Origin of the sequence: Pseudomonas sp. (assembly GCF_030690725.1) — a bacterium.
Taxonomy (GTDB): domain Bacteria; phylum Pseudomonadota; class Gammaproteobacteria; order Pseudomonadales; family Pseudomonadaceae; genus Aquipseudomonas.
This window is the reverse complement of the sequence record NZ_JAUYGD010000033.1, coordinates 1-110,567: the sequence shown is the minus strand read 5'-3', so window position 1 is coordinate 110,567 and position 110,567 is coordinate 1. Positions and strand designations below refer to the sequence as shown.

122 protein-coding genes, 1 tRNA gene and 1 pseudogene (1 of these 124 running past the window's edge) are annotated in these 110,567 nt (G+C 60.6%); 41 read left to right on the top strand and 83 right to left on the bottom strand.

All coding sequences use genetic code 11. The features are described 5' to 3' along the window. Together Q8O69_RS07005 and Q8O69_RS07000 are read left to right on the top strand one after the other, a co-directional pair. Positions 1-442, top strand: the 3' portion of a protein-coding gene (locus Q8O69_RS07005) for an inner membrane protein YpjD (protein ID WP_305590743.1). 359 nt of this gene lie to the left of the window's left edge; only the last 442 of its 801 coding nucleotides appear in the window; the start codon falls outside the window, past its left edge; it ends in the stop codon at positions 440-442. 10 nt (positions 443-452) lie between these two features. Then, a complete protein-coding gene (locus Q8O69_RS07000; RefSeq protein ID WP_305590741.1) occupies positions 453-1,742 on the top strand; it encodes an HlyC/CorC family transporter in 1,290 nt (429 codons plus the stop codon). On the opposite strand, the gene Q8O69_RS06995 is transcribed toward Q8O69_RS07000, so the two are convergent. Genes Q8O69_RS06995 through Q8O69_RS06975 form a run of 5 tightly spaced genes read right to left on the bottom strand, consistent with a single transcriptional unit; the run spans position 1,708 to position 4,993 of the window. Continuing rightward, positions 1,708-2,448: an SGNH/GDSL hydrolase family protein gene (locus Q8O69_RS06995; protein ID WP_305590739.1), complete on the bottom strand. Its 741-nt coding sequence runs from the start codon at positions 2,446-2,448 to the stop codon at positions 1,708-1,710. The genes Q8O69_RS07000 and Q8O69_RS06995 overlap by 35 nt on opposite strands. Beyond that, positions 2,445-3,626 (bottom strand): formate-dependent phosphoribosylglycinamide formyltransferase, encoded by a 1,182-nt coding sequence (purT, locus tag Q8O69_RS06990; RefSeq protein ID WP_305590737.1) that lies wholly within the window; start codon positions 3,624-3,626, stop codon positions 2,445-2,447. The genes Q8O69_RS06995 and purT overlap by 4 nt, the downstream gene beginning before the upstream one ends. Before the next feature lie 27 nt (positions 3,627-3,653). Continuing rightward, entirely contained in the window at positions 3,654-3,845 is a 192-nt protein-coding gene (locus Q8O69_RS06985; protein WP_305590735.1) for a DUF1289 domain-containing protein, read from the bottom strand. After that, positions 3,845-4,369, bottom strand: a complete 525-nt coding sequence (locus Q8O69_RS06980; RefSeq protein ID WP_305590733.1) for a gamma carbonic anhydrase family protein — start codon at positions 4,367-4,369, stop codon at positions 3,845-3,847. The genes Q8O69_RS06985 and Q8O69_RS06980 overlap by 1 nt, the downstream gene beginning before the upstream one ends. Before the next feature lie 18 nt (positions 4,370-4,387). Next, positions 4,388-4,993 carry a CoA pyrophosphatase gene (locus Q8O69_RS06975; protein ID WP_275961050.1) on the bottom strand — a complete coding sequence of 202 codons (606 nt, stop codon included), beginning with the start codon at positions 4,991-4,993 and terminating at the stop codon, positions 4,388-4,390. 173 nt (positions 4,994-5,166) lie between these two features. On the opposite strand from Q8O69_RS06975, the gene Q8O69_RS06970 reads away from it, so the two are divergent. After that, on the top strand, positions 5,167-5,724 hold the full coding sequence (locus Q8O69_RS06970; protein WP_305590730.1) for an NUDIX hydrolase: 558 nt from the start codon (positions 5,167-5,169) through the stop codon (positions 5,722-5,724). Positions 5,725-5,739: 15 nt separating this feature from the next. Next, a complete protein-coding gene (locus Q8O69_RS06965; RefSeq protein ID WP_305590728.1) occupies positions 5,740-6,243 on the top strand; it encodes a murein L,D-transpeptidase family protein in 504 nt (167 codons plus the stop codon). Positions 6,244-6,288: 45 nt separating this feature from the next. Here Q8O69_RS06965 and Q8O69_RS06960 read toward each other — a convergent pair whose 3' ends face one another. The 3 genes from Q8O69_RS06960 to purL all read right to left on the bottom strand — a co-directional run bounded on the left by Q8O69_RS06960 (position 6,289) and on the right by purL (position 10,949). Next, positions 6,289-6,606 carry a YqfO family protein gene (locus Q8O69_RS06960; protein ID WP_090248588.1) on the bottom strand — a complete coding sequence of 106 codons (318 nt, stop codon included), beginning with the start codon at positions 6,604-6,606 and terminating at the stop codon, positions 6,289-6,291. A 158-nt stretch (positions 6,607-6,764) separates the two neighbouring features. Next, positions 6,765-7,034: a CDGSH iron-sulfur domain-containing protein gene (locus Q8O69_RS06955; protein WP_305590725.1), complete on the bottom strand. Its 270-nt coding sequence runs from the start codon at positions 7,032-7,034 to the stop codon at positions 6,765-6,767. Positions 7,035-7,052: 18 nt separating this feature from the next. Continuing rightward, on the bottom strand, positions 7,053-10,949 hold the full coding sequence (gene purL, locus Q8O69_RS06950) for a phosphoribosylformylglycinamidine synthase (protein WP_305590723.1): 3,897 nt from the start codon (positions 10,947-10,949) through the stop codon (positions 7,053-7,055). Between the two features lie 164 nt (positions 10,950-11,113). Here purL and mltF point away from each other — a divergent pair, with 164 nt between their 5' ends. Further along, positions 11,114-12,574 carry a membrane-bound lytic murein transglycosylase MltF gene (mltF, locus tag Q8O69_RS06945; RefSeq protein WP_305590722.1) on the top strand — a complete coding sequence of 487 codons (1,461 nt, stop codon included), beginning with the start codon at positions 11,114-11,116 and terminating at the stop codon, positions 12,572-12,574. Positions 12,575-12,795: 221 nt separating this feature from the next. On the opposite strand, the gene tadA is transcribed toward mltF, so the two are convergent. The 5 genes from tadA to guaB all read right to left on the bottom strand — a co-directional run bounded on the left by tadA (position 12,796) and on the right by guaB (position 20,661). Beyond that, positions 12,796-13,278: a tRNA adenosine(34) deaminase TadA gene (tadA, locus tag Q8O69_RS06940; protein ID WP_305590720.1), complete on the bottom strand. Its 483-nt coding sequence runs from the start codon at positions 13,276-13,278 to the stop codon at positions 12,796-12,798. 2 nt (positions 13,279-13,280) lie between these two features. Further along, entirely contained in the window at positions 13,281-14,651 is a 1,371-nt protein-coding gene (locus Q8O69_RS06935) for a multicopper oxidase family protein (RefSeq protein ID WP_305590718.1), read from the bottom strand. Positions 14,652-14,796: 145 nt separating this feature from the next. Then, a complete protein-coding gene (locus tag Q8O69_RS06930) occupies positions 14,797-17,313 on the bottom strand; it encodes a mechanosensitive ion channel family protein (RefSeq protein ID WP_305590716.1) in 2,517 nt (838 codons plus the stop codon). 205 nt (positions 17,314-17,518) lie between these two features. Continuing rightward, positions 17,519-19,099, bottom strand: coding sequence for a glutamine-hydrolyzing GMP synthase (gene guaA / locus Q8O69_RS06925; protein ID WP_305590714.1), 1,581 nt, complete (start codon positions 19,097-19,099; stop codon positions 17,519-17,521). Positions 19,100-19,191: 92 nt separating this feature from the next. Continuing rightward, positions 19,192-20,661 (bottom strand): IMP dehydrogenase, encoded by a 1,470-nt coding sequence (guaB, locus tag Q8O69_RS06920; protein WP_305590712.1) that lies wholly within the window; start codon positions 20,659-20,661, stop codon positions 19,192-19,194. A 170-nt stretch (positions 20,662-20,831) separates the two neighbouring features. On the opposite strand from guaB, the gene Q8O69_RS06915 reads away from it, so the two are divergent. After that, positions 20,832-22,961: a TonB-dependent siderophore receptor gene (locus tag Q8O69_RS06915; protein WP_305590710.1), complete on the top strand. Its 2,130-nt coding sequence runs from the start codon at positions 20,832-20,834 to the stop codon at positions 22,959-22,961. Positions 22,962-22,991: 30 nt separating this feature from the next. Here Q8O69_RS06915 and Q8O69_RS06910 read toward each other — a convergent pair whose 3' ends face one another. Next, a complete protein-coding gene (locus Q8O69_RS06910; RefSeq protein WP_305590708.1) occupies positions 22,992-23,546 on the bottom strand; it encodes a sugar ABC transporter ATPase in 555 nt (184 codons plus the stop codon). Between the two features lie 105 nt (positions 23,547-23,651). Here Q8O69_RS06910 and xseA point away from each other — a divergent pair, with 105 nt between their 5' ends. The 4 genes from xseA to leuA all read left to right on the top strand — a co-directional run bounded on the left by xseA (position 23,652) and on the right by leuA (position 29,660). Further along, positions 23,652-25,031, top strand: a complete 1,380-nt coding sequence (gene xseA, locus Q8O69_RS06905; protein ID WP_305590706.1) for an exodeoxyribonuclease VII large subunit — start codon at positions 23,652-23,654, stop codon at positions 25,029-25,031. 63 nt (positions 25,032-25,094) lie between these two features. Next, positions 25,095-25,919: a peptidoglycan DD-metalloendopeptidase family protein gene (locus Q8O69_RS06900; protein ID WP_305590704.1), complete on the top strand. Its 825-nt coding sequence runs from the start codon at positions 25,095-25,097 to the stop codon at positions 25,917-25,919. 104 nt (positions 25,920-26,023) lie between these two features. Continuing rightward, a complete protein-coding gene (locus tag Q8O69_RS06895; RefSeq protein ID WP_305590703.1) occupies positions 26,024-27,700 on the top strand; it encodes a flagellinolysin in 1,677 nt (558 codons plus the stop codon). A gap of 289 nt (positions 27,701-27,989) precedes the next feature. Next, complete coding sequence (leuA, locus tag Q8O69_RS06890; RefSeq protein WP_305590702.1) at positions 27,990-29,660, top strand: 2-isopropylmalate synthase; 1,671 nt, start codon at positions 27,990-27,992, stop codon at positions 29,658-29,660. A gap of 157 nt (positions 29,661-29,817) precedes the next feature. On the opposite strand, the gene Q8O69_RS06885 is transcribed toward leuA, so the two are convergent. Next, the gene (locus Q8O69_RS06885) at positions 29,818-30,891 is read right to left on the bottom strand and encodes an SDR family oxidoreductase (RefSeq protein ID WP_305590700.1); all 1,074 of its coding nucleotides are present in this window, start codon (positions 30,889-30,891) and stop codon (positions 29,818-29,820) included. 76 nt (positions 30,892-30,967) lie between these two features. Here Q8O69_RS06885 and Q8O69_RS06880 point away from each other — a divergent pair, with 76 nt between their 5' ends. Both Q8O69_RS06880 and Q8O69_RS06875 read left to right on the top strand, forming a co-directional pair. Continuing rightward, positions 30,968-31,354 carry a MerR family transcriptional regulator gene (locus tag Q8O69_RS06880; RefSeq protein ID WP_305590698.1) on the top strand — a complete coding sequence of 129 codons (387 nt, stop codon included), beginning with the start codon at positions 30,968-30,970 and terminating at the stop codon, positions 31,352-31,354. An 85-nt stretch (positions 31,355-31,439) separates the two neighbouring features. Continuing rightward, positions 31,440-32,195, top strand: a complete 756-nt coding sequence (locus Q8O69_RS06875) for an ABC transporter substrate-binding protein (RefSeq protein ID WP_305590696.1) — start codon at positions 31,440-31,442, stop codon at positions 32,193-32,195. Between the two features lie 10 nt (positions 32,196-32,205). On the opposite strand, the gene Q8O69_RS06870 is transcribed toward Q8O69_RS06875, so the two are convergent. From Q8O69_RS06870 to trmJ, 21 genes are all read right to left on the bottom strand, one after another. Beyond that, entirely contained in the window at positions 32,206-33,000 is a 795-nt protein-coding gene (locus Q8O69_RS06870) for an amidohydrolase (protein ID WP_305590694.1), read from the bottom strand. Then, positions 32,988-34,136 (bottom strand): pyridoxal phosphate-dependent aminotransferase, encoded by a 1,149-nt coding sequence (locus Q8O69_RS06865; RefSeq protein WP_305590692.1) that lies wholly within the window; start codon positions 34,134-34,136, stop codon positions 32,988-32,990. Before Q8O69_RS06865 ends, Q8O69_RS06870 begins: the two co-directional genes overlap by 13 nt. Positions 34,137-34,301: 165 nt before the next feature. Beyond that, positions 34,302-35,774 carry a ribosome biogenesis GTPase Der gene (gene der, locus Q8O69_RS06860; RefSeq protein ID WP_305590690.1) on the bottom strand — a complete coding sequence of 491 codons (1,473 nt, stop codon included), beginning with the start codon at positions 35,772-35,774 and terminating at the stop codon, positions 34,302-34,304. Between the two features lie 129 nt (positions 35,775-35,903). Further along, positions 35,904-37,055 carry an outer membrane protein assembly factor BamB gene (bamB, locus tag Q8O69_RS06855; RefSeq protein WP_305590943.1) on the bottom strand — a complete coding sequence of 384 codons (1,152 nt, stop codon included), beginning with the start codon at positions 37,053-37,055 and terminating at the stop codon, positions 35,904-35,906. Then, positions 37,048-37,629 (bottom strand): tetratricopeptide repeat protein, encoded by a 582-nt coding sequence (locus Q8O69_RS06850; protein WP_305590941.1) that lies wholly within the window; start codon positions 37,627-37,629, stop codon positions 37,048-37,050. Before Q8O69_RS06850 ends, bamB begins: the two co-directional genes overlap by 8 nt. 100 nt (positions 37,630-37,729) lie before the next feature. After that, a complete protein-coding gene (gene hisS / locus Q8O69_RS06845) occupies positions 37,730-39,019 on the bottom strand; it encodes a histidine--tRNA ligase (RefSeq protein ID WP_305590688.1) in 1,290 nt (429 codons plus the stop codon). Between the two features lie 18 nt (positions 39,020-39,037). Continuing rightward, positions 39,038-40,147 (bottom strand): flavodoxin-dependent (E)-4-hydroxy-3-methylbut-2-enyl-diphosphate synthase, encoded by a 1,110-nt coding sequence (ispG, locus tag Q8O69_RS06840; protein WP_275961027.1) that lies wholly within the window; start codon positions 40,145-40,147, stop codon positions 39,038-39,040. Position 40,148: 1 nt separating this feature from the next. Continuing rightward, the gene (locus Q8O69_RS06835) at positions 40,149-41,120 is read right to left on the bottom strand and encodes a RodZ family helix-turn-helix domain-containing protein (protein WP_305590686.1); all 972 of its coding nucleotides are present in this window, start codon (positions 41,118-41,120) and stop codon (positions 40,149-40,151) included. After that, positions 41,120-41,878 (bottom strand): type IV pilus biogenesis/stability protein PilW, encoded by a 759-nt coding sequence (gene pilW / locus Q8O69_RS06830; protein ID WP_305590684.1) that lies wholly within the window; start codon positions 41,876-41,878, stop codon positions 41,120-41,122. The genes Q8O69_RS06835 and pilW overlap by 1 nt, the downstream gene beginning before the upstream one ends. Positions 41,879-41,891: 13 nt before the next feature. Continuing rightward, positions 41,892-43,040 (bottom strand): 23S rRNA (adenine(2503)-C(2))-methyltransferase RlmN, encoded by a 1,149-nt coding sequence (rlmN, locus tag Q8O69_RS06825; RefSeq protein WP_305590682.1) that lies wholly within the window; start codon positions 43,038-43,040, stop codon positions 41,892-41,894. A gap of 24 nt (positions 43,041-43,064) precedes the next feature. After that, positions 43,065-43,496, bottom strand: a complete 432-nt coding sequence (gene ndk, locus Q8O69_RS06820) for a nucleoside-diphosphate kinase (protein WP_275961023.1) — start codon at positions 43,494-43,496, stop codon at positions 43,065-43,067. A 94-nt stretch (positions 43,497-43,590) separates the two neighbouring features. After that, entirely contained in the window at positions 43,591-43,791 is a 201-nt protein-coding gene (gene iscX, locus Q8O69_RS06815) for a Fe-S cluster assembly protein IscX (protein WP_275961022.1), read from the bottom strand. A 14-nt stretch (positions 43,792-43,805) separates the two neighbouring features. After that, positions 43,806-44,147 (bottom strand): ISC system 2Fe-2S type ferredoxin, encoded by a 342-nt coding sequence (gene fdx, locus Q8O69_RS06810; RefSeq protein WP_160085290.1) that lies wholly within the window; start codon positions 44,145-44,147, stop codon positions 43,806-43,808. Positions 44,148-44,149: 2 nt separating this feature from the next. Beyond that, complete coding sequence (gene hscA, locus Q8O69_RS06805; RefSeq protein ID WP_305590679.1) at positions 44,150-46,015, bottom strand: Fe-S protein assembly chaperone HscA; 1,866 nt, start codon at positions 46,013-46,015, stop codon at positions 44,150-44,152. 48 nt (positions 46,016-46,063) lie between these two features. Beyond that, positions 46,064-46,585, bottom strand: coding sequence for a co-chaperone HscB (gene hscB, locus Q8O69_RS06800; RefSeq protein ID WP_305590677.1), 522 nt, complete (start codon positions 46,583-46,585; stop codon positions 46,064-46,066). 7 nt (positions 46,586-46,592) lie between these two features. Then, positions 46,593-46,916 (bottom strand): iron-sulfur cluster assembly protein IscA, encoded by a 324-nt coding sequence (gene iscA / locus Q8O69_RS06795; protein WP_305590675.1) that lies wholly within the window; start codon positions 46,914-46,916, stop codon positions 46,593-46,595. Between the two features lie 12 nt (positions 46,917-46,928). Further along, positions 46,929-47,315: a Fe-S cluster assembly scaffold IscU gene (gene iscU, locus Q8O69_RS06790; RefSeq protein WP_040261926.1), complete on the bottom strand. Its 387-nt coding sequence runs from the start codon at positions 47,313-47,315 to the stop codon at positions 46,929-46,931. Between the two features lie 47 nt (positions 47,316-47,362). Next, positions 47,363-48,577, bottom strand: coding sequence for an IscS subfamily cysteine desulfurase (locus tag Q8O69_RS06785; protein WP_305590672.1), 1,215 nt, complete (start codon positions 48,575-48,577; stop codon positions 47,363-47,365). 48 nt (positions 48,578-48,625) lie between these two features. Further along, positions 48,626-49,117: a Fe-S cluster assembly transcriptional regulator IscR gene (gene iscR / locus Q8O69_RS06780; protein WP_090248642.1), complete on the bottom strand. Its 492-nt coding sequence runs from the start codon at positions 49,115-49,117 to the stop codon at positions 48,626-48,628. 139 nt (positions 49,118-49,256) lie between these two features. Further along, positions 49,257-50,033: a serine O-acetyltransferase gene (cysE, locus tag Q8O69_RS06775; protein ID WP_269380303.1), complete on the bottom strand. Its 777-nt coding sequence runs from the start codon at positions 50,031-50,033 to the stop codon at positions 49,257-49,259. Then, complete coding sequence (gene trmJ, locus Q8O69_RS06770; protein ID WP_305590668.1) at positions 50,026-50,796, bottom strand: tRNA (cytosine(32)/uridine(32)-2'-O)-methyltransferase TrmJ; 771 nt, start codon at positions 50,794-50,796, stop codon at positions 50,026-50,028. The genes cysE and trmJ overlap by 8 nt, the downstream gene beginning before the upstream one ends. A 144-nt stretch (positions 50,797-50,940) precedes the next feature. Between trmJ and suhB the strand changes: the two genes are divergently transcribed. Continuing rightward, positions 50,941-51,756, top strand: a complete 816-nt coding sequence (gene suhB, locus Q8O69_RS06765; RefSeq protein WP_275961017.1) for an inositol-phosphate phosphatase — start codon at positions 50,941-50,943, stop codon at positions 51,754-51,756. A gap of 60 nt (positions 51,757-51,816) precedes the next feature. Here the strand turns inward: suhB and Q8O69_RS06760 are convergent, their stop codons facing one another. The 6 genes from Q8O69_RS06760 to queA form a co-directional block, all read right to left on the bottom strand. Beyond that, the gene (locus Q8O69_RS06760) at positions 51,817-52,353 is read right to left on the bottom strand and encodes a glycine zipper 2TM domain-containing protein (RefSeq protein ID WP_305590666.1); all 537 of its coding nucleotides are present in this window, start codon (positions 52,351-52,353) and stop codon (positions 51,817-51,819) included. 126 nt (positions 52,354-52,479) lie between these two features. Then, entirely contained in the window at positions 52,480-53,385 is a 906-nt protein-coding gene (secF, locus tag Q8O69_RS06755; RefSeq protein WP_305590664.1) for a protein translocase subunit SecF, read from the bottom strand. Between the two features lie 9 nt (positions 53,386-53,394). Next, positions 53,395-55,263 (bottom strand): protein translocase subunit SecD, encoded by a 1,869-nt coding sequence (secD, locus tag Q8O69_RS06750; protein WP_305590662.1) that lies wholly within the window; start codon positions 55,261-55,263, stop codon positions 53,395-53,397. 62 nt (positions 55,264-55,325) lie between these two features. Continuing rightward, the gene (yajC, locus tag Q8O69_RS06745) at positions 55,326-55,661 is read right to left on the bottom strand and encodes a preprotein translocase subunit YajC (protein ID WP_275961013.1); all 336 of its coding nucleotides are present in this window, start codon (positions 55,659-55,661) and stop codon (positions 55,326-55,328) included. Between the two features lie 39 nt (positions 55,662-55,700). Then, the gene (tgt, locus tag Q8O69_RS06740) at positions 55,701-56,816 is read right to left on the bottom strand and encodes a tRNA guanosine(34) transglycosylase Tgt (protein WP_305590939.1); all 1,116 of its coding nucleotides are present in this window, start codon (positions 56,814-56,816) and stop codon (positions 55,701-55,703) included. Between the two features lie 14 nt (positions 56,817-56,830). Further along, positions 56,831-57,880, bottom strand: a complete 1,050-nt coding sequence (queA, locus tag Q8O69_RS06735; RefSeq protein WP_305590659.1) for a tRNA preQ1(34) S-adenosylmethionine ribosyltransferase-isomerase QueA — start codon at positions 57,878-57,880, stop codon at positions 56,831-56,833. Positions 57,881-57,993: 113 nt separating this feature from the next. On the opposite strand from queA, the gene Q8O69_RS06730 reads away from it, so the two are divergent. Further along, positions 57,994-58,078: transfer RNA gene (locus Q8O69_RS06730), tRNA-Leu, on the top strand. Between the two features lie 161 nt (positions 58,079-58,239). Here the strand turns inward: Q8O69_RS06730 and Q8O69_RS06725 are convergent. The 4 genes from Q8O69_RS06725 to Q8O69_RS06710 all read right to left on the bottom strand — a co-directional run bounded on the left by Q8O69_RS06725 (position 58,240) and on the right by Q8O69_RS06710 (position 60,520). Next, positions 58,240-58,410 (bottom strand): hypothetical protein, encoded by a 171-nt coding sequence (locus tag Q8O69_RS06725; protein WP_305590658.1) that lies wholly within the window; start codon positions 58,408-58,410, stop codon positions 58,240-58,242. A gap of 65 nt (positions 58,411-58,475) precedes the next feature. After that, positions 58,476-59,279: a DNA adenine methylase gene (locus Q8O69_RS06720; protein WP_305590656.1), complete on the bottom strand. Its 804-nt coding sequence runs from the start codon at positions 59,277-59,279 to the stop codon at positions 58,476-58,478. Between the two features lie 165 nt (positions 59,280-59,444). Then, complete coding sequence (locus tag Q8O69_RS06715; RefSeq protein ID WP_305590654.1) at positions 59,445-59,987, bottom strand: lysis system i-spanin subunit Rz; 543 nt, start codon at positions 59,985-59,987, stop codon at positions 59,445-59,447. Further along, positions 59,984-60,520 (bottom strand): glycoside hydrolase family 104 protein, encoded by a 537-nt coding sequence (locus Q8O69_RS06710; RefSeq protein ID WP_305590652.1) that lies wholly within the window; start codon positions 60,518-60,520, stop codon positions 59,984-59,986. The genes Q8O69_RS06715 and Q8O69_RS06710 overlap by 4 nt, the downstream gene beginning before the upstream one ends. A 344-nt stretch (positions 60,521-60,864) precedes the next feature. Between Q8O69_RS06710 and Q8O69_RS06705 the strand changes: the two genes are divergently transcribed. Then, complete coding sequence (locus Q8O69_RS06705) at positions 60,865-60,990, top strand: hypothetical protein (RefSeq protein ID WP_305590650.1); 126 nt, start codon at positions 60,865-60,867, stop codon at positions 60,988-60,990. Positions 60,991-61,084: 94 nt separating this feature from the next. Here Q8O69_RS06705 and Q8O69_RS06700 read toward each other — a convergent pair whose 3' ends face one another. The 5 genes from Q8O69_RS06700 to Q8O69_RS06680 are packed head-to-tail and all read right to left on the bottom strand — an operon-like array spanning position 61,085 to position 68,256. Continuing rightward, positions 61,085-63,820 carry an SGNH/GDSL hydrolase family protein gene (locus Q8O69_RS06700; protein WP_305590648.1) on the bottom strand — a complete coding sequence of 912 codons (2,736 nt, stop codon included), beginning with the start codon at positions 63,818-63,820 and terminating at the stop codon, positions 61,085-61,087. A gap of 8 nt (positions 63,821-63,828) precedes the next feature. Then, positions 63,829-65,601 carry a hypothetical protein gene (locus Q8O69_RS06695; RefSeq protein WP_305590646.1) on the bottom strand — a complete coding sequence of 591 codons (1,773 nt, stop codon included), beginning with the start codon at positions 65,599-65,601 and terminating at the stop codon, positions 63,829-63,831. An 8-nt stretch (positions 65,602-65,609) separates the two neighbouring features. Beyond that, positions 65,610-66,053: a hypothetical protein gene (locus Q8O69_RS06690; protein ID WP_305590644.1), complete on the bottom strand. Its 444-nt coding sequence runs from the start codon at positions 66,051-66,053 to the stop codon at positions 65,610-65,612. Between the two features lie 2 nt (positions 66,054-66,055). Further along, entirely contained in the window at positions 66,056-67,744 is a 1,689-nt protein-coding gene (locus tag Q8O69_RS06685) for a hypothetical protein (RefSeq protein ID WP_305590642.1), read from the bottom strand. Continuing rightward, positions 67,744-68,256: a hypothetical protein gene (locus Q8O69_RS06680; RefSeq protein WP_305590640.1), complete on the bottom strand. Its 513-nt coding sequence runs from the start codon at positions 68,254-68,256 to the stop codon at positions 67,744-67,746. Before Q8O69_RS06680 ends, Q8O69_RS06685 begins: the two co-directional genes overlap by 1 nt. 78 nt (positions 68,257-68,334) lie before the next feature. Between Q8O69_RS06680 and Q8O69_RS06675 the strand changes: the two genes are divergently transcribed. Further along, positions 68,335-68,568, top strand: a complete 234-nt coding sequence (locus Q8O69_RS06675; RefSeq protein WP_305590638.1) for a hypothetical protein — start codon at positions 68,335-68,337, stop codon at positions 68,566-68,568. Here the strand turns inward: Q8O69_RS06675 and Q8O69_RS06670 are convergent. From Q8O69_RS06670 to Q8O69_RS22130, 6 genes are all read right to left on the bottom strand, one after another. After that, complete coding sequence (locus tag Q8O69_RS06670) at positions 68,538-68,783, bottom strand: hypothetical protein (RefSeq protein WP_305590636.1); 246 nt, start codon at positions 68,781-68,783, stop codon at positions 68,538-68,540. The genes Q8O69_RS06675 and Q8O69_RS06670 overlap by 31 nt on opposite strands. A gap of 47 nt (positions 68,784-68,830) precedes the next feature. Next, entirely contained in the window at positions 68,831-71,905 is a 3,075-nt protein-coding gene (locus tag Q8O69_RS06665) for a tape measure protein (protein WP_305590635.1), read from the bottom strand. Positions 71,906-72,006: 101 nt separating this feature from the next. Beyond that, positions 72,007-72,309, bottom strand: a complete 303-nt coding sequence (locus tag Q8O69_RS06660) for a hypothetical protein (RefSeq protein WP_305590633.1) — start codon at positions 72,307-72,309, stop codon at positions 72,007-72,009. A gap of 56 nt (positions 72,310-72,365) precedes the next feature. Beyond that, positions 72,366-73,223, bottom strand: coding sequence for a hypothetical protein (locus Q8O69_RS06655; RefSeq protein ID WP_305590631.1), 858 nt, complete (start codon positions 73,221-73,223; stop codon positions 72,366-72,368). A gap of 41 nt (positions 73,224-73,264) precedes the next feature. Further along, on the bottom strand, positions 73,265-74,302 hold the full coding sequence (locus Q8O69_RS06650; protein WP_305590629.1) for an antA/AntB antirepressor family protein: 1,038 nt from the start codon (positions 74,300-74,302) through the stop codon (positions 73,265-73,267). Then, positions 74,299-74,448: an Arc family DNA-binding protein gene (locus Q8O69_RS22130; protein ID WP_371136057.1), complete on the bottom strand. Its 150-nt coding sequence runs from the start codon at positions 74,446-74,448 to the stop codon at positions 74,299-74,301. The genes Q8O69_RS06650 and Q8O69_RS22130 overlap by 4 nt, the downstream gene beginning before the upstream one ends. A 123-nt stretch (positions 74,449-74,571) precedes the next feature. Between Q8O69_RS22130 and Q8O69_RS06645 the strand changes: the two genes are divergently transcribed. Then, a complete protein-coding gene (locus Q8O69_RS06645) occupies positions 74,572-74,976 on the top strand; it encodes an Arc family DNA-binding protein (RefSeq protein ID WP_305590627.1) in 405 nt (134 codons plus the stop codon). A 22-nt stretch (positions 74,977-74,998) separates the two neighbouring features. Here the strand turns inward: Q8O69_RS06645 and Q8O69_RS06640 are convergent, their stop codons facing one another. From Q8O69_RS06640 to Q8O69_RS06545, 20 genes are all read right to left on the bottom strand, one after another. Beyond that, a complete protein-coding gene (locus tag Q8O69_RS06640) occupies positions 74,999-75,790 on the bottom strand; it encodes a hypothetical protein (protein ID WP_305590625.1) in 792 nt (263 codons plus the stop codon). A gap of 2 nt (positions 75,791-75,792) precedes the next feature. Then, on the bottom strand, positions 75,793-75,978 hold the full coding sequence (locus Q8O69_RS06635) for a hypothetical protein (RefSeq protein ID WP_305590624.1): 186 nt from the start codon (positions 75,976-75,978) through the stop codon (positions 75,793-75,795). 100 nt (positions 75,979-76,078) lie between these two features. Then, the gene (locus Q8O69_RS06630; protein WP_305590622.1) at positions 76,079-76,552 is read right to left on the bottom strand and encodes a hypothetical protein; all 474 of its coding nucleotides are present in this window, start codon (positions 76,550-76,552) and stop codon (positions 76,079-76,081) included. 2 nt (positions 76,553-76,554) lie between these two features. Continuing rightward, positions 76,555-76,875 carry a hypothetical protein gene (locus Q8O69_RS06625; RefSeq protein WP_305590620.1) on the bottom strand — a complete coding sequence of 107 codons (321 nt, stop codon included), beginning with the start codon at positions 76,873-76,875 and terminating at the stop codon, positions 76,555-76,557. A 2-nt stretch (positions 76,876-76,877) separates the two neighbouring features. Continuing rightward, positions 76,878-77,876: a major capsid protein gene (locus tag Q8O69_RS06620; RefSeq protein WP_305590618.1), complete on the bottom strand. Its 999-nt coding sequence runs from the start codon at positions 77,874-77,876 to the stop codon at positions 76,878-76,880. Positions 77,877-77,944: 68 nt separating this feature from the next. Further along, on the bottom strand, positions 77,945-78,580 hold the full coding sequence (locus Q8O69_RS06615; protein ID WP_305590616.1) for a head decoration protein: 636 nt from the start codon (positions 78,578-78,580) through the stop codon (positions 77,945-77,947). A gap of 2 nt (positions 78,581-78,582) precedes the next feature. Beyond that, positions 78,583-79,782, bottom strand: a complete 1,200-nt coding sequence (locus tag Q8O69_RS06610) for a head maturation protease, ClpP-related (RefSeq protein WP_371136070.1) — start codon at positions 79,780-79,782, stop codon at positions 78,583-78,585. 2 nt (positions 79,783-79,784) lie between these two features. Continuing rightward, the gene (locus Q8O69_RS06605) at positions 79,785-81,245 is read right to left on the bottom strand and encodes a phage portal protein (protein WP_305590612.1); all 1,461 of its coding nucleotides are present in this window, start codon (positions 81,243-81,245) and stop codon (positions 79,785-79,787) included. Next, complete coding sequence (locus Q8O69_RS06600; RefSeq protein WP_305590610.1) at positions 81,245-81,463, bottom strand: hypothetical protein; 219 nt, start codon at positions 81,461-81,463, stop codon at positions 81,245-81,247. Before Q8O69_RS06600 ends, Q8O69_RS06605 begins: the two co-directional genes overlap by 1 nt. Before the next feature lie 15 nt (positions 81,464-81,478). Beyond that, positions 81,479-83,449, bottom strand: coding sequence for a phage terminase large subunit family protein (locus Q8O69_RS06595; RefSeq protein WP_305590608.1), 1,971 nt, complete (start codon positions 83,447-83,449; stop codon positions 81,479-81,481). A gap of 2 nt (positions 83,450-83,451) precedes the next feature. Then, positions 83,452-84,030: a terminase small subunit gene (locus Q8O69_RS06590; RefSeq protein WP_305590606.1), complete on the bottom strand. Its 579-nt coding sequence runs from the start codon at positions 84,028-84,030 to the stop codon at positions 83,452-83,454. Between the two features lie 160 nt (positions 84,031-84,190). Next, the gene (locus tag Q8O69_RS06585) at positions 84,191-84,925 is read right to left on the bottom strand and encodes a hypothetical protein (protein ID WP_305590604.1); all 735 of its coding nucleotides are present in this window, start codon (positions 84,923-84,925) and stop codon (positions 84,191-84,193) included. 55 nt (positions 84,926-84,980) lie between these two features. Continuing rightward, entirely contained in the window at positions 84,981-85,304 is a 324-nt protein-coding gene (locus Q8O69_RS06580) for a phage holin family protein (RefSeq protein ID WP_305590602.1), read from the bottom strand. Positions 85,305-85,554: 250 nt separating this feature from the next. Further along, positions 85,555-86,145 carry a hypothetical protein gene (locus Q8O69_RS06575; protein WP_305590600.1) on the bottom strand — a complete coding sequence of 197 codons (591 nt, stop codon included), beginning with the start codon at positions 86,143-86,145 and terminating at the stop codon, positions 85,555-85,557. A 367-nt stretch (positions 86,146-86,512) separates the two neighbouring features. Beyond that, a complete protein-coding gene (locus Q8O69_RS06570) occupies positions 86,513-89,290 on the bottom strand; it encodes a bifunctional DNA primase/polymerase (RefSeq protein WP_305590598.1) in 2,778 nt (925 codons plus the stop codon). Further along, a complete protein-coding gene (locus tag Q8O69_RS06565) occupies positions 89,287-89,985 on the bottom strand; it encodes a hypothetical protein (protein WP_305590596.1) in 699 nt (232 codons plus the stop codon). The genes Q8O69_RS06570 and Q8O69_RS06565 overlap by 4 nt, the downstream gene beginning before the upstream one ends. A gap of 4 nt (positions 89,986-89,989) precedes the next feature. After that, positions 89,990-90,172, bottom strand: a complete 183-nt coding sequence (locus tag Q8O69_RS06560) for a hypothetical protein (protein WP_305590594.1) — start codon at positions 90,170-90,172, stop codon at positions 89,990-89,992. Beyond that, positions 90,169-90,372: a TraR/DksA C4-type zinc finger protein gene (locus tag Q8O69_RS06555; protein WP_305590592.1), complete on the bottom strand. Its 204-nt coding sequence runs from the start codon at positions 90,370-90,372 to the stop codon at positions 90,169-90,171. Before Q8O69_RS06555 ends, Q8O69_RS06560 begins: the two co-directional genes overlap by 4 nt. After that, positions 90,365-90,853 (bottom strand): phage regulatory CII family protein, encoded by a 489-nt coding sequence (locus Q8O69_RS06550; RefSeq protein WP_305590590.1) that lies wholly within the window; start codon positions 90,851-90,853, stop codon positions 90,365-90,367. The genes Q8O69_RS06555 and Q8O69_RS06550 overlap by 8 nt, the downstream gene beginning before the upstream one ends. Before the next feature lie 371 nt (positions 90,854-91,224). Further along, positions 91,225-91,482: a hypothetical protein gene (locus Q8O69_RS06545; RefSeq protein WP_305590588.1), complete on the bottom strand. Its 258-nt coding sequence runs from the start codon at positions 91,480-91,482 to the stop codon at positions 91,225-91,227. A 36-nt stretch (positions 91,483-91,518) separates the two neighbouring features. On the opposite strand from Q8O69_RS06545, the gene Q8O69_RS06540 reads away from it, so the two are divergent. From Q8O69_RS06540 to Q8O69_RS06455, 18 genes are all read left to right on the top strand, one after another. Then, the gene (locus tag Q8O69_RS06540; RefSeq protein WP_305590586.1) at positions 91,519-92,316 is read left to right on the top strand and encodes an XRE family transcriptional regulator; all 798 of its coding nucleotides are present in this window, start codon (positions 91,519-91,521) and stop codon (positions 92,314-92,316) included. An 87-nt stretch (positions 92,317-92,403) separates the two neighbouring features. After that, positions 92,404-92,595 (top strand): hypothetical protein, encoded by a 192-nt coding sequence (locus Q8O69_RS06535; protein ID WP_305590584.1) that lies wholly within the window; start codon positions 92,404-92,406, stop codon positions 92,593-92,595. Continuing rightward, the gene (locus tag Q8O69_RS06530) at positions 92,592-92,870 is read left to right on the top strand and encodes a hypothetical protein (RefSeq protein WP_305590582.1); all 279 of its coding nucleotides are present in this window, start codon (positions 92,592-92,594) and stop codon (positions 92,868-92,870) included. Before Q8O69_RS06535 ends, Q8O69_RS06530 begins: the two co-directional genes overlap by 4 nt. After that, a complete protein-coding gene (locus Q8O69_RS06525) occupies positions 92,867-93,436 on the top strand; it encodes a deoxynucleotide monophosphate kinase (RefSeq protein ID WP_305590580.1) in 570 nt (189 codons plus the stop codon). Before Q8O69_RS06530 ends, Q8O69_RS06525 begins: the two co-directional genes overlap by 4 nt. Before the next feature lie 10 nt (positions 93,437-93,446). Further along, a complete protein-coding gene (locus tag Q8O69_RS06520) occupies positions 93,447-93,740 on the top strand; it encodes a hypothetical protein (RefSeq protein WP_305590578.1) in 294 nt (97 codons plus the stop codon). After that, positions 93,737-94,099 carry a hypothetical protein gene (locus Q8O69_RS06515; RefSeq protein ID WP_305590576.1) on the top strand — a complete coding sequence of 121 codons (363 nt, stop codon included), beginning with the start codon at positions 93,737-93,739 and terminating at the stop codon, positions 94,097-94,099. The genes Q8O69_RS06520 and Q8O69_RS06515 overlap by 4 nt, the downstream gene beginning before the upstream one ends. Then, positions 94,096-94,332, top strand: coding sequence for a pyocin activator PrtN family protein (locus tag Q8O69_RS06510; RefSeq protein WP_305590574.1), 237 nt, complete (start codon positions 94,096-94,098; stop codon positions 94,330-94,332). Before Q8O69_RS06515 ends, Q8O69_RS06510 begins: the two co-directional genes overlap by 4 nt. Positions 94,333-94,385: 53 nt before the next feature. Then, positions 94,386-94,727 carry a hypothetical protein gene (locus Q8O69_RS06505; protein ID WP_305590572.1) on the top strand — a complete coding sequence of 114 codons (342 nt, stop codon included), beginning with the start codon at positions 94,386-94,388 and terminating at the stop codon, positions 94,725-94,727. A 33-nt stretch (positions 94,728-94,760) separates the two neighbouring features. Further along, on the top strand, positions 94,761-95,582 hold the full coding sequence (locus Q8O69_RS06500) for a YfdQ family protein (RefSeq protein WP_305590570.1): 822 nt from the start codon (positions 94,761-94,763) through the stop codon (positions 95,580-95,582). A 69-nt stretch (positions 95,583-95,651) separates the two neighbouring features. Next, positions 95,652-96,185 (top strand): hypothetical protein, encoded by a 534-nt coding sequence (locus Q8O69_RS06495; protein ID WP_305590568.1) that lies wholly within the window; start codon positions 95,652-95,654, stop codon positions 96,183-96,185. Next, positions 96,182-97,234 (top strand): DHH family phosphoesterase, encoded by a 1,053-nt coding sequence (locus Q8O69_RS06490; RefSeq protein WP_305590566.1) that lies wholly within the window; start codon positions 96,182-96,184, stop codon positions 97,232-97,234. The genes Q8O69_RS06495 and Q8O69_RS06490 overlap by 4 nt, the downstream gene beginning before the upstream one ends. After that, on the top strand, positions 97,231-97,929 hold the full coding sequence (locus Q8O69_RS06485) for a phosphohydrolase (RefSeq protein WP_305590564.1): 699 nt from the start codon (positions 97,231-97,233) through the stop codon (positions 97,927-97,929). Before Q8O69_RS06490 ends, Q8O69_RS06485 begins: the two co-directional genes overlap by 4 nt. A 26-nt stretch (positions 97,930-97,955) precedes the next feature. After that, complete coding sequence (locus Q8O69_RS06480) at positions 97,956-98,567, top strand: DUF1566 domain-containing protein (protein WP_305590562.1); 612 nt, start codon at positions 97,956-97,958, stop codon at positions 98,565-98,567. A 65-nt stretch (positions 98,568-98,632) separates the two neighbouring features. Next, a complete protein-coding gene (locus tag Q8O69_RS06475; RefSeq protein ID WP_305590560.1) occupies positions 98,633-99,259 on the top strand; it encodes a DUF1566 domain-containing protein in 627 nt (208 codons plus the stop codon). A 47-nt stretch (positions 99,260-99,306) separates the two neighbouring features. After that, positions 99,307-99,669: a four helix bundle protein gene (locus tag Q8O69_RS06470; protein WP_305590558.1), complete on the top strand. Its 363-nt coding sequence runs from the start codon at positions 99,307-99,309 to the stop codon at positions 99,667-99,669. Between the two features lie 322 nt (positions 99,670-99,991). After that, positions 99,992-101,062: an RNA-directed DNA polymerase gene (locus Q8O69_RS06465; RefSeq protein ID WP_305590556.1), complete on the top strand. Its 1,071-nt coding sequence runs from the start codon at positions 99,992-99,994 to the stop codon at positions 101,060-101,062. Further along, positions 101,059-101,358 carry a hypothetical protein gene (locus Q8O69_RS06460; protein ID WP_305590555.1) on the top strand — a complete coding sequence of 100 codons (300 nt, stop codon included), beginning with the start codon at positions 101,059-101,061 and terminating at the stop codon, positions 101,356-101,358. Before Q8O69_RS06465 ends, Q8O69_RS06460 begins: the two co-directional genes overlap by 4 nt. Further along, a complete protein-coding gene (locus Q8O69_RS06455; protein WP_305590553.1) occupies positions 101,355-101,663 on the top strand; it encodes a hypothetical protein in 309 nt (102 codons plus the stop codon). The genes Q8O69_RS06460 and Q8O69_RS06455 overlap by 4 nt, the downstream gene beginning before the upstream one ends. Here the strand turns inward: Q8O69_RS06455 and Q8O69_RS06450 are convergent, their stop codons facing one another. The 4 genes and pseudogenes from Q8O69_RS06450 to Q8O69_RS06435 form a co-directional block, all read right to left on the bottom strand. Further along, the gene (locus Q8O69_RS06450; protein WP_305590551.1) at positions 101,664-102,458 is read right to left on the bottom strand and encodes a site-specific integrase; all 795 of its coding nucleotides are present in this window, start codon (positions 102,456-102,458) and stop codon (positions 101,664-101,666) included. Positions 102,459-103,578: 1,120 nt separating this feature from the next. Continuing rightward, a pseudogene (locus Q8O69_RS06445) lies at positions 103,579-103,683 on the bottom strand (DUF4113 domain-containing protein); the annotation flags it as partial. Positions 103,684-103,688: 5 nt separating this feature from the next. Continuing rightward, positions 103,689-103,973: a DNA-binding transcriptional regulator gene (locus Q8O69_RS06440; protein WP_304864695.1), complete on the bottom strand. Its 285-nt coding sequence runs from the start codon at positions 103,971-103,973 to the stop codon at positions 103,689-103,691. Continuing rightward, the gene (locus Q8O69_RS06435; RefSeq protein ID WP_305590549.1) at positions 103,966-104,280 is read right to left on the bottom strand and encodes a transcriptional regulator; all 315 of its coding nucleotides are present in this window, start codon (positions 104,278-104,280) and stop codon (positions 103,966-103,968) included. The genes Q8O69_RS06440 and Q8O69_RS06435 overlap by 8 nt, the downstream gene beginning before the upstream one ends. A 347-nt stretch (positions 104,281-104,627) precedes the next feature. On the opposite strand from Q8O69_RS06435, the gene Q8O69_RS06430 reads away from it, so the two are divergent. After that, positions 104,628-104,840, top strand: a complete 213-nt coding sequence (locus Q8O69_RS06430; protein WP_090248782.1) for a cold-shock protein — start codon at positions 104,628-104,630, stop codon at positions 104,838-104,840. Between the two features lie 102 nt (positions 104,841-104,942). Beyond that, a complete protein-coding gene (locus Q8O69_RS06425; RefSeq protein ID WP_275960998.1) occupies positions 104,943-105,437 on the top strand; it encodes an RDD family protein in 495 nt (164 codons plus the stop codon). Between the two features lie 62 nt (positions 105,438-105,499). On the opposite strand, the gene lptG is transcribed toward Q8O69_RS06425, so the two are convergent. Both lptG and lptF read right to left on the bottom strand, forming a co-directional pair. Then, complete coding sequence (lptG, locus tag Q8O69_RS06420; RefSeq protein ID WP_305590546.1) at positions 105,500-106,561, bottom strand: LPS export ABC transporter permease LptG; 1,062 nt, start codon at positions 106,559-106,561, stop codon at positions 105,500-105,502. Beyond that, complete coding sequence (gene lptF, locus Q8O69_RS06415; protein ID WP_305590544.1) at positions 106,554-107,675, bottom strand: LPS export ABC transporter permease LptF; 1,122 nt, start codon at positions 107,673-107,675, stop codon at positions 106,554-106,556. The genes lptG and lptF overlap by 8 nt, the downstream gene beginning before the upstream one ends. 143 nt (positions 107,676-107,818) lie before the next feature. Here lptF and Q8O69_RS06410 point away from each other — a divergent pair, with 143 nt between their 5' ends. From Q8O69_RS06410 to Q8O69_RS22125, 4 genes are all read left to right on the top strand, one after another. Next, positions 107,819-109,312: a leucyl aminopeptidase gene (locus Q8O69_RS06410; protein ID WP_305590542.1), complete on the top strand. Its 1,494-nt coding sequence runs from the start codon at positions 107,819-107,821 to the stop codon at positions 109,310-109,312. Between the two features lie 75 nt (positions 109,313-109,387). Continuing rightward, positions 109,388-109,837 (top strand): DNA polymerase III subunit chi, encoded by a 450-nt coding sequence (locus Q8O69_RS06405; RefSeq protein WP_305590540.1) that lies wholly within the window; start codon positions 109,388-109,390, stop codon positions 109,835-109,837. A gap of 9 nt (positions 109,838-109,846) precedes the next feature. Beyond that, positions 109,847-110,242, top strand: coding sequence for a DNA polymerase III subunit chi (locus Q8O69_RS06400; protein WP_305590538.1), 396 nt, complete (start codon positions 109,847-109,849; stop codon positions 110,240-110,242). A gap of 191 nt (positions 110,243-110,433) precedes the next feature. After that, positions 110,434-110,567: hypothetical protein (locus Q8O69_RS22125; protein WP_371136069.1), on the top strand; the 134-nt coding region annotated here is incomplete at its 3' end.

The window sequence follows — 110,567 nt, the reverse complement described above, 5'->3', positions numbered from 1 at the left end:
AGCGCCCGGCATCCTGGCGCATATCCTGCTGTCAATCACGGCCTACGGCATGCTGACGATTGCGGTGTTCCAGTCGCTGCTCCTGCTGCTGCAGGACCATCAACTCAAGCACAAGCACCCATCGGGGCTGATCAAGAACTTCCCGCCCCTGCAAACCATGGAAAGCCTGCTGTTTGGCTTCCTCTGGGCTGGCTGGGCGCTGCTGTCGCTTTCACTGCTATCTGGCGCGCTGTTTATCAGCGATCTGTTTGCCCAGCACCTGGCGCATAAAACCATCCTCTCGTGCTTTGCCTGGGTGGTATTTGCCGTGCTGTTGTGGGGCCGCCACCAACTCGGCTGGCGTGGCCACAAAGCCATTCGCTGGACCCTGGCGGGCTTCTGCCTGCTGATGCTGGCCTACTTCGGCAGCAAGCTGGTTCGCGAATTTATCCTGCATATCTGAGACCCCTTCCGTGGAAAACGCACACCCCGGCTTCCTGTTCGGCCTGCTGATCTTTCTGCTGCTCTGCTCAGCGTTCTTTTCCAGCTCGGAAACCGGCATCCTCAGCCTCAATCGTTATCGCCTCAAGCACCTGACCAAAGAAGGTCACCGCGGGGCAAAGCGTGTCAGCGCGCTACTCAGCCGCCCGGACCGCCTGCTCGGCACCATCCTGATCGGCAACAACTTCGTCAATATTCTCGCCTCCGCCATCGCCACGGTGCTGGCCATCAAACTCTGGGGCGAAGCCGGAATTGCCATCGCGACAATCGGCCTGACCCTGGCGCTGCTGATCTTCGGTGAAATCACCCCCAAGACCCTGGCAGCCCTGCACCCGGAGCGGGTCGCCTACCCATTCAGCCTGCCTCTGCTGGTACTGCTTAAGCTGTTCTATCCACTGGTGGTGCTGCTCGGCTGGATCACCAATGGCCTGCTCAGGCTGCTGGGCGTCGACCCCACCAGCAAAAGCAGCGACAGCCTGTCCACCGAAGAGCTGCGCAGCGTGGTGCGTGAATCTGGCGCCGGCATGCCGAAGAATCGCCAGAACATGCTGCTTGGCATCCTCGACCTTGAGCGGGTGACGGTGGACGACATCATGATTCCGCGCAACGAAGTCACCGGTATCAACCTGGATGACGATATTGAAAGCATCATAAGCCTGCTGACCAACACCACCCACACGCGCCTGCCGGTGTTCCGCACCGACATCAATCAGATCGAAGGCATCGTGCATATGCGCCAGATTGCCCGACTGCTGACGCACAACGAGCTGAGCAAAGAAGCGCTACTGGCCGCCTGCAACGAGCCGTACTTCGTACCCGAAGGCACGCCACTGTCGACTCAGCTGATCAACTTTCAGAAGCAGAAACGCCGGATTGGCATCGTCGTCGATGAGTACGGCGACGTGATTGGCATCGTTACCCTGGAAGACATCCTCGAAGAAATCGTCGGTGACTTCAGCAACCAGGACACCTTGCGCAGCCCGGATATTCACCCCCAGGAAGATGGCACCCAGGTAATCGATGGCGCCGCCTATATTCGCGAAATCAACAAGGCGCTGGACTGGCACCTGCCCTGCGATGGCCCAAAAACCCTCAACGGCCTGGTGACCGAGGCGCTGGAAAGCATCCCTGACAGCGCCGTGTGCCTGAAAATCGGCCCTTATCGCCTGGAAATTCTGCAGTCGTCAGATAACCGGGTAAAAAGCGTGCGCGCCTGGCAAACCAAGCCTAAGGCGCACGCCGAGCCGCCGGCGCAAGACTGACGGCCAGCCCCTGCGCCCACACGCGATAGCCTAGACCTGACGGGTGATAACCATCACGCGCCAGGTACTCGGCGGAAAACTCCAGCTCAACCGCGTGATGCCCTACCCCCAGGTTTGCCGCTAGCTGGCGCAAGCGCGCATCCAGCAAGCCTGCGCGCATCCCGAGCAACCGCCGCAGCAGCCAGGGCAAGGCGCTGAAATGCTGCAGCGGCGGCACACTGCTAAACGCCACCCGAGCGCCGCGCGCGGCCAACGCTTCAGCCATACCGCCGAGTGCGGCGTCCCAACGGGGTAATGAGGTCAGGTGGGTGGTGTCATTGACGCCGAACACCAGCAGCGCCAGATCAAAGGGCTGATCGAGCACCTGCGGCAACAGCCGCTCATAAGCCTGCGCAGCGGTAATGCCATTCTCGCCGCAGGCACGCCAGGCAACCGGGTGACCGCAACGCGCAGCCAGAGCAGTCGCCAGTTGACCGACCAACGCGGCGTCCAGCTCATCCACACCCACGCCAACCACGGTCGACTCACCCAGTACCAGCAGGCGCAATGGCTCGCCCGGCAAGTCCGCGCCTGCAACGCCACTCAACAACCCGGCCGCTGGCGGTAAACGAAGGGTGTTACGGCGCGTGCGCAGCGCTAGCGGCAAGGCAATCGGCGCCAACAACAGCAACCCTAGCCACCAGGCATAGGCACGCAGTGCATTCACAACTCGACCTTGACCGCCTGCGCCGCACGCGTGGCCTTGGCCCGCGCAGCCTGCAATGACTCGTCACGAGCCAGCGCCACACCCATACGTCGCTGACCGCTGACTTCCGGCTTGCCGAACAGGCGCAGAGCGGTATCCGGTTCAGCCAGAGCCGCCGCCAGATTGCCGAAGCTGACCTGCTGCGACTCGCCCTCGACCAATATCACCGCAGAAGCCGATGGGCCGAACTGACGGATGGCCGGAATCGGCAAGCCGAGAATCGCCCGCGCATGCAGGGCGAACTCGGACAGATCCTGGGAAATCAGGGTGATCAGGCCAGTGTCGTGCGGGCGCGGCGATATTTCGCAGAACCACACCTGATCACCTTTGACGAATAGCTCGACGCCAAACAGCCCGCGCCCACCCAGCGACTCGGTAACCGCCAGGGCGATGCGCTCGGCTTCGGCCTGGGCCTTGGCACTCATCGGCTGCGGCTGCCAGGATTCCTGATAGTCACCCTTGACCTGACGATGACCAACAGGCGCACAGAAGGTGGTGCCGCCACTATGGCGCACGGTAAGCAGGGCGATTTCATAGTCGAAATCGATAAAGCCCTCGACTATCACTCGGCCCTTGCCCGCGCGGCCACCGGCCTGGGCGTAATCCCAGGCGGCTTGCAGATCATCCAGGCTTTTCAGCACCGACTGGCCCTTGCCCGAAGAACTCATGATCGGTTTGATCAGACAGGGAAAGCCGATGCTCTCGACTGCGGCGCGGCACTGCTCAAAGGAGTCGGCAAACTGATAGGGCGAGGTCGGCAGGCCCAGCTCTTCGGCGGCCAGACGGCGGATACCTTCGCGGTTCATGGTCAACTGCGCGGCGCGGGCGCTGGGGATTACGGTAAAGCCTTCATTCTCCAGCTCGACCAGGGTCGCGGTGGCAATCGCCTCGATTTCCGGGACGATGTAATGCGGTTGCTCCAGCTCGATCACCGCCCGCAGCGCGTCACCGTCGAGCATATTGATCACATGGCTGCGGTGCGCCACCTGCATGGCCGGCGCATTGGCGTAGCGATCCACGGCGATCACCTCGACGCCCAGACGCTGAAACTCGATCACCACTTCCTTGCCCAGCTCGCCTGAGCCACACAACAGCACACGGGTCGCGCTCGGCGACAAAGGGGTTCCGATACGGGGCATGGTGAATCCTCAAACTGATCAAGAAAGTTACAGCAGAATGCCTTTGGCCTTGGCCCGCTCATGACACTGCACCAGCACCTCACGGCGCTCAGCGTTATCCATCAGGCTCCAGCGGGTGATTTCAGCGACCGAGCGTTGGCAGCCGATACAGATATCTTCATCGTCCAGCGCGCAGACATGCACGCAGGGCGAGGCGACGGGACGTTCCTGCGATTGCATCAGCCGTCCTGCTCCTGCAGATCACGGGCATAGCGCTGGGCGTTGTGCACGTAATGGGCGGCGCTGGCTTCGAGCATCTTTTTCTGTGGCTCGGTCAGTTCACGCACCACCTTGCCGGGCGAGCCCATCACCAGCGAACCATCAGGAATTTCTTTGCCTTCACCAATCAGGCTGTTGGCGCCGATGATGCAGTACTTGCCGATTTTCGCGCCATTGAGGATCACCGCATTGATGCCGATCAGGCTGTAATCGCCCACCGTGCAACCGTGCAACATGGCGTTGTGGCCAATGGTCACGCCGGTGCCGATATGCAGTGGAAAGCCCATATCGGTGTGCATCACGGTGCCGTCCTGCACATTGCTGTTCTCGCCGATATGAATCAGCTCGTTGTCGCCACGCAGCACGGCGTTGAACCACACGCTGGTACCCGGCTCCAGCTTGACCTTGCCAACCAGGGTGGCATTCGGTGCAACCCAGCTGTCGGCATGGGCCTCGACTTGGGACGAACCCAGGCGGTATTTCATGGATGCTTCCTCATAGGCTCAGGTGAGCTTGATAAAGTGCTCGGGCGGCTGGTGCATATCAATTTGCACATCGTCGAACGCCAGGTTGACCAACTCGACCAGCATGATCGCCGTCAGCCCCCAGATTTTATATTCGCCATAACGGTAACTCGGCACATACCAACTGCGCCCCAGGTAATCGATACGGTGGGTGGTTTCCCGCGGGTCGTCGCGAAAGAACGCCAGCGGCACGGCAAACACCGCCGCTATTTCACCGTCATTAGGCTTGTACTCGACAAAGTCCGGTACCAGCCCGACATAGGGCGTGACCTGAATACCGTGGCGCGACACCAGGGTGCTAAGCGGCCCGACCACCTCGACCAGGCCTGGCGGCAAGCCGATTTCCTCTTCCGCCTCACGCAGGGCGGTCTCGATCAGGTCGGCATCTTCCGGGTCACGCCGGCCACCGGGAAACGCCACTTCACCACCGTGGGTAGACAGACCGCTGGCACGCAAGGTCAGTACCACTTCCGGCTCGTCGCTGCGGGTGATGGGCACCAGCACTGCGGCCTCAGGGTAGCGCTTGTCGGTCTGCAGAATGTGCGGGCTATAGCCACGCATGCGATGGAGCAACTCATCCAGCATGGGGATTCTCAGTCTTTTATTCTGCGTTCGATCATGGCACGAAAGCAGCGCACGGCCCAAGCCCCGCGCCGCTGACTGCAATCATTCAGGCGCTCGATAGCCCGACCCACCAGGCCGCTTGCCGAGTAGCTGAAATGCGCGCCAAGATAGCTGACACGCAGCGAGGGTCTGGCATGAAGTTCTGTAGCAACTGTGGCGGCGCGATCAGCCATATCATCCCGCAGGGCGACAACCGCCTGCGCCACGTCTGCGCGCAGTGCCAGACCGTGCATTATCAAAACCCGCGCATCATCGCCGGCTGCCTGCCTGTGTGGGGCGAGCAGGTGCTGCTGTGCCGCCGTGCCATCGAGCCACGGCGTGGCTACTGGACCCTGCCGGCCGGCTTTATGGAGAACGGCGAAACCCTGGAGCAGGCCGCCGCCCGCGAAACCCATGAAGAGGCCTGCGCGCGGGTGCGCAGCCTGAGCCTCTATACCCTGTTCGACCTGCCGCACATCAATCAGGTGTATATGCTGTTTCGCGCCGAACTGGTCGACCTGGACTTTGCCCCCGGTGAAGAAAGCCTGGATGTGCAGCTATTTCACGAACAGGACATCCCCTGGTCAGAGCTGGCTTTCCCGACCATCGGGCGTACCTTAGAATGCTACTTCGCAGACCGCCGAGAGCAGCACTACCCGGTCCGCAACGAGCCGCTTGAAGCCTTGCGCGCACATTACAAGAAAGCCTTTTGATCCATGGGAATTACGATGCGCTGGTTGTTCGCCCTACTCTGCCTGACCGTTGCCCTGACTGGCCACGCCAACACCACGCCGACCCTTAACGGCAAGACCATCGACAAAGTGCTGGTGGTCAAATCCGAACGCAAGCTGCACCTGATCAGTCGCGGCGACACCCTCAAGTCCTACCGCATCTCCTTGGGTAAACAGCCTAAAGGAGCCAAGCAGCGCGAAGGCGACCTGCGCACCCCGGAAGGCTTCTATTGGATCGACTGGCGCAAGACCAGCGACAAGTACAACCTGTCCATGCACATCTCCTACCCCAACGCGCGCGACCAGGCGCAAGCCCGCAAGAGTGGCGTATCGGCAGGCGGCATGATCATGATTCACGGCACGCCGCTGGATGAGGAATACCCGGAGTGGATGTTCCACACCCTGGACTGGACCGAAGGCTGCATCGCCATGAAAAACACCGACATGCGCGAGGTCTGGGCAGTGGTCAAGGACGGCACCCTGATCGAAATCAGACCCTGATCAATAGACATAAAAAAGGCGCCTTCATGGCGCCTTTTTTATGAATTAGAACTGGATATCTGACAGTCGCCACACCTCAAAAGCCGGCGTCTCGTAGGGATGCTGCTTCTTCATGGCCTTGACGGCGTCATGGATCAGCTCATCAGCCACCACCATCTCGACTTTCCACTCCGCCACCTGTTCGACCTGCCCAGGCTGACCGAGAAATGGCTGGCTGCCTTCCAGAGCGCGGAACTGGCCCTGCCCCAGGGTTTGCCAACAACACTGATCATAATGACCAATACGTCCGCCACCGGCGCTGAATACCGCGTTTTTCACGGCATCCAGATGAGTTTCAGGCACATAAAAACACAGCTTGTACATCGAAGTCTCCGCCGGCAAGACTGATAAAAACAGTTCGATAATGATGCCACACAATAATGGCATTTTGCCTTATCGGGTATTCGCGCAGCCCATCACACTTGCACCCTATGACCGGATAATGTGCTGTGTGTTCAACGTATTAGCTTAATAAGCCCAGGCTACAGGCCACGCCAGAATCGCCGCCAGCGGGCCTTGAAGCCGCTTACCGGCTGGTTATGGCTACCATCACAGTAAGGTAGACGTTGCGAGCGAGCGCAACGGCAAAGCAGCAGAAACTGCTCACGCTCAGGTTGCAGTTCCAGCACATCAGGGCAGGCAGAAGCACAATCGGGAAGCTGGGACGAACGCCCGCAGCGGCACAGCAGCAAGGTATCGCCAGGTTTGACCTGGCGCACCTCAGGCAGAATCGGCGCAGGCTTACTCGACATAAGCCTGCGCCAACCGGATCAATCCACCCACACGCGAGCGTTGCGGAACATCCGCAGCCAGCCGGCATCTTCCTGCCAGTCATCTGGTTTCCAGGAGTTCTGCACGGCGCGGAATACCCGCTCCGGGTGCGGCATCATGATGGTCACGCGGCCGTCGCGGCTGGTCAGACCGGTGATCCCGCGCGGCGAGCCGTTGGGGTTGGCCGGGTAGGTTTCGGTGACCTTGCCGTGGTTGTCGATAAAGCGCATGGCCACGCAGCCGGACAGGTCGGCTTCGAGCAGGGCTTCCTCATTTTCGAACTCGGCATGACCTTCGCCGTGAGCGATGGCGATTGGCATACGCGAACCGGCCATACCACGCAGGAAGATCGACGCCGACTCCTGCACCTGGACCATGGCTACGCGCGCCTCGAACTGCTCGGAGCGGTTACGCACGAAGTGCGGCCAGAACTCAGTGCCAGGGATCAGCTCGTGCAGGTTGCTCATCATCTGGCAGCCGTTGCACACGCCGAGACTGAAGCTGTCCTTGCGCTCGAAGAACGCCTGGAAGCCATCGCGGGCACGGCTGTTGAACAGGATCGACTTGGCCCAGCCCTCACCGGCACCGAGCACATCGCCGTAGGAGAAGCCGCCGCAGGCAACCAGGCCCTTGAACTCGTCCAGGCTGACGCGACCGCTAAGGATGTCGCTCATGTGCACGTCGATCGCGTTGAAACCGGCGCGATCAAAGGCCGCAGCCATTTCTACCTGGCCGTTGACGCCCTGCTCACGAAGCACGGCAATCTGCGGACGTACACCCTTACGGATATACGGCGCGCTGATGTCCTGATTGACGTCGAAGCTGAGCTTGGCCGACAGGCCCGGATTGTCCTCGTCGAGGATGGTGTCGAACTCCTGCTCGGCGCACTGCACGTTGTCGCGCAGACGCTGAATCTGGTAGCTGGTTTGCGCCCACTGGCGCTGCAACAGGCGGCGCTGGCCGCCGAATACCGGCTGACCGTTGAAGCTGATCGCCACGTCATCGCTGTTGACCGGCTGACCGATCACCGCCACGCAGTCGCCCAGACCGGCGGCGCTGAACTGTGCCAGCACTTCCGGGGTGGCGTCCTGATGAACCTGGATCACCGCGCCAAGTTCTTCGTTGAACAGTACGGCGGCCAGCTCAGCGCTGTCATCGGCCAGTGCATCGAGGAACAGGTTCAAACCGCAGTGGCCGGCAAAGGCCATTTCCAGCGCGGTAACCAGCAGACCACCGTCGGAACGGTCGTGGTAGGACAAGATATGACCGTCGGCATTCAGGCCCTGGATTACCGCGAAGAAGGCTTTGAGGTCTTCGGCGTCATCCACATCCGGAGCCTGGGTGCCGAGCTTGCCGTAAACCTGGGTGAGGATCGAGGCACCCATACGGTTCTGCCCGCGGCCCAGGTCGATCAGGATCAGGTCGGTTTCGCCCTTGTCCATGCGCAGTTGCGGGGTCAGGGTCTTGCGGATATCGCTGACCGGAGCAAAGCCGGTCACCACCAGCGACAGCGGCGAGGTCACGCTCTTGTCCGTGCCCTCATCGCGCCACTGGGTTTTCATCGACATCGAGTCCTTGCCCACCGGAATGGTGACGCCCAGCTCCGGGCACAATTCCATGCCGACCGCTTTAACGGTGTCGTACAGACGGGCGTCTTCACCCGGGTGGCCGGCAGCGGCCATCCAGTTGGCGGACAGTTTGATATCAGACATCTTCTCGATGCGCGACGCGGCCAGGTTGGTCAGGGTTTCGCCAATCGCCATACGCCCGGACGCCGCAGCATCCAGCAGCGCCAGCGGCGTGCGCTCGCCCATGGCCATGGCTTCACCGGTGTAGACGTCGAAGCTGGTGGCGGTGACGGCGCAATCGGCCACCGGAACCTGCCACGGGCCAACCATCTGGTCGCGAGCAACCAGGCCGGTAATGGTGCGGTCGCCGATGGTGATCAGGAAGCTCTTGCTGGCCACGGCCGGGTGATGCAGCACGCGAGTAACGGCTTCGTCGATGGTCAGGGTGCTGGCATCGAAATCATCACCCAGCTCAGCTTCGCGGGCGGCCGAGCGGTGCATGCGCGGCGGCTTGCCGAGCAGCACTTCCAGCGGCATGTCCACCGGGGTGTTGGCGAAATGGCTGTCAGTCACGGTCAGGTGGGCTTCTTCAGTGGCCTCACCAACCACGGCAAACGGGCAACGCTCGCGTTCACAGATGGCCTTGAAACGCTCGAAATCGACGGCGCTAACGGCCAGTACGTAACGTTCCTGGGACTCGTTACTCCAGATCTCGTGCGGGGCCATGCCCGGCTCATCATTCGGCACGTTGCGCAGTTCGAAGCGGCCACCGCGGCCACCGTCATTGACCAGCTCGGGGAAGGCGTTGGAAATACCGCCCGCGCCAACGTCATGAATAAAGGCGATAGGGTTGTTGTCACCCAGCTGCCAGCAACGGTCGATGACTTCCTGGCAGCGGCGCTCCATTTCCGGGTTTTCGCGCTGTACCGAGGCGAAATCCAGATCAGCCGAGCTGGCACCGGTGGCGACCGACGACGCGGCGCCGCCGCCCAGGCCGATCAGCATGGCTGGACCGCCGAGCACGATCAGCTTGGCGCCCACGGTGATCTCGCCCTTCTGCACGTGATCTGCACGGATGTTGCCCATGCCGCCGGCGAGCATGATCGGTTTGTGATAACCACGCACCTCTTCACCCCGCGGGGTCTGGATCGCCTGTTCGAATGTACGGAAGTAGCCGGTCAGGGCCGGACGACCGAATTCGTTGTTGAACGCCGCGCCGCCCAGCGGGCCTTCGATCATGATGTCCAGCGCAGTAACGATGCGCTCAGGCTTGCCATAAGGCACTTCCCAAGGCTGCTCGAAACCGGGGATGTTCAGGTTGGAGACGGTGAAACCGGTGAGGCCAGCCTTCGGCTTGGCACCACGACCGGTGGCGCCTTCGTCGCGAATCTCGCCACCGGAACCGGTGGACGCGCCGGAGAACGGCGAGATGGCCGTCGGGTGGTTGTGGGTTTCCACCTTCATCAGGATATGCACGGGCTCCTGGGTCGCGCCGTACTGGCGAGTCTCAGGGTCCGGGAAGAAGCGTCCGGCCACACTGCCGACGATCACAGAAGCGTTGTCCTTATAAGCGGACAGCACGCCTTCGTTGTGCATCTGGTAGGTGTTCTTGATCATGCCGAACAGGGATTTTTCCTGGCTCTGGCCGTCGATATCCCAGCTGGCATTGAAGATCTTGTGACGGCAGTGCTCGGAGTTAGCCTGGGCGAACATCATCAGTTCGATATCGTGGGGGTTGCGCCCCAGACCATTGAAGCTGGTCACCAGGTAATCGATTTCGTCTTCGGCCAGGGCCAGGCCCAGTTCAACGTTGGCCTTCTCCAGCGCAGCGCGACCACCACCGAGGATGTCCACGGCAGTCAGCGGCTTGGGCTGAGCGTGGCTGAACAGTGCAGCGGCGCCTTCAAGGTTATCCAGCACCAGCTGGGTCATGCGGTCATGCAGTACGTCGGCAACCTGCTGCGCCTCGGCGGCATTCAGCTCGCCGCTGACGTAATACGCCAGGCCGCGCTCGATGCGCTGAATCTTCGCCAGGCCGCAGTTGCGAGCGATGTCGCTGGCCTTGCTCGACCACGGAGAGATGGTGCCAAAGCGCGGAATGGTCAGGAACAGGCGGCCGCTTGGCTCCTGCACCGGCACACTCGGGCCGTATTTCAGCAAACGGGCCAATACCTGCTCTTCGTCGGCATTCAGAACGCCGATAACCTCGGCGAAATGCGCGAACTCGGCATACAGGCCGGTGACCGCAGGAACCTTGCTGGTCAGTTGCTCAAGCAGTTTGCCGTGACGGAAAGCAGAAAGGGCGGGAGCGCCGCGCAGGATCAACATCGGGGACAGCCTCTGGGAAGGGGTGTACTTTGAGGCCGTGCATTCTAGCCTAAAGCGTTGCCAACGGCACCCGTGGCAGCACGCCAAGCGCAGCGACTGCGCTAGCAGAGAAGCCACCCGCTGTCGAGATATGGCGCGCCCCATGCTTTGCGTATACTGCGCCAATGTTTGCCCAATCTGCGTTCCGTGTGCGCTGCGCCTGCTGGCTGTCGGTGATCGGAATCCTCCTGCTGCTCGGCGGCTGTGCTGAAGAACCCAGCACACTCGAGCGCGTTCAGGCGGAGGGTGTACTGCGGGTGATCACCCGTAACAGCCCGGCCACCTATTTCCAGGACCGTAACGGCGAAACTGGCTTCGAATACGAGCTGGTGAAGCGCTTTGCCGACGACCTGGGCCTTGAGCTGAAAATCGAAACCGCCGACAACCTCGACGAGCTGTTCGCCAGCCTGAACAAGCCCAACGGCCCGGTATTGGCCGCCGCCGGCCTGGTAGAAAGCGACGGACGGCAGCAGCACGCACGCTTCTCCCTGCCCTACCTCGAAGTCACCCCCCAGGTGATCTACCGCAACGGCCAGCAACGCCCAACCCGCCCTGATGATCTGCTCGGCAAACGCATTCTGGTACTTAAAGGCAGCAGCCATGCCGAACAGCTGGCCGCGCTCAAACTGCAATTACCGGAACTGGCTTACGAAGAATCCGCTGCCGTTGAAGTGGTCGACCTGCTGCGCATGGTTGATGAAGGGCAGATTGACCTGACCCTGGTCGACTCCAACGAACTGGCGATGAATCAGGTGTACTTCTCCAACGTGCGCGTGGCCTTTGATCTGGGCGATGCGCAAAACCTGGCCTGGGCCACTGCCCCCGGTGAAGACCGCAGCCTGCTTGATGAGATGAATGCCTTTATCGAGCGCGCGCACCAGAACGGCAGCCTGCAGCGATTGAAAGATCGCTACTACGGCCATGTCGATGTACTCGGTTATGTCGGCGCCTACACCTTCGCCAAACACCTGCAGCAACGCCTGCCGCGCTACGAGAAGTACTTCCGCGAAGCCGCCCAGGCCAATCAGGTCGACTGGCGCCTGCTCGCCGCCATGGGTTATCAGGAGTCACTCTGGCAACCCACCGCCACCTCGAAAACCGGCGTGCGCGGGCTGATGATGCTGACCCTGCGCACCGCCCAGGCCATGGGGGTATCGGACCGCCTGAACCCCAAGCAGAGCATCGAAGGCGGCGCCAAATACATTGTCTACGTGAAGAACCAGCTGCCGGAGAGCATTCAGGAGCCGGATCGCACCTGGTTCGCCCTGGCCTCCTACAACATCGGCGGCGGCCATTTGGAAGATGCGCGCAAGCTCACCGAGGCCGAAGGCCTGGACCCGAATAAGTGGCTGGATGTGCAGAAGATTCTGCCGCGCCTGTCGCAGAAGCAGTGGTACAGCAAAACCCGTTATGGCTATGCCCGTGGCGGTGAGCCGGTGCACTTTGTGCGCAACATCCGCCGCTACTACGACATCCTCACCTGGGTAACCCAGCCGCAGCTGGAAGGCTCCCAGCTCGCGGAAAGCAATCAGCACCTGCCGGGCATCGACAAACGTCAGCCCAACGAGCAGACCCCGCCGCTTTAACAGAACCTGCTCAAAGGCTCGCGAGCTAGAGTCCTGCAAGGCGCTACGTAGTAACAGCCTCCGGCTGGTCAAAACGGCGAGGAAGCGGAGTTTACTGATGTAAATGAGCATTACCCGCTTCGCTCGCCCTTCGGGTCGCGCTAAAGCGCGTTAGCCGCAAGCGGCTTACCGAGCCTGGTTTAACGCCGCAGGGCCGACGCGCAGCAGACTTTGGATAGGTTCTAGCGCTGCTCGCGCCTGGCTTTGAAGAACGCACTCAGCACCGCCCCACACTCCTCCGCCAATACGCCGCCCTCAATCAGCACCCGGTGATTGAGAAACTCCTGGCTGAAAAACTGCCCACGACTCAACGCCACACCAGCTTTGGGTTCGGTAGCGCCATACACCACGCGCTGCACCCGCGCATGTACGATCAGCCCGGCACACATGCTGCACGGTTCCAGGGTGACATACAGGGTGCTGCCCGGCAGACGGTAGTTATCCACGGCCTGGGCGGCGGCGCGTATCGCCACCATCTCGGCATGGGCGCTGGGGTCATGGGTGGAGATCGGGCAGTTAAAGCCGCGCCCGACAATCTGGCCATCCTGCACCAGCACCGCGCCAACCGGCACTTCGCCCAAGGCTGCACCTTCGGCAGCCAGGGCCAGGGCCTCGCGCATAAAGTGCTGATCCTGGCTGCGATCAATGATCAGGGGTTGGCGCACGCTTAAACGACCTCGATTGATGCCATCAGACCGGTTTCCATATGGTCGATCACATGGCAGTGGAACATCCATACCCCGGGATTATCAGCGACCAGCGCGACGCGAGCACGCTCATTCTTGCCCAGCAGGTAGGTGTCGGTGAAATACGGGATGATCGACTTGCGGTCCGAGGCCAGCACCTTAAAGGTCATGCCATGCAGATGGATCGGGTGCTGATACTGGCTGAGGTTGCGCAGCTCGATGATATAACTCTTGCCCAGCTGCAGCCGAGCAATTGGCCGGTCGGCGCAGGTCTTGTCGTTGATATCCCAGGCCTGGCCATTGATCTGCCAGAAGCTGTGCGCCGCGCCCTGGTCCAGACCGACCGATACCGCACCAGCCCACTCGAAGTTGAATTTGACGGTTTCCGCATTGGCCAGATCAGGCTCGGCCACCGGGTTAGCTGGCAGCGCAGGCGGCCACTCACCCGCCCCCTCGGCATTGGGCCGCGCGCGCAAGGTCGCCAAGCGCAATGGCCCGTTACGCAACGACAGCTCATTGCCGGCCGCAGGCACCTTCAACCCAAGTTCGATACGCATACCTGGCCCCAGCCAGTACTCCTTACCCAGCGGCCTTGGCTCGACCGGATTGCCGTCCAGCGCATAGATACGTGCATCCGCGCCGGGCAGGTTAAGGCGATAGGTCAGGGTGTTATCCAGATTGATCAGGCGCAGACGCACCACCTGCCCGGCAGGCAAATCCAGGGTTGGCGCGTGCTTGCCATTGACCGTACTCAGTCGCCCAGGGGTGCCGCCACGCGCCGCCTCGCGCGGTACGCTGAAATCGGTAAAAGCGCCCTGCTCGTCGATATGCCAGCTTTTCAGGTTCAGCGTGTGATCGTGGATGAAACCCGTCGGCTCACGCTCTTCGACGATCAATGCACCGACCAGACCGCGCCCCAGCTGCTCGCCGCTGGCGACGTGCGGGTGATACCAGAAGCTGCCGGCGTCGGGGGTGATGAAGTTGTAGTCGAAGTATTCACCCGGCAGCACCGGCGCCTGCGACACATAAGGCACGCCGTCCATCGCCAACGGCAGACGGATGCCATGCCAGTGAATAGTGGTCGGCACGTCCAGCTGATTAATGAAGCGCACGCGCAAGCGCTCGCCCTGACGGCAACGCAGCTCAACCCCAGGCGCTTGCCCACCATAGGCCCAGGCCGAGGTGGTTTGGCCCGGCACCAGCTCGATATCCAACGGCGCGGCGATCAGCTCATAGTCGTGGGTCGCCACATTTTCCGGACGACCCAGCCAGTAGCGCACACCACCAGCACCAAGTCCGACGACGCCAAGCCCAGCCAGGCCGATCAGCATTTGTCTGCGGGAAAACAACATATCCACTCCAGGTTGCCTGGCTATATGCCATGGCGATGCATCGGAGGAAGAACTCACTCCCGATAGATGCAATAGTTTCTCATCTAACTAGCGTTCAAGACGAGCCTGAAATCGAGGCTGATTGCCGCACCGCTGGCATAGGGAATCAGGAAGCGTCCAACTTACCGCCGCCCTGACCGACCTGGCGCATCGCCTCGGTCAACTCGTCAGGCACCCCGCGAAGATTGAGGTCGTATTGGTTGTACGGGATGCTGATATTGGCCGCTGCAAGCGCTTGCAGCATGCTCACCATCAGCTCGCTGCGCGTAGTGGTCCAACGATCGTAGTCCTGCGCCCAGGCGCGCAAGCTGAAGTTCAGCGAGCTGTCACCATACTCCTGCAACAACACGACCGGCGCAGGTTCTGCGGCCACCCCAGGGACAGCGCGTGCCACGCTGGCCAGTAGCTCAATCACTTGGGCAGGGTCGCTGCCGTATGCGACGCCGATTGGCACTTCAATGCGCCGATTGCGGTCCTGCAGCGTCCAGTTGGTCAGGTTATTGGCAACCAGGGTGCCATTAGGCACCACGATGTCGGCGCCATCGAAGGTACGGATTTTGGTGGCGCGTAGGCCAATTTCGCGGACGCTGCCGCTGGCGCCGTTGATCTCGATAACGTCGCCAGGCTGAATCGGCCGCTCGAACATCAACACCAGCCCCGACACGAAGTTACTCACCAGCCCCTGCAAGCCAAAGCCAATACCCACACCCAGTGCGCCGAACAACAGCGTCAACTGACTGACCTTGAAACCCGCCGCCGACAACGCCAGCAAAAAGCCCAGCAACAGCAGCGCGTAATAGGTGAGCGAGGCGATGCTGTTGCCCACACCACGTGGCAAGCGACTATGCCCCTGCAACTGCTCGCGCAGTATCAACTTGGTCGCCCGCGCTGCGGCGATGGTTATCAGCACCGACAGGGCAAACACCAGTACATCACCAAGGCTGATGGACAACTCGCCGACCTCGACGTCATAGCCCAACACCTGACTGACGAACGCCTGCACCGGCAGCAACACGCGAAAGCGATCCATGCTGTACAGCAGCCAACTGACTGCCGCTGCCAGTAACAATGCGCGACGCAACCAACTCAACAATGCCTGGCCGTGTCGACGAAACAGCCATACCCGCTGCACAGCCGGCAACTCCATCAGCATCCGCAGCAGCGCATTGACTACAGTCATGCTGGCGTACAGCAGCAGGCCGATATAACCGCTGTCGATCACCCCGCTGGTGAGCGTCTGCGTCAGCAGCACGGCACCGGCAAAATTGGCCAGCAGTGAAGCCAGCAGCAGCCCACCGCCCAGCCAAACGATCCCACGCACCATCGAGCGCGCCCAGACGACACTGCGTTCGGCTCGCCGCAGCATCTGCCGCAGTAGCCAGAGCGTGAGTAGCAGCGCGACGACCGTCAGCCCGAGCTGAAACACGCGATAAAAGTCTTCACCGCCCCATAACAGCGCCCCCAGCCGGTCTGCCAGATACAAGCCAGCCGCCATTAGCGGCCAGCTGCCAAGCAGGTCATGGGCACGCTGCGGGAGCATGCGCAACGCAGGCACCACTGCCAGCAGCGTCAGCACCTCAAGCGCCAGCATGGGCGCATCCGACTCGAACACCTGCACGGCCATCACGGCCAGCAGCAACCAGGCGGACAACGGGCGCGCGGCCACCCGCTGGCTATCGTCATCACGGCTCGCATGAGGCGCCAAGCGCTGCTGGCGCGCCAGCCAGAGCAACACAAGCAACAGCAGCACCAGCAGCGCTTGCATCGTGTGCACCTTGATGGTGTTCACCGCGCTGTAGGCATTGGCAAAGCGGATTTCAATATCCAGCCCTGGCACCACGGAATCCGCATCGGCTTGCTGGTCGTCAGGCACGTGCAGCGCCTGCCACAGCGGTAACGCATCACGACTGAACAGACGTGCATCAACGCCACTGATTACCCTGTCCACCTCTTCGCGCCCAAGCTGAATGCTCGAGTTGATCGCATTGGCCCGTTGCCCCAACTCAATCAGCTGCTCCAGCGGAGCGGCAAGCACCTGCTCGGCCGCCTGCAGTTCGCTGATCATCAAGTCGATCTGCCGAGCCAGAGGCACGGGCATGCTGTCTGCCGGGGTCGCCGCGCGCGTGGCTTGCCAACGCGCACGGCGCAGCGACAGCTCGGCCGTGTCATCGGCATAAGGTTTGGTGACGGCGCGCATCTGCGCACGCCAGGCTTGAATACGATGCGCGTCGAAGCTCCAGTGGCGCGCCAGACTCTCCAGCCGCACAAAAGGCAGCTGGCGCAGCTCATCCACGCTGAAGGTCTGCAATTTCTCATCGACGGGGCGCGCAATGTCATCGAGCAGAGCGCCAAGCGCGGCAGCCGGATCAGCACTCGCTGCCCGGCGTTTGGCGCGGTCCGCAAGACGCTGGTCATCATCCGCGCGCAGCAGAATGTCGCTCAGGGCAATCGCCGCAGCAGCCGTGGCAGTTGGGGCAGCAGGAGCAGGCTCGTCTTGCCCCCAGGCAGGGCTGACGGCCAGCAGCAGAGCGCTCAGGGCCAGCCCCAGCAGATGGCCAAGTGAGCCGCCCCCGCTTGCAGCACAACACCGCGCCATGCTCGCCAAGGCAAATAATGCGGTCATCGCTGATCTCCCTGCATAAATGGCCGAACACCTGGATTCTGGTTCAATCCGCAGCCCGAGCATAGCCACGATAAGCGCTGCAGGTCTCGCCAGCCTGCGGCTGACTGAATAAAAACAACCGCTGCCTCTAAGCCAATAGAGAACAGCGGCTGTCCGATACCCACGCCTAGGGGCTAACAAAAAGGGGCCCGTAGGCCCCTTCTGGTTACTCCCACTCGATGGTGGCAGGCGGCTTGCTCGACACGTCATAGGTGACGCGGGAGATGCCTTCGATTTCGTTGATGATGCGGCCGCTGACGGTTTCCAGCAGTTCGTAAGGCAGGTGCGCCCAACGTGCGGTCATAAAGTCGATGGTTTCCACCGCGCGCAGGGCGACGACCCAGGCGTAACGGCGACCATCGCCAACCACACCCACGGATTTCACCGGCTGGAACACCACGAAGGCCTGGCTGACCTTGTGGTACCAGTCGGCCTTGCGCAGCTCTTCGATAAAGATATGGTCGGCGCGGCGCAGCAGGTCGGCGTATTCCTTCTTCACTTCACCGAGGATGCGCACGCCCAGACCTGGGCCTGGGAATGGGTGACGATAAACCATGTCGTACGGCAGGCCGAGCTCGAGACCCAGGCGGCGCACTTCGTCCTTGAACAGTTCGCGCAGCGGCTCGACCAGTTTCAGGTTCATTTCTTCCGGCAGGCCGCCGACGTTGTGGTGCGACTTGATCACGTGGGCCTTGCCGCTTTTCGCGCCAGCCGACTCGATCACGTCCGGGTAGATGGTGCCCTGGGCGAGGAACTTGATGTTGTCCAGCTTGCAGGACTCGGCATCGAACACGTCGATAAAGGTGCGGCCGATGATCTTGCGCTTCTTCTCTGGATCCGCTTCGCCGGCCAGGTTGTTGAGGAACTGCTCTTCGGCGTTGGCGCGGATCACTTTGACGCCCATGTTCTCGGCGAACATGGCCATCACTTGCTCGCCTTCGTGCAGACGCAGCAGGCCGTTGTCGACAAATACACAGGTCAGCTGATCGCCGATGGCTTTGTGCAGCAGCGCCGCAACAACCGAGGAATCCACACCGCCGGACAGGCCGAGCAATACGTTGGCGCTGCCAACCTGGGCGCGCACGTTGGCGATGGCGTCGTCAACGATATTGGAGGCGGTCCACAGCGCTTCACAGCCGCAGATGTCCAGGATAAAGCGCGAGAGGATGCGACCGCCCTGCTTGGTGTGGGTCACTTCCGGGTGGAACTGCACGCCGTAGTAGCCGCGACTGTCGTCGGCCATGGCGGCGATCGGGCAGCTCGGGGTGCTGGCGAGAATATGGAAGCCAGCCGGCATGGCGGTGACTTTGTCGCCGTGGCTCATCCAGACGTCAAGGCCGAATACGCCGTCGTCATCAACGTGGTCTTCGATACCGTTGAGCAGGCGGGCCTTGCCGACGATATCGACGCGGGCATAACCGAACTCACGCAGCTCGGAACCTTCAACCTTGCCACCCAGCTGCTCGGCCATGGTCTGCATGCCGTAGCAGATGCCGAAAACCGGTACGCCGAGGTCGAACACGGCTTTCGGCGCACGCGGGCTGCCGGCTTCATGCACCGACTCCGGGCCACCGGCGAGGATGATTCCGCGCGGGGCGAAGGCACGGATGTCATCGTCGCTCATGTCGAACGGGTGCAGCTCGCAATACACACCGATCTCGCGAACGCGGCGGGCGATCAGCTGGGTGTACTGGGAGCCGAAATCCAGAATCAGGATGCGGTGAGCGTGGATGTCTTGATGAGCCATGGCCGTCTCTCGTAGCGGAATTCACAAATGACTCGGGGCTGCCCTGTAAAACAACAGCGACAGCCCCGGGCTTTATATCAACTGATCAACAATTAACCCACGCGGTAGTTCGGGGCTTCTTTGGTGATCTGTACGTCGTGTACATGGGACTCGGCCATGCCAGCGCCGGTGATGCGCACAAACTCAGGCTTGCTGCGCATCTCTTCGACCGTCGCACAACCGGTGTAGCCCATGGAGGCACGCAGGCCGCCCATCAGCTGGTGAACGATGGCTGCCATTGCGCCCTTGTATGGCACGCGGCCTTCGATACCTTCCGGCACCAGCTTCTCGGCACCGGCCGAGGAGTCCTGGAAGTAACGATCCGAAGAGCCCTGCGCCTGAGCCATGGCGCCCAGCGAGCCCATACCGCGGTAAGCCTTGTAGGAGCGGCCCTGGAACAGCTCGACTTCGCCCGGTGCTTCTTCAGTACCGGCGAGCATCGAACCGATCATCACGCAGGACGCGCCGGCGACGATGGCCTTGGACAGGTCACCGGAGAAACGGATACCGCCATCGGCGATCAACGGCACACCGGTGCCAGCCAGTGCGGCGGCAACGTTAGCCACGGCGGAGATCTGCGGTACGCCAACACCGGCAACGATGCGCGTGGTGCAGATCGAGCCTGGGCCGATACCGACCTTGACCGCATCGGCGCCAGCTTCGGCCAGAGCCTTGGCGGCTTCGCCGGTGGCGATGTTGCCACCGATCACCTGCACGTCCGGGAAGTTCTGCTTGACCCAACGCACGCGGTCGATCACGCCTTTGGAGTGACCGTGTGCGGTGTCGACGATGATCACGTCAACACCGGCGTTAGCCAGTGCAGCGACGCGGTCAGCAGTATCGGCACCGGTGCCGACAGCAGCGCCGACGCGCAGACGGCCTTGATCGTCCTTGCTGGCCAGCGGGTAGGCCTTGGCTTTTTCGATGTCCTTGACGGTCATCATGCCCTTCAGGTGGAAGGCACCATCGACGATCAGAACTTTTTCGATGCGGTGCTTGTGCAGCAGCTCGCGCACCAGGTCTTTGTCGGCGCCTTCCGGGACGGTGACCAGACGCTCTTTTGGCGTCATCACTTCACGCACGGTGGCGTCCAGGCGGTTCTCGAAACGCACATCGCGGGAGGTGACGATGCCGACCAGGTCGCCATCGCTCAGCACCGGTACGCCGGAGATGTTGTGCATGCGGGTCAGTTCGAACAGATCACGTACGGTGGCGTCGGCTTCGATGGTGATCGGGTCCTTGACCACGCCCGCCTCGTAGCGTTTGACCTTGCGTACTTCGGCAGCTTGCTGCTCGACGGTCATGTTCTTGTGGATGATGCCGATGCCGCCTTCCTGAGCCATGGCAATCGCCAGACGGGCTTCAGTCACGGTATCCATGGCAGCAGAGAGCAACGGAATATTCAGTTCAATGCCACGGGTCAGACGCGTTTTGAGGCTGACATCCTTCGGCAGAACTTCGGAATAACCTGGAATAAGTAGAACGTCGTCGAAGGTAAGAGCTTCTTGACTGATACGCAGCATGGCGGGGGCTCCCGGACGGGAAAATTGGAAGCGCGCCATTATACTCAGACGCCCCCCTGCACTCAACGCAAACAACAACATAACTGCGCGGAGCTTATGCGGCGCTATCCAGAAGCGGGATGAGAACAATACAATAATGATTCTCAAAAACACCCGCACCTGAGTAGCACATGCCCACCAACCGCCTCTCCCCTGTCCAGTCTGCCTGGCATCTCACCCTTCTCGCCCTGGCCTTGATGCCTGCCGCCAGCAGCCTCGCGGCCGAAACTGCCAGCCCACTTGAGCTGCCAAGCCAGGCCGTCACCGCCACCCGTGAAGACCAAACCGGCTACAGCGCCAGCACAGCCAGCACCGCGAGCAAAAGCGCCGTGCCGATCATGCAAGAGGCCCAGGCGGTGCAGGTGGTCACCGAACAGGTGATCGAGGACTATCAGGTGCAATCGCTGGACGACGCGATGAAGTTCGTCAGCGGCATGACTCAGAGCAACACCCTGGCCGGCACCCAGGACGGCTTCGTCAAACGGGGTTTCGGCACCAACGCCGACGGCTCGATTCTGCGTGACGGCATCCGCTCCAGCCTGTCGCGCAACTTCAGCGCCACCACCGAGCGGGTGGAAGTGCTCAAAGGCCCGGCCTCTCTGCTGTATGGCGCACTGGAGCCCGGCGGGCTGATCAACGTGATCAGCAAGCAGCCCGAATACCAGCGGCGCACGCAGATCAGCGGTGAAACCAGCAGCGAGGGCGACGGCAACATCATGCTCGACACCACCGGCCCGTTGGGCGACAGCGGCTTCGCCTACCGCCTGATTGCCGAACGGCAGCACGGGGACTACTGGCGCAACTTCGGCGCGGACAACCACACACTGGTAGCCCCGTCCCTCAGCTGGAGCGGTGATGACCTGCGTATCAGTCTGGCCTACGAGCATAAGGAATACTCGACCCCGGTGGATCGCGGCACGGTGATCATCAACGGCAAACCGGCGAACACTAAGTACAACGCGCGCTTTAACGAGCGCTGGGCTAAAGCCGAAGGCACCGATGAGCTGTTTACCGCCAAAGCCGAGTACCAACTCAACCCGGACTGGCTAAGCCGCCTGACCTACGGTTGGAACAACGAGCGCTACGACTATGCCGAAGCGCGGCCTGACACCCGCGCGGGCAGCCTGAACCCGGCCACTGGCGCATTGCGCCGTGTTGCCGATGGCAGCGAACACGACAACCAGACCCAGTACCTGGCCTGGGACTGGATCGGCAACGCCAGCGTGTTCGGCCAACGTCATGACCTGTTGCTGGGCATCGACACTGAGCAGGTCGACAATTTCCGTGGCGACACCTATCGCGGCTTGGCCGTCGGTGGCTTCAATATTTTTCGCCCGGTCTACGGCAACCTCGCCGAACCTTCGCTGCTTAGCACCGTGCAAAGCGACAGAAGCGACAAACTCCATTCGCGCTCGCTGTATGTGAAGGACAATTGGCACCTTAACGAGCAATGGATTCTCGTAGCAGGCGGCCGTTACCAGCACTTTGAGCAATTGGTCGAACAAGGGCGTGGCAGCGACTACAAGAAAACCACCGACCGCCAGGACAACAGCTTTCTGCCGTTTGCCGGCCTGGTCTACCAGCTCAATCAGCAGGTCTCGTTGTACGGCAACTACAGCCGCTCGTTTGTGCCCAATGCCTCCGATGCCGACACCGGCCTGGCGTTCGACCCTGAAGAGGGCCGCAGCTATGAAGTGGGTATCAAGCTCGACCTAGGCAACGCCCTCACGGCCAGCGCCGCAGTGTTCGATATCGAGAAAAAGAACGTCGTGGTCAGCAACAATGGCACCTCGCAAGCGGCCGGCAAGGTCGGCTCGCAGGGTGTGGAAATCGATATCAGCGGGCGTATTGCCGAGCGCTGGGAGCTGCTCGGCACCTATGCCTACACCGATACGGAAATCATCGACGACCCAGCCAACCAGGGCAATGAACTGGTGAATGCCGCGCAGAATATCGCCAGCCTGTACCTGACTCACCACCTGGCGCTGCCCAGCGACGCCGGACAATGGCGGATTGGCGGCGGCGCGCGCTATGTCGGCGAACGTGCAGGCGATAACGCCAACAGCTTCTGGCTGGACAGCTACACCGTGGCCGATGCATTTGTCAGCTGGGAAAGCCAGCTACTGGGCGACAAGACCCGCCTGCAGCTGAACGCGCGCAACCTGTTCAACCAGGAGTACTACCCCTCCAGCGGCGGCAACCTGCGCGTCGCGGTCGGCGAACCGCGCGAACTTCGCCTATCGGCCAGCGTCGATTTCTAACTATTTAGATCGGTTCAAGGACGAACCCACTCAGGCAAGATCGACCCGCACCAGCGACAACGGATAGCCCAGACGGGCAGCAAACTCGTCGAGAAAGCTTTGCTTGAAGCCAGCATCTGCCCAGTTATTGAAGATAAAGCCCAGATTGGAAAAGCCGCAGGGCTGCAGAAACAGAAAGCCGTTGATATCGTCTTCATGGCCGCACAGCGGACAGCGGAAGTTATCGGTATGCCCCGGCATCCAGTCTTCCAAGCTATCGAACAGCCTTTCGCCGACCTCGCGCCTGCACTCAGGGCAGCCGGCCTCCTCCAGAAAGCCAGCGGTCGGCGTATAGATGCAGCGCTTGTAGATAATTTCCAAGCCATGCACCGCTTGGCCGAACGGCAGCAGTTCCGGACGCTCGACTACGCGCCGCGCACCCTCGGCAATGCCGTAGCCCATATGCTTGTAAGTACGCCCACAGGTGGTTAGCTGCTCTTCGATGATGTTCTGCTTGACCAGCCAGCGCACGATCAACCGCGCCCGCGCCTCGTGGCCGGGAAAGCTGGAAATCTGCGGCACGATGATCGCCTGCTGCTCACTCATAACGGGACTCGGTTTGCGCTAAAGGCGCGCAGCTTAATGGGCTCATGGTGGCGGTCAAGACCAATCCGCTATGGCCGACAGAGCAAAGCCTTTATTATGCAGGCCATGATCAAAGCCCCCTTCCAACGCCTGAACCTCGACCGCGAGGTGCTCAGCGTCAGTCAACTGAACAACCGCGCACGCCTGCTGCTGGAAGATGTATTCGGCGGCATCTGGGTCGAGGGGGAAATCTCCAACCTAGCCAAGCCGGCGTCCGGGCATATCTACTTCACCCTTAAAGATAGTCAGGCCCAGGTGCGCTGCGCGCTGTTCCGGCAGAACGCCGCCAAGGTGCGCCAGGCGCTGCGTGATGGTCTGGCGGTCAAGGTACGTGGCAAGGTCTCGCTGTTCGAAGGGCGCGGCGACTACCAGCTGATTCTCGATGCAGTGGAACCCGCCGGCGATGGCGCGCTGCGCCTGGCCTTCGAAGCGCTAAAAGAAAAGCTCAGCGCCGAAGGGCTGTTCGCAGCCGAAGCGAAAGTTGCCCTCCCGGCTCATCCGAAACGCATCGGTATTATCAGCTCGCCGACCGGCGCGGTGATCCGCGACATTATCAGCGTATTCCGCCGCCGCGCACCGCAGGTCGAGCTGACCCTGATCCCCACCGCCGTACAGGGCCGCGAGGCCACCGCACAGATTGTCCGCGCCCTCGGTGTGGCCGACGCTAGGGGCTTTGATGCGCTGATCCTCGCCCGTGGCGGCGGTTCACTGGAAGATCTCTGGTGCTTTAACGAAGAACCGGTGGCCCGCGCCATTGCTGCCTGCATCACGCCCATCGTCAGCGCCGTAGGCCATGAAACCGATGTGTCCATCGCCGACTTTGTTGCCGACGTGCGCGCGCCAACGCCCTCGGCCGCCGCCGAACTGCTGGCCCCCGACAGCAGCGAGCTGGTGCAACGCCTGCATAACCTCAAGCGCCGCTTGAACCTGCGCATGCAGCACCGGCTGGAGCGCGAGCGCATGCGCCTGGACGGTTTGCAGCGGCGCTTGCGCCACCCCGGCGAACGCCTGCGCCAGCATGCGCAGCGTATTGATGACCTGGAGATGCGCCTGACCCGCGCCTTCGCACGCCAGCTGAACAATCGCCGCGAACGCCTGAATCATCTGCAAACCCGCCTGCTCAGCCTGCACCCTGAACGCAACCTCAAGCTGCTCGATCAACGCCTGCAAGCCCTGGCCGAACGCCTGCAACGCAGCATGCGCGAAGGCCTCAAGGCGCGCCGCCTGCAGCTGCATAGCCAGGTGCAGACGCTGCACGCGGTCAGCCCGCTGGCGACCCTCGGCCGTGGCTACAGCATCCTGCTGGATGAGCGCGGCCGCGCTATCCGCAACGCCGCCGACACCCGCCCCGGCCAACGCCTGAAGGCGCGCCTAAGCAACGGTGAGCTGGATGTGCGAGTCGAAGACAACCATGTGCAACCGGTCACCCTCTCGCTGCTCGATTGACCTTTTCGATTTACCTTTTAAAGCGGTGGATAAGCTTCACGCTATCCACCCTACGGATACTCAATGCGCCTGTTCACTCTGCTCGCCCTGCTCTGCCTCGCCCTGCCCGTCCACGCCGAAGGCTTTATCAGCCGACTGCTGAATAAACCCGTGCCCGGCGGCGTGGCCGTGGTGGACCTGGGGCCAGCGAGCAGCGCGCCCAGCGTGCGCTATCAGAACAAACCGGTGCTGGTGATTCACGAGGATCAGCAACGCTGGATCGCCATCGTTGGCATCCCGCTGAGCATCAAACCGGGCAGCCAGCAGATCAGCGTCAACGGCAGCCAGACCCTGAGCTTTCAGGTGGGCAGCAAGCATTACGTCGAACAGCGCATCACCATCAAGAACCAGCAGCAGGTCAACCCGAACGCGGCCAACCTCAAACGCATCGAGCGCGAACTGGCCGAACAGACCCGCGCCTATCAGCAGTTCAGTGCGCGACAACCTAGCAACCTGCTGTTCGATAGGCCGGTCAACGGCCCGCTGTCCAGCCCGTTCGGCCTGCGCCGTTTCTTCAATGGCGAGGAGCGCAACCCACACTCGGGGCTGGACTTCGCGGCCAATAGCGGCACGCCGATCAAGGCCCCGGCCGCTGGCAAGGTGATCCTGATTGGCGACTACTTCTTCAACGGCAAAACCGTGTTTGTCGACCACGGCCAGGGCCTGATCAGCATGTTCTGCCACCTCTCGGCCATCGGCGTAAAAGTCGGCGATGAGCTGCCACGCGGCGGCGTACTAGGCAAAGTCGGCGCCACCGGCCGCGCCACCGGGCCGCACCTGCACTGGAACGTCAGCCTGAATGACGCACGCGTCGATCCAGCGATTTTTATTGGCGCGTTCACGCCCTGACCGTTCGTCGACCTGGCTCCGCGAACATCTCAAGCCTTCTCAGCACATGCCGATTACGTCTGTGACACCGGGTTTTCCGCCCGGTCGAGCGGGTACACACGTAGATGCTGACGGTTAACACCAACATCTCGTCGTCGTTCACGCGCCGCCAATTGGAGAGCAACAGCACGGCCCTCGGTACTTCGCTGCAGCGCCTGTCCACCGGTCAGCGCATCAACAGCGCCAAGGACGATGCCGCCGGGCTGCAAATCTCCAACCGTCTGACCTCGCAAGTGCGGGGGCTGAACGTGGCCACGCGCAACGCCAACGACGGCATATCGCTGCTGCAGGTAGCGGAAGGCGCTTTGCAAAGCGTCACCGACGCCCTGCAGCGCATTCGCTCGCTCGGCTTGCAGGCCATGAACGGTTCCAACGGTGCCAGTGAACGTGCCGCGCTTGATCAGGAAGCACAACAGCTGCTGCAGGAGATCAACCGGGTCAACGAAACCACGACCTTTGCCGGCCGCAAAGTATTTGATCAAGGCACCTTTTCGGTTCTGGGGGATCTCGACCAGCGGGCCGTACTCAATGCCTTAAAGGGCTTCTGGATCAGCGAAGGCGAGCAACGGGTATTCGATGCCTTCGGCCTGACTGCCGATGGCGCTGAGCTGGAAATAACCTTTACCAATGACTCATCCAGCCAAACCCTGGCCTCGGTTTCTGGCACCTCCGGTGCTGGCGGGAAAATCTTTGATCAGGTGCTCAATGTCAACCTGGCCTATTTCGATGCCTCCAGCCTGCCCAACGGCGGCAGCACACCGCAGTACACCGACAGGGTGATTGCCCACGAAATGGCCCACGCGGTCATGGGCCGCACCATGAACTTTGCCGGGCTACCCAGCTGGTTTATCGAAGGCAGCGCAGAAGCCTTGCAGGGTGCCGACGAGCGCCTGGCTGGAGACACCGCAGGCGGCACCAATACAGCCGCCATCCTGGCTGCATTTAACGCCGACGATGTCAGCGCCTCAGCCGGCTATTCAGGCGGCTACGCTGCCGTGCGCTATATGCATGAGGAAATCAAAGCGGCGGGCGGCAAAGGTATAAAAGACATCATGGGCTACCTGCAACAGAACAGCGGCTCGACCCTGGACCAAGCTTTGACCAACGCCAGCAAAGGAGCCTTTAGCAGCCTGGCCGACTTCAATACCCAGTTCAATGCCGATGCGGCAACCTACGTTGCAGGACTAGACCTGAGCAACGCTGATACCGGTGCAATTGGCGGCTTCGATGCTGACGGTGGCAATGTGCTCACCGCCGAGAATGTGCTGCCCAATCAGGGGACTGGGCTCCCAGGCTCCAAAGGCTTCAAGCTGGTTGAGCCGGAACTGTTCAATGCCAACGGTGTAGGCGGCAACACCATCACCCAGTTCCAAGTCGGAGCCCAGGCCTATGAAACGATCCAAATCGGCTTCAGTGCATTCAGCGTCGATGCGATGGCCCTAAGTCGCCTAGACCTCAGTCAGACACCTGGCCTGGCCGTCATGGACATTGATGATGCCCTGGCCTATATCGACCGCCAGCGCGGCTATATGGGTGCCCTGCAGAATCGCCTGGAAAGCACCATCAACAATCTGCAAAGCATTGCCGAGAACGCCGCTGCCAGCCGCTCACGCATCCTCGACACCGATTTCGCGGCAGAAACCTCCAACCTGGTTTCTCGGCAGATCATTCAGCAGGCCGCGCAAAGCGTACTTGCCCAGGCCAATCAACGGCCGCAAACCGTGCTAAGCCTGCTCGGCTAAGCGCTCGCAATCGCCGCTACATATTCGCCACATCGCCGCAAAAAAAACCCAAAAAAACCTTAAACAAGCAATCATAAAGCGTTTTCTTATCAATGCTTGCACGCTTTAGCCTCGCTGGTTAGGGTTGACGCCATGCACACTAATCACACCCTTATTCTGCTGCGCCAACACGCCAACCTCTGCTTGGTCAGCCAGCGACTGCGTGGCTAATTCTTACGCCCACGCCCTGCCTTATTTTTTCAAATTTCGCCCGGCTCGCCGATTGCCGCCGCGCTAAAAGGATTGCCCCATGAGCATGCTTAAAGACCCGTCCAGCAAATACCGCCCGTTCACCCAGATCCAGATTCCAGACCGCACCTGGCCGGACAAGATCATCGACAAGGCGCCAATCTGGCTGTCCACCGACCTGCGCGATGGCAACCAGTCGTTGATCGAGCCGATGGATGCCGAGAAGAAGATGCGCTTCTTCAAGTGCCTGCTGGCCGTGGGCTTGAAGGAAATCGAAGTGGGCTTCCCGTCCGCCTCGCAAACCGATTTCGACTTCGTTCGCGAGCTGATCGAAGGCGGCCATATCCCGGATGACGTGACCATTCAGGTGCTGACCCAGGCCCGTGACGACCTTATCGAGCGCACCTTCGAGTCGCTCAAGGGGGCCAAGCGCGCCATCGTCCACTACTACAACGCCTGCGCGCCGAGCTTTCGCAAGATCGTCTTCAACCAAGACAAAGCCGGCGTCAAGGCCATCGCCGTGGCTGCGGGCAAGACCATCAAGCGCCTGGCCGACGCCGCGCCGGAAACCCAGTGGGGCTTCGAGTATTCGCCGGAGGTGTTCAGCTCCACCGAAATCGATTTCGCCGTCGAGGTGTGCAACGCGGTAATCGAGGTGTTCCAGCCGACCCAGGCGAACAAGCTGATCCTCAACCTGCCAGCCACCATCGAATGCGCCACGCCGAACAACTACGCCGACCAGATTGAGTGGTTCGGCCGCCATATCGACAAGCGCAACAGCGTGCTGCTCAGCGTGCACACCCACAACGACCGTGGCACCGGCGTGGCAGCCTCCGAGTTGGCGGTGATGGCTGGCGCGGATCGCGTCGAAGGCTGCCTGTTCGGCAATGGCGAGCGCACCGGCAACGTCTGCCTGGTGACCCTGGCGCTGAACCTCTACACCCAAGGCGTTGACCCGGAGCTGGATTTCTCCGATATCGACACCGTGCGCAAGGTGGTCGAGGACTGCAACCAGATCCCGGTGCACCCGCGCCATCCCTATGTCGGCGACCTGGTGCATACCGCTTTCTCCGGCTCGCACCAGGATGCGATCCGTAAGGGCTTCGCCCAGCAGAAAAGCGACGCCGTGTGGGAAGTGCCCTACCTGCCGATCGACCCAGCCGATATCGGCCGCGATTACGAGGCGGTAATTCGCGTCAACAGCCAGTCCGGCAAGGGTGGCATCACCTTCCTGCTCGAACAGGAATACGGCATCAACCTGCCGCGGCGCATGCAGATCGAGTTCAGCCAGGTGGTACAGAAGGAAACCGACCGCCTCGGCCTGGAGATGAGCGCCGCGCAGATCTATCAGCTGCTGGAGCGCGAATACCTGCAAGCCACTGCGCCCTATGCGCTGAAAGGCCATCGCCTGCAGGAAGAAAACGGTACCAGCGCGGTTGATGTGGAGATCATCACCGACGGCGACAGCCAGCACTGGCGCGGTATCGGCAAAGGCCCACTGGAAGCCCTGGTCGCCGGCCTGCCGGTGGCCGTGGAGATCATGGACTACAGCGAACACGCCATCGGCGCCGGCACCAACGCCAAGGCGGCGGCCTATATCGAACTGCGGGTTAACGGCGGCCGGGCGCTGCATGGCGTCGGCATTGACGAAAACCTGACTACTGCGAGCTTCCGTGCGCTGTTTAGCGCGCTGAATAGGGCCATTGGCCAGGCAGCCGAACAAGCTGCCTAGCAGTGCGTTGAAAACTACCTGCGTTGGCAATACTGCGTTGAAAACGGCCTCAGAATGCTCATTTACAACACGTAAACTGCGCTTCTTCGGCCGTTTTCGCCTTGTCTTGCCTGCCTCGCCTACGCTTTCAACGCACTGCAGATCGCGGCAGCCGCCGTCAGCGCTCTATGGCTGACGGCTCGTTCGCCAGGTAACGCGCTGTAGCCTGCAACGCCTGGCCGATATCCGGCCAGTGCAGTTGATGGCGCTGCGCCAAAGCCTGGGTCGCGCCGGTATCGAAACGAGTGGTCTGGATAAAGTCCAGCGACTCGGCATCGGTGCGCAGCAAACGCGGCACACCCGGAATCTTCAGCAACGCCCGCAACAAAGGAATCGGCATATGCCGATTCGGCGCTCGCACATTAAGCGTGTTGGCCAATTGCTGCAGCATGCCCTGCAGGTTGGGCGTCGCGGCATCCAACGCGAGAATCTCCTGCCCGGCCTGCTGCTCATCAAAGGCTGCGGCCACGATCAGCTCGGCGAGAAAATCCACACTGACCAGCGGCAGCCAATGCGCTGTCGAGCCCGGAATCGCCCCGAGCAAACCGCCCGCCAGATTGCCGATCAGCCCAGCCAACGGCTGCGCCGGCAGAATATGCCCGCTGCGGCTATGACCGCACACGGTAGCCGGGTGCACCACCGTCAGTGCTGCCTGCAACTCAGCCATACGCGCGCGTACGCGAAAATGCGCCTCCAGCTTGCTGCCCTCATAGGCCCCGGTGCGCTTATAGACCTTGTCCCAATCGGTGCGCTCGGACTGCTGCAAACCAATGCCGATACGCTGTAGATGCCCATGATTAGCCAGCATAAAACCGCCCACCATCAGCAGCCGACTGCCTTGCTGCGCCGCCAATTCAGCCACCGCCAACGCCCCCTCAACATTGACCTGCCGCGCCTGCTCGGCAGCCAGCCCCCAGGCAAACTGCGCGCCCAGGTGAAACACCACGGCAGCCTGACGCACCTGCTCGCGCGCGGCAGCATCCAGGCCCAGGTCAGCGCGTCCCAGGTCACCGGCTACTGCCGTCAGCAACTCACCGCGGCCGCCCAATTGCTCAATCTGAGTACGCAAGGCCGGCAAGGCTTGCGGCTGACGCATCAGCAGCGACGCCGAGTGGCCCTGACGAGTCAGTAGCGCCAGAAGATGCTGACCGATAAAGCCGCTGCCGCCGGTTACCAAACAGTGTTTGTTCATGATCAATCCACCCGAGCCGTTAGTGACCCGAGCAGGCTAAACTGTTGAGCACACTCTACAGTCAAGCGAGATTTTCATGCGCATAGGCGAACTGGAAAAACGCAGCGGCTCTAGCCGCCACACCCTGCGTTATTACGAAAGCCTGGGGCTGATCAGCGCCCTGCGGCGCGACAACAATTACCGCGAATACAGCCAGCAAACGCTCAATGACCTGGGGTTTATCCAACAAGCGCAGGGCATGGGCTTTTCCCTCGGCGAGATTGGCGAAATCCTCAAAGCCCGGCGCGAGCAACAGCTCGACTGCGCCCAGGGCGCCGCGCTGGTCAGTCGCAAGCTGGTTGAGGTGGAGCAGAAGATTGCCGACCTGCAGCAACTGCGCGACTTTCTATGTAGCGAGAAGCTGCGCCTGGAAGCCAGTGCTGCCGAACAGGCGGCTATACGGACGACTCTGGCGGCTCGCTAAATCAACCCGGCTATCAGACCAAGCGCACGGCGAGCGCACGAGCGACATCTACACTAAAAGCGATGGATTGCAGGAGTACCTGACCATGCGTTCACTGACACACTGGATGTGCACCCTCACCCTGCCACTGCTGCTCGCTTGCAGCGTAAATAGTCTGGCGGCCACCGTGGTCATGGCCTTCGGAGAAAAGATCCCGCCCTTCTGTTTCCCGGAAAGCGACAGCGGTATCGAGCTGGAAGTAATTGGCGAAGCCCTGGCATTTCGCGGCCACACACTCGAACCCCGCTACTTTCCTCTGGCCCGCGTGCCACTGGCGTTTCGCAAAGGTGAAGTGAATGCGGCCATGACCGACCTGGGTCAGGACCTTGCCGCAGTCGGTGGTCACTACGGCAACCCGGCGGTGATCTACTCCAACGTGTTTGTCAGCCTGCAAGGCCGGCGCTTTGACATCCAGAAGCCTGAAGACCTCAAGGGCCTTAGCGTGGTGGCCTTCCAAGGCGCGGCCCAGCGCTATCCCGAATGGCTGGCCGCCAGCCAGAAAGATGGTTTGTACTTCGAGCAAAACAATCAGGAACTACAGGTACTTGGCCTGAACAAGGGCCGTTACGATCTGGTACTCAGTGATCGCAGCATCTATCGCTATTTCGAACTGCTGCTCGAACGTACCACTCTGTTCAAAGCTAAGAGCATTGCCATGCACCAGTTTGTCGAGGAAGACCCGCAGAACTACCGGCCGGTATTTCGCGACCCGCAGATCCGCGACGACTTCAATGCCGGCCTCGCCCAACTCAAGGCCAGCGGGCGCTACCAGGCGATCTACGATCACTACTTAAAGCAGTAACGGTCGTCCATCAGTCGGTCAGATCAAAAGCATCCGCATCGCGATAAGCCGGGAAACGCTGACGGTAGGCTGCCAACTCCGAGGCTTTGAGGGTTACCCGAAACACTCCATCCGCCGCCCCAGGCTCCAGCAGCGCCTCGCCCTGAAAATCCAGCACCTGACTGTCGCCGCTGTAGGCGTGGCCTTTGCCGTCCTCGCCAATGCGGTTTACCGCCGCCACGTAACACAGGTTTTCGATAGCCCGCGCTGGCAACAGGCGATTCCAGTGATTGCGCCGCGCCGCTGGCCAATTGGCGGTATAGAGCAGCAGGTCGGTGGTCAGCGGGTCTCGGCTCCAGACAGGGAAACGCAGGTCGTAGCAGATCAGCGGACGCACCTGCCAACCCTTCACCTCCAGCAGCACCTGCTGTTCACCCGCGCTGTAGTGCTTGTGTTCGCCAGCCATGCGGAACAGATGGCGCTTGTCGTAATGAGCCACCGTTCCATCCGGGCGTGCCCAGAGCAGACGATTACGGTAGGAGCCATCGGCAGCCTGGATAATCAGGCTGCCGGTGACCACCGCCTGCAGCTTCTGGGCTTGCTCGCGCAGCCACTGACTGGTCAGGCCGTCCTCGGGTTCGGCCAGAGCAGCAGAGTCCATGGAAAAGCCGGTACTGAACATCTCCGGCAGCACGATCAGATCGGCACCGCGCGCCTGTTCCAGCAGAGACCCGAAGTGCGCGCGATTGGCTGCTGGGTCCTGCCAGGCCAGGGTGGTCTGGATCAGCGCCAGTTCGAGGTCGGGCAATAGACTTAGATCGCGCATAGTTTGTCAGCCGCCTGGCGCAGGGTTTCTTCACGCTTGGCAAAGCAGAAGCGTACCAAACGCAAGTCCTTGGGTGGTGTCTGGTAGAACACCGATACCGGAATCGCCGCCACGCCATGCTCGCGGGTCAGCCACTCGGCCATGGCGACATCATCCAGATCGTTGCGAATGGCCGTGTAATCGACCAGCTGGAAATAAGTGCCCGCAGCGCGGGTAAAGCTAAAGCGCGAGCCGGCCAGCAGATCGCAAAACAGATCGCGCTTGGCCTGGTAGAACGCCGGCAACTCCTCGACGTGCTCGGGATGCTCGGCCATATAGTCGGCCAAGGCCCATTGCAGCGGCGTCACGCCGCAGAAGCTGACGTACTGATGGACCTTGCGCAGTTCGGCGCTCAAAGCCGGCGGCGCCACCACATAGCCGGTCTTCCAGCCGGTGACGTGATAGGTCTTGCCGAACGAGCTGACCACGAAGGCGCGCTGATACAACTCGTCATGGGCGAGGATGCTGGCGTGCTGGACGCCATCGAATACCAGATGCTCATAAACCTCATCGCTGATCAGGTAGATATCACGCTCGCGGATCAACGCAGCCAATTGATCCAGCTCGGCGCGGGAGATCAAGGTACCACTGGGGTTATGCGGGCTGTTAAGGATAATCAGACGAGTCTTGTCGCTTAGCGCATCCTGCAGACGCTGCCAGTCGATGGCGAAACCCGGCAAGGCCAGCGGCACATGCACGCAGCGCCCGCCGGCCAGCTGCACCGAGGGCTCGTAGCTGTCGTAGCTGGGGTCGAAGACGATGACTTCATCGCCCGGCTGAATCAGCGCCTGGATAGCGCAGAAGATGCCTTGGGTAGCGCCGGGAACTATGGTGACTTCAGTATCGGCGCTGACCATACGGCCATAACTGCGGGCGATCTTCGCCGCAACCTGCTCGCGCAGCGTTGGCAAGCCGGTCATCGGCGCGTACTGGTTATGTCCGGCGGCAATATGCCGGCCGACCGCATCACGCAAGGCCTGCGGGCCATCGAAATCCGGGAAGCCCTGGGACAGATTTAAAGCACCTGCTTCCATAGCCAGCTGCGACATGCGGGTAAAGATGGTGGTGCCTACATTAGGCAACTTGCTGATAAGCATCGCTATATTCCGTAGGGCGGGTGCAACCCGCCAAAAATCACAAGCTGGCGGGTTGCACCCGCCCTACGCCACTGTTAATGCCGCAGGATAGCCCAACGCTCAGAAAGGCAAAAGGCACCCGCAGGTGCCTTTATAGAGCGTTGAAGCTGGAAATAACTCCAGGGCTTAGCGCTTGTCTTTGCGCTTCTTCTCGGCCTTTTTGTGGTGGCTCATCAGACGACGCTTCTTGTTTACCTGACGATCTGTGAGGGTGTTCTTGTTGCCCTCATAGGGGTTATCGCCGCCCTTGAACTCGATACGGATCGGCGTACCGACCAGCTTAAGCACGCGGCGGTAGGTGTTTTCCAGGTAGCGGATATAGGACTTGGGTACCGCCTCGACCTGGTTGCCGTGAATCACGATCAGCGGCGGGTTGGCACCACCCAGGTGGGCATAGCGCAACTTGATGCGGCGATTGTTGACCATGGGCGGCGCGTGATCGCTGACGGCGTCTTCAAGAATCGTGGTCAGACGGTTAGTCGGCCAGCGGGTGATCGCCGACTTGAACGAGGCCTGCACAGACTTGTACAGATTGCCCACGCCGGTGCCGTGCAGCGCCGAGATAAAGTGGATATCGGCGAAATCGACAAAGAACAGCCGGCGTTGCAGCTCGACCTTCACATAGTCGCGCTCGCTCGGCTCCATGCCATCCCACTTGTTCAGGGCGATTACCAGGGCGCGGCCGCTTTCCAGGACAAAGCCGAGCAGGTTGAGGTCGTGATCGACCACACCTTCGCGGGCATCCATAACGAATACCACGACGTTGGAATCCTGGATCGCCTGCAGGGTTTTCACCACCGAGAACTTTTCCACCGCCTCGAAGATCTTGCCGCGGCGACGTACGCCGGCGGTGTCGATCAGGGTGTACTTCTCATCATCGCGTTCGAACGGGATGTAGATGCTGTCGCGGGTGGTGCCGGCCTGGTCATAAACGATGACCCGCTCTTCACCAAGCATGCGGTTGACCAGGGTCGACTTGCCGACGTTAGGGCGGCCGATGATCGCCAGCTTGATGCCGTCCTTTTCGCTCGGGCCGGGAATGCGCTTGGCTTCCTGACCTTCGAGAACGACTTCTTCTTCCTCGCCCTCTTCCGGCTCGGTGGCATCCTTGGGGAAGGAGCCGAGCACGGCTTCAAGCATCTGGGTGATGCCGCGACCGTGAGCACCGGCAATCGCCAGGGATTCGCCCATGCCCATGCTGGAAAACTCGGCGCGGGCCAGGTCGGCGTCGATGTTGTCGACCTTGTTGATGACCAAGAAGCTGCGCTTGTTACGCCGACGCAGGTGCTCGCCGATCATCTGATCGGAGGCGGACAGCCCGGCGCGGGCATCCACCAGAAACAGTACGGCATCGGCCTCTTCGATAGCCTGCAGCGACTGCTCGGCCATCTTCGCGTCAATGCCTTCCTCGTCACCGGAAATACCACCGGTGTCGATGACGATATAGGTTCGCCCCTGCCACTTGGCCTCACCGTACTGGCGATCACGGGTCAGACCAGACAGGTCGCCGACAATCGCGTCACGGGACTTGGTCAAGCGGTTAAACAGGGTGGACTTGCCGACGTTCGGGCGGCCCACCAGGGCAATTACGGGAACCATTAGGCTCTCCACTTCGTTATTTCAGAAAATACAAAAGCCGCTGCAGAGGCAGCGGCCGGAATTCATTGCACTGGCCAGTGCTGCGCAGCCCTAAGTGCTGTGCAGCATAGCCAAAGCGTCAGCGAGCGATCACTTGATGGTTAGCGCCACCAGATTGCCGCCGTTACCGTAGGCATACAGCCAATCACCTACAACCAGCGGACGGGCACGCAGGCCGTCGCTGTCGATACGCGTACGGCCGACAAAACGACCGTCCACCTGGCTAACCAGGTGCAGGTAGCCTTCCAGGTCACCGAACGCGATATAGCTGGAGAACACTTCCGGCGCCGACAACTGGCGGCGAGCCAGGGCGTCATTGCTCCACAGTGCCGAAGCCGAACGCTCGTCGATACCTTCAACGGTACCGCTGGCCAGGCTTACGTAAACACTGCCGTAACCCTGAGCCACACCGACCGAGCTGGACGCTTCACGCTGCCAGAGGATACGACCGCTTTCCAGCTCCAGCGCAGCAACGCGACCCTGGTAGCTGACAGCGTAAAGAGTGCCCGCCGAAAGCAGCAGACCGCCGTCGATGTCGACCACACGATCCAGCTCGGAACGGCCCTGTGGAATAGCCACACGCTGCTCCCACACCGGAATACCACGCTGTGCATCCAGCGCAATCACTTTGCCGGTGGACAGGCCGGCAATCGCCAGACGGTTGGTCAGGACTGGGCTGCCAGTGCCGCGCAGGGTCAGTACCGCCGGGGTGTTTTCAAAGATCCAGCGCTGCTCGCCGGTGTTCATGTCCAGAGCGATCAGGCGGTCATCCTGAGTCTGTACCAGCACCACGTCGCCATTCAGCGCAGGCGGGGCCAGCACTTCACTGGTCACGCGAGCGCGCCACTTCTCTTCGCCGCTAGCGGTGTCGAGGGCGACGATCTCACCTTTCAGCGTGCCGACTACCACCAGGCCATAGCCTGCACCGACTGCGCCGGAAACCGGCAGCTCCAGGTCGGCCTTCCAGATGACCTTGCCGGTCATGCGGTCCATGGCCACAACCAAGCCTTCGACATCGGCGGCATAGATCTGCTCACCATCAATCGCCGGGACCAGCATGTTGAAGGACTCGCCCTGGCCGTCGCCAATCGAACGACTCCACTGTTTCTGCAGGCGGACTTCTTCCTCGAACTTAGGCAGATCGGCCGGTGGCAGTTCCTTCTTGCTATTGCTGCTGCAACCTACGGCCAGAACGGCCAGGGCCAGCAGTGCGGCATTCTTCCAGCGCATCACGTCACGCATCCCCTTTTGCCAGATCATCCAGCTTCATTTGCAGACCACCGACAGCGGCATCTTCAGCGAGCGCAGCTTTGGCTTTTTCGTAGGCGGCATGCGCATCATCGGCACGGCCGAGTTGCACCAGCAGGTCACCTTTGAGCTCTTCACGGCTGGCGGCAAAGGCCGGCGCAACCTTGGCATCCAGCAGTTTCAGGGCATCGTCTGCCTTATCCTGCGCAGCCAGCACGCGCGCCAGGCGCTGACGGGCCAGCTCAGCCAGGCTGTCATCAGCCGGCTTGTCGACAATTGCCTGCAGCTCACTGGCAGCGTCATCCAGCTTGCCTGCTTCAACCGCGACCTTGGCGACAAACAGACTGCCGTACTGGGCGTAATGAGTGCCGGAAAAATCTTTTTTCAGCGTGTTGGCCAGCTCGGCGACCTTGCCGGCGTCAGGCTTGCCGCTCGGGTCCAGCGCAGCTTCGAGCAATTGCTGATACACCAGCGAAGCACCCTGGGACTGATTAGCCTGGTACTTCTGCCAGCCCTGCCAGCCAAACACCACCACCAACGCCAGCACAACACCGGTCAGTAATGGCATGCCATTGCGCTGCCACCAGTCCTTGATTACCGCCAGTTCTTCATCATCAGTACGCGAAACCACCCCAACACTCCTATTCGCTAAATCACTTAACAGACGCTCAGGCCTGATCGGCGCAGGTCGCCAGATGATCGGCCAATGCCGACCACGCAATACTTTGTTGTTCGCCCTGACCGCGCAGCGGCTTGCAACCTACCACTTGCTGGGCCAATTCGTCTTCACCCAAGATCAAGGCGTACAGCGCGCCACTCTTGTCGGCCTTCTTGAACTGACTCTTGAAGCTACCCGCCCCGGCATTTACCTGCAGACGCAGGTTGGGCAGCTGATCACGCAGACGCTCACTTAAGGCCAGCGCCGCCAGTTCGGCCGGCTCGCCGAAGGCGCACAGGTAAACGTCGACCGTACGGGCGATTTCAGCCGGTACTTTACCTAGAGTTTCGAGCAACAGCACCAAACGTTCGATGCCCATGGCAAAACCCACGCCTGGCGTCGGTTTGCCGCCCATCTGCTCGACCAGTCCATCGTAACGGCCGCCGGCGCAGACAGTGCCTTGGGAGCCGAGCTGGTCGGTTACCCACTCGAACACCGTCTTGCTGTAGTAATCCAGGCCACGCACCAGCTTGGGGTTGATCACGTACGGCACACCGGCCGCATCCAGACGGGCCTTGAGCCCCTCGAAATGCACGCGCGATTCTTCATCCAGGTAATCCGCCAGCTTTGGTGCATTGACCAGCAGGGCTTGGATTTCCGGTACCTTGCTGTCGAGCACGCGCAGCGGATTGGTGTTCATACGGCGACGGCTGTCTTCATCCAGCTGATCGGCGTGCGCAGTCAGAAACTCAACCAGCGCATCGCGATACACCGCGCGCGCAGCGCTGGTGCCCAGGCTGTTGAGCTCAAGCTTCACTGCATCACGGATACCCAGCAGGCCCCACAGGCGCCAGGTCAGCACGATCAGCTCGGCGTCGATATCCGGGCCGTCGATATTGAAGACTTCCACACCGATCTGGTGGAACTGGCGATAACGACCTTTCTGTGGACGCTCGTGACGAAACATCGGACCGATATACCAGAGCTTCTGGGTCTGCCCACCACCCGCCAGACCATGCTCAAGCACAGCACGCACGCAGGCAGCAGTGCCTTCCGGACGCAAAGTCAGGGAGTCGCCGTTGCGGTCGTCGAAGGTGTACATCTCTTTTTCAACGATATCGGTGACTTCACCAATCGAGCGCTTGAACAGCTCGGTGAACTCAACAATCGGCATGCGGATCTGCCGATAGCCGTAACCGTCCAGCAGACCAGCGACGGCACCTTCAAAATAACGCCAAAGCGGAGTCTGCTCGGGCAGGATATCGTTCATGCCACGGATGGCTTGTAGGGACTTGCTCAATTCAATTCCTTAACGGTGTTAGCTGCGCAGAATCAGAGCGGCGTCAGCTGCGACCTTGTCGGCCGCTTTCTGGCGGATCAGCTTTTCCAGCTCATCAACCAGGTTGTCATTGCCCAGCTTGAGCGCTGGTTTGCCATCGATATAAATCAGATTGGGCGAACCACCAGTCAGGCCGATATGGGCTTCCTTGGCTTCGCCAGGGCCGTTGACCACACAGCCGATCACCGCCACATCCAGCGGCACCAGCAGGTCTTCGACACGCTGCTCCAGCTCGTTCATGGTTTTCACCACATCGAAATTCTGCCGCGAGCAGCTCGGGCAGGCGATAAAGTTGATACCGCGGGAACGCAGGCGCAACGATTTGAGGATGTCGTAGCCAACCTTGATCTCTTCAACCGGATCAGCGGCCAGGGAAATGCGGATGGTGTCGCCGATGCCTTCAGCCAGCAACATGCCCAGGCCCACCGCCGACTTGACCGTACCGGAGCGCAAACCACCGGCTTCAGTGATCCCCAGGTGCAGCGGTTGCTCGATCTGTTTGGCCAGCAGACGATAGGCCTCGACGGCCATAAACACGTCAGAGGCTTTTACGCTGACCTTGAAGTCGGGGAAATTCAGGCGATCCAGGTGCTCGACATGACGCAGCGCGGACTCTACCAGTGCGGCAGGAGTCGGCTCGCCGTATTTCTTCTGCAGATCTTTTTCCAGCGAACCGGCGTTTACCCCGATACGAATCGGAATGCCTTTGTCGCGCGCCGCCTCGACCACCGCACGCACGCGGTCTTCACGGCCGATATTGCCCGGGTTGATACGCAGGCAGTCGACGCCCAGCTCAGCCACGCGCAGGGCGATCTGGTAGTCGAAGTGGATATCGGCCACCAGCGGCACCTTGACCTGCTGCTTGATCTTGCCGAAGGCCTCGGCTGCATCCATATCCGGCACCGAGACGCGCACGATATCGGCGCCGGCATCTTCCAGGCGACGAATCTGCGCCACGGTGGCGGCCACATCATTGGTGTCGCTGTTGGTCATGCTCTGCACAGCGATAGGCGCATCGCCACCTACCGGCACGGAACCCACCCAGATTTTGCGTGAAATACGGCGTTTGATCGGTGACTCGCAATGCATGTTACTGCCCACCCAACTTCAGACGCGCGGTCTCACCGGAGATAAACGGTGCCACATCGACCGGATTGCCATTCAGGCTGACCTGCACACCGCGGGCATAACCCAGACGCAGCTCCAGCGGAGCCTTACCGGCCAACTGCAGGCTATCGCCTTTGCGCTTGAGGGCGCTGAACAACACCTTGCCATTGGCATCGGTGAGTTGCGTCCAGCAATCGGCAATAAAGGTCAGGCTGACCACTGCCTCGCCTGCGCCAGCTTGCACTGGAGCGGTGGCAACTGGCGCTGTGGGCGCAGCCTCGGCAACAGCAGGCGCGGCATTGGCCGGCGTAGCAACTGCGGCCGGAACACTTGGCGTTTCACTGAGGACTTGCGGCTGTTCAGTTTGCGGGGCCACCTCGGCAGCCTCGGACAACAGCGGCAACGCGGCTTCTGTTTCCAGCTGGGCAGCTTCCACCGCCTGGTCTTCCGGCTCATCAAGCGGATGAATCTGCGTGGTGCCGTCAGCGCCGTCTACTTCAACATGTTCAAGGCTGGTTGACGCCAGGTCTTCGGCGCGGCGCTCGGCCTGCTCCTGCCACCAGAAGAAGCTCAAGCCAGCCAGCGCCAGCAACAACACAAAACTGACCATGCGCAAGATGCGCTGCGAGTAGCTAACTGGCTCCTCGATGCGCCCCAGGCTGTGCACGCTGCTACCGGCGGCGTCGCTGCCGGTGAACTGATCAAACTCCAGCACCAGGCGGTTCTGGTCGACTTCCAGCAGCTTGGCGTAAGCCCGCACATAACCGCGAGCAAACGTATGCCCAGGCAGTTTGTCGAAGGCACCTTGCTCGACCTGACTCAAGCGCTGCGGAGTCAAATTCAACTGCGCAGCAACCTCGGCAATGGTCCAACCGCGGCTCTCACGAGCCTTGCGCAAAGTCTCACCCGGATTGATGCGGGGAACTGCTAGCACTTCTGGATGCGCCGCTTTCATCATTGCTCCGACAGGTATTGCTGATATTCCGGCGTGCCCGGATAAAGTCGCTTCAACTGCAAACCGAGGCTCGCGGCATTGTCGCGCTCCTCGAAAATCTTCGCCAAGCGCACGCCTAGCAGCAGGCTGCGGGCATCCGGCTGGGCAAGCGCCATATAACTATCGTAATAACCACGCGCGGGGACGTACTGCTTGTCCTCATAGGACAGCTGCGCCATTTCCATCAAGGCGCGAGGTCGGCGGCTATTCAAACGCAGCGAACGCTCAAAATAGGCCTTGGCCTGCTCACGCTGTTTGAGCTGTAGCGAGGTCAGCCCGAGGTTTTCAAATACCCGCGAACGCTCAGGGTAAAGCGTGTCTTGTGCCGCCTGGGTGTAGCGCTCCAACGCGTCCTGATAACGCTGCTGCTCGAATAGAAAGCTGCCGTAATTATTCAACAAGCGGGCATCGCCACTGCGCTGTGAAATAGCTTTGCGGTAGTGATCGTCAGCCAGCTTGGGTTCCATTTCAATCTGGAACACTAACGCCAAAGCGGCATGCGCATCAGCATTCGAAGAGTCGAGTTCCAGAGCCTTTTTCAAGGGGATCTTCGCGCGCTCAGTCTCGCCCTGCTGCAAATAACCAATACCCAGCTGGACGTATGCGTCGCGCGCTTCGCCGCGCCCCTTCCCGGTTTTCATCGGATCAACATTACCGGTGGTAACGCAACCGGCTAACAGACTGGCGGCCAACAGCAATAACGCGGGACGCAAGGTCATGGGTATCCTCCCCTCAGGTTCGATTGGCGGCGGAACTTGGCGTTTCGGCCTCGCTACTCAATTCACGCACAGCAATATAGCGTTCACTACGGCGGGTACGGTCCATGACCTGGCCGACCAACTGGCCACAAGCAGCGTCAATGTCCTCACCCCGCGTGGTGCGTACGGTGACATTGTGCCCGGCTTTGTGTAGCAGGTCCTGAAAACGGCGAATAGCATTGTTGCTCGGTCGCTCGTACCCGGAGTGGGGGAAGGGATTAAACGGAATCAGATTGATCTTGCAAGGCACATCTTTGAGAAGTGCGATCATTTCCTCAGCGTGCTCGGTCTTATCGTTTACATCCTTGAGCAGGGTGTATTCGATTGTAAGCACGCGTTTCTCGCCCAGGCGCGAGACATAACGCTTACAAGCCGCCAGCAGCATTTCCAGCGGGTACTTCTTGTTGATCGGCACCAGCTGATTACGCAGTGCATCGTTCGGCGCATGCAGCGACAACGCCAGGGACACATCAATCACTTCGCCGAGTTTGTCGATCATCGGCACCACGCCGGAGGTCGACAGCGTCACCTTACGTTTGGAGATACCGTAGCCGAGGTCGTCCATCATGATCTTCATGGCGGCGACGACGTTGTCGAAGTTCAGCAACGGCTCGCCCATACCCATCATCACCACGTTGGTGATGGCGCGGTCGACCTTCGCCGGTACGCTACCGAACGACTTGTTGGCGATCCACACCTGGCCGATCACTTCGGCGGCGCTTAGATCGCTGTTGAAACCTTGTTTACCAGTCGAGCAGAAACTGCAATCCAGCGCACAGCCGGCCTGCGACGACACACACAAGGTGCCACGCGTACCCTGTGGGATATACACGGTTTCTACGCAACTGCCTGACGCCACCCGCACTACCCACTTGCGCGTGCCATCAGTAGAAATATCTTCGCTGACCACTTCCGGGCCGCGGATTTCAGCACAGGCCTTGAGCTTTTCGCGCAAGGCCTTGCTGACGTTACTCATGGCATCAAAATCATCGACGCCAAAGTGGTGAATCCATTTCATCATCTGACCGGCACGGAAACGCTTTTCCCCGATGCTTTCGAAGAATTGCTCCATCTCTGCCTGGGTCAGACCCAACAGATTGGTTTTACCGGTCGATGCAATCATGGCTTCACCCTCACTCAAATTCGCTTAGCGAATGCGAGCGCAAACTTCGGTGGAAGCGAAGAAGTAAGCGATTTCGCGAGCAGCAGAAGCTTCGGAGTCGGAACCGTGTACCGCGTTCTCGTCGATGGAAACAGCGAAATCAGCACGAATGGTGCCGGCAGCAGCTTCTTTAGGGTTGGTAGCGCCCATCAGGTCACGGTTAGCCAGAACAGCGTTTTCGCCTTCCAGAACCTGAACGATAACTGGACCGGAGGTCATGAAAGCAACCAGGTCCTTGAAGAAGCCGCGCTCGCTGTGCTCAGCGTAGAAGCCAGCAGCTTCACGCTCGGACAGTTGAACCATTTTCGAAGCAACGACGCGCAGGCCGGCTTTTTCGAAGCGGCTGGTGATCTCGCCAATAACATTCTTGGCAACGGCATCAGGCTTGATGATGGAGAAAGTGCGTTGAACAGCCATGTGAAACTCCAGAAACAGTGATTAAAGCGAAAAATTAAACCCGCGAATTATACGCGGGTTCCGGTTAAATGCGTAGGCCAGGCCAAAAGGCCGATTAATCCGCCTCTTCGATCCAGGCCGCTTGAATGGCTTCAAGCACCTTCTCGCCGCCGCGCTGTGGATCGTCACTGAACTCCGGCAACGCCAGAATCCACTTATGCAGATCAACAAAATTCACGTAGCGAGGGTCCACCTCAGGCTTGGACTCCGCCAGCTGAATGGCGATCTCCAGAACATCAACCCACTTCAGACTCATAACAGCTCCTTGAATCAGTGCGGCGCTTCGGCGGCGTGGTTGAGTGAGTACTTGGGAATTTCCACGGTGAGGTCTTCATCACCCACAATAGCCTGGCAGGACAAACGCGATTGCGCTTCCAGCCCCCAAGCCTTGTCGAGCATGTCTTCTTCCAGCTCGTCAGCCTCAGCCAACGAGTCGAAGCCCTCACGAATAATGCAGTGACAGGTGGTGCAGGCGCAGACACCGCCACAGGCACTTTCGATCTCGATATGGTGCTCGTGCGCCACTTCAAGCACCGAGGTACCCGGCGCGACCTCGACCACCAGACCTTCCGGACACAGCACCGCGTGAGGCAGAAAAATGATCTGCGGCATGCTTATTCCTCAATCTCATCAAGACTACGGCCGGCCAGTGCGGCCTTGACCGTGGCATCCAGGCGACGCGCAGCAAAAGCGTCAGTCACCTGGGTCAAACGTTTGGTTTGCTGCTCAATCGCCAGACCATCATTGCCAGCCATCAAGTCACGCAACTGTTCTATCTGCGCATCGATTGCCAGGCGCTCATCGGCATCCAGCAAGCGTTCGCCATCGGCCAGCAATGCGGCTTCGACGGCTTCCAGCAGACGCTGGGCATCGACCTGTTGCTCGCGCAACACACGGGCAACCTTGTCATCGCCGGCATTCTTGAAGGAGTCCTGCAACATGCGGGCGATTTCACCATCGGTCAGCCCATAGGACGGCTTGACCTGAATACTCGCCTCGACACCCGAAGCCAGCTCACGTGCAGCGACACTAAGCAGACCGTCGGCATCGACCTGGAAGGTCACGCGAATCTTCGCCGCACCGGCGACCATCGGCGGGATACCGCGCAATTCAAAGCGCGCCAGCGAGCGGCAATCACTGATCAGCTCGCGCTCACCCTGCAGCACATGCACCATCATGGCCGTCTGGCCAACTTTATAGGTGGTGAAGTCCTGGGCGCGGGCCACGGGGATAGTGGTATTGCGCGGAATCACCTTCTCCATCAGCCCGCCCATGGTTTCCAGGCCGAGCGACAGGGGAATCACATCCAGCAGCAGCAATTCTTCACCATCGCCGCGCTTGTTGCCCGCCAGGGCATCGGCCTGAATCGCCGCACCGATGGCGACCACCTGATCGGGGTCGATATCGGTCAACGGCTCACGGGCGAACAACTCGGCGACCGCCTGACGCACGCGCGGTACACGGGTGGAGCCGCCAACCATAACCACGGCTTCAACCTCATCCAACTCAATGCCGGCATCACGCACCGCACGACGACAGGCCTTGAGGCTACGCGCCAGCATGGGTTCGATCAGCACATCGAATTGCTCACGACTCAACTGCCCCTGCCAGCCGGCGTAGCTGAGTGGTGCACTGGCGCTATCGGTCAGCGCCTCTTTAGCGGCGCAGGCGGCTTCAAGCAACAGACGCTGTTGTGTTGGATCGAGATCAGAGGAAATCCCGGCTTGCTGCACAATCCAGCCAGCAATCGCGTGGTCGAAGTCATCACCGCCCAGCGCACTGTCGCCGCCCGTAGCCAGCACTTCAAACACGCCGCCGGTCAGGCGCAGCACGGAAATATCAAAGGTGCCGCCACCCAGGTCATAAATGGCGACCACACCCTCGGCGTGCTGATCCAGGCCATAGGCCACAGCAGCGGCAGTCGGCTCGTTGAGCAGGCGCAACACATTCAAGCCGGCCAGGCGCGCAGCGTCCTTGGTGGCCTGACGCTGGGAGTCATCGAAATAGGCTGGCACGGTGATCACCGCACCCACCAGCTCACCACCGAGGGTCGCTTCAGCGCGCTGACGCAATACTTTGAGAATGTCGGCGGAAACTTCAACCGGGCTTTTCGGCCCCTGCACCGTTTCGATAAACGGCATATGCGATTCGCCGCCAACAAAACGGTACGGCAGCTGCTCGCCGAGCTGTTTGACGTCGGCCAAACCGCGCCCCATCAGGCGCTTGACCGACAGCACGGTATTTAGCGGATCGGCTGATGCGGCCGCCTTGGCGACCTCACCCACCTCGACCCGATCCGTGTGATAGCGCACCGCGGACGGCAGAATAACCTGCCCTGCTGCATCGGCCAGCGGCGCGGAAAGGCCGCTACGCACGGCGGCGACCAGCGAATTGGTGGTACCCAGATCAATCCCCACCGCCAGGCGACGCTGGTGTGGCTGGGGGCTTTGTCCGGGCTCAGCGATCTGCAGTAAGGCCATGATTAATCAGTGCTTAAGCTATCAGGCGCGCCCACAGGCGCACCGGCGTTAATCGTCGAGGCGCTCTTCCAGCTGGCGAACCTCGTGAGAGAGCTTGTCGAGAAACTGCATGCGACGCATCAGGCGCTCGGCCTCTTCGCGTCGCGAGGCATCATCCCAACAAACGGCAAAACTTTCGTTGAGCTCATCCTGAGCCACTTTCAAACGCCGCTTGAATTGCGCCACACCGGCCAGGTCTGCACTGTCATGCAGTTCTTCCAGCTCTTCGCGCAGCTGCATCTGCTGCAGCAAAAAATCCGGGTCCTGCACCGTCACTTCCAACGGCAGCTCAGGGCCGCGCAGCGCCAGCAAATAGCGGGCGCGCTGCGGCGCACTCTTGAGCGTGCTGTAAGCCTCGTTGAGACTGGCGGACTGCTCGAGAGCCAAACGCTGATCACGCTCGGAAGCATCGGCAAAGCGATCCGGGTGAACATTGCGCGCCAACTCGCGATAACGCACGGCTAGCTGGTCAAGATCCAGACGGAAACCCGGCTGCAGGTCAAATAAAGCAAAGTGACAAGGACTGCCCACACGCGCCTCAGATGTTGAAGCTTTCGCCGCAGCCACATTCGCCGCGCACGTTCGGGTTGTTGAACTTAAAGCCTTCGTTCAACCCCTCTTTGACGAAGTCGAGTTCGGTGCCATCGAGGTAGACCAGGCTCTTGGGATCAATGATCACCTTGACGCCATGGTTCTCGAACACCTGATCTTCGCTGGCGGTCTCATCGACAAACTCCAGCACATAGGCCAAACCGGAACAGCCCGTGGTGCGCACACCCAGGCGAATACCCTCGCCCTTGCCGCGCCCCTCAAGAGAGCGACGCACGTGCTGAGCGGCAGCTTCGGTCATGCTGATAGCCATCGACAAACCTCCTTAGAGCAAGCCTTTCTTCTGCTTGTAATCGCGCACAGCAGCCTTGATGGCGTCTTCGGCGAGTACCGAGCAGTGAATTTTCACCGGCGGCAGAGCCAATTCCTCGGCCAGCTGGGTGTTCTTGATGGTTTCTGCTTCGTCCAGGGTCTTGCCCTTCATCCACTCGGTAGCGAGGGAGCTGGAGGCAATTGCCGAACCGCAACCGTAGGTCTTGAACTTGGCGTCTTCAATCACGCCCTGCTCGTTGACCTTGATCTGCAAACGCATCACGTCACCGCAGGCCGGCGCGCCGACCATGCCAGTGCCGACATCCGGGTCTTCCGCATCCATCTTGCCGACGTTGCGCGGGTTTTCGTAATGGTCAATGACCTTTTCACTGTAAGCCATGTTGGTATTCCTTCCTCATCAGAGAGCCGCTCTTGCTTGGCGACTACTTAGTGCGCCGCCCACTCGATCTTGGAGATGTCGACACCGTCTTTGTACATATCCCACAGCGGCGACAATTCGCGCAGCTTGGTGACCGCCTCGCAAACCTTCTGCGCGGCGTAATCGACTTCTTCATCAGTGGTGAAGCGGCCGAAGGTAAAGCGAATGGAGCTGTGCGCCAGTTCGTCATTGCGGCCCAGGGCGCGCAATACGTAGGACGGCTCCAGGGAAGCCGAGGTACAGGCCGAACCGGACGAAACCGCCAGATCCTTGAGCGCCATGATCAGCGATTCACCTTCAACGTAGTTGAAGCTGAGGTTGAGGTTATGCGGTACACGGGCGCTCATGCTGCCGTTGATGTACAGCTCTTCCAGACCGTCGACCTGTTTGAAGAAGCGCTCGCGCAGGGCCAGGATGCGCTGGTTTTCCTGGGTCATTTCTTCCTTGGCAATACGGAAGGCCTCACCCATGCCAACGCACTGGTGGGTCGCCAGGGTGCCGGAACGCATGCCGCGCTCATGGCCACCGCCATGGGTCTGGGCTTCCAGACGCACACGCGGCTTACGGCGTACGAACAACGCACCAACGCCTTTCGGGCCATAGGTCTTGTGCGCAGAGAAGGACATAAGGTCGACCTTGAGCGTTTCAAGATCGATCGCCACCTTGCCGGTGGACTGCGCCGCATCAACATGCAAGAACACGCCGCGCGAGCGGGTCAGCTCGCCGATAGCTGCGATGTCGTTAATGGTGCCGATTTCGTTATTCACGTGCATGACCGACACCAGAATGGTGTCCTCACGCAGCGCCGCCTCGATCATGGCCGGGGTAATCAGGCCATCTTCACCAGGCTCGATGTAGGTCACTTCGAAGCCTTCGCGCTCAAGCTGGCGCATGGTATCCAGCACCGCTTTGTGCTCGATCTTCGAGGTGATCAGGTGCTTGCCTTTGCTCTTGTAGAAATCGGCGATGCCTTTGATCGCCAGGTTGTTGGATTCGGTAGCACCGGAGGTCCAGACAATCTCACGCGGGTCGGCATTGACCAACTCGGCCACCTGGCGGCGAGCGTTTTCTACGGCTTCTTCAGCCTTCCAGCCGAACACATGGGAGCGCGACGCCGGGTTGCCGAAGTTGCCGTCGACCAGCAGGCATTCGCTCATTTTTTGCGCAACACGCGGATCAACCGGCGTGGTGGCGGAATAATCGAGGTAAATCGGCAACTTCATCAATTTTCTCCTAATCAGGTATCAGGCCAGCTAGCCAGCGCTTTGCGCTCAATCGACGGCGGACGTTTCGATCTTATCCAGGTACGGCGTCCTGCCATTGCAGCGGCGCTGATCCTGGCGCTGGGCAACTTCCTGCACTTCACGACGGGTCACCAAGTCAGCGAGACTGATGCCACTTAGAAATTCGTGTATCTGCTGGCTGAGGTCACACCACAAATGGTGGGTCAGACAGGTATCACCCGCATGGCAATCGCCCTGCCCCTGACAGCGCGTGGCATCGACCGACTCATTGACGGCGTCGATCACCTCAGCCACCTGAATGCCCTGCATGTCGCGCGACAGCTGATAACCACCACCCGGCCCACGCACACTGGAAACCAGATTACCGCGACGCAACTTGGCAAACAGCTGCTCCAGATAGGAAAGGGAAATACCCTGCCGCTCGGAGATATCAGCCAAAGACACCGGCCCACGTTGAGCGTGCAGCGCCAGATCAAGCATGGCGGTGACGGCGTAACGGCCTTTGGTGGTTAGTCGCATAAGGGATTACCGCGTGGTCGCAATATGCCGCGAGTATGCAATTCCCGAGCATTTAAGTCAACTATAAGACCTAGTGCTTTAGTCGGGATTAGCCAGAATGGAGGGCGCGCAGCATAGCAAAATGCGCGCACCCACACCATCAAGCCGCAGGCTTGTCTGCGTCTTTGACCACGCCGGCGAAGTCCTCGTCACGCAGTTGCGGCAAATCCTTGGCGCAGTAATCGCTGCCCAGGGATTTGAGCGCGCCGCACATGCCTTCCAAGCGCCCATCCACCGCATGCAGGTGATCGAGCAACTGACCAATGGCGCGTGCCACCGGGTCCGGCATGTCCTGACTTACGCCGTAGGCATCGAAACCCAGCTTCTCGGCAATCGCCTGGCGCTTGGCCTCCTGCTCATCGTCGGTTTTGACGATGATCCGCCCTGGAATCCCGACCGCCGTAGCGCCCGCCGGCACTTCCTTGGTCACCACGGCATTGGAGCCGATCTTGGCGCCCGCACCGACCGTGAACGGCCCCAACACCTTGGCCCCAGCACCCACCACCACACCATCTTCCAGCGTTGGATGGCGCTTGCCTTTGTTCCAGCTGGTGCCGCCCAGGGTCACACCCTGATAAAGGGTGACGTCATTACCGATCTCGGCGGTTTCACCAATGACGATGCCCATACCGTGGTCGATAAAGAAGCGTCGACCGATCTTCGCGCCCGGATGGATTTCAATGCCGGTCATCCAGCGCCCAAAGTTCGACACCACACGCGCCAGCCACTTCCAGCCACTGCCCCACAGCGCATGCGCCACGCGATGCAGCCAAACCGCATGCAACCCCGGATAGCAAGTGACCACCTCAAAGGCATTACGCGCCGCCGGGTCGCGATGAAATACGCTTTGGATATCCTCTTGCATGCGCTCAAACATCTGCCTTCTCCTGCCTAGGGTGCTCGCCACGCGCCGCCTTGATGGTTTCCGTCAAGATACCGCGCAAGATATTCATTTCCAGCTTGCTCACCGCACTGCGCCCATACAAGCGGCGCAAGCGACTCATCAAATGCCGCGGCTTGGCCGGATCAAGAAACCTGATCTCAATCAGCGCCTGCTCCAGATGACGATAAAACGATTCCAGCTCATCCGCAGCAACCGGCTCTTCATCCGGATCGACGAGCGCAGGCTGTTTAACCGGCTGCCCCTCTGTGGCCAGCCAAGCCATGCGCACCTCATAAGCCAGCACCTGCACTGCCGCCGCCAGATTCAACGAGCTGAACGCCGGATCAGAGGGAATGTGCACATGATAATGACAGCGCTGCAGCTCCTCATTGGTCAGGCCGGCATATTCACGGCCAAACACCAACGCCACCTGCGCACCTTGCTGCGCCTGCTCGCACGCGACAACACCACACTCACGCGGCTCCAGCATCGGCCAGGGAATGTGCCGATCCCGCGCACTGGTGCCCAGCACCAGGCGGCAACCGACCAGCGCCTCTTCAAGCGTGCCGACTACCTGCGCCGCATCGAGAATATCCGTAGCGCCAGAAGCTCTGGCCACCGCCTCTTCACTCGGGAAATCGCGCGGATCAACCAGCACCAACTGCGACAACCCCATGTTTTTCATGGCCCGCGCCGCGCCACCGATATTGCCCGGATGACTGGTACCGACCAACACAACGCGAATATTTTCCAGCAACGCAAACGCTCACAGACAAGGCTTAGAGGGGCAAATCTTACAGAAGCCACCCGCCTTGCGCCACGCAAGGAGCAGGTTGCACTTCAACCGCCGGGCTTTTCTGCTAGAATGGCCGGCTTTCTTTAACGACCCAGGTGAACATCCATGCAGCCCATGCTGAATATCGCGCTGCGCGCAGCCCGTAGCGCCGGCGAAATGATCTTCCGCTCGACCGAACGCTTGGACGTCATCTCGGTCGACGAGAAAGAAGCCAAGGACTACGTAACTGAAGTTGATCGCTCCGCCGAGCAGCTGATCATTCAGGCCCTGCGCAAAGCCTTCCCGAACCACGGCATCCTCGGTGAGGAAAGCGGCCTCAGCGAAGGCAGCGGCGACGGCGCCGATTACCTGTGGATCATCGATCCACTGGACGGCACCACCAACTTTATCCGCGGCATCCCGCATTACGCCGTCAGCATTGCCTGCAAATACCGTGGCCGCCTTGAACACGCAGTGATCATCGACCCGGTACGCCAGGAAGAATTCACCGCCAGCCGTGGCCGTGGCGCCGCCCTCAACGGCCGCCGCCTACGCGTTGGCAATCGCAAGAGCCTGGAAGGCGCACTGCTTGGCACCGGCTTCCCGTTCCGCGACAGCCAGATGGAAAACCTGGAAAACTACATCGGCATGTTCCGCAGCCTGGTCGGCCAAACTGCTGGCGTACGCCGTGCAGGCGCAGCGAGCCTGGATCTAGCCTACGTGGCCGCCGGTCGCTTTGATGCCTTCTGGGAATTCGGCCTGTCCGAGTGGGACATGGCCGCTGGCGCACTGCTGATTCAGGAAGCAGGCGGCCTGGTCAGTGATTTCAGCGGCGGCCACGATTTCCTGGAAAAAGGCCAGATCGTTGCCGGCAACACCAAGTGCTTCAAAGCCGTGCTCACGGCCATTCAGCCGCACTTGTCAGCCTCCTTGAAGCGCTGATCAAGCCGCAATAAAAAAGCGCCCCACGGGGCGCTTTTTGTACCTGCTGAAGCCTTGCAATCAGTTGGCCTGGTCAACCAATACCAGCTGACCATCCTTGACCGGAATCTGCCGACCCGGATCACTGGCCATGCGCACCTGACTCACCTTGCCGTCCAGCTCATATTTGACGTCATAGCCCACCAGTTTCTCGCTGGCATCGGTCACCGTGCTGCAACGGGTTTCGGTAGTGGTGTAGGTATCACGACTCTGCAAATGCTCCTGCGCCTTGTTGCCGGCATAGCCGCCGCCAACCGCACCGGCGACTGTCGCCAGCTTCTTGCCGTTGCCGCCACCCACCTGATTACCTAGCAAGCCACCCACCACCGCACCAATCGCCGTACCGGCTATCTGGTGCTCATCCTTGACCGGCGCCTGACGGGTGACCGCCACGTCCTTACAGACTTCGCGCGGGGTCTTGATGGTTTGCTTGATTGGCTTAACAGCCAGTACTTCGGCATATTTCGGCGCACTGACGATGCTGTAAGTGGCCACTGCCCCACCCGCTGTCACGCCCACCGCACCCAGTACCGCGCCTACCAACATCGACTTATTCATACATGCCTCCTTGAAACCGCTGCTTAGCGCTCAACGCACCTTAATCCCTGCCTTGGAGCATAAAAAAACCGGGCAAGTTCAACACTTGCCCGGTTCATTCAACCATTTGCGATAAAACGCACAGATTCAGGGGCGCTCATCGACCTCTTCTTCCACCACCGGCGGAATCAGGTCATCGACCGTCAGATCGAGCCACACCAGCACCACGTTGGCGATATAGATCGACGAGTAAGTACCCGCCGCCACACCAACAAACAGCGCTACCGAGAAGGCGAACAGGTTGTCACCGGCGAACAACAGCAACGCGCCAATCGCCAACAAGGTGGAAAGCGAGGTCGCCATGGTACGCAGCAGGGTCTGCGTGGTGGAGATGTTGATGTTGTCGATCAACGTCGCCTTGCGCAGCACACGGAAGTTCTCACGCACCCGGTCGAATACCACAATAGTGTCGTTCAGCGAGTAGCCAATGATCGCCAGCAAAGCCGCCATCACGGTGAGGTCAAAAGTGATCTGGAAGAACGAAAGGATGCCCAGCGTGACAATCACGTCGTGGATCAACGAGACAATCGCGCCCACGCCGAACTTCCACTGGAAGCGGAAGGCCAGGTAGAGCATCACCCCACCCAGCGCCAGCAACAGACCAAGCCCACCCTGATCACGCAGCTCTTCACCCACCTGCGGGCCGACGAACTCGACCTTTTTCACCTCAAGCTGCTCGCCCGCCTGACGTAGCGCAGCAGCTACTTTATTGCCCAACTCAGGATCATCGCCCTGCATGCGCACCACCACATCGGTGGTGGCACCAAAGCTCTGCACCACGGCGTCGGCATAGCCGGCACCGGCCAGTTGCGCACGGATATTACTGAGATCCGCCGGCTGCTCGTAGCTCAGCTCGATCTGCGTACCACCCGTGAAATCCAGGCCCAGGTTCAGGCCCTTGGTAAACAGGCTACCCAGGGCCAACAGCGTCAGCAGCACGGTGAAGGCGAACGCAATATTGCGCACCCCCATGAAGTTGATCGTACGATTCATAACAGCCCCTTAAATCCACAACTTCTTGAAGTCACGCCCGCCGCAAGTCAGGTTGACCATGCAACGCGTCACCAGAATGGCAGTAAACATCGAGGTGAGAATACCCAGCGACAGCGTCACGGCGAAGCCTTTGACCGGCCCGGTACCCATGGCGAACAGGATGCCGCCGACCAGCAGGGTGGTCAGGTTGGCGTCGACAATCGCCGAGTAAGCCCGATCAAAACCCTCATGGATGGCGCGCTGGATCGACATGCCATTGGCAATCTCTTCACGAATACGCGAGAAGATCAGCACGTTGGCGTCCACCGCCATACCCATGGTCAACACGATACCGGCGATACCCGGCAGGGTCAGCGTGGCACTGAGCAGCGACATCAGCGCCAGCAGCAGCACCATGTTCAGGCCCAGCGCGATGGTCGCCAGCACGCCAAAGAAGCGGTAGATGGCGATGATAAACAGCGAAACAAACAGCATCGCCCACAGCGACGCATTGACGCCCTTGGCAATGTTGTCAGCACCCAGGCTCGGGCCGATGGTGCGCTCTTCCGCGAAGTACATCGGCGCTGCCAGACCACCGGCACGCAGCAGCAGAGCCAGCTCGGACGACTCACCCTGGCCATCCAGGCCGGTGATGCGGAACTGGCTACCCAGCGGCGACTGGATGGTGGCCAGGCTGATGATCTTCTTCTCTTCGACGAAGGTCTGCAGCTCGACTTCCTTCTCGACACCATCAACCACCTGGCGTACGTAGCGGGTTACCGGCTTCTGCTCGATAAAGATCACCGCCATGCTGCGCCCGACATTGTTGCGGGTCGCACGGTTCATCAGGTCACCGCCGCGACCATCCAGACGGATGTTCACCTGCGGGCTGCCGTTCTCATCGAAACTGGCCTGGGCATCGGTGACCTGGTCACCAGTGATGATCAGATCACGCTCCAGCTGCGCCGGCGGACGACCTTCCTGCCGGAACTCGAAGCTTTCGGTCGCAGCCTTGGCCGCATCCGGCTCAGCGGCCAGACGGAACTCCAGGTTGGCGGTCTTGCCGAGAATACGCTTGGCCTCGGCGGTGTCCTGCACGCCCGGCAGCTCAACCACGATGCGGTTGGCGCCCTGACGCTGAACCAGCGGCTCGGCCACACCCAGCTCGTTGACCCGGTTACGCACGGTGGTCAGGTTCTGCTTGATCGAGTATTCGCGAATCTCGACCAGCTTGGCCTGAGTCAGCGTCAGGCGCAGCACCTGCAGCTCGCTGCGCTGCACAGTGGTCATATCGAAATCGTTGAAATCCTTGCGGATCAGGCGCTCAGCCTTCTCCAGCGCAGCTTCATCGGTAAAGCCCAGCTGAATCGCGCCATTGAGCTCAGGCAGGCTGCGATAACGCACGCGCTCTTTACGCAGCAGGCTCTTGACCTCGCCTTCGTAAACCTTGCGACGCGCATCCAGGGCTTTGTCCATGTCCACTTCCATCAGAAAGTGCACACCACCGGACAAGTCCAGGCCAAGCTTCATCGGGCTGCCGCCCAGGTTACGCAGCCAGTCTGGCGTGGTTTGCGCCAGGTTGAGGGCGACTACGAACTCATCGCTCAAGGCCTTGCGCACCAGCTCTTTGGCTGGCAGCTGGTCTTCAGCGCTGTTCAAACGCAGCAAGCCGGCACGGCCCTGATTGGCCAGGCTGACGGCTTTTACGCTGATACCGGCCGCTTCCAGGGCGCGGCTGGCGCGGTCCAGGTCGGCCTGCTCGACGCGCATGGCGGAGCTGTTGCCACTGATCTGGATCGCCGGATCATCCGGGTACAGATTGGGCGCGGAATAAAGGAAGCCGATTGCCAGCACAGCCAGAATCAGCAGGTACTTCCAGAGGGGAAATTTGTTGAGCATGACGCCGCCCGTTATGACGCGGGGCGCATTAAGCGCCCCGTCGAATGGTAAAGGTGTGTTGCTTAGATCGCTTTCAGCGTGCCCTTAGGCAGCGAGGCGGCAATCGCCACTTTCTGAATCTTCAGCTCGACAGTGTCGGACACTTCGATTACCACGAAGTCATCGGAAACCTTCGTCACCTTGCCAGCGATACCGCCGCTGGTTACCACTTCATCACCTTTCTGCAGGCCGCTGATCAGACCTTTGTGCTCTTTGGCACGCTTGGCCTGTGGACGCCAGATCATCAGATAGAAGATGACCAGAAAGCCGACCAGAAATACCCATTCAAAGCCACTACCAGCAGGACCGGCAGCCGGTGCGGCGCCTTCAGCGAAAGCAGCGGGGATAAAAAAGCTCATGTAACACTCCTGTTGCAAGGGTCTTTAAAAAGTTGGGAATCAATCCAGAGGCGGCGTTGGCAGCCCGCGCTTGGCATAGAAGGCATCGACAAAGGCGGCCAATGTACCCTGTTGAATAGCCTCGCGCAAACCAGCCATAAGCACCTGATAATGCCGTAAGTTGTGGATTGTATTGAGCATGCTACCCAGCATTTCGCCGCATTTATCCAGATGGTGCAGATAAGCACGGGAGAAATGTTTACAGGTGTAACAGTCGCAGGTCGGGTCCAACGGCGAATTGTCCTGTTTATGGAAGGCATTGCGGATTTTCAGCACGCCAGTATCGACAAATAGGTGGCCGTTGCGCGCGTTGCGGGTCGGCATCACGCAGTCAAACATGTCCACACCACGGCGCACGCCTTCAACCAGATCCTCCGGCTTGCCCACGCCCATCAGGTAACGCGGCTTATCAGCCGGCAGCTGCGCCGGCAGGTAATCCAGCACCTTGATCATTTCGTCTTTCGGCTCACCCACCGACAGGCCGCCAATGGCATAACCGTCAAAGCCGATTTCTTCCAACCCATCCAAGGAAACCTTGCGCAGCTCTTCGTGCATGCCGCCCTGGACGATGCCGAACAGCGCCGCCGTGCTGTCGCCATGGGCCTCTTTCGAACGCTTGGCCCAGCGCAGCGACAACTCCATCGAGCGCTTGGCCACATCGAACTCGGCCGGATACGGGGTGCACTCGTCGAAAATCATCACGATGTCCGAGCCCAGGTCGCGCTGCACCTGCATCGACTCTTCCGGCCCCATAAACACCTTGGCGCCATCAACCGGCGAGGCAAAGTACACGCCCTCCTCCTTGATCTTGCGCATGGCGCCGAGGCTGAACACCTGGAAACCGCCGGAGTCGGTGAGGATCGGCCCCTGCCACTGCATAAAGTCATGCAGATCACCGTGCTTCTTGATCACTTCAGTGCCGGGACGCAGCCACAGGTGGAAGGTGTTACCGAGGATGATCTGCGCACCAATCGCCTCGATATCACGCGGCAGCATGCCCTTGACCGTGCCATAGGTGCCCACCGGCATAAACGCAGGGGTTTCCACCACGCCACGGGGGAAGGTCAGCCGACCACGGCGCGCCTTGCCCTCGGTCGCCAACAATTCGAAAGACATGCGGCAGGTGCGCGTCATAGCTGTTCCTCTGGCCCGCGCGGTGCGGGGTTGCGGGTGATAAACATGGCATCACCGTAACTGAAAAAACGATATTCACCGGCAATCGCCGCCTGATAGGCCGCCATGGTTTCCGGGTAACCGGCAAACGCCGACACCAGCATCAGCAGGGTCGATTCCGGCAAATGGAAATTGGTCACCAGCGCATCGACCACATGCAGCGGTCGACCTGGGTAGATAAAGATGTCGGTGTCGCCACTGAAGGCCTTAAGCACGCCATCGCGCGCGGCGCTTTCCAGCGAACGCACGCTAGTGGTGCCGACCGCAATCACCCGACCGCCACGCGCACGGCAGGCCGCCACGGCATCGACCACATCCTGACCGACCTCCAGCCATTCGCTGTGCATATGGTGGTCTTCGATGCGCTCGACCCGCACCGGCTGAAAGGTGCCCGCACCGACGTGCAGGGTGACGAACGCCTGCTCAACGCCCTTCTCGGCAATCGCCGCGAGCAGCAGCTGATCAAAATGCAGCCCGGCGGTCGGCGCCGCAACAGCGCCAGCACGGTCGGCATACACCGTCTGATAGCGCTCGCGATCCGCCTGCTCATCCGGCCGATCAATGTAAGGCGGCAACGGCATATGCCCGACCCGCTCCAACAGCGGCAGCACTTCTTCGGCAAAGCGCAGCTCGAACAACGCATCGTGACGCGCCACCATCTCGGCCTCACCACCACCGTCGATCAGGATGCTCGAACCCGGCTTCGGCGACTTGCTCGAACGCACATGGGCTAGCACGCGGTGGGCGTCCAGCACGCGCTCGACCAGAATTTCCAGCTTGCCGCCGGAAGCCTTCTGGCCGAACAGCCGCGCCGGAATCACCCGAGTGTTGTTAAACACCATCAGATCGCCAGGGCGCAGGTAATCCAGCAGATCACTGAACTGTTTATGAGCCAGCTCACCCGTTGGCCCATCGAGCACCAGCAAACGGCTGGCACGGCGTTCGGCAAGGGGATGGCGGGCAATCAGAGCGTCTGGCAGCTCGAAATTGAAGTCGGCAACGCGCATGGTAGGAAGGAGGTCGTCTAGCAGGGCGGCAAAGCTTACCGGAAATCATGCATTCTGACCACGCAAGTGGATTGACCAACCCCAACACCATCCCTATACTGCGCCGCCATTGTGCCCCGGTGGCGGAACCGGTAGACGCGGCGGATTCAAAATCCGTTTTCGAAAGAAGTGGGAGTTCGAGTCTCCCCCGGGGCACCATACAATTAACTGAAGGCCTTGAATTTCAAGGCCTTTTTTTATGCCTGGCGTAATCTTGGCGTAACGACTTACAAGCAACAAAAGCCCCGGCGACAAATCACAGGCACAAAAAAGGCCCGGCATCGCAGGCGTCCTGCGGCACCGGGCCTTTGTTTTGGCGTTTATATCTTCCACACCTCTTTCGCCCTCTCAAAGCCGACCCACTTCCCATCCCGATCCAGTCCCCGCCCCGCCATCAGCTGCGCAGCAATCGCCTGGGTATCCACCTCGCCTTTCGCCATGGCGTTCAGCAGTTCGGTGGGCAGGGGCTGGAGGTGCTCGAGCAGGTTCATTGTCGCTTCCTTTGTGGTTTCCGTGGGCACCAGTAACGCTCTGGTGCCGAGGCATAGCAAGCGAATCAGACGCCATCAAACAGGCCTCCAAGCGAGGCAGGCACCCAGTTCATAATCACCAGCTCGCCGGTGGTTTCGGCAACGCCCTGCCGCTGGTTGGTGCAGCTGTAGCGGATATCGAGCTGCTCCATATGGAAGCCATCGAACGCCCGGCGGATATCGGGGTGGTCGTTGATGCTGACCATCACCTTGCCTTTGCAGCGCCGCATAAAATCGGCCATGCGCTCATAGTTCTCGTAGGGGAAGTCCACGCCATAGCCCGCTGTTTGCCAGTACGGCGGATCCATGTAGTGGAAGGTGTGGGCGCGGTCGTAGCGCTCAGCGCATTCAAGCCAGGGCAGGTTCTCAACATACACACCGGCCAGCCGCTGCCAGGCAGCAGACAGGTTCTCCTCGATGCGCATGATGTTCGGCGCCGGGCCAGTGGTGGCGGTACCGAAGGTTTGCCCGCTGACCTTGCCGCCGAAGGCGTGGTGCTGCAGGTAGAAGAAGCGCGCGGCGCGCTGGATATCGGTGAGGGTTTCCGGGCGAGTGATCTTCTGCCACTCGAACAGCTGCCGGCTCGACAGCGCCCACTTGAACTGCCGCACGAACTCCTCGACGTGGTTCTGCACCACCCGGTACAGCGACACCAGGTCGCCGTTGATATCGTTCAACACCTCAACAGGCGCCGGCTGCGGGCGCATGAAGAACAACGCAGCACCGCCGGCGAAGACCTCGACGTAGCATTCGTGGGGAGGGAACAGCGGGATAAGACGGTCGGCCAGGCGGCGCTTGCCGCCCATCCACGGGATGATGGGGCTAGTCATATAATGCAAACCTTACTGTATAAATAAACAGGTGCTAGACTCTCCCCCGCTTCGTGCACGGAGTGGGAGCCTTGGCTTGGCTTGGCTTGCAGGAATGGCTGCAGGTCGAGTGGCCTGCCCGGGTGCTGTAACACCTGGGCGGGTCGCTCTTTTCTTACGGAGGGGTTACGGGGTTGTAGCGGCCTGTCCGGTCAGGGTCCGGACGTAGCCTTGCAGGTACTCAAGTTTCTTCTGGTCGCGGATCATTCCGGCGCGGATATCCCAAACAGCTGATCCAGCTCGCTCACTGAGTTCGACGCTGGCTCCATCGCCCAGGCCGCTGCTGCCTGTGGTTTTGGACACGACGAGATCAGCGGCGGCAATTCGGGCCTCGATGCGCAGCCGCTTACGCTCATCATCAGCGCCAGAATAAAGCCGGCGCCAGCGTTCATTTTCACCTTCTGCATCTGTTAGCTCCTTGTGTTTGGTTGAGTCGAGGTCAGCCAGCAGTTGCTCTGACTGCACGCGGGCATCCAGCTGATCACTGACCTGTCGTGCTGCTGCTCGGGAGATCTCGCCCAGCGTATCGCTGTGGGTTTTCTCGGCCTCGGCCAGCTGCTCACCCATCCGCCAACCGTTGGCGGCCCAGCCAGCGGCAAACACCACCACCAGCAATGCACCGAGCAACCAGGTGCGCGGGGAGCCGGGGATCAGACCGAGCAGGCTCACGCCACCACCCCGCCACAGGCCGAGAACATCGAGGCCAGCGCCTCGGGCTCACAGGGCTCCTGCGCCCGTTCTTCCTCGAAGATGCCCAGCAGCTTGGCCAGTGCATGCTCACGCTGGCCGTAACCAGCCCCCGGCAGGCTGGCCCAGATCGGCGCAGCTGCCGCAATGGCCTGCACGAGGCGCCCGGCCTGGATGTGCGGCAGCGCCTTGCACTCGGTCAGCAGTTTCACCGCTGCCAGATCCTGCGCTTCAGGAATGAAGCGGCCACGAAAACCATAGTTGCGCACGATGGCATCCCAGGTGCGCTTCAAGAATTGATAGCGGCCAGCGGCGGTCGAGTGGATGCCATAGCGCGGCAGCGGAACAAGCAGATCTGGATGCCGGTCGTAGCCACTGAACAGCCGACCGCCGACCACCACGTTGTAGCCATCGTCACTGCCTTTGATGGTGGACGTGCCTTCGCTCCAGGCGAGCATATCCAGAAAGGCAAGCACGTTCGGGCCGCCAGCCTGGGCAGCAGAGATTCGAGCCATGAGATACTCCAGAATTGAACCCGGCACAGGGCCAGGGCAGGGGAAACAAATATGAGAAAAGCGCGCGTCAGGGCATTTGCTGCGCGGCATGCAGCCGAGCTAATTGCAGGCTCACTGCCAGAGCCCGCCGACTTGCAGGGAGAAGGGTTTACCGCCGAGGATCGAGTGGCCGTTTATAACGAACTGCGACTGCTGGCCGAGAACCTTTTAGCAGACGCCGAGCGGCTAGACGCACTGCGCTGAGTCACACTTCAGCCGGCAACAAAACTCCGACGCCGAGGAAGCCTTGTTAACAAAGACCATGCATTTGAATTAATGCATAATCTCTAAAACTGGAGGCCCCCATGAAACATAAATTACCTGCAGCGTTGGTCGTTATTGCCGTTGGCACATTCTTATTGGCGGGGCAGTACTATGGGGCGAAGTCAGGCCGGCAGCAGGCATACAGCATTGCTATAACAACGCAGTAAGCTCAATGAAAAATGATTGCGATGAGCGAGCAGAAGACTTCCAGGACAAGTACGGCCACACCTACCAAAAATAGCTCGACTGCCAAACCGCAAGTCAACTGGCAATATAGGCGCCAACCGCTGCAGCTCCAGATTGGTTTAGATGAATCTTATCGGCATCAGTGAAAGCATCTGCCATAAAACCAGCCGCGCTAACTATTGGCAGCATTGTGTCAATTTTTGCGGCAACCCCAGTTATCGAGGGCATGTAATCGTCCCACGACTCTTTGTAATAGTCGCGAGCCCCAGGGTTCAGGCTGTTGCTTTCTGCGCCGTAAACCGAATTTAGCAAAACTACTTCAGCAGATGCGGCGACAGTGGCATTCACAGAGCTTTGTATATTGGAAGCTCTAGCTGCTTGAGCCACAGGCCCAACCGCGTCGTTCGTTGAGCACTGCAGGAACACCACCTGAGCGCCAAGTGTTGTAACATCTGTGATCCTGGCTAGAATTGCAGCGCTAGTATTAGACCCTACGCCCTTATTGACGATCAGGTTATTCCTAAGTGCAGGGTACAGGGGCGCATGCCGCATCCAAGTAGTCTCATCATTGCTGAGACCAAGCGCAACTGTTGGGCTGAACCCGTTCTTACCCTCGGTAATACTGTCGCCTATAGCTGCAAAGTTAGGGTTGCACATCGAGCGGTAGTCAAATTCAACCCACGACGCGGCAGGGGCCGCTGTTGCGAATTGCAAGGAGGCCGTCTGAATAGCAAAAAACGAGCAAGAGAACCTGCATCCGAACTTGTATCGGCCGTCAGACTGGCGCACCCAAACAGTCAGTGATCCGAACTTGTTATCGTATTGGATTGCCAAGTTCAGCGGCGTTGAGCTAGACACGGTAGCCCCAGCAACTTGCGGAGATGCTACGACGCTGGAGCCATTCCAATACTGGAAGCTGACCGCCCCCGCTGTATAAGTGGATGCATTGGCAGAATTTAACCAGAGTGAAAATATTGATCCGGAAGAACCGGTAAGGCCCAGAAGAGATATGTTATTGCTATCTGCGCTGGCTCGAACACTGACGTACTCAATCCAGTCCTTAGCCGTGCTTATCGGGGTGCCAAGTGTTTTAGTTGAGCTGGCCGATGAACCCCCGGCGGTTTTGGTGAATCTTAGCCAGCTTGAGCTAGTAGAGAGCGTGCCATTGGTTGCCGACCAGCCAGAAGTGCTATCACCCTCATCGTTATTGATAAAGTTTTCAGTAGTTACAGTTGGAAGGGTGACAGTTGGCGGCACCAGAAATATCTTGCGCTCATCCAGCAGCCAGCTCACGCCGCCGTCAACAGAAGTGAAACGCGCATAGGTGATATCCCGCGCCGATGTTGAGGCGATGTTGGGCGCCCCATCAAACAGCCGAACATTTGCAGGCTTCGAGACCGAGAAGCCCCCCGCCATAGACTGCGAGAAGATAACTTCGATGGATGAGCGCTCACCGCTCACTGCACCGGAAAGCGTAAGCGTGGTGACGTTTGCATTAAGCATTACGCCGAATGTCTGGGCTGTTGCAAGGTCGAGCTCAAGTGCGCCAGATGCGATAGCGGCTGTCGCGTAGACGCTTGACGCGGAACCCCCACCAATATCAATGTTACCGCCACCGAGCAGCGAAGCACCGTTGATGGTCTTGATGTTGGTGCCGCTGACCAGTCCCGCTTGCTTGGCGGACAAGGCCGCCTCAAGGCCAGTCACCGTGCTGATCGGCTGACCACCAGTATGATTGGCCCGATTCTTCAGGTTGCTGTCGGTATCGTTTGCAGTTGCGCCAGTCGCTACGCCGTTTAGTTTTTCTTTGTCTGCGGCGACCATAAAGCCATCGACAGAAGTCGTGGCTGCAGCGTGCGCCGCGCCGCCAGCACCGAAGTGATCATTGATCTGGCGCTGCAGCTTGCCGATTGCAGCCAAAACGTTGTCGGTGCTTACCACTGCACCACCCGTGGCTAAGCTCAGCCCGCTCAGTACCACGGCCAGCACCCGGGCAGCTGTATGATAAAGGTTGGTCAACCCCTCAGGTAACGCATCAGTGCTGGCAGGCCCGCCGCCACCTGTACCGGTTTGCCACTCTGAGTCCGTCGCATCCCAGATGTAGCGCACCACATCGCTACCAGCACCGGCATCAACGTCTGCATAGTTGCCGGCTACCGGCGATGCCACCCCAGCAACCATTGCAGCAAAGGTTGTAAAAGTGCCGCGAAAGTTTGGGGACTCAAGGCCAACCAGCTTGGTGCGCAGGGTGCTGGTGAAGTCTTCCTGGGACAGCTGCTTGCCTGCCACCTTATCGACTTTGCCATCCAGGCCAGCAGCAAGGGCTGCGGGCTGAACAGCCGTATCAGCCTTGCCGCCCTGAGTTGCTGTGGCAGCACCGATATCTGCTGGCGATGGCAATGCATGACGGTGGTCCTGCCGGCTGGCCAGCTCACTGGTGCCGGCCGAGGGCGTGCCCAAGGCCAAAGGCGTTGCATCACCAACCGCCGCGCCGCCACTCGTGCGTAGCTCATCGGCGCTGCCAGCGGTGAAGCGGGCGCTGATAGGCTCGCCTGTCAGCCACTCAAGTTCGGCAGTGCCTTCCTGGCCGCGCTCTACATCCAACACGCCAGAGGCAGCGCCGGTGACCTTCACAATCTCCCAATCAACCTCGGCGCCATCCACAACCTTGGCCAGGGTCAACAGGTAGTAATCACCAGCCCCCAGGCCTACCAACTCAGCAGCTTTGTCGGCAGAAATGGTCAACTCTGGCGCAGCCGAAGCCGCTGGAGCCGCCAGGGTCGCGGCCCAGTTGTTGATAAATCGTTGCATGGAATCTCCTAAACGTACTGAATGCGCTGGTCATTGCCGACTGTCACCAGCCCCGTTAAGGGGCTGCGCGCACCGAAGCGCGGCGGGGGCGGTATCGTGGTGGAAGGCGCAGTAACCGTAATGCTGCCGGCCACAACACCGCCCGGGTGCGCGGTCGGGCCATAGGTGCGGGTGCCACCACCGAGACTGAGCTGCCAGGGCCGCTCGCGGGTGGCTAGGCACACCATGTTGTTGCTCCACCAGTGCGGTGTTACTTGCACCGCCACACTGGGGCCGTACTCGGTGCCGTCAGTACCGGTTACCTCCGGCAGCTTAATTTCGGAGGCCGCCGCAAGTGGCAGCCACTGCTCAACGGGATCAACGCCGAAGCGGTTAGTCGGATCTAGCAGCGACTGCACAAGCAGGTTGCGCGCAAACGCGGGGGTATCCGGCGCCGCTGGGCTTGGGCTGGCGAACCAGTCCACCACCTCATCGTTGAGTTTCAGCGTGTAGGTATGCACCAGGCTGGCACTGCCATTGGCCGGCGGCGTGCTGCTGCCATACAGCGCCGCCTCTTCATCGAAGATGTACTCAACACTGAACTCATCCAGCAGCACACCATCAACCTTGAGCGAATACACCAGCCGCTCAACCGTGGTAGCACCGTAGCTACCAACTGACTCGAACACCCCAGCTACATCGTATGGCCCAGGCCGCGTGATGCTTTCCGGCGCGCAGGCGCCGCCGCTGAGCAGGTAGCGGGTAACTGTTTCTCGATCAACCGTGGCGTTGCGGCCGCAACTCATGCGGTGCTCGGCCTCAAAGCGGTACTCGATATCGCACGTCACCAGCACCGGTACACCGCTCGAGTCGAGCCAGCCGCCGATCACCTGGCCAGCCAGGGATGCCTCGCGCACGCCAGTTATAAACCGCACCCAGTTGGTAGGCGTTGGGATTTCAGGGTTAGGCGGAAGATAGGCCAGGGTGTATTCGGCAACCCGATCAAGCCGCCAATCGCAATCAGTCGCCTCATCGTCGCGCGGCGCTATCCACTCTGTCTGGGTGTCAGGCTGCCACTCAAACACGCCATCAAAAAGCACAAAGCCATCGGTCAAAGAGGCAATGCCGCTGCCTTGGTCTGCCACAAATTCCAGCACCAGGTGCAGTGGGCTACCCTCTGTGCCAGTGCCGCTGCAGCGCAGCAGCGACAACCGGCCAGGGCCCTGCACATACATATCGTGCGTAGCGTCATAAAACAGGGTGTCACCCAGCAGGATGCGATCACCGGCCGGGCTGCAATCAAACGTGCGGTAGGTTTCGGGGGGGAAGCGGCCCGCACCATAGCCACTCAGCTCAACCGTTACCGGGCGCTCATCTGGCGCCTTACCGATTCGCCCAAACGCTGCCATTGTGGCCGGCGCAGTAAGCTCGCTGAATGCCTCATTAGCCGAAGCCATAAACGGCATAACAACGCCCCAGCAGTTGCCCATACCAGCCGCGTAAATGCCCAGAGTACTAATTAGCGTGCGCCCGTACATCAGTTGGTTCGGGCCATTGCTGAACAACCAAACAACCGAGTCCGTGCGCCACAGGTAGCCATTTGCGGTATCTACTGCTGCTTGCTCGAGCGTGCGGGTGATGCTCGGTACGCCCGATACTGCAACCCGGTACGCCCCACGCACTTCAAAGGTGTTCCACTGACCATCACGGTGCTCACCGTTAGGCAGGGTCAGGCGGGCACCCACCACAAGGCCGTGGTACGGGCAGCCCAGAATGCGGTGCTGGCCAAGGCTCAGCGTCATGCCATCAATCATTCGGGGCTCGCCAAGTCAATTGGAATGGTGGCGCCGTTAGCATCAGTCAGCACCAGTTTTTTCGGGGGGCCGAACTCCCACACGAACACACCATCAGCAGTGAACAGATACTGCGAATCGTGGAACTCGCGCAGCGCATAGCTCTGCTCAGTCAGCGGGCCAGCGATGCCGCCACCTGGCGACGTTGCCGGCGGCGGCGTGTAGTTGCCCCGCCCACGCGTAACCGGAACAGCCCCAACCGGTTGCACGGTGCGCAGGGTGCGGCGCTGGCGAGCTGGGGTGATTAGCCGGTTGAGGTCTTCCACCACCGATTCACCGCGGCGCTCTGCCTCGATGCGTTTGCCGATGGCGCGCCGCTCATCCCCACCCCTGGCGACCCGGCTGTTGCTAACCCCGGCGCGGATTGCAGCGCGCTGCTGCGCAAGCGTTGGCTCAACCATGGTCAAAGCTCCAGCAGGTCATTGGGGATGGCCACGAGGTAGGTCGCCACTATCGGCACAGGCAATTCATCGCGCTGTTCAGCGGGGATCTCGGCAGCATCGATATCGAAGCGGCGCGGGTACATGGCAGAGCCGGGGTCAATGGCCGAGTAGTTACCGGCAAACCCAGGCAGCTCATCGTCGTACTCAGGCGACTCATCACGGCCGCCCAGTTGGGTGGGTAGATTGGTTGGCACCAGGCCGGGGTCTGGCTGCGGCTCATCAACGGACGCAGGTGGCGTAAGCGGATCTGTCACTTCACCGCCGCCGCGCATCAAAGCGATGGTCAACGTGGTGATCGCGGCACCCGACTGATAGTCAGCGCGGGTGGCGATGCGCACACACTTGCCGCGTGCGCGTATCAAGTCATCCAACTCCAAGGTGTGCGTCAGGTCGATGCCCATAGCCATGCTGGTGGGCACTTGCCAACTCACCGTGGTGCCACGGTGCGTGCGCACCACAATCGCCACGCCCTGCCGGAGCTGAACCACCAGAAAAAGCACACGGCGCGACTCATCCCGCTCATCGGTGTGGCTACTGATGCCATCAGAGAACGGTGCATCGCCCCAGGCCTCAGCCAGCAGGCTCTCAATCTCAAGAGCCCCGCCCGTCCGCTCAATCACCTCGCCAGCAACATCAATGCTGCTGGGCACCACCACGTTCAATTGATAGCGTTCAGTAACGCTCTGCGCCCATCGCCGGCCCATACCGAAGCTCGCGCCCAGCAGCAGCTCTTCAGCTTCGTAGTAGTTTGTCCAGGGCACACCGATCAAGCACGGGTCAGGCATGCTCGGCCACAGCAGATCCCAGCTGAAGTCGGCCAACAGCTGGCCACCCGCACCGGCCACGGCGTCTTTCACCATCGCAACAGTGGGCAGCTCTTTCGAGTCAGGGAAGTACCAGCCGCAGAAGCCACCACCGACCCAGCTGAAACGCTCATTGCGCTGGCGCAACCGCGCATAGCGGTAGTCAGCTTCGATCACCACCTTGTTGACCAGGCTCGATAGGTCAGCCTCATCATAATTCTGAGTGCCATCCAGCACCTGGCCTGGACCGAACACAAACGCTGGCGCGATGGCGTACCAACTGGTAACACGCGGCACGCCGTAGGCATCGCAATCCAGGCTGGCGGTGCGCGTGCCCATCCGCTCTTTCGCATAATCCCAGCGGCTGCGACCTTCAACTGGCTCGAACACATCTGGCGACCAGGTGCCGGCCGTGAGCGCATCGATCTCCTCAATGGGCATACCCTCAACCCGCTGCTGCAGCTGGTCGCTGCATTCACAGGTCATCACCCGTGAGCTGGCGTCCCAGATCGGCGTCACCACCCTACCGGTCAACACCCGCGCTTCAGTGGTCAGCCCGGCACTTGTGCTGATGTAGTCGATGGTGACGGCGCGGCCTTTCCAATCACTTGGCGTTACGGGCCCAGTCGCGAGGTGGAAGGCGATACGACCAACACCAGCAGCACCCTCCTCTCGGTCAGCGTCCCATCCCTCAACGAGCTGATCGCTGATGTCCTCACCGCCTAGCACAACCCGCTCGCGCCAGAGGTAACCGGTGCCCGCAACCACGTACACGGGCGGTGCAGCACCGCCTGCACTCCCGCCATTCAACGGCGCACCGTTGAGCGGGCCTCCATTGATTAGCATTAGGCTTCTTCCCAGGGGATGGACCAGCCATGCATGGCGGTGGCATTGGATTGGCTTTTAGGGGGCCGCCTGGCAAACACGGAGTACACCGGGCACCACCACACTTGGTACAAGGCTGCACCCGGCACAGCAGTAACGGTTGAAACGCCAGCGACGGTTGAGACCTCGGCATCCATCCAATCACGGCCGATCAACGCATAGGCCCATGGGGCTTTATCCGGTCGGGGCGTACTCGGCAACGTGAACACCAAGCCCTCGCCCTGCATGCTGTTGATCTGGGTACTGCGCAACTCCAGCGGCTCTTTGTAGTTCAGCCCGTCCAGACCGGGCGGCTGATGTCCGAGCCCGCTTATGGTTCCGGACATCTTCTCCCAGCGGGTCATCTTCACTGCCGCGCCGTTGCTCATGCGCAGAACAGTGCTACCGCCAATGGCCTCCTCATCCAGATCAGCCGCACCGGCACTCAGCTGAACAATCTCGATACCGCCAAGCATGAGAGGTGGTAGATGCATTCGGGAAACTCCGGACATGCGAAATCGCCCTGCTACGCTGATCGCTTACAACACGAAACAGCGAACCAAGGAGGTTCCATGGCAATTGAAATAGCGGAAGAACAGATCGGCGAGGCGCTACAACAAATCAGGCAAAGCCCAGTGCCATTGGCCGCGCGGCAACTAGCAGGCGACGACGAAGCAAACCTGCTGATAATTCGCGAGCTAAGGCGCCGAGGGCTTGTCGACGGAGTGTTCCTTAACGACTCGACCCGCCCAGGGGACCAATACGGGCCGTTCCTCTACGACGCAGCACGGCTCACCGCCACCTGATCACGCTTCGCGGGCGACACTTGATCGGTCAGCCCGCCCAGCTTGGCGATAGCCCAGTTCAACAGCAGCAACTCACTGCGGAGGGTGTTGCTATCGCCTAGCAGCTTCTGCCCAGTTACAGCCTCATCCAGCATTAAACCGTTCTCAACGGTGCCAAGGGTGTTACGCACTTGCACCAATGCATCAATCACATCTGCTTGATCATCGTTTGCCATGACTATCTCCAGGCGTAAAAAAGCCCGCACTGGGCGGGCTATCAGGTTCAGCGGGCAGTGCCGCCGTGTTTCAAGGCTGTTCGCTTGAGTAGCTGGCTAAACGAGTCCTCCCGCATTAGCACTTCATAGCTTCCGCCTGGTGTATCGAGAGTGGCGCGGCCCCAATCAGCTAGCGGGTTATCGCTTTGCATCAATGCGGGGCTCATTGCAGGAATGGCCGGCAATGCTCGATCTGTAATGCGCCCACCATCAGCGAACTTAGGGAACCGGCGTTGCCGCACGGCCTCCATAAAGCCTTCGCCGTAGTAATCCACTGAAGCAGCGGGCTGCATAAACTCGCCGTTAGAACCCCACATCAGGATGCTGTCGCTACGCCCGGTACCGGGGCCGCGCAACTTGCCGCCGTTGGCGAACTGCGGCAAAGGCGGTAGCACGTAATCACCCGAGTAAGTCGGCAAGTCACTGACTATGGGCCCGTCCGGGTGAACAACGCGCACAGGCAGAACAATCTCCTGCTTGCCCATATCGGCAACCAGCTGCTGGATCTGCGAGCGCACAGCCTCGATGCTCGCTTCGTCCGACTTGATGCTTAGCGGCAGGTCCTTCAGCTTGGCGGCATCGGCCTCAAGGCTTTTTATCTGCTCGCGGATTGCAGCAATCTTATTCTCGGCATTGGTTTGCTCGATGTCGTTGGCCGCCAACTCGATGGCCTGCAGCTCTTTGATAAAGCCGCCGAAGCCATAGGTTTTTTCCCCGGCGGCAGCCAGGTCCTGCAGCATCTTCAATGCTGCCTGGGCCTGGGCCTGGGCCCCCTCAACATCACCGGCCTGCAGCGCGGCCCTGGCCCCTACCTTCAGGGCTTGCGCACCGCCATACGATGCAGCGCCATCACCACCAAGCGTGGCCAGGGCTTCTTGGTAGCGTTTGTCGATATCGAGCCGATCATTGCGGACCTTTTCGAGCTCGGCGGTTGCCTTCTTCTCTTCGGCCACCAGCGCCTTGACGGCCTTCTTCGCATCTTCGACCTGCTGGTCCTGTAGGGTTTTCAGGTCGCCGATGTATTTGGTGTTGGCGTCTACCTCTTTCTGGCGGCCAGCTTCGGCGGCGGCGGCAGCGACATCAGCAAGAAACTGCAGCTCGGCGTTCTGACCGGACTGCTGCTCAAGCTCCTTCGCCCTGAGCTTTTCCAGCTGGGCAAGCTTCGCTTTCAGCTCTTCATCCGAGAAGAACAGCTTCAGGAACATGTCAGCCAGACCGGCACCACTGAGCACCTTCTGGATTTCCTGGATCTCCTTGTTGATTTTATCCAGCTCGGTTGCGCCACCAGAAAGCTGCGCGGCCCATAAGCCGATCTGATCGCCGATCAGGCCAAGGTCGGCAGCAGACCCAACAGCGCCGGCAGCAATTCGAGTTATTGCGCCACTGATGGAAATCAACCCCTCTGTTGTGCCAGGGTCTTGGACAACCTTAGATAGCTCATTGATCGCATCAATAAGCGGCTGCACATCTGCTTGTCCAATCGCCTTATTCCACTGATCCGCCAGGGCGGTCATAGCGCCGCCTACCGTTTCCGGCAGGGTCTCGGCCTCTTTTCGCAGGACATCAAGCTGGCTGACCAGTGCATCAGAGACCACATCCGCAGTCAGCAAACCCTGCGATGCCATTTCCTTCAGGGCACCAACCGGTACGCCTATCGAAGCGGCCAGCGCTTGCATCAGGCGCGGCGCCTGCTCTGCAACACTGTTGAACTCTTCACCGCGCAGCGCTCCGGCGCCAAGCGCTTGCGCGAACTGAATAACGCCGTTCTGGGCTTCTTCAGCAGTAGCACCGGAAACCCGAAAGGATGTGGCAACGGCTTCGGTCACTTTCAAGATATCGGACTGACTGCGGCCGGCTTCTTTCAGCGGCCGACTGATGCGGCCATACAACGTAACCAGGGAAGCCACAGGGCTTTGCGTAGCCTGGGCGATACGACCAAGCTCAGTTTGTGCAGTGGTGAACTCTTGCTGCGAGCTGGTAGCCAGCTTCAGGCGGGCATTCATAAGGTTGTAGGCATCTGCCTGGGCCGCGATTCCCTTGATAGCCGACACCGTTGCATAAGCGGCACCAACACCGCTGACAAGGCCCGGCAGCATAGCCCCGCCGCCACTCAGGCGGCGCTGCTCAGCCTGCAACTGGCCCATGGCGGTTTTGGTCTCGATCACGCGGCGGGTGTAGGCCTGCTGGGCAATGGAAAGCTCGCGAGTGGTCAGGTTGCCGCTGGCGCGCAGCAGTTGGTACTGGCTACGTAGACGCTCCAGCGCACCCTCAAACTGCCGCGCTCGGGTAATTCCGAAATCCGCTTTAGCCTGCTCCAGATTGGCCATGCGCTGTTCACGAGCAAGCTGGCCAAGGGCGGCTGTTTGAGCGCGAATACCTTCCCGCGCCTGCGTGGTGCGAGCAGCCTGCGCCGCTGCCGCCAATTGTTCCTGGCTTGCCTGCTGGGCAATTGCGCCACGCATATCGCGCAGCCGCGCCAGGGTTTCACCCACGCTACGACGATAAGCCGCTTCTGCCTCGGCACGCTCTTTGGCAGACAAGCTCCCATCCTGCCCCACCAACTGGTACTGCTGGCGCAACTTCACCAGCTCGCGCTGGGTCTCCTCAATAGCGCCCACACCCAGCGCTTCACGTGCGGAAGAAAGCGCAGCGTCAGCACGGCCAGCGTCCAGGCGAGTGTTAAGCTGCGCGGCCAGCCGCTGCTGCTCGGCGGCCAGGTTGCCCACGTCAACGCCTGTGCTCACCAACTCTGCGCGGTAGCGCCGCAGCTGCGCAATCTGGCTGCTCTCTTGGCGCTCAAGCGCCTGTAAGGCGCTGGCGGCATTACGATAATCCGCCTGTAATTCTTTTGTAGGGGCGGCGGAGCGAGCCAACTCATTGGCAAGTTCACGCACACGATCCCGCGCAGTGACCATATTGCGCTGCGTGGTTTCCAGCGTCTGGCCAAGCTCACGAAAGCTATTCACCTTACCCAGCGGCTTGGTTACTTCACGCACCAGGTCGACGTATTCTTTCTTAAAGCCGCGCACTTCCCTATTAGCATCATCCAGGTTGGCCGTGATGCTCAGTTCAACATCAGTCATGGCTCAACCCTTCAACGCTTGGAGAAATAAAGACCAGGGGTAATCAAGCACCCGGTGGTGGCCCAGTACAGTTAACTTGCATACCAAGTTGTCGAGCTGGCTCAGGCTGGCTGCTGCAGTTTGCGCACCCTGGCCAGCATTGCGAAAAAATCCGGGTTGGCCTTTTTGCACCCGGCAATAACCGCAGCTACTTCACTGGGGCGCAGCGCATTCACGTCGTCGGCTGTCAAGGTTGTAAAGGCCGGCAGGTCGCTCAGGCGCAGCTCTTCAAACAGCAGATTATTGGCCAGGTCAGTGCCACCACTTTCGGCCATAACCTTGCGCAAGCCCGCCACGGTAAGTTCGCGGCATACAACTTCTTTGCCGCCAACCGCCACTACTTCGGTATTCCCTAAATCGTTCATGCTTTTCTCCGGGTAATAAAAAACCCGCCGGAGCGGGTTTGTATAAATACTTTTAACTATTGCAGTAACGGGTGAAGCCCAGGCATTCCAGCACAAGCCCTGATTGCTATGTACTGACGCGGAGTACCGGCAATTATTGGTTGATAGTTTGTCGGCATTACATATCCGTTAAGTGTTTCCAGTGTCAGAAGCTGAGGGGTAACAACTGCGAGCGAAGATTTGCAGTCAACTGCGATTCTAGAATATGTCTGGGCGCCGTTTTCAGATTCAGCTCTTACAGTCATAACCGCAAAATTTTCTGATTGCGACAGGCCTGCTTCATAATACTTAGCGCGGTTTTCGCCAGGAACATTTATCTCCCTACCAGCTGCAAGCTCTGCGGCGGTCTTTGAAGCTTCGAAACGATCTTTGTAGGAAAGATAGCTGTTAAAGCCTTGTACCAACGTAAGCCCAGAACCACCAATCACTGCTAACAAAATAGCAAGAATTATTACTGCAGGTATAGATGCCAAAACCCACTTGACCATAAAAACAACCATGGACCAAAAGCCCATTCTGATATCAACAACGACAACTGGCTTTGCGGCGGCAGCATCGCGCGAAGCCATATTCCTTTGCTGCTCAGCCTCACGCTGACGCCTTCCCTCTTCAACTGAAACCTTCGCACCCTGCCAGCCATCAGCAAGTTTGCTTGCAACAGTTGGTTTTGGCTTTGCGGCTTCCGCAGCTGCTTCCTCTGCAGCCAATCTACGCTGCTTTAAAGCGAGCGCCTTCTCATAGAAAACGCCGCATTCGGGGCACTTTGCCGGATCGCCATATGCAGACGGATCAGATTCTTTATTACATGCCGGACACTGCACAGGGCTTCCCTCCCAATTGATATGGCAGGGACTGTAGCCGATCACATCCAACACGAAAACCCAGCAACTGGCTGGGTTATCGGCAATGGATTGAATCAGCGGGTTAACAAAACATGCTGGAACACTTCACCCATGCGCCCGGCAATCACGTGCATCAGGCCAGGCAGGTACTGCGCGGGCACGGTGAAGGGGTCGCGCAATACATCCGCCAACCGCTCTGGGGTCACGATCAACGCGCCAACCGGCAGCGCCTTCACCTGCGCCCTGCCCTGTTCGTCCAGGCTGAACAGCATCTTGGTGTCCAGCAGCTGATCGAGCCCGAAGCGCTCGACTGCCGAATGACCCGGCATGAGGGCCTCAGCCACGGCGGTTTTCTGCACCCCTTTGTCAAAGGTTTTCATCACGCCAGCCAGCCATTCTTCCCAGGCTTTGGCCAGCTCGGCATCCCGCACATATCCCGCCGCGCGGTAAGCAGCAGCTGGGTCAATAAATATGTGCTTCTGCTGGCCGCGCAGGCGGAACACTTTGCGATCATCTGCCAGGCTACGCGTGATGCGGTCAGAGCCGCCCAGCCCCAACGCCGCGGTAATGCAACTGGCCTTCACCCACACCTTCGCCCCATCAACCAGAAACTGAACCCGCGCGCCACGAAAGGCGTGGGTGATTCGCTCGGACTGTTCAGGGGCTGGCAATGCCGGCTGGCTGAGCGCCTTACGCTCCATGTCGATAAAGTGGCGGCGGACCATGCGGCCCTGGTCGTTGTTTTCAACCATTGAAAGTTCTTTGGCCATGTCCAGGGTGAGGTGGTATTCGGTACGAGCCCCACGGTTTCCCGCTCCCCGAATTTGGGGAGTGGCAAACTGGGCATAATCCAGACCAGCCTCAAAGCCATACTTCTTGATTCGTTCAACCATCCAGGTTGCGAAATCCCGGCCGACCTTCAAGAAACCATGCAGCTCGCGGCCATCACACACCTGCGACGGCATGCTGCCGATCACACCATCAAACACCCGCACCAACTGTTGCGCACCGCCCTGTACCGCCGTAGTATTCGCCATGTGAATCGCCTCGAAATGATTTACACCGAAGCCCTGACGTTGCCGCGTTGGGGCTTTTTCTTTTGCGGCGCTCATGCCGCCTCCGCCTGACTTTTTGCCTTCTCGAGTCGATAAACAATCTCTGCATTTTGGCTTCGCCTGTTGGCTTTAGCCTGTTCCTTCAGCCAGGCCTTCAAGTTCTCAGGCATCCTTACAACAACCTGGGGGTCGACTCTGCTCATATCTCACACCTATGCATCACCGTTATACACATCACAAATGTAGAACCGTGATGCATTGCTGTCAATACCACGGTGATGCATTCTTTTGTCAACCGAAAACGCTTGTCAAAAGCCTGGACCTCAATGAGCAGAACAGACCCACAGTTCAATCTCCGTATCCCTGAAGAATTACGGGACAAGGTCGCAGAGGCAGCCAAAGAAAATAGGCGCTCAGCCACGGCCGAAATCATCGCCCGCCTAGAAGCCTCATTCCAGCAAGCCTTCACATTCGCGGACGCCGTGATCGTAGATGAGGTCCACAGAACCGAGCCGAAATTCAGCGAAGCGGATATCAAAACAGCAATCGATCAGGTGTTCGGCAAATTGCTTTTTGAGCGCATCGGGCTAACAGCCACCCCAACTGAAGAGCAACCACTCCCGCTCGACCAGGCTGTTAAGCACAACCCCCACATGAAAATCCCCACATCGGTGAAACGTGTGAAACAGGTCAAGCGGTCCCGCCCGCTGGGCGTAGACCCGAAGCCGTAGAAGCCATCCATGGCATGTATATCTACGCCGCCTTACGCTCCTTCATGATCTTCATAAACGGCGACTGATTCGGCCCCGTGCGGCTTGGATCAGCCAACACTTCGCAGGAAACCTGCTGCCCCATAAAGTCTTCGATATTGATCCAAGCCAGGGTCTGCACCAAGTCAAACATACAGCGGAAGTACAGGTTGTTAACGCGCTTCTGGGTGCCGACAGCGTTCACACCCTCAAACAGCAGCTCCAGTTCAACACCGCTGTTGGTCAGCACCTGAATGTCATCCACTGGGGCGCTCATGTAATCAAACTCGAGCATGTACGGCACCGGAGGATCTTCTGCGGCGGCGGCCGCAATAGCGGTGGCGAGCGCACCACCTGGCATGGGCTCAATGCCGGAGCCAGTCAGCTTCCATTCAATGTCTTCTTCGTACTCGATCAAGCCGGTGGCCGCATCGACCACGGTGGTAATGCTGAGCGGCATTTTATCCAGCATGGTGGTCATGCCGACCTTGGCTTCCTTCTGCTCGCCTGTTACGGCGGCAGATTCCAGCTCAGTGGCCGCGGCCCAGAGGAATCGCACAAAGTTGGCCGTGAAAAACTCACGGAAATTGAAGTTCAGCAGCATCGCCGTTGGGCGGCTTTTGCTGGCGTAGTTGCCGCCACCAACGGTCATGGTGTTGGCCAGGGTGATTTTGTTCACCTCATGCGTCTGCTCCATAGTGGAGCCCAGCCCCATGGGTTCAAACGGGGCGGCGGTACCAGCCACGCGACACTTGACCTGGCCGGCGACCATGAACGTTTCTTTTACCCATGCCATGATTACTGGCCCTCTTTCTGAGTTGGTTTAGCGACCTTGCCCAGCTCTTCAAGCCAAGCCTTCTGGTGGGGCAAAACATCAATTTTCTCCCCCGGCCCGCAAAGCTTGCCGGCGTGCTCATGCAGCACGGTCAGCTCCACGGTTACGGTCTTGCGCGCGGCTTTCGCCACTTCTTTGGTAGCAGTCATCAGCATTTACCCGGTATGTGGATTTTCAGTTGCACGGGAAAGACCAGCGTCCCCGCATTGAGCCCGTCACCGGGCGGGTATATCTCTCAGGCCAAGCCCCCTAAGGGGGCAAAATGCCTTGAATAGTGGTGTGCAGGTACACAGGGATGATCACGCTGGCAGCGCTCTCACCATTGCCAGGCGGGAATGAAGTCGGCGCACCCAGCGATATGCCAGTGCACCCCAGTGGCAACCAGCTCGGCCGAATGCCCTCACAGGGCATTACCGCCAAGAGCAGATCGCGCTCTAGCTCTTCCAGTGCATCGTCGTAGTCATCAACGCCGACATCGACAGCACCGATAACGTGAAAACCGCTGAACAACTTGAGCGCAAATGCTCCAGGCGTTGGCGGTTTACCAGGTGCCTTCTGCAGGACAATCAGCGGAAAGCCAACCTCCGCACTTTTAAGCACCTCGTTGAACCAGCCAGTGCGCACATTGGAGCCCGCATTTGTGCTGAAACCATTTGCAGGGCTGATGGCTTCAAGCCGGCTTACCAAGGCTTTGCGGCCTTCGGTTATCAGGTTCTTGTCCATGGTTAACGGACCTCCATGCAAGCAGCTGAAACCAGATGGCCGTCATCCTCGATCACGTCCTCCACGCTGTAGCGCTTGCAACCCTGCTGGAAGATCCCGCCACGGGTTACAGAGGCCAAGTCGCGCTTCTTCCAAGTGATGCCCACGGCATCACTCCGGAACACACCATCAGGACCTACGCGCTGCAGGTTGTGATCAATGAGGACTTCGATGCCATATACAGGCGGCTCACCGTGCTGCCCCTGGTAATCACAGGTGCCGTCGTTGAGCGCCGACATAATGGCGGCATCCATTGCCGCCAATGCCTTACCGAAGCCGGCCATGGTTAGATGGTCAGCTCACGGACGGAGGCCGGGCGGGTGCACAGGTGCAGCGGGTTGGACTGCGCCTCGCCTTCCACGCCCTTGTCGAACTTCATCACCTCCAACTTGGAGTAGTACGGCATGCCCTCGGTATTGACCGTCTCCATGTAGTCGGCCGGGGCGAAGGCGCTGATGAACAGCTCCGGCACACCCATTGGTACAACGAAGGCACGATCAGTGGGGACGAAATTAGAGCCGCCCAGCTGGCCCTTGTAACGCTCCCAGGTGATGCCGCCGAACTCGAACGGCAGGCGGCGATCACCCATCAACGCCTGAGCGGCCTGCCAGCCCAGGTAAGGCTCGCGGACCTTTGGGTGGGAGATAAACTTCTTCCAGTACTCTTTGCCGCAATAAGCATGGGCACCTGTGCTGGTGACCGCGCCGAGCGCATCTTCCTGCGTGTCCAGCACCTCGACGCACTTGGTGCTTACGTCGGTATCGTCGTTGTTCAGCTCCATGCTGAAGGCTTTTGGGCGCTTGATATCGAAACGCTGGAAGATATCGAACAGCACACTTTGGCCATCGGCATCGACAACCTTCCCCATGATGGCGCCGATGCGCTGGAATTCATGGGTGAGGTCGAGCTGACGGCGAGCCTTCTCAACGCGTCGTGCGACGTAGGCTTGCACCTGCATCAACTCGGTCATACTGCCGACAGCGCGAATGCCCTGAATTTCGTCCGCCAGGATCTGGAAGGACTGCGGCAGGTGCACAGTGTTGAACGGGATCAAGCTACGCTTGTTACCGGTCACAGCTTGGCCAGGGCTACCACGGGCAGCAGCCTTTACCAATGCCAGGGTCATGCCGTCCTTCTCGATCTGCACGACGGTGCTGTTGACGCCCTGCTCTTCGAACAGGCCAGCAGCTGCAATCTGCCCCGGCAGCACGTGGTCTTCGTTGATGACAGCGAGCAGCGCAGGTACGCCAAACGCCTCGTCCTGGAAAATCGTAATCTCAGCCATGGTGGGCTCCTAGAAATGCGAAACCCCGCAGGGGCGGGGCTTGGGGTAAAGGGGTTTGCCGGGTGGGGTTAGGGCCGGATGACGAAGCCCTTGGCGAGCAGGTCGGCGCGGCCGTTGGTATCGAGGCCGGTGAGCAGGCGCTCAATCACCTCGGCGTCACGCATAACACCTACAGCGCGCACGTCGTTCACGGTTGCGTCCACCGAGGCGAACAGGATGCCACTGGCAGCGCGGCGGCCGTCGTCGGTGCCATCGTCGTCATAGGCGGTGTATTCGCCCAGGTTGGCCAGCACCGCCAGGGTGAAGCTGTCGTCGACGGCGAAGTCGGTAGAGCCATCGGCCAGGGTGAAGGTCAAGCCGCCGCCGGTGAAGGCCTGGCCGACGGTACCTTCGCCGATCAGCAGGCCCATCGGGTCGACTACCTCGAACGTGCCGGCGTTGGCAGCCGCCTCGGTGATGTTCAGCACGTAGTCGCCGGTGATGGCTGCGCTGGTTACCGTTACCGAGCCGATGGTGCCGTTACCGATATTGCCGGCATCAGCAGTTGGGGTCAGTGCGTTGGCGGCGGTGATCAGGGCGATCAACATGCCGGCCGGGAGAATGCCAGAGCCGGCGGCAATGACCACCTCCTCACGGCTGCGGGTGCCGCTGGCCTCCGAAAGGAGGAACTCACCGGTGTACACGCCTTCGGTTTTGATGGTCATGCTTATTTTCCTCCTTTCGAGGCTTGGGTATTACGACGCTGGGCGTAGACCTGGCTCGGCGTCGGGGGTTGGTTTGCGCTGGCCTGCGGGGCATCATCAAGCGGCGGCAGGTTGCTGATTTCGACCTTGCTGCTGTTTGTGGCCAGTTTGTCGAACAGCTTTGCCCGGGCCTGGTCGCCGGTAAGCCCTGCTTCAATCAGGCCCTGGGCTTCATCCGGCAGTTTGGCCACCAAGCAGGCGGCGCGTACTTCCTTGGCGCGGTTGAAGTGCGCCTGCACGGCATCGGTACTGGCCAGGGCGCTGGACCGGATGAGGTAGGGCAGGCAGTTGCTCAGGCCGGCTTGCTCACAGTCGGCGGCCAGTTTGGCGGCCAGCTCGGAGGCTTCCGGGGTTGCAGGTGCCGGGGCTGGTTCGGGGTCAGGGTCAGGAGCCGGTTCGGGCTCTGGATCTGCCGGCGGCTCGGGCTCCCCCACCAGCAAAAGCGCGGCGGCTGGCACGTTGCGATAGCGGTTGAGGATCTTGCCCAGGGCGGCGTTGTTTACCAGCGGTTCAACTTCGCCGAACACCTCATCAACAAAGCCGTGAGTCTTGGCCTCGCTGGCGGTAAGCCAGGTGGTGTCGTTGATCATGCGCCGCAGCTCGGCGTCATCGATGTTCAGGGCGCGGTGCTGGTAGCTGGCAACGATGCCTTCGAAGGCTTTGTCCATCATGTCGGCCATCTTGCGCAGCTCTTCGCTGTCGCCGGCCATGAATGTCCAGGGGTTGTGGATCATGAACATGGCGTTGTCGGCCATGGTCACGCGGTGCGCGCCGCACACGGCCACGCTGCCGGCGCTGAAGCAGGCCCCGTCGATCTGCGCGGTGCAGCGCTCGCCCAAAGCGCGAAGGGTGTTGTGGATGGCAATGCCGTCGTAGACGTCGCCGCCAATCGTGTCGAAGTGCACGATCACATCCGATACGCCATCGTCGACCTCTTTTAGGTCGCGGATAAAATCACCGGAGGTCACGCCCCAGAAGCCGATCTCGCCGTAGATATAGACCTCAATCGGCTTACCACCCTCTTCGCCGGCAGCCTGGATGCTGTACCAGTGCTCTGCGCTGAGGGTTGGCACCCCTTCAGCGCGGTTCAGAATGCGCGGCTGCGCAAGGGTGCTGATACCCAAGCCGCCGAGCATTACCGCCAGCGCCAGTCGGTTGGTCATGTTCATGGCTTTTCCTCTTTCTCGTCCGCCATCGCGGCCGTGTCGGTTGTGTAGTCGAGCCCGAGCGCTTTGGCTCGGAGGTTGTCGTCGGCGTTTTCCTGGTCGATCACTTCGGCGTCGTAGCCGTTGCGCAGGGCGTGTTCGCTGCGGCTTGCAAGCCCGCCCTTGATCTCCAGCAGCTTGCCTTGCACGTCCTGTACGGGGTGCATGTAGGCCCAGCCTTGAGGCACCCAGCGTGTGCGCAAGTAGTCGCGCCGCTTGGCCTGGTAGTCAGGCAGTTGGATGGCTCCGGATAGCCACGCGGCATCAAGCCAAGCAGTGCGCACCGGGCGGCAGAGCTGGAACACGTAAACGCCGAACTGCAGTTGCTCAATACGGCGGCGGAAGTCATTCAGCAGCACACGCAACACGCGGTCGCTGATATCAGCCATGTCGCCGGTCAGCAGCTCGTAAGGCAACTCAATGCCTGCGGCAGACGCCATCAGCTGTTGCTTCATGAAGTCGACGTAGGTGTCACCAGCCGATGGCGGTTCGGAGAATTTAATGTCCTCCCCTTCCATCAGCTCCTGCATGGTGCCGGGTTCCATCGCCACCATCGGCGTGCCATCGGTGTCGTTGGCAAACGGCTTACCTGTCAGCGGATCAACAGCCTGCTGCCCTTCAGGTCGCTCCTTGATAATGAAGCCGGCAAATAGGTTGGCCACCTCCTGCCGGAACAGCACCGCGTCGTCGTAGTTGTCGAGCGATTTGAGCCGAAGCAGCACAGGCGCCAGGCGCGGTATGCCGCGCAGCTGGCCACCCTCCAGAGGCTCAAAGATGTGCAGCACCTCGCTGGCCGGGATGCGGTTCAGGGTGCTGTAACTGGTGCCCAGGGCACGCGCATCGCCGGGGTGGTTCTTCCACATCCAGTAAGCAACGCGCCGGCCGACCTGGTCGAACTCAATGCCCGCGCGCACCACGTTGCCTCGCCGGGTGACGAAGTTGCGATCCAGCGGCACGAACTCCGGGGGCAGTACCTGCAACTGCAACGGTACCGCCAGGCCATCCTCGGCGCGGCGGTAGCGCAGCCGCACAAAGCATTCGCCGCTCTCCTCAACCATGCGCGCAATGAGGCTCTGCTGGCCGTAGAAGTCGGTCAGGTTGTCGGCGTCCGACTCGTCGGCCCAATCAGTCCAGAGCTGGTTGATGGCGCTGCGCAGGGCGGGGTCTGTGACCTGTGCCCGAGGGGTGATGCCGGTACCGATCAGGCTGCTGACGCGTTTTGAGATACCGCTTGCGGCCCAGGGGTTGTTGCGCACGGCGGCCTTGGAGCGTTTGCGCAGGGTGGGCAGCGCCGGTATGGCCACTGCGTTTAACGCTGCATCGGGTGCATCCCAGCTCTGCGCGCGCCGACCGTGGCCGGCGCCTTCGTAGCTGTTGAGCATCTGCAGGCGGCGCGGGTTGGCGCGGATTCGGTAGCCCATTACGCCCCCTTGCCACGGCTGTAGAGCCGCACTTGCCGGGGTTTGCCGGCGCTCGCCTCGCGGGCAGCATCCGCTGCATATTGCGACTCCAGCATGCGCAGGCTGGCAAGCGCGGCACGATCCAGACGGCGATCACCCTTGCTGATGCTCTGCCCTGTTTCAAGGATCTCTGTGATCGACGCCCGGACTTCATCCAGGCGCTGTTGTGCGCTTGCCATGTGGGCGCCCTCAATTCATCGTTTCAGGTAGGCGCTGCGGGATACCCGACGCGCATTTGGTTGCGGTGCTGGTTTGCTTGGCGGTGGAGAGGTGGACTGAGCTGCTTCTTCCATCACAGCAACGACGTTGCTGCTTGCGGCCGGATGCGCGAACAGGCTGCCCTGGCTGACTGCAGCCCGCAGCTTGCTCCACTCAGCCTGGTGGTAACGGTGCAGCCCAAGGAACTGGGCGGCGGCCTGGTTGTAAACCAGCAGGTCGAGCACTTCGTTTCGCTCAGCCTTACCCTTGACCCAAACGGTGCGCTTGTAGCCCTTCACGTAAACGGTGATCTTGCGTTCGGCCACGGCCTGGTCGTAGAACTCATCAGGCAGGTCAGTGGAGAAGTGCAACGCACCAGGCCCATCGGCGAACGGGTAGCGGTTGTAGATCCAATCCTTCGCGGTATCGGTACCGATGATCCACAGCTCGGCGCCCTGCTTCTCGGTTTGGCCGTTGTGCTTCACGTCGACTTTCGAGGGGCGCTGGGCCAGCACCGGCCGGCCTGGCTTGCTCGCGCCCTTGACGGCAATCACGTTGCGCCAGCGGCGCAGGCGGGTGAACTTGTAAACCTCATCGGTGTGGTGGCCACCGGAGTCGATGGCAGTGGCGCAAATGGCCAACTCAACGCCAGAGGTATGCCGATATCGGCGCTTCAACTGTTCGTCGAGCGCATTCCAGGTGCGCTCATCGGCGGGGTCACCCGCCACAACCTGGAAGTCAACAACCCAACGTTCGAGACCTTCGCCCCATCCGATCACCAGCATTTCCAGGCGGTTGTGCTGCACGTCCACTGCGGCGGTGAGGATCAGCGCACCGGGCGGAACAGTGCCCAGCCGGTAATCCTCGGCGCGGGCCTTCAGCTCGGTGGCCTTGGTCATCGCTTGCGCGGAATCCCACACCAACGCCAGGCGGGTGTTGTAGAACACCTGCATGGGTTCGTTGTCGCCACGGTCGGCGGCCAGCTTGGCCTTGTCGTACTGCTTTGCCAGGCTCTGCCAGGACAGCCAGCCCAGCGGCGAATAGAGCGCGTTGAGGTGAAAGCCCACCGTTTCGCCGTCGCCCTGCGCCGTGGCGCGCCATTCGCCGGCCAACAGCATGGCCGTCTTGTGGTGCTCCTCGATCAGCGCCCCACATACGGGGTTGCCGCATAGGTAATCAACACGCTGGTAGTCATCCGTCCACTTGAGGTTTGCCCACTCAAGCACCTGATGCTGGCCACAGTGGGGGCACGGCACGAAGTAGCGGCGCTTGTCGCTGCTCTCGTAGAGATCATCGATCCGCGAGGCGCCCTTGATGGTTGGCGAGCTGGAGAAGTAGAACTTCGCCTTTCGGCCGAACGTGGTGCCGCGCGCCTCGGCCATCTCAACGGGGTCGCCTTCGCCGTCGACGTCGACGTCCCAGCGGTCGATCTCGTCGCCGTAGATGTAACGTGCAGCCAGCTCTGCAAGGTTTGAGGCCGAACCGGCCGTGGTGCAGTACAGCGTGCCACCCTCGAACTCTTTAGTGTCCAGGGTGTTGCGGGCATCACGCGATCGCGGCTTGGCAACTCGATCTTTGAGCTCCGGCACCGCCTTGATGGTTTTATCGATGCGACTGGATACGCGCCGGGCCAGCTTCTCGCTGGGCAGCAGCGCCAGGATGTTGGCCGGCGCCATGTGGATGTTGCCGCCGATCCAGTTAAGCGCGATCTGCGTCTTCATCATTTGCGAGGCGACCATGGTCACCACGCGCTTGCAGGGGTGTATCGGCGACAGGCAGCGCATTGGCTCGCGAGCGAATGGTGTGCGGTCTGTGTGGTACTTACCGGGCTCTGCGGCGCCGGTGTCCTTTGGGATGCGCTGGTATTCGTCGGACCACTCGTCGATCCACAGTTCGGGATCGAGCTCCAGGCCACGATGGTATGCCGCACGGTACGTGGCGGCACCGTCGGCATAGGGGTGTTGCATGGCTAGTTTGGCTCCTTCGCCCCCTGTTCAAGCTCGGCGTCCAGCTGAACCAGGCTGGCGGCATCCGTGAGGACACCACGCAGCAGCTCGGTGAGCTTGCGCTCCATTTCCCAGGTGTCGGTGATGGCGATCAGCTCGCCGGCAATCTTTGGCGGCAAGCCCAGGATCAGGTCGCGCAGCGTTCGCGCGGTGTTGAATGCGGCGGTGTCGACGGCCTTGCGGTCGACCAGTTGACCGCGACCTTTGAGGAACTCGTCTTCTGCCAGCAGCGCCAGGTAGTGTTCGCGGTGTGCACGGGCCTTCTGATAGTTGTCCCCACCGCTGGATAGAGGCGGCAATGAGGGCGGAGCCTGCGGCGTAACCAGGGAATGCACGCCCTTTTCGGCGCGGTCACGTTGGTGGCGATCAGCAACGCCGACCTTGCTTGGGTCGGCGGTCTCGCCGAGCAGCGCCAGGGTTGCCTCAACCTCGACGTGGCCCTTTTCGTTCAGGACCAGACGCCCCTGCCCTGCCAGCTTGGAGACATAAGGCCTGGACCAGCCTTGGCTATCTGCGAACTCTGACTTCTTCATGACCGTCATGAATTCACCTGTTAACCAGAAACACGTACAGAGTTAACCGAATTAACCCCTGTTAACTAACCTCCAGGGCCTCCCACTACCGCGAGAGCGGGGTTCGAATTACCCTTGTGCCAGCCTCTACCCCAGGGTCCCCGGCTGTAGCACGCCATTGCCCCGAAGCTCATCGCCCGCCGCGCGTTCCGAGCGCCCGAGCCAGCGCGAGCTCGAAGCGGATCGGCAGCCGATCCTCGGCAATGCGCTCGGCAACAGCGAAGAAGTCGAAGCGCTTCGAGTATTCCGGCCGCCGCCCGAAGGCGATGACCATGCGCATGCCATTCGCGCCGCGTCCTGTTCGCTCAGCAATACCCAGCGGCCTGCTGCCCTTGCGCAATATGAAATAGCGCTTGAGGTTGCCAGCACTGCGGCGGCTGTCGGTACTGTTCGCGTACTTATCAAACTGCGAACCAAGCCCCGACAGGATCTTGTTCATGGTGCCGCGACTGATGTTCCCGTAAGCATCCAGCTTCATACCCTTACCTGGCAGGATGTATTGCCCGGCAGGGAGTTGGCCCGCATCGGTCAACAACTTCTCGCTGCGCTTCTGCTTGCGCGACCCGCCGAACACCTGAGGCGCCAGCCACTCTGTAGCCGGCTTACCGCCATTACCCGGCGCTTCGTCTTTCATCCAGACCCGAGCCTTCATTGTCTCTTTCGTCGCGGGCTCGACGAACAGACTGTTCAACGTCCACCTGGTGGGCCGGTCGAACACAGCGGCCATCTCTTCAACCAGCCCCTGCTTCACATCTTGAGCAGTGCCGGTCAGTGCAAGCGCTGCCGCAAAGGGCAACTGCTCACGCTCAAGACGATCCAACATCTGCAGGCGCTCGCGCAGCCCGGAGAACTTGACCTCGATCACAGCATCCCCCTGCCCGCCATGGCGCCTGGCTCACTGAACTTCTGACCTGGGTGTATCAGCCACCCAGGCCGGCGCGCTTGGCCAGGTAGCGGGCGTAAATCCCGCCGACGATGTCCGCACCAAGCAGGCCGATGCCGATGCCAGCAGCGCCGGCCAGGTAGGCGTTGTTCCACCAGGCCATGCCGACCATCAGGGCAGCCATGCCGAACAGCGCCGAGCTGCCGAAACGCAGCGCCACGCGCTTGAGGATCTCGCCCATCGCCACGCCTGGCACATCCGCCTGGCGCATCTCGCCGACCAAACCGGCAAGTGCTACCAGAATCAGCAACCAAGTGGGCAGGTCAGCCAGGCCCTGCTGCATTTGCTGTTCAGTCGACATACCGGGCTCCTAGTAACGGATATGAAAAAGCCCCGCCGATGGGCGAGGCCTTGAAAAGACAAAGCCCCGCAGTGCGGGGCTTTGAATCCCGAGTGGGCGCTCGGGAGGGGTGTGCGACACAGCACGTCGCTCTGTTGCTCGGTAGGCGTACCTATCGAATCGTGGTGACTTTTTACCCCCTGGGTGACAAACCGAAAAGCCCCCATTAACGGTAAAACCTAGCGGGGGCTAGCCGGGGCGCTGGGAGGCTCTACGGAGCCGAGTCGCCCGACGAGCGGTCAACAGAGCCGCCCCGCAACCCAGCCCGCTTGGCCTTATGCGCCGCGATTGCACCCTTCCCGCCCTGCACCTCCTCGAACTCCCGGCCACGCCCGGTGTGAGCAATACCCGCCTGGCGCTTCGCCTCCTTGCGCATCCGATCGCCATCACGGCGCGACTCCTTACGCATCACCGCCAGCTTCTGCTGCCGCTCCACCAGCCCGGCCTGCAACCGTACATGCAGCAGCTCAACCTGCCGGTAGTACGCCCGCCGCCCGGCATCACCCCGCCCCAACTCCAGAGCGTCAACCTGCTCAGCGATGGTCAGTGGATTGATGCCGTAGCGCGTCCGCGCAAGGCGCCCCAGCAACGCGCCACCGTCCTGCCCTTCCAGCGCGTATAGCACCTGGTCGACCTCGGCCGCCGCGTAATCAGGCCCGGCACCCGCGATCAACAACTTGGCACCGTACACGCCACCACGGGGCGCGCAGCCGGCGAACTCAACGATGGTGCCCATGGCGCTTGGCAATCCGCCACCAGGGCCGTTCTGGGCGTGCTGCTCGCCCCAATGCCTCAACAGCATCTCGATAGCCTCGATCATCGCCCCACCCCCTCGCCAAAAACCCAACCCAACACAAAAACCGCTAACCCTACACACACCCAACACACAAAAACTTCAATAAAAACAATGCCTTCAAAGACTCTGTGTAAGGTGTGTAAGGTGTGTAAGGGTTTTAGAGCCTCGCGTAGAGAATTTTTGCTGCCGTTCCAATGGGCAACCGGAGTACTACAAGGCGATATTTTTTCACGCACATGCGTGCGCACGCGCGTAAACCTTACACACCTTACACACAGAGCCAGAGGCCCCGTATTTACTAGGCTAGCGCTGTGTAAGGTTGGCAAAACAAGCCTACACACCGTCAACACACCCAACACACATTTAGGCGCACTCATGCCGCCAGCCCCTTGACGTGATCCCACGCCTCAACCGCCCAGCCGCCCAATTTCGCCCGCTCGCGCCACTCCTCAACGTGCCGCCCCAGGTCGGCCGCAGACATGGATGGTGGCAGGAAGGAGCCCTCATCACGCGGCACCAAAAACGCCGCAAACCGCCTACCGTGGCCAGCAGTCCAGGGGATGGCCCGGGTCTTGTCCACGCCGAGGGTCTCGATGAAAAGGCTGAATTTCGTGTGGCTCATCCGGTGTTCGCCATTGCGCTGGCACCACTCCAGAAAAAGCGCATACAGGTCAGAGCTCAAACACCCGCCCCATAGGCCATGCCCCAGCTCACCCAAGCGCCACAGGTTCGCAAACGTCTGCCAAGGCGCGCGGCTCAACGCCACCAGGCGCTGCCGGGCTGGTGTAACCGGCGGCTTGGTCTGCATATCGAAATCGCCCAGATCCAGCGACAACAACCAGGCATACAGCGCCTCAACGCCGCCGTTGGCCAGTTCATGCTTGATCGCCTTCTGCCGCGAGGCCGGCAGCTTCTCCTCCGGCCACATCACCAAAAACCGCCGGTCGCTGTCGCTGATCGGCCACGGCACAATCTCGTTCGAGAGGAACACCGCATTCATGTGGCTGGCCTCCTCCCAACCGTTCACGAACTTGCTCTCGATACGCACCGTCTGCCCGGTGATCAGCTGCTTGATCTTCCCCACCTGGTTGTACTTCTGATCGCGGCTCACCACCTCTTCGAACACCGCCCACAGCTTGCCGCTCTGCCAGGCGTTAAAGCTGCCTTCCAGCTGCGTCTGCCCGACCGTCGCCGAGTACTGCCCGTACAACAAACCCAGCGCCACCGAAAACAGCAGGCTCTTACCTGAGCCCTCAGTGGTTGAGTGCATCAGCACCGCCGTATCCATCTTGGCCCCACTGTGCTGCAGCGGGTACGCCAGCCACCGGCTCAGCCAATCGGTCGCGTCCTCGGCGTGGTTACACAAAAAGCTGATCAACCAGATCAGGTGCTCACACTTCGCGTCATCGCGTACAGGCTGCAGGGGCAACCCCTCGAACGTGTTGATATACACCTCGGGGTCATGCGTCATTCGTGGGTCAAAAACAATGTGGTTCATATCCACCACGCGCCGATCAGGGCTGTTCAGCCACAGGCTGTACGCATCACCCAGGGCCATCTTTACAGCGCCCTCAGCCACCCGCCGTTTTTTCGCGTAGTCCCACACGTCCTTCGTACCGTCGATATACACATAGCGCGTCAGCATCGGCATCTTGATATCGCCCACCGCCTTGCCCGCCAGGGCCTGCGCACGCTCGATATCCTTCGCCCACGCCTCGCTCACCCGCTTCTTGCGCTTCGGGTCCGTAACGCTGTCCCACTCTTTAAACAGATCCTTACCCACCAACGCCTGAAAGGCCGCCTTCTTGATGCGCATGCCGTTGTCCAGGTCCCACGCCTGCGTGGTGCCCTCAATCAGCGCGTAGCGCCGGAGCAGGCCCCGAATATGAAAGGCACCCCCGCCCCCCCCGGTATTGCTGCTGCCGGCCGGCGCGGCACTGTCCTCATCGGTTGGGGCGGGGGGAAGGTCGCCCGGCTCATTGGCCGCGCTGCCTGCGTCTGTACCAGGCGCTGCCTGCTCACCCGCAGTGCCATTCGCCTTCGGCGGTGTACCGCTTACCTTCTTGCGCTGGCTCGCATGGTCAATGCCCAGCGCCTTCGCCGCCGCTTTGGTCGCCGCCTTCTGGTCGCCGTCATGCTCGAGCAGGCAGAACACATCAAACGCATCATTCATGTGCCCGTTGGCCAACGGGTCAGCGCCGTGGTGGGAGTACACCTTGCCCTCGGTCACCGTCACACCCGCCAAACCCGTCGAGCTGCCCGGGTACAACCACTTTTTGCCGCGCCGCTTGTACCCGTGCGCCGCCAGCAGCTGCTCCACGTCGTGCGCATCGTTATAGGCACCCACCACATCAGCGCTGCCGCTCAGCCCAGCGGGTGCCGGCCGGCTCGGCTTCGCCTTGGGTGCAGGGCGCTCTTTCGGCGCCGGCCCCCATTCGCAGGCGCCCTGCCCCAGCGGCTTGAAGATCTCCCAGTTGTTCCAAATAGTCAGCAGCTCTTTCGGCAGCTCAGGCAAACCATCTGCCGAGGGTGGCGTGCGCCAGAAATACGGCTTGCCCGTGTCCGGGTGGATCGACGGCGGCAGCACGTCCTGCACCAAGCCCCCCCGCAGCTCGAACACCGTCACCGGCGCCAATTCCTTCTGCCGTTCGCGCATCGCAGCCGCCTGCCCGGCGTTGCCCGTCTCCTCGGCCTGCTTCAATGTCGCCGTGGCTAGCTTGTACTTGCTTCCGTCCGGGTCCAGGGGGTTCGGCCACGCCAGTTTGTGTGCTGTCAGCTCCACACCATCCGGCACGCGGAACAAAAGCCGGAACCGCTCCGGGTTGCCCACCACCGTTGGATACACCGCGGCCAAGTCATCGAGGTGCAGATCGAGCACATCACGCAGCACCTGGCGCGTGTACTCCACATGGTCAACGTCGAGCGAGCACACCCGGCTAGGCCCGTGCACCACGCCCATATTGTGGTTGGGGTTCTTGGTCCAGAACGCCTCGGCCTTGTCCGCCTCAGTGAAGTAGCCGCCCGGCTTGTTCCAGCCGTTGCCCTTCGGGGCTTTCTGCCCGGGTTCGATCTTCACCAGGGCCAAACCAAACACTTCGATATAGCGCCGCGCCCAGGCGGCGAGATTGGGAGGGGTGTTCGGCGGGGTCATTCAGTGGCCCCTTGTTGGGCTGGGGCGGCAGCGAAATCAAGAAAGCTGAGCATCATAGGCGCATAAAAACCGCCGTCTTTCCCCGGTTCTTTTACCCACGAATAGACCGCGCCTTGGATGATTGCATGCACGATAACCTCGACCCGCGTCACGAGCATTTTCCTGCCATCAGCTGTGTGATGAGGAATTCGTGCATCGCATTCACTGCCGGGCGCTGGATAGCCAGGGAGTACACCCGCCGCGTCGGCCGCGAGGGCGTCAAAGCAGACCGAGTGAACCTCAGTCACCGGCATGCTGGCCACGTTGAAACGGTGCGCATCCATGATTTTGCGCAATGCGTCGGCGAGCAGATCATCCACCCCGCCAACACTGCCACCCGTTGCAGCATCGCCAACCAACCGCTTCAGCCGATCCAACAAATAGGACCAGGCGAAATCACGCTCGGCATTCGGGGTCAGCCCCATTGCACGGGCCACATCGTCACGGCACTGCTTGTCCAGCGCGATCAAAGCAGGGTGGCTGGTGCAGGTCACGCCGCGCGGGTCAGGATTTTGCGGCACGCTCACCAACAGCTCGGTGATTCGCCTCAGCACCGGGTCAACGCCCGTGTAACTGTCGAAGCCCAGCAGCGCAATGATGGCGCTTAGGTCGAGAGACAACGCCTCAAACGCGGCCTTGTAATCATTATTAGACATCGCCCTACCTCCCCTGCCGCAAATCAGCCAAGCAGCGGGTCAGCGTCATGCTGGCCCGCTGCGCTGCACCAGCCTCGACCGGGTGGCGCTTCTTGCCGTTGGCCTTCTGCACGGCACGCAGGGTGCGGGCCGCCTTGATAAAGGCCACCGCATCAATGATCGATTGATCGAGCGTTTGCGCGTTCATCGCCGCACCTCCATCAAACCCTGGCAATGCACGCAAAAACGACAACCCGGCACTGCAAGGCGCCGGGCTTCGGGAATGTCGTCACCGCAGCTGTCGCACTCGGTCGCGCTCTCGCCCTGGTAAACCACACGGTTATCGATGGCCTGCTGCAGGCGATCCGCCTGAGCCTGCTCAGCCATTTGCAGAATGTGCTCATCCATCGCAGCGGCCCTCCATATCCTGTTCGGCACCGGCAATAATCGCCAGGACCGCGCGTATCACCTCATGCCCGTGGTGCTTAAGCGTGGCCACCTCGTGCGGTTGCCACACGTTGTCCGCAGCCCCGGTGTGCAGGCTGCCCACAAACTCGCCCTCGCGTTGCAGCAGCTCGCCCACCGCTTTCAGCGCATCGCGTGATGCTTCAACCGGTACCGGGCGAAACCACACCGCCCCGGCCGGGCGCATCAGCGCATCCAGCAGGCGTGGGTCCTGGGTGGCGCTGATAATCTCCTCCAGCTCATCCGGCGTTGGCCAGCGGCCCTCAAAGTTGAACTTCAGCTTCTTCTGCAGGGTGTCCAGGTCCATACCCAAATCCAGGGCCAGGCTGGTAATGCCACCGTGATAGTCGCGCCCGGCGCGGTATAGCGCGCTGCGCACATTGAGCACCGGACCCGCGTCCGGCAGTAAATCAACTCGGCTCATAAAAACCCCCATGCCGGCCCCAGGCGGGGCCGGCGGCGTGCTGTGCATTTACCAAACGGGCCGTGTGAGAGCCGCCCCGTTCGAGCCCAACCGCGCCAAGGGTGAGAGACCCCAGCGCGGCGTACTACCGAAAGCCGCCGTTTAACGACATAGCCAGCCAGCAGAGGAATCCCCTACTATCCCAACTACGGCGACCCGATGCTTCCCCACAGTGCTGTGTCGGCATCAGGCGTCGTGCGCCTGGCGAGGTGTGAGAGCTTCGCCTGGCACGGCGCGGGAAACCGCGCCACCCCGCCCAACCGTATGTGAGAGTTCGGTTGAGCACCCCGCCGACTGTTGGCTTCAACCAACAGCCGGCACCTTTTTATTAATTAGGCAGCAGCTCTCTCTGTTCCTGAATTTCGGCGCTCTGCAAGCTCTTGCTTGAGTGAATCCAAATCAAACGACTGACCGCGCGCCGATGCTTCCGCAGCGATCAAGCCCAGATAGTTTGTTTCGCCGGTGTATTCAGTCCTCGGCACATAGTTCGCCGCCATCCATTTGTAGACCGCGCGCGGGCTGACCCCGCAAAGGCTAGAAACCTTCACAGCCCCGCCTGCAGCGGTGATTGCATCTTTCAAGGTGCTCATTTCGCATACCCGAATAGTGAACCTGAGGTACATATTATGTCGGAACTGAAAGTACACGCAAGTCCATGCGATAGTGAACGCATGGTTCATATACAAGAAATACGCAACGCTTTCGTCCTCCGCCTTAAGAATGCCGCCAACGAAGCAGGTATTCCCGAGTGGGGCCTAGGCGCACGCCTGGCTTCTATAACCGGCAAGACAGCAAAAGCCGCCAGCAAATGGCTCAACGGCGAAAGCATGCCTGCAAGAGAATCCATGCAGCAGATCGCCGATGCCTTCGAGGTACCGGTCGATTGGCTGGCACACGGTGAAGGGTTCCCGCCGCTTAATACCAATGGCCCAGTGACCCTCAAGAAATACGCACATAGGACAGGCGTAGCGGAGCAACCTAATGTCCGCTACACCCCGGAGCCACACCGGATAACAAGGAGCTACCCATTGATCAGTTGGGTTGCAGCAGGCAGTTGGGCCGAGGCGCCAGACCTTTACACCCCAGGCGACGGCTCTGAATTTCTGGAATCGCAAGAGAACGCCGGCCCGCACGGTTACTGGCTGGAAGTAAATGGCACCTCAATGGTTGCCCCCGAGGGCCCTTCATTCCATCCAGGCTTTCGCATACTAGTCCGCCCTGAAGGGTTTGATTTCATTAGCGGCAAACTCTACATAGCCAAGCTGATGGACACCGGAGAAACCACCTTCAAGCAGTACGTCCGCGATGCCGGGATCGAATACCTCAAGCCATTCAACCCGGCCTTCAAGACCATTGTGATCGACGATAACATCCGCCTCATTGGCAGAGTCATAGACGCCAAGCCCCCTCGCAGCATGTTCTAAATTATGTACTTAAGGTTCTTGATTTATGTGAACCACTAGTACATATTTACTCGCGTACCCAAACTCTCACCTTGTGGAGTACGCGACATGCAATCGACACAGCACACCCGCTGCCCGGTGCTTCTGCACCCGGCTTGCACCACCAACCCAGACGCCATCCGCGCTGTCCAGCAGGCCACCGGCCGCTTCGTCGTGCTCGATGGTGGCCGCCCAACACTCAAGCAACCCACCACCCTGCCAGCCTTCGAGGACTTTGGCCCGTGGGGAGGTGCTGCATGAATACTCGCCACCAAAACAACTGCGACGCCTTTCGTTCCCGGTTGCTCAGCACCCTGAAAAAGCTCCGCGCTGGCCGTAACCATGACGACCTGAATGCTGAGTTCTATATCGCACTTGGCATGATCAGCGCGGCCTGCACACTGGACGGCATCACCATCGATGCCAGCGACCGGCTACATGACCTGGCCCTAAACGCTAGTGAACATCGCTCAAAAGAGCTGACGGCCATCTGTATCGCAGAACGCCAGGCAGCCATTCAGGGAGCAGCCGCATGAGCCAGCTTCTGATCGGCCTCGCCGGCAAGGCCCGTACCGGCAAAGACACCGTTGCCCGCTACTTGGCAGCACACCTCACCTTGATCAGCTACGCCTTCGCTGACCCGCTCAAGCAGGCCCTGGCCGATATGTTCCACCTCACCGCCGCCCAACTGGAAGGCGCTGAGAAGGAACAGCCCCTGCCCTGGCTGGGCAAGGCACCACGCGAGCTGATGCAGCTGCTCGGCACCGAATGGGGCCGCGACCTGGTGCACCCGCAGCTCTGGTTGTTGCTGGCCGAGCAGAACCTGCAGCTGCTCGCCGAGCACAACCAGGCCATGCAGGGCGTGGTGATCCGCGACGTGCGCTTCAACAACGAAGCGGACTGGGTGCGCAGCAAGGGCGGCGTGATCCTGCACATCACCCGGGCAGATGCCACAGCAGTGGCCATGCACCCCAGCGAGAGCGGCGTCACCCACCGGCCTGGCGACCTTTCCCTGGCCAACGATGGCACGTTCGAGCAGCTGTATGACGAGCTGGAAAGCCTGATCCGTGTGCTGCTGCGCTCAAAGCGCAACGCTGCCTGAGGCCCGCACCATGAACCGCACCGTTAAAGAGGCCGCCCAGGTACTGGGCATCACCGAACCCGCGCTGCGCAAACACCTGCGGGCCAGCAAGGCACTCAACCGCGACGGCACCTTGGCAGCAAGGCATCACAACGGCGGCAAGCTGTTCATGGAGCCGCGCGTCACACAGTTTCAACCCGCCAACCGCGCGCCCATCACCAAGCACTACGCCGTGCTGATGGTCACCGAGGCGGGTATCGACTGGCTGGCCGCGCAGATGGGCATCGAGATCAAGAAAATCCCGCAGAAGGAAAGCGCCGCATGAGCAACCCCATCACCGACGCCATTGGCGTGGTCAAGCTGGCCGGCATGCACTTCCAGAACCCAACCGCCGTACCCGCTGCCGTTGTGCGTGATGCGTCCAATGAGGTACTGCAACGCCTGGAGGCCATCCAGCCCGAGGCGCTGCACCTGGTAGCGCTTTACACCGGGCTGCTGGCAATCACCCCGGCCGGCTGGCTGCCGCACGTCACCCTCACCACCGACCCGTTGCGCCCCTTCGGCGCGGTAATCACCGACGAAGCCGGCAACATCGCCGCCCGCGACAAAGGCAAGACTGTCGACAGTCTCGTCGCGCTGTTGCGGCTCCGGCTACCGGCGGGGCGCGGGGTGGCGCAGGCATGACAACGCTGGAACTGCTGCAGCAACGCTGGAAGGCCAACAGCCTGCCACTGGCCCAGGTGCGCGAGCACTACTTCCCGCACATCAAAACGGACAAGCGCCTACGCGCCCTGCTCCGTTCCGGGGAGGTGCAGCTGCCCACCTTCAAGCACACCGATTCCCGCCTGGCGCCGCTGTACGTGCGCCTTACGGATCTAGCCGCCTACCTCGACTCTCGGGCCGAGGCAGCGGCTTAACCCTGCACCCGGCCGCGCCGGGCAACTCTCACATCAACGAAGAGACACAGCACATGAGCAAACGCCCCTTCATGGACACCCTGCGCGAGATCGAGATGGGTGGCCTGCTGGACGAACTGACCGACGCCCAGCACGACCTGATCGACCTGATCCGCCTCACCAACAAGGCCGGCGCACTGACCATCACCCTCAACTACAAGCCCGAGGGTGCCGGCCAGATCACCGTCAAGGCCGAGGTGAAGGCCAAAGAGCCGAAGCTGCCGCGTGGTAGCTCCCTGTTCTTCCTCACCCCCGAGGGCAACCTCAGCCGCCGCGACCCGCGCCAGCAACAGATGGACTTGCGCCCGGTGGGCAACGAAGAAACCCCCGGCGAACTGCGCAAGGTCGCCGACTAACCCTCTCTCACAACCGCTCACAGGAGCACCCCGATGAAAGAAGCAATCGACCAGCTGGTCACCCTCGCACAGGGCCTCGGCAAACCCTTCAACATTGAGCAGATCAAGGCCCCGCTGGCTTTGGTACCGGAAGGCCTCGACCTGCAAGTGCTCGAGCAGTACCTGCCTGCCCCCACTCGCACCAAGCAAAACCTGACGGTGTTGGATGCAGCGACCTTTATCGAATACGTGAAGCGCTTCACCACCTCCGCCACCGTAGTGTTCTGCAACGGCCCCAACGGCCGCACCTTCCGCGCGGTGTTCGACTATCACCAACCAGACCAGCCAGCCTGGGGCTCGCACTCTGCCTCCTACGCCTGCCCGCTCACCGTCGAGTGGGGCAACTGGAAGGCCGCAGACCGCAAGCGCCTGACCCAATCCGACTTCGCCGAGTTTATTGAGGACAACGTGAAGGACGTGGTCGCCAACGAGCAGACCCCGGGCGCACCAACCGCCGCCGACATGCTGGAGATCAGCCGCACCCTGCAGGCGCAGAAGAACATCACCTTCCGCCAAGGCACACGCCTCGACAACGGCCAGGTGCAGCTGACCTACAACGAGGAGATCGACGGCCGCGCCGGTGAGACTGGACAGCTGCGCATCCCAGAGCAGTTCTACATCGGCGTGAAACCTTTCATCGGTGGCGAAGCCTTCCTGGTTACCGCCCGCTTCCGCTACCGCATCGTCGAAGGCCGCCTGCAGGTTTGGTACGAACTGGTGCGCCCAGACAAGGTGCTAGAGGAAGCCTACGAGGCGGTACGCAAGACCATCAGCGCAGGCATCGGCGAAGTACCTATGTACGAAGCCACCCTTTAACCCGTCGCAACACCCCGCCGCCGGACTCTCACAATCACCCCGGCGGCGGGCTCTACGAGGACACAGCACATGCCACACAACATCCAGCTTCAAATCATCGCCGCACTCGCTGTAATCACCCTGATCGGCCTAGCCGTCTGGGCCTACCGCGCCGCGCAAAAAGCCCACATACAGGGCTATGACCTCGGCTACGACGACGCCAAGCGCGGCCACGAGCTGCGCATTGATGACCTTCAACACGAGGTCGCGCACCTGCAGCTCAAAGCGGCCAACCAACACGCCGCCCACCAGCTGGACCGCGACGCGATCATCCAAGACGCACTCGCCCGCATAGCCATATTCGCCCGCCGCGCAGCAGCGTGCACCGAGGCAGACCTCAACACGCTAACCGCCGCCGCCAACCAGCTGGGCTTTGCGAACACCACCTACAAAAGCATGCACGCCGAGGACCCGGCACGCTTCGCCCACCAGATGCAGCTGCAGCTGATCAACCTGGCAGAGCGCATGCGGGTAGCGCTTCAACACCCCAGCGATGCCCAGCAGCTTGAGACCAAAAACGGCACGGCTGGCCCACGCGTTGCTCACGTAGAGGACGCAGCATGAAGACCCTTTGCATTTACCACGGCAACTGCGCAGATGGCTTCGGCGCGGCATGGGCTGTGCGCCACGCCCTTGGCGAAGCCAATGTCGAATTCCACGCCGGCCATTACGGCAAGCCAGCACCGGACGTAGAAGGCCGCAGCGTCATCATCGTGGACTTCTCCTATCCACTCGAAACCTTGCAGCAGATGGCCGAGACCGCCACCTCCATCCTTGTCATTGACCACCACAAAACAGCAGCAGAGGCGCTAGCCCAACTGCCAAAGGCTCCGAGCAGCTACCTGCTTTGGATGGAGTCCCTCGACCCACTATCAGCGCACTTTGATATGCACCGCAGCGGCGCCGGCATGACCTGGGACTTCTTCTTCCCGGCCACGCCACGCCCGGCGCTGATAAACCACATCGAAGACCGCGACCTCTGGCAGTTCAAGCTGGAAGGCACCCGAGAAGTAATGGCTGCCGTATTCAGTTACCCGCAGGACTTTGCAACCTGGGATCGCCTGATGTTCGACGACATCGACCGCCTGTGGCTGGACGGCCTCGCGATTGATCGCAAACAACAGAAGGACATTGCCGATTTGGTAGCCAGCAACAGCCGCTGCCTGGTGATTGGCGGCGTAACCGTACCGGCAATCAACCTGCCGCACACCATGGCCAGCGAAGCCGGCCACTTGTTGAGCAACGGCCAACCATTCGCAGCCATCTACTGGGATACCGCTGAAGGCCGCCAATTCTCACTGCGCAGCTCCGACGAGGGGCTTGATGTAGGCGAGATCGCCAAGCAGTTCGGTGGCGGTGGCCACCGCAACGCCGCCGGCTTCAAGGTGCCGTTCGATCACGAACTGGTGACGGGCTACGTTCAAGCCACGCTAGAAACCACCACCGACAGCCCCGACCTGCGCGCTGCGCTGGCTGATGTCACCGAGTGCCTGCAGCTCTACCTCACCGGCGGCCAAGTACCAGCAGCACGCCGCGAACAAGCACTGGTCAACGCCCGCGCGGCGCTGGGCATCACTCCAGCGCAGGACACAGAAGAGGGTGGCCGCCCATGACCTGGATACTCACCAACAGCGCCCGAGCCTTCGACCTGCTCAACCCACACGCCGAGAACGTCATCACCACCGATCTGGCCCACGCCCTGAGCATGGTCTGCCGCTTCAACGGCCACTGCGCGCACCACTATTCGGTCGCCCAGCACAGCCTGCTGGTCGCCTACATCATCGAGCAGGAAGGCGGCACGCCCGAGGAACAACTGGCCGGGCTGTTGCACGACGGCACCGAGGCCTACATCAGCGACCTAACGCGCCCGCTCAAACTGCTGCTAATTGAGGCGGCACGCCAGCGCGAAATCGCCTGGCTGAACCTCGTCGGCGAGTTCAGCGCCAAGAGCAACGTGGTCAGCATCCGCGCGGCCGCCATGCACATCCTCACCACTGCCGAGCGCGAAGGGGTCAGCCTGCTGCTGGACACCTACCACCAGTTAGAGCAGCGCATTTGGCTCGCCATCGCCGAACGCTTCCACCTCGCGCCCGAGCTGCCGGAGTGCGTCAAGCACGCCGACATGATCGCCCTGGCTACAGAGAAGCGCGACTTACTGCCAACGCACCACGCTGAGTGGGAATGCCTGCAGGGCTACGCCGCGCTACCGCTGCGCATCGCCAAGTACGCCCCGGAGGTAGTCCGCCAGCAGTTCCACGACCGGCTGCTGTGCCTACTTGCGACTACCAACCGCCGCCGCGCCGCCTAACTCATTTCAAATTCGAGGACATCACAATGAACACAATCGCAAAAAACAGCCTTCCTGCCATCGGCAGCCCGCTCGCCGGCGGCTTCTACATGGGCCTCTACTTGCTCGACGGCCTGCTGCAGGCGCTGATCCGCGCACCCGCAGCCAACGGCTTCAACGCCCCACTGCCATGGGGTGCACGTGGCACCAAGATTGAAGGCGCCGGCAGCTTCAATGATGGGCTGGCCAACACCCGCGCCATGGCAGAAGCCGGCTGCGCGCATGCCAACTGGGCGTTGGGCCTCTCGATTGACGGCCATCAGGATTGGTTCATCCCTGCCCGTGACGAAGCCGAGATCGTTTACCGCGTCTGCAAGCCTACCGCCCAGGAAAACTGGTGCAGCTTCCGCGATGGCGATAACCCCAGCAGCGTACCGGCCGGCTACCCGTACACAGCGGATACCCCTGCACAAAGCAACATCGAGGCTTTCTGCCAGGGCGGCGATGAAGCGCTAGAGGATTGCGGTTACTGGACCAGCACGCAGGACGGCCCGAACGGCGCGTGGGTCCAGCACTTCGACGATGGCACCCAGCACTACGGCGTCAAGGGCTACGCCCGGCCCGCTTTCGCCGTCCGCAGAATCACCGTCACCCCTTAACCACTTTCAGGCTTCTCTGCCGCGCGCGCAGCGCGCGGTCGGCTCCAAATTTTGAGGACATGACCATGCAAAAGATCACCCTGGAAGTTGGCAACACAACCATCACCACCCATAACGCCATGCTGGCGCACCAAGTGCTCGAGCAGGAAACCGGCCTGGCGATGGCTATCGCCACGCTGATCCCAGGCGAAGTCGCCACCTGGGCGCAGTGCCCACCCGCCATCGGCCAGCATTGGCAAGGCCAGGGCGGCACCTATGTCGGTGTTATGCGCGGCGTAAATGGCCAGCCGGACTATCACCTGATTGCCCCTAAGCACGCGCAGATCGCTGAAATCACCTATGGCCCACGCGGCAAGAACATCGATGGCGCGAGCTGCGCCCGTGACGGCCTGGCCAACACCAGCGCCCTGCTCGCATCCGGTACCGAGCACCCCGCAGCGCAATGGGCGGCAGACCAAGAGGTCGATGGCCACCGCGACCTGTACCTACCGGCCCGCGCCGAGGCCTATCTCTGCTGGGCCAACATCCCCGAGCAGTTCGCCGACAAAGGCTGGTGGCTCACCAGCACGCAGTACGGCCCGATCATCGCGTGGTTCCAGGGCTTCGACGATGGCTACCAGGACGACGGCGACGGGGACGGCGCCCGGCCCGCTTTCGCCGTCCGCAGAATCCTTATCCCTTCACCCCTTTAAGCCTTTAACCACCGCGCGCGTAGCGCGCGGTTAGCGAGTTTTCCAGCATGGCCATAGCCCAACACCTGCCGATCTACAAACAAGCTGGCGCCCTCGCCAAGCTCGTGGCGGACCTTGTTAAGAACTGGCGGCGCGACTTCAAACGCACCCTCGGGGACAAGGTACTAAACGAGTGCTTAGACGTATCGATCCTGATCTTTCGCGCCAACACCGCGAGCGGTCAGCAGCGAGTCGACTTCATTCAGCAAACCCTGGAACGCATCCAGATTGTTGAGCTGATGCTGCGCCTCGCCGCCGACCTGATGCTGGTTACCCCCGAGCAACACGGTACCGCGATCAAGATCACCGACGACATAGGCCGGCAGGCCACTGGGTGGAAACGGAATGCCGCCACATCGCCAGCTGTATGAGCGCCACGGCCCTCATACCAGAGCGATATTGATTCTGGTCGTGCCGCTGGCTCACAAGGCCACCGCTATGCGCACCAAGGGAACCACCAGGCAAAGCCCTGGCAGGCCTCGCGCAGTTTCGCCGCTGATCGGCCTCGGCCTTCGGCAGCGCGACGTAGATAGCACGACCTGGCGCAGAACGGCCCGAACAACGCGTGGATCCAGAACTTCGACGATGGCAACCAGAACAACGACGACAAGGACAACGCCCGGCCCGCTTTCGCCGTCCGCAGCATCGAACGGTATTACAGGCGGCCATGCTGGTTTTTCTATTGAGCAACTCATGCGGGCCTACTACGACTGCCGCCGCAGCAAGCGCGGCAGCCGCTCAGCCCTTGCATTCGAGTTCCAGCTGGAGCGCAACATCATGCAACTCCTAAACGAACTGAACAGCGGCACCTATCAGCCCGGCACCTCGATCTGCTTCGTGGTCACACACCCGAAGCCGCGCGAAGTGTGGGCCGCTGATTTCCGCGACCGCATCGTGCACCACCTGCTGTACAACCACATCGGCGCACGCATCGAGCGCAGCTTTATCGCGGACTCCTGTGCCTGCATTGAAGGACGCGGCACCCTGTACGCCGCCCAGCGCCTTGAACACAAGGTGCGCAGCATCACCCAGAACTGGAGCCAGCCAGCCCACTACCTCAAGTGCGACTTGGCCAACTTCTTCGTCAGCATCGACAAGCACGTGCTGGCCCAGCTGCTGACCGCCCGTATCCCCGAGGCCAACTGGCGCGCCCTGGCACTGCTGATCCTCTGGCACGATCCGCGCGACAACTACCAGCTGCGCAGCTCACCGCGCCTGCTCAACCGAGTACCGCAGCACAAGCGCCTGACCAGCCAGCCAGCTCACCTCGGCCTGCCGATTGGCAACCTCAGCAGCCAGTTCTTCGCCAACGTCTACCTGGATGCGCTGGACCAGTTCGCCAAGCACACCCTGCAGGCCAAGCACTACATCCGCTATGTGGATGACTTCGTGCTGCTGCATCACAGCCCGCAACAGCTCAACACCTGGCACAAGCAGATCGAAGGCTTCCTGGCCGAGCGCCTGCACGCGCGCCTCAACCCCAGCAAAACAATACTGCAGCCAGTTAGCCGCGGCGTGGACTTCGTAGGCCAGGTCATCAAACCCTGGCACCGCACCACCCGCCGCAAAACCGTTGCCCACGCCATCAAGCGCATCAGCTCGGTACCGCTCCCAGCCCTGCGCGAAACCGCCAACAGCTACTTCGGCCTGCTCACTCAAGCCACCCACAGCCACACCGACCGCCGCAAAGTGGCCAAGGCCATCCTGCTACGCGGTAAGGCAGTGAATGCAGGACTGACCAAGACGTACAAGGGGGCGGCATGACCTGCACCATCTTTCACAGCACCGAGCTGCCGCCCGGGCGCGGCGCACAGGTCAAAGGCTCCCTGCCGCGCAAGCGCGTGCGCTGGGCAGTCGAGTACCTGATCAAAACCCCAGACGGCCGCACGCTGATGCAGTCCACAAAGACCATCCAGTCTGCAACCTACGATGAGCTGTACCCAATCATGGACGCCACCATCGACGCTCTCGGCAACGAAGCCGGCGGCCTCGCCACCTTCGTCAGCTGGCGAGCAACCGCCCACGGCGGGAAGAAGAAACGCAAAGGAGGCCGCAAGTGACTACAGATACCAACCCGGCCGAACTACTGGCAGCCATCAAAGACCTGGTCGTGCAACTCAGCACGCCACGGGTAGCCCCCGAGGATCAACTATGGACCGCCGAGGATATCGCCACCTACCTCAAGCTGGCAGTCGACACCACAGAGCGCCGCGTAGTGACCCGCTCAGACTTCCCAGGCCCGCTGCAGCCATGCCTAACCGGTACCCGCGCAGCCAAGCGTTGGTTTGCGGCAGAGGTAATCACATGGGCACGCCAGAATCGCTCCAAGCTTCCCGCCCCACGGCCTGGCCGCAAGGCAGCCTGATCAATCCAACCGACCGGCGACTTCGGTCGCCGTGGCGTTGTAGTACACCATCAACGAACGCGGGTCACGGTGCCCAGTCATCCGGGCAAGATCGAGCACGTCCAGCTTCCTGGCAAGGCGCGTGGTCGCCTCATGCCGCGTGTCATGGAAGTGCAGATCGACAATCTCTAGCTCATTGCGCACCTTGCGGAACATCGCATCAGCCGAAGCGGACTTGAGCCGGAACAGTTCCTGCCGCCCAGATGCCGCATCAATCAACAACTGCAGCAATTCAACGGCACGCTTGCTCAGCGGCACGTTACGGCTGTCGCCATTCTTGGTGGCCTCAAGCCGCACGTAGCGCTTGGCCAGGTGAGTGGTGGCCTTCGTGAGACCCAATATCTCGCCCTGCCGCATCGCCGTTTCAATGGCCAGCAGGAAGGCAACGGCCAGTTCCTGCTGCAGCGTTTCAGGCTTTGCCCCTTCAACGTAGCCCAGCCGAGAGAGCAGCTTATGTTCCTCATCGGGCTGGATACGCCGATCACGCGGCCGCGCATTGCTTGGGCGCTTAACTTCCCGCACGGGGTTGGTAGCGCACCATCGCCACTCCCGCTTGGCAATCTCAAACACCGAGGAAAGCAACGTCATCTCACGGCGAACCGTAGGTGAGGCCACCTTCTTTAGCCGGGCATCACGCCACTCGGCTATCTGGTCTGCTGTCACGTCGCCAATACGCGCCCCGGCAAACTCCAGATCATTATCCAGCTTGTCCAGCCGCACCTCTTCCCAGCGCTTACCGGCTTTGGTGGGCGACACTTCTTCCTTGTATCGTTTGAGCGCATCTGAAAGACTCGAACTTACACCAGCAGAGTGCCCAGGCACGCCGGCTAGGATTTCCGCCTCTCGCTGAGTGGCCCACGCCTGAGCCTGAGCTTTCGTCGGGAAAGTCTGCGACTCCCGCACCCCACGCTTAACCACCTCAGCCCGCCAGCCGCCGCTCCGCTTCCTGAATGACGCCACATCCGCCCCCTTGGCGTAAATTTGGCGTAAAGGCTATCACGGAACTGCACGAAACCGCCCCCAACTGACAACAGCGGAAAGCCTGAAAGCCCCGCCAATGCTGGGCCTGTCAGAATTTGCCGTTAACTGCCGCCAACTGCCAAAGGCTTTAGAGTCCCCCCCGGGGCACCATAGATTTGAAGAAAGGCCTTGATCATCAAGGCCTTTTTTATGCATGGCATATTTTGGCGCAATGACTTTGAAGCACATAGATTCGTGACTACGAATTGCAGGCACAAAAAAGGCCCAGCGCAGAGGAACAATCCCCACAGCGCCGGGCCTTTTTGTTATTCAGCACGCATCTTTAGACAATATGAATGTGCCACAAGAAATGAAAAAACAGGCTATCGGCAAACTGCTTACTTCCCCAGCCTGCACCTACCGCTGACAAGCAACACACCTGCCTTTGCGTCCGATATCAAGAAATTTTCTGACCCCACCCCGCACTGACACTTCCTAAATTCGCCTCGAAAACAGCACAACTTATCCACAAGTTGTTCTTATTTTTAACCCTTCTTGCCCCGCAAACGTAAAGCTACAATGCCGGCCAGGAGTGGTATTTGAATGGAGTCAAGGCGGTGGGCAGGCAATAAAAAGCCGGCGTGAGGTGCAAACTCACGCCGGCTCATTACCCTGCATCGCTGTGCTACTACTGGGTAGCTCATCGAATGCACTGGTGCAACAGTTTTGCTAGCGCTAAAACTTTAGCACGCACCCAGGCATCCACCAAACTCCAGTGATCCATCGGAGGGCCGGCTATGTCGCCGACTATCTTGGTACTTGTGATCGAAGCGCTAAGGGTCATTCAACTTTTGTTGATGCTTTTGATCAGCCAGTGAGTGCTTCCAGTGGCACCCAAAAGGTGCCACTGACTTACCTACCCCGCCTTCACCCTCCACAACTGATCCCACCTAGTGGTATAGCTCGGGCTCAGCATGTCACGCTTCATCCCCCAGGCCGGCGCCAACGGCACACCAACCGCCGACGTCACGCAACCTGTAAATCCCGCAGCGCTTCTGGGTGCAGTACCGCAATGCGCAACAGCGTCTTGGCTGCACCGGACGGTGAACGCCGTCCTTGCTCCCAGTCCTGCAGGGTGCGCAGACTCACACCCAACAACTCCGCGAACGCACGTTGCGAAAAACCTACTTTAGCCCGCGCTTCTGCCACAGGCGAAAGCTCCACTTGCGTGGTGCGAGCTGCCTTACCGGCTTTCATGTCGCGGACTGATCGCAGCAAATCCGCCTGGAACTGCTCCAGTTCTTTATCCATGATCGATTGCCTCTTTCAGTTGGTTCAGGAAGGCCACGGGCAAGTTGTCGAACTTCGCCTTGGTGTAGGCGATCAGCAGCCAAATATGGCCGTCGGACAGCGCGTTGTAATAGATCACCCGAGCACCACCGCGCTTGCCCATACCCGCACGCGACCATCGAACCTTACGCAGGCCACCCGCACCAGGAATCACGTCGCCAACCAGTGGATTAGCGGCCAACCAGGTGATGAAATCTTCACGCTCACCGTCAGCCCAGATGAGATCAGCGTAGCGTTGGAAAACTTCCGTTTCGAAGACTGTATACATGAAGGCGATAGTACGGCAATGCCGTATATTGAGCAACCAAATGGCAAACGCCTTTTTGCCATCCGCTGGTGGCAACCCTACGCCCCCCACAAACACTCCCCAGAACGTCGAAAGCGGGCCTCAAGCCCAGCAACCGCATGCCCTGCAGGGGCTTGGCATTTGCCGGGGAGTTGTCGTAAAGTCTGCCCCACTGTGTTTGCATGGGTCGCCGAAAATCGTGACCTGGTGCAGTAGATCATCCAGATCCGCTACATCCCGCTCGACGTCGCACACCGCCTAGCAACCAGTATTCAGCCCCTCATGTCGAGTAGCGGCTGTCATCAACTCTAGGTTCAAGGAAATACACCATGTCGAATCGTCAGAACGGTACCGTCAAGTGGTTTAACGACGAGAAAGGTTTTGGTTTTATCACTCCAGAAAGCGGTCCGGATCTGTTCGTGCACTTCCGCGCGATCCAAGGCAACGGCTTCAAGAGCCTGAAAGAAGGCCAGAAAGTCAGCTTTATCGCGGTGCAAGGCCAGAAAGGCATGCAGGCTGACGAAGTACAGATTCAGGAGTAATCCTGCCGCATTGAAGAACCCCTGATGGCAACATCAGGGGTTTTTTTATGCCCGTTAAGGCAAGATTGCACCCGCACACACCCACTGCACAAAGAGCCGACCATGCCGAAACACCTGCTGCGCCCGCAGGGTGAATTCCCCAGCGCCGGACTGATCCGCCGCCTCGCCGCGATGTTTTATGACTTTCTGCTGTGCATCGCACTGCTGATCGTCGTGACCTTTATCTACAAGCTGATCTTGATGGGCTTCTACGGCGAGGCGCAGCTCAAGCAGATGTCTGACGCTGGCGCGCTGGATGGCGACCCTTTGCTCTCGACTGTGCTGTTTCTCAGCCTGTTCGGTTTTTTCGCCAAGTTCTGGACCCACAACGGCCAGACCCTGGGCATGCAGGTCTGGGGCTTGCGTATCCAGAACCCCGACGGCACAGCGATCAGCCTATGGCAGGCGCTGCTGCGTTTTCTGGTCGCCATCGGCTCCTGGCTGCTGCTGGGCCTGGGTTTTCTCTGGGTGCTTTGGGATAAAGAAAAGCGCAGCTGGCATGACATTTACTCGGACAGCCAGGTGATTCAGCTGCCGAAGAATATTCATAAGAAGTAACCCCACAGACACAAGAAAGCCGGCGTGCACTCCATGTGCACGCCGGCTTTTTTACGCCTGAATCAACCTGCGCGGCGTAGCAACCAAACGCCGGCCAGGGCGCAGATACCGGCTGGAATCAACACCGCCAGCAGCGGCGAGAAGCCGAATACAAGGCTCGATGGGCCGAGCAGGTCCTGGCTGATTTTGAACACAAAGCCCACCAGTACCCCGGTAAATACCCGCTGCCCAAGGGTCACGGAGCGCAGCGGACCGAAGATAAAGGAGATCGCCATCAGCACCAGCGCCGCCGTTACCAACGGCTGCAGCACCTTGGTCCAGAACGACAGCCAGTACTGGCTGTTATTCAGGCCCTGTTCGGCCAGGTAGTGGATGTAGTTCCACAACCCGGTCATCGACAGCGCATCCGGCGACAGCACCACGGTACCGAGCAGCTGTGGCGTCAACTCGACATCCCAGCGCTCACTGCCCTGCTCAATAACTTCACTGCTGCGCTCACGGAAATGTGTGGTCGCGACATCTTCCAGCTGCCAGTGATCGCCCTGGTACTGGGCGCGCCGGGCGAAGCTGGATGACTGCATGCGCTTGTGTTCATCAAAGCGATAGCGGGTCACCCCGAGCAGCACGCCATTGGGCTGCACGGCGTTGATATGCACATACTCCTGCCCCTGGCGATGCCACAGACCGCGCTTGGCGCTCTGCGCTTCACCGCCGCCCTGAGCCATGGCCCGGCTGGCCTGTGCCTGATTTTCGCTATAGGGCGCGAGGTACTCGCCGATCAGCACACCGACCAGCATCAGCACCAACATGGGCTTCATCACCGCCCAGACGATGCGCCCGATGGACACCCCGGCCGCGCGCATGATGGTCAGCTCGCTGTTACTGGCCAGCGAGCCCAGGCCGATCAGGCAACCGATCAGCGCGGCCATCGGCAGCATTTCATAGATGCGTCGCGGCGCCGTCAGCAGCACATAGCCGAGGGCATCGAGCAGGCTGTAGTTGTCCTCGACATCACCCAACTCGTCGATAAAGGCAAACAGCAGCGCCAGACCAACAATGATGCCCAGCACGGCGAGGATGGCGACAAATACCTGTGCGCCGATATAGCGATCCAACTTAACCACGGGCCACCTCCAGCGCCACACGACGGGCCGCCCAGCGCAAGCGCAGCGGTTCCCAATACAGCAACAGCAGCCCGATCAATGCGAACAGCCCATGCACCCACCACAAGCCCAGGGCTGCGGGGATTTTCTCTTTATCCAGCGCGCCGCGTGCGCCAATCAACAGCGCCAGGTAAGCCATGTACAGCAGAATGGCCGGCAACAGCTTGAGGAAGCGCCCCTGACGTGGGTTGACCCGCGACAGCGGCACCGCCAGCAGGGTAACCACGAAGACCAGTACCGGAATCGACAAGCGCCACTGCAATTCGGACTGCATGCGCGGCTTGTCATTACCAATCAGCTCACGCGTCGGCATCGCCTCGCGGTCGGTGACATCCGCCTCAACCTCCGGCTTGGGCAGCAGCACGCCATAGGTGTCGTATTTGATGGCGCGGTAATCTGCCTGGCCCGGATTGCCGTCGTAGCGATAACCGTTTTCCAAAATCAGGTAGCGGCTACCATCGGCCTGAATCTCCTGGCGACCGGATTCAGCCACCAGCACTGAGATGCCGCGCTCCTTGTCGCCTTTGCTGGACAGCTGCTTCTCGGAGATAAACACCCCGGCCAACGAGCCGCGATCTTCGGACAACTCCTCGGTGTAGGTCACTCGCGAGCCATTTTTCATCGATTGAAAACGCCCAGGCACCAGGGTATCCAGCTCGGTCATGGCGCTCTGCTGGTTAAGAATCCGCGCTACGTGCTCGACGCCTTGCGGGGCCAGACCCAGGCTTAGCCAGCCGGCCAGCAATGCCACCAGGGCCGCTGGCGCCAGGCTGTAGGCAAACAAGCGCTGCTGGCTCATGCCGGTGGCCGAGAGCACGGTCATCTCGCTGTCCAGGTACATCCGCCCATAGGCCAGGAGGAAACCGAGAAACAGCCCCAGCGGCAGAATCAGCTGCAAAAAGCCGGGAATCCGATAGGCCATGATCAGCAGCAGCACCCCAGGATCGAGCAGACCCTGCGCCGCCTGGGCCAGATAACGGATAAAACGGCCACTCATAATGATGACCAACAGCACCGCGCTCACGGCACTCAGGGTCAACAACACTTCACGGGACAGATAACGGAAGACGATCAAACCAGACACTCCAGGGTTGTCAGGCTCAGGCGGCTACGATCAAACTAGCCGCACTGCTTGCCGGCTCGCCCAACTGGCGAACCATCGAAAAATAGCCGGCATTATCCTGCAATAGTGACGCCTTGTCTTGGGGACACCACGTAATGGAATTTATTGTTAAAAGCGCCCGCCCAGAAACACTAAAAACCGCCACCCTGGTTATCCCTGTTGCTGAGGGCAAAAAACTCGGCGAAACCGCCAAGGCCATCGACACCGCCAGCGCTGGCGCGATCAGCGCCCTGCTCAAGCGCGGCGACCTGGCCGGCAAGGTCGGCCAGACCTTGCTGGTACACAACCTGCCGAACCTGAAAGCCGAACGCGTGCTGCTGGTCGGCACTGGTAAAGACAGCGAACTGTCTGACCGCCAACTGCGCAAATTGATCACAGCCGTTTACAGCAGCCTGAAAAACCTCGGCGGCAGCGACGCCGTACTTGCGCTCGACGAGCTGCAGGTCAAAGGCCGCGACGCCTACGGTAAAACCCGCCTGATGGTGGAAAGCCTGGCCGACGCCGGCTACTGCTTCGACCGCTTCAAGAGCCAGAAGGCCGAAGCCGGCGCGCTGAAAAAGCTCACCCTGCTGACTGAGAAAGCCTGCCTGGCCGACGCCGAGCGCGCCAGTACGCACGCCCAGGCGATTGCCGCCGGCATGGCCTTTACCAAGGACCTCGGCAACCTGCCGCCGAATCTCTGCCACCCGAGCTATCTCGCTGAAGAAGCGAAGAACCTGGGCAAGGCCTACAAAAATCTGAAAGTCGAAATCCTTGATGAGAAAAAACTCAAGGAACTCGGCGCTGGCGCCTTCCTTGCCGTGGCCCAGGGCAGCGATCAGCCGCCACGCATGATCGTCATGCACTACCAGGGCGGCAAAAAATCCGAGAAGCCCTTCGCCCTGGTAGGCAAAGGCATCACCTTCGACACCGGCGGCATCAGCATCAAGCCGGCTGCCGGCATGGATGAGATGAAGTACGACATGTGCGGCGCCGCCAGCGTGTTCGGCACCCTCAAGGCCGTGCTTGAGCTGCAACTGCCGATCAACCTGGTGTGCCTGCTGGCCTGCGCCGAGAACATGCCGAGCGGCGGCGCGACTCGCCCCGGCGACATCGTCACCACCATGAGCGGGCAGACCGTGGAAATCCTCAACACCGACGCCGAGGGCCGTCTGGTGCTGTGCGACACCCTGACCTACGCCGAGCGCTTCAAGCCGCAGGCAGTCATCGACATTGCCACCCTCACCGGCGCCTGCATCGTCGCCCTGGGCAGCAATGTCTCCGGCCTGATGGGCAATAACGACGAACTGGTGCAGCAGATTCTCGGCGCCGGCCTGAGCGCCGACGACCGCGCCTGGCAGCTGCCGCTGTATGACGAGTATCAGGAGCAGCTGGACAGCCCGTTTGCCGACATCGCCAATATCGGCGGGCCGAAAGCCGGCACCATCACCGCGGGCTGCTTCCTCTCGCGCTTTGCCAAGAACTACCACTGGGCGCACCTGGATATCGCCGGCACGGCCTGGATCAGCGGCGGCAAGGACAAAGGCGCAACCGGTCGTCCAGTGCCGATGTTGACGCAGTATCTGCTGGATCGCAGCAACGCCAGCTAACACAGCATGCAGCAGGGTCTCGACCCTTGCTATCCCGTAGGAGCGGGCCATGCCCGCGAAGTCGCAATCGCGGGCATGGCCCGCTCCTACGTAATCTGGAGGTCATTAGTGCGCATCGAGTTTTACGTCCTCTCCACCGCCATGCCGGGTGACCGCCTGCGTGCGGCCTGCCAGCTGGCGATGAAAGCCTGGCGCGCCGGCATGCCGGTGTTTCTGCGCGGCAGCGATGCGCAGCAATGCAGCGAGGTAGACGAACTGCTGTGGCGCTTTAAAGCGGAAAGCTTTGTGCCGCACAGCCTGCACGAGGAAGACGCGCAAGCCCCGGTGGTGATTGGCTTGGACGAAGAACCCAGCAGCGCCAAAGGTGTACTTATCAACCTGGGCAGCACCCTGTCCCCGCAGGTTGAGCGCTTTAGCCGGGTGATTGAAATCGTCAACCAGGAACCCGACCTGCTGACCGCCTGCCGGGAGAATTTCCGCAGTTACCGGCAGCGCGGGTATGATCCAAAACGAGTCGAACTCTAGTTGCACACCATGGACACCCCAAAACTGCCGCAAAAACCCGCCCAACTGCTGAACGACCTGGAGTCGATCCGCCAACTGCTGGGCGATGAAAACCTCGAACCACCGCTGCTGATCGACACGCTCGACCCGGACAGCATCCCCCTGCTCTCGGAAATCGTCACCCCGCCGCCCGTGGCCGCCGCGCCAGCACCTGCGCCCAAGCCAGCGATTGCGCAAACCCTGCGTGAAACCGTCAGCCAGAGCGTTAGCCGCGACAGCGAACTAAACCGCCTGGACAGCGAACTGCGCGCCGCCGCCCAGTTGATCCTGCAGGATGTGATCGACGATTTCGTGCCGCAGATCGAGGCCGAGCTGAAACGTCGCCTGGATGCGCGCCTAAGCCGCCTGCTGCCGCCGCGCCGATAGCCGCCCGTAGCCCGGATAAGCTCCAGCGCAATCCGGGAGGCGCTGCCCCGGATTACATCCGGGCTACAAGTGCCACCATATAGCCTTACGCCCACCAGTCAGCCGCACCAAGCACGCCCTTACGTCGCACAGGCCATCCCCGCTATACTTGCCGGCTTTTCCGTCTAGCCGTCATAAGGGTCCCGCCGCGCATGGACAAGACCTACCAGCCGCACGCCATTGAAACCGCCCTGTACCAGAACTGGGAGGCGAACAACTATTTCGCCCCGCAAGGTTCCGGCGAGCCCTACACCATCATGATCCCGCCGCCGAACGTCACCGGCAG

What these genes read in the sequence shown, in the direction of transcription:
- purT (WP_305590737.1), bottom strand. Translation starts at nt 3,626, where the DNA reads ATGCCCCGTATCGGAACCCCTTTGTCGCCGAGCGCGACCCGTGTGCTG.
- Q8O69_RS06985 (WP_305590735.1), bottom strand. Translation starts at nt 3,845, where the DNA reads ATGCAATCGCAGGAACGTCCCGTCGCCTCGCCCTGCGTGCATGTCTGC.
- Q8O69_RS06980 (WP_305590733.1), bottom strand. Translation starts at nt 4,369, where the DNA reads ATGAAATACCGCCTGGGTTCGTCCCAAGTCGAGGCCCATGCCGACAGC.
- Q8O69_RS06975 (WP_275961050.1), bottom strand. Translation starts at nt 4,993, where the DNA reads ATGCTGGATGAGTTGCTCCATCGCATGCGTGGCTATAGCCCGCACATT.
- Q8O69_RS06970 (WP_305590730.1), top strand. Translation starts at nt 5,167, where the DNA reads ATGAAGTTCTGTAGCAACTGTGGCGGCGCGATCAGCCATATCATCCCG.
- Q8O69_RS06965 (WP_305590728.1), top strand. Translation starts at nt 5,740, where the DNA reads ATGCGCTGGTTGTTCGCCCTACTCTGCCTGACCGTTGCCCTGACTGGC.
- Q8O69_RS06960 (WP_090248588.1), bottom strand. Translation starts at nt 6,606, where the DNA reads ATGTACAAGCTGTGTTTTTATGTGCCTGAAACTCATCTGGATGCCGTG.
- Q8O69_RS06955 (WP_305590725.1), bottom strand. Translation starts at nt 7,034, where the DNA reads ATGTCGAGTAAGCCTGCGCCGATTCTGCCTGAGGTGCGCCAGGTCAAA.
- purL (WP_305590723.1), bottom strand. Translation starts at nt 10,949, where the DNA reads ATGTTGATCCTGCGCGGCGCTCCCGCCCTTTCTGCTTTCCGTCACGGC.
- mltF (WP_305590722.1), top strand. Translation starts at nt 11,114, where the DNA reads ATGTTTGCCCAATCTGCGTTCCGTGTGCGCTGCGCCTGCTGGCTGTCG.
- Q8O69_RS06935 (WP_305590718.1), bottom strand. Translation starts at nt 14,651, where the DNA reads ATGTTGTTTTCCCGCAGACAAATGCTGATCGGCCTGGCTGGGCTTGGC.
- Q8O69_RS06930 (WP_305590716.1), bottom strand. Translation starts at nt 17,313, where the DNA reads ATGACCGCATTATTTGCCTTGGCGAGCATGGCGCGGTGTTGTGCTGCA.
- guaA (WP_305590714.1), bottom strand. Translation starts at nt 19,099, where the DNA reads ATGGCTCATCAAGACATCCACGCTCACCGCATCCTGATTCTGGATTTC.
- guaB (WP_305590712.1), bottom strand. Translation starts at nt 20,661, where the DNA reads ATGCTGCGTATCAGTCAAGAAGCTCTTACCTTCGACGACGTTCTACTT.
- Q8O69_RS06915 (WP_305590710.1), top strand. Translation starts at nt 20,832, where the DNA reads ATGCCCACCAACCGCCTCTCCCCTGTCCAGTCTGCCTGGCATCTCACC.
- Q8O69_RS06910 (WP_305590708.1), bottom strand. Translation starts at nt 23,546, where the DNA reads ATGAGTGAGCAGCAGGCGATCATCGTGCCGCAGATTTCCAGCTTTCCC.
- xseA (WP_305590706.1), top strand. Translation starts at nt 23,652, where the DNA reads ATGATCAAAGCCCCCTTCCAACGCCTGAACCTCGACCGCGAGGTGCTC.
- Q8O69_RS06900 (WP_305590704.1), top strand. Translation starts at nt 25,095, where the DNA reads ATGCGCCTGTTCACTCTGCTCGCCCTGCTCTGCCTCGCCCTGCCCGTC.
- Q8O69_RS06895 (WP_305590703.1), top strand. Translation starts at nt 26,024, where the DNA reads ATGCTGACGGTTAACACCAACATCTCGTCGTCGTTCACGCGCCGCCAA.
- leuA (WP_305590702.1), top strand. Translation starts at nt 27,990, where the DNA reads ATGAGCATGCTTAAAGACCCGTCCAGCAAATACCGCCCGTTCACCCAG.
- Q8O69_RS06885 (WP_305590700.1), bottom strand. Translation starts at nt 30,891, where the DNA reads ATGAACAAACACTGTTTGGTAACCGGCGGCAGCGGCTTTATCGGTCAG.
- Q8O69_RS06880 (WP_305590698.1), top strand. Translation starts at nt 30,968, where the DNA reads ATGCGCATAGGCGAACTGGAAAAACGCAGCGGCTCTAGCCGCCACACC.
- Q8O69_RS06875 (WP_305590696.1), top strand. Translation starts at nt 31,440, where the DNA reads ATGCGTTCACTGACACACTGGATGTGCACCCTCACCCTGCCACTGCTG.
- Q8O69_RS06870 (WP_305590694.1), bottom strand. Translation starts at nt 33,000, where the DNA reads ATGCGCGATCTAAGTCTATTGCCCGACCTCGAACTGGCGCTGATCCAG.
- Q8O69_RS06865 (WP_305590692.1), bottom strand. Translation starts at nt 34,136, where the DNA reads ATGCTTATCAGCAAGTTGCCTAATGTAGGCACCACCATCTTTACCCGC.
- der (WP_305590690.1), bottom strand. Translation starts at nt 35,774, where the DNA reads ATGGTTCCCGTAATTGCCCTGGTGGGCCGCCCGAACGTCGGCAAGTCC.
- bamB (WP_305590943.1), bottom strand. Translation starts at nt 37,055, where the DNA reads ATGCGTGACGTGATGCGCTGGAAGAATGCCGCACTGCTGGCCCTGGCC.
- Q8O69_RS06850 (WP_305590941.1), bottom strand. Translation starts at nt 37,629, where the DNA reads ATGCCATTACTGACCGGTGTTGTGCTGGCGTTGGTGGTGGTGTTTGGC.
- ispG (WP_275961027.1), bottom strand. Translation starts at nt 40,147, where the DNA reads ATGCATTGCGAGTCACCGATCAAACGCCGTATTTCACGCAAAATCTGG.
- Q8O69_RS06835 (WP_305590686.1), bottom strand. Translation starts at nt 41,120, where the DNA reads ATGAAAGCGGCGCATCCAGAAGTGCTAGCAGTTCCCCGCATCAATCCG.
- pilW (WP_305590684.1), bottom strand. Translation starts at nt 41,878, where the DNA reads ATGACCTTGCGTCCCGCGTTATTGCTGTTGGCCGCCAGTCTGTTAGCC.
- rlmN (WP_305590682.1), bottom strand. Translation starts at nt 43,040, where the DNA reads ATGATTGCATCGACCGGTAAAACCAATCTGTTGGGTCTGACCCAGGCA.
- ndk (WP_275961023.1), bottom strand. Translation starts at nt 43,496, where the DNA reads ATGGCTGTTCAACGCACTTTCTCCATCATCAAGCCTGATGCCGTTGCC.
- iscX (WP_275961022.1), bottom strand. Translation starts at nt 43,791, where the DNA reads ATGAGTCTGAAGTGGGTTGATGTTCTGGAGATCGCCATTCAGCTGGCG.
- fdx (WP_160085290.1), bottom strand. Translation starts at nt 44,147, where the DNA reads ATGCCGCAGATCATTTTTCTGCCTCACGCGGTGCTGTGTCCGGAAGGT.
- hscA (WP_305590679.1), bottom strand. Translation starts at nt 46,015, where the DNA reads ATGGCCTTACTGCAGATCGCTGAGCCCGGACAAAGCCCCCAGCCACAC.
- iscA (WP_305590675.1), bottom strand. Translation starts at nt 46,916, where the DNA reads ATGGCTATCAGCATGACCGAAGCTGCCGCTCAGCACGTGCGTCGCTCT.
- iscU (WP_040261926.1), bottom strand. Translation starts at nt 47,315, where the DNA reads ATGGCTTACAGTGAAAAGGTCATTGACCATTACGAAAACCCGCGCAAC.
- Q8O69_RS06785 (WP_305590672.1), bottom strand. Translation starts at nt 48,577, where the DNA reads ATGAAGTTGCCGATTTACCTCGATTATTCCGCCACCACGCCGGTTGAT.
- iscR (WP_090248642.1), bottom strand. Translation starts at nt 49,117, where the DNA reads ATGCGACTAACCACCAAAGGCCGTTACGCCGTCACCGCCATGCTTGAT.
- cysE (WP_269380303.1), bottom strand. Translation starts at nt 50,033, where the DNA reads ATGTTTGAGCGCATGCAAGAGGATATCCAAAGCGTATTTCATCGCGAC.
- suhB (WP_275961017.1), top strand. Translation starts at nt 50,941, where the DNA reads ATGCAGCCCATGCTGAATATCGCGCTGCGCGCAGCCCGTAGCGCCGGC.
- Q8O69_RS06760 (WP_305590666.1), bottom strand. Translation starts at nt 52,353, where the DNA reads ATGAATAAGTCGATGTTGGTAGGCGCGGTACTGGGTGCGGTGGGCGTG.
- secF (WP_305590664.1), bottom strand. Translation starts at nt 53,385, where the DNA reads ATGAATCGTACGATCAACTTCATGGGGGTGCGCAATATTGCGTTCGCC.
- secD (WP_305590662.1), bottom strand. Translation starts at nt 55,263, where the DNA reads ATGCTCAACAAATTTCCCCTCTGGAAGTACCTGCTGATTCTGGCTGTG.
- yajC (WP_275961013.1), bottom strand. Translation starts at nt 55,661, where the DNA reads ATGAGCTTTTTTATCCCCGCTGCTTTCGCTGAAGGCGCCGCACCGGCT.
- tgt (WP_305590939.1), bottom strand. Translation starts at nt 56,816, where the DNA reads ATGTCTTTCGAATTGTTGGCGACCGAGGGCAAGGCGCGCCGTGGTCGG.
- queA (WP_305590659.1), bottom strand. Translation starts at nt 57,880, where the DNA reads ATGCGCGTTGCCGACTTCAATTTCGAGCTGCCAGACGCTCTGATTGCC.
- Q8O69_RS06725 (WP_305590658.1), bottom strand. Translation starts at nt 58,410, where the DNA reads ATGAACCTGCTCGAGCACCTCCAGCCCCTGCCCACCGAACTGCTGAAC.
- Q8O69_RS06720 (WP_305590656.1), bottom strand. Translation starts at nt 59,279, where the DNA reads ATGACTAGCCCCATCATCCCGTGGATGGGCGGCAAGCGCCGCCTGGCC.
- Q8O69_RS06710 (WP_305590652.1), bottom strand. Translation starts at nt 60,520, where the DNA reads ATGGCTCGAATCTCTGCTGCCCAGGCTGGCGGCCCGAACGTGCTTGCC.
- Q8O69_RS06705 (WP_305590650.1), top strand. Translation starts at nt 60,865, where the DNA reads ATGAAACATAAATTACCTGCAGCGTTGGTCGTTATTGCCGTTGGCACA.
- Q8O69_RS06700 (WP_305590648.1), bottom strand. Translation starts at nt 63,820, where the DNA reads ATGCAACGATTTATCAACAACTGGGCCGCGACCCTGGCGGCTCCAGCG.
- Q8O69_RS06695 (WP_305590646.1), bottom strand. Translation starts at nt 65,601, where the DNA reads ATGACGCTGAGCCTTGGCCAGCACCGCATTCTGGGCTGCCCGTACCAC.
- Q8O69_RS06690 (WP_305590644.1), bottom strand. Translation starts at nt 66,053, where the DNA reads ATGGTTGAGCCAACGCTTGCGCAGCAGCGCGCTGCAATCCGCGCCGGG.
- Q8O69_RS06685 (WP_305590642.1), bottom strand. Translation starts at nt 67,744, where the DNA reads ATGCTAATCAATGGAGGCCCGCTCAACGGTGCGCCGTTGAATGGCGGG.
- Q8O69_RS06680 (WP_305590640.1), bottom strand. Translation starts at nt 68,256, where the DNA reads ATGCATCTACCACCTCTCATGCTTGGCGGTATCGAGATTGTTCAGCTG.
- Q8O69_RS06675 (WP_305590638.1), top strand. Translation starts at nt 68,335, where the DNA reads ATGGCAATTGAAATAGCGGAAGAACAGATCGGCGAGGCGCTACAACAA.
- Q8O69_RS06670 (WP_305590636.1), bottom strand. Translation starts at nt 68,783, where the DNA reads ATGGCAAACGATGATCAAGCAGATGTGATTGATGCATTGGTGCAAGTG.
- Q8O69_RS06665 (WP_305590635.1), bottom strand. Translation starts at nt 71,905, where the DNA reads ATGACTGATGTTGAACTGAGCATCACGGCCAACCTGGATGATGCTAAT.
- Q8O69_RS06660 (WP_305590633.1), bottom strand. Translation starts at nt 72,309, where the DNA reads ATGAACGATTTAGGGAATACCGAAGTAGTGGCGGTTGGCGGCAAAGAA.
- Q8O69_RS06650 (WP_305590629.1), bottom strand. Translation starts at nt 74,302, where the DNA reads ATGAGCGCCGCAAAAGAAAAAGCCCCAACGCGGCAACGTCAGGGCTTC.
- Q8O69_RS22130 (WP_371136057.1), bottom strand. Translation starts at nt 74,448, where the DNA reads ATGAGCAGAGTCGACCCCCAGGTTGTTGTAAGGATGCCTGAGAACTTG.
- Q8O69_RS06645 (WP_305590627.1), top strand. Translation starts at nt 74,572, where the DNA reads ATGAGCAGAACAGACCCACAGTTCAATCTCCGTATCCCTGAAGAATTA.
- Q8O69_RS06640 (WP_305590625.1), bottom strand. Translation starts at nt 75,790, where the DNA reads ATGGCATGGGTAAAAGAAACGTTCATGGTCGCCGGCCAGGTCAAGTGT.
- Q8O69_RS06635 (WP_305590624.1), bottom strand. Translation starts at nt 75,978, where the DNA reads ATGACTGCTACCAAAGAAGTGGCGAAAGCCGCGCGCAAGACCGTAACC.
- Q8O69_RS06630 (WP_305590622.1), bottom strand. Translation starts at nt 76,552, where the DNA reads ATGGACAAGAACCTGATAACCGAAGGCCGCAAAGCCTTGGTAAGCCGG.
- Q8O69_RS06625 (WP_305590620.1), bottom strand. Translation starts at nt 76,875, where the DNA reads ATGGCCGGCTTCGGTAAGGCATTGGCGGCAATGGATGCCGCCATTATG.
- Q8O69_RS06620 (WP_305590618.1), bottom strand. Translation starts at nt 77,876, where the DNA reads ATGGCTGAGATTACGATTTTCCAGGACGAGGCGTTTGGCGTACCTGCG.
- Q8O69_RS06615 (WP_305590616.1), bottom strand. Translation starts at nt 78,580, where the DNA reads ATGACCATCAAAACCGAAGGCGTGTACACCGGTGAGTTCCTCCTTTCG.
- Q8O69_RS06610 (WP_371136070.1), bottom strand. Translation starts at nt 79,782, where the DNA reads ATGACCAACCGACTGGCGCTGGCGGTAATGCTCGGCGGCTTGGGTATC.
- Q8O69_RS06605 (WP_305590612.1), bottom strand. Translation starts at nt 81,245, where the DNA reads ATGGGCTACCGAATCCGCGCCAACCCGCGCCGCCTGCAGATGCTCAAC.
- Q8O69_RS06600 (WP_305590610.1), bottom strand. Translation starts at nt 81,463, where the DNA reads ATGGCAAGCGCACAACAGCGCCTGGATGAAGTCCGGGCGTCGATCACA.
- Q8O69_RS06595 (WP_305590608.1), bottom strand. Translation starts at nt 83,449, where the DNA reads ATGCAACACCCCTATGCCGACGGTGCCGCCACGTACCGTGCGGCATAC.
- Q8O69_RS06590 (WP_305590606.1), bottom strand. Translation starts at nt 84,030, where the DNA reads ATGACGGTCATGAAGAAGTCAGAGTTCGCAGATAGCCAAGGCTGGTCC.
- Q8O69_RS06580 (WP_305590602.1), bottom strand. Translation starts at nt 85,304, where the DNA reads ATGTCGACTGAACAGCAAATGCAGCAGGGCCTGGCTGACCTGCCCACT.
- Q8O69_RS06575 (WP_305590600.1), bottom strand. Translation starts at nt 86,145, where the DNA reads ATGCTGTTGAGGCATTGGGGCGAGCAGCACGCCCAGAACGGCCCTGGT.
- Q8O69_RS06570 (WP_305590598.1), bottom strand. Translation starts at nt 89,290, where the DNA reads ATGACCCCGCCGAACACCCCTCCCAATCTCGCCGCCTGGGCGCGGCGC.
- Q8O69_RS06565 (WP_305590596.1), bottom strand. Translation starts at nt 89,985, where the DNA reads ATGTCTAATAATGATTACAAGGCCGCGTTTGAGGCGTTGTCTCTCGAC.
- Q8O69_RS06560 (WP_305590594.1), bottom strand. Translation starts at nt 90,172, where the DNA reads ATGAACGCGCAAACGCTCGATCAATCGATCATTGATGCGGTGGCCTTT.
- Q8O69_RS06555 (WP_305590592.1), bottom strand. Translation starts at nt 90,372, where the DNA reads ATGGATGAGCACATTCTGCAAATGGCTGAGCAGGCTCAGGCGGATCGC.
- Q8O69_RS06550 (WP_305590590.1), bottom strand. Translation starts at nt 90,853, where the DNA reads ATGAGCCGAGTTGATTTACTGCCGGACGCGGGTCCGGTGCTCAATGTG.
- Q8O69_RS06545 (WP_305590588.1), bottom strand. Translation starts at nt 91,482, where the DNA reads ATGAGCACCTTGAAAGATGCAATCACCGCTGCAGGCGGGGCTGTGAAG.
- Q8O69_RS06540 (WP_305590586.1), top strand. Translation starts at nt 91,519, where the DNA reads ATGTCGGAACTGAAAGTACACGCAAGTCCATGCGATAGTGAACGCATG.
- Q8O69_RS06535 (WP_305590584.1), top strand. Translation starts at nt 92,404, where the DNA reads ATGCAATCGACACAGCACACCCGCTGCCCGGTGCTTCTGCACCCGGCT.
- Q8O69_RS06530 (WP_305590582.1), top strand. Translation starts at nt 92,592, where the DNA reads ATGAATACTCGCCACCAAAACAACTGCGACGCCTTTCGTTCCCGGTTG.
- Q8O69_RS06525 (WP_305590580.1), top strand. Translation starts at nt 92,867, where the DNA reads ATGAGCCAGCTTCTGATCGGCCTCGCCGGCAAGGCCCGTACCGGCAAA.
- Q8O69_RS06520 (WP_305590578.1), top strand. Translation starts at nt 93,447, where the DNA reads ATGAACCGCACCGTTAAAGAGGCCGCCCAGGTACTGGGCATCACCGAA.
- Q8O69_RS06515 (WP_305590576.1), top strand. Translation starts at nt 93,737, where the DNA reads ATGAGCAACCCCATCACCGACGCCATTGGCGTGGTCAAGCTGGCCGGC.
- Q8O69_RS06510 (WP_305590574.1), top strand. Translation starts at nt 94,096, where the DNA reads ATGACAACGCTGGAACTGCTGCAGCAACGCTGGAAGGCCAACAGCCTG.
- Q8O69_RS06505 (WP_305590572.1), top strand. Translation starts at nt 94,386, where the DNA reads ATGAGCAAACGCCCCTTCATGGACACCCTGCGCGAGATCGAGATGGGT.
- Q8O69_RS06500 (WP_305590570.1), top strand. Translation starts at nt 94,761, where the DNA reads ATGAAAGAAGCAATCGACCAGCTGGTCACCCTCGCACAGGGCCTCGGC.
- Q8O69_RS06495 (WP_305590568.1), top strand. Translation starts at nt 95,652, where the DNA reads ATGCCACACAACATCCAGCTTCAAATCATCGCCGCACTCGCTGTAATC.
- Q8O69_RS06490 (WP_305590566.1), top strand. Translation starts at nt 96,182, where the DNA reads ATGAAGACCCTTTGCATTTACCACGGCAACTGCGCAGATGGCTTCGGC.
- Q8O69_RS06485 (WP_305590564.1), top strand. Translation starts at nt 97,231, where the DNA reads ATGACCTGGATACTCACCAACAGCGCCCGAGCCTTCGACCTGCTCAAC.
- Q8O69_RS06480 (WP_305590562.1), top strand. Translation starts at nt 97,956, where the DNA reads ATGAACACAATCGCAAAAAACAGCCTTCCTGCCATCGGCAGCCCGCTC.
- Q8O69_RS06475 (WP_305590560.1), top strand. Translation starts at nt 98,633, where the DNA reads ATGCAAAAGATCACCCTGGAAGTTGGCAACACAACCATCACCACCCAT.
- Q8O69_RS06470 (WP_305590558.1), top strand. Translation starts at nt 99,307, where the DNA reads ATGGCCATAGCCCAACACCTGCCGATCTACAAACAAGCTGGCGCCCTC.
- Q8O69_RS06465 (WP_305590556.1), top strand. Translation starts at nt 99,992, where the DNA reads ATGCGGGCCTACTACGACTGCCGCCGCAGCAAGCGCGGCAGCCGCTCA.
- Q8O69_RS06460 (WP_305590555.1), top strand. Translation starts at nt 101,059, where the DNA reads ATGACCTGCACCATCTTTCACAGCACCGAGCTGCCGCCCGGGCGCGGC.
- Q8O69_RS06440 (WP_304864695.1), bottom strand. Translation starts at nt 103,973, where the DNA reads ATGGATAAAGAACTGGAGCAGTTCCAGGCGGATTTGCTGCGATCAGTC.
- Q8O69_RS06435 (WP_305590549.1), bottom strand. Translation starts at nt 104,280, where the DNA reads ATGTATACAGTCTTCGAAACGGAAGTTTTCCAACGCTACGCTGATCTC.
- Q8O69_RS06430 (WP_090248782.1), top strand. Translation starts at nt 104,628, where the DNA reads ATGTCGAATCGTCAGAACGGTACCGTCAAGTGGTTTAACGACGAGAAA.
- Q8O69_RS06425 (WP_275960998.1), top strand. Translation starts at nt 104,943, where the DNA reads ATGCCGAAACACCTGCTGCGCCCGCAGGGTGAATTCCCCAGCGCCGGA.
- Q8O69_RS06410 (WP_305590542.1), top strand. Translation starts at nt 107,819, where the DNA reads ATGGAATTTATTGTTAAAAGCGCCCGCCCAGAAACACTAAAAACCGCC.
- Q8O69_RS06405 (WP_305590540.1), top strand. Translation starts at nt 109,388, where the DNA reads ATGGCCCGCTCCTACGTAATCTGGAGGTCATTAGTGCGCATCGAGTTT.
- Q8O69_RS06400 (WP_305590538.1), top strand. Translation starts at nt 109,847, where the DNA reads ATGGACACCCCAAAACTGCCGCAAAAACCCGCCCAACTGCTGAACGAC.